Origin of the sequence: Candidatus Tisiphia endosymbiont of Beris chalybata (genome assembly GCF_964026555.1) — a bacterium.
Taxonomy (GTDB): Bacteria; Pseudomonadota; Alphaproteobacteria; order Rickettsiales; family Rickettsiaceae; genus Tisiphia.
The window spans coordinates 519,043-634,385 of record NZ_OZ032159.1; the positions used below are offsets into that span (position 1 = coordinate 519,043).

Annotated in this window: 96 protein-coding genes, 1 other RNA gene and 6 pseudogenes (1 of these 103 running past the window's edge); 54 read left to right on the top strand and 49 right to left on the bottom strand. The window is 34.4% G+C overall.

The window, feature by feature from the left end:
* The first annotated feature begins 86 nt into the window (after positions 1–86).
* The 7 genes from AAGD44_RS02570 (at position 87) to nuoE (ending at position 4,965) form a co-directional block, all read left to right on the top strand.
* Positions 87–254 carry a palindromic element RPE1 domain-containing protein gene (locus AAGD44_RS02570; protein ID WP_341764439.1) on the top strand — a complete coding sequence of 56 codons (168 nt, stop codon included), beginning with the start codon at positions 87–89 and terminating at the stop codon, positions 252–254.
* Positions 255–500: 246 nt separating this feature from the next.
* Entirely contained in the window at positions 501–1,019 is a 519-nt protein-coding gene (locus AAGD44_RS02575; RefSeq protein WP_341764440.1) for a DUF2155 domain-containing protein, read from the top strand.
* Between the two features lie 328 nt (positions 1,020–1,347).
* A complete protein-coding gene (ndhC, locus tag AAGD44_RS02580; RefSeq protein WP_341764441.1) occupies positions 1,348–1,716 on the top strand; it encodes an NADH-quinone oxidoreductase subunit A in 369 nt (122 codons plus the stop codon).
* Between the two features lie 228 nt (positions 1,717–1,944).
* A complete protein-coding gene (locus tag AAGD44_RS02585) occupies positions 1,945–2,436 on the top strand; it encodes a NuoB/complex I 20 kDa subunit family protein (protein ID WP_410521005.1) in 492 nt (163 codons plus the stop codon).
* A gap of 22 nt (positions 2,437–2,458) precedes the next feature.
* Positions 2,459–3,043, top strand: a complete 585-nt coding sequence (locus AAGD44_RS02590; protein ID WP_341764443.1) for an NADH-quinone oxidoreductase subunit C — start codon at positions 2,459–2,461, stop codon at positions 3,041–3,043.
* Positions 3,044–3,199: 156 nt separating this feature from the next.
* Positions 3,200–4,465 (top strand): NADH dehydrogenase (quinone) subunit D, encoded by a 1,266-nt coding sequence (gene nuoD, locus AAGD44_RS02595; RefSeq protein WP_341764444.1) that lies wholly within the window; start codon positions 3,200–3,202, stop codon positions 4,463–4,465.
* A complete protein-coding gene (gene nuoE, locus AAGD44_RS02600) occupies positions 4,462–4,965 on the top strand; it encodes an NADH-quinone oxidoreductase subunit NuoE (RefSeq protein ID WP_341764445.1) in 504 nt (167 codons plus the stop codon). Before nuoD ends, nuoE begins: the two co-directional genes overlap by 4 nt.
* Positions 4,966–5,399: 434 nt before the next feature.
* On the opposite strand, the gene AAGD44_RS02605 is transcribed toward nuoE, so the two are convergent.
* The 6 genes from AAGD44_RS02605 to AAGD44_RS02630 form a co-directional block, all read right to left on the bottom strand.
* Entirely contained in the window at positions 5,400–6,698 is a 1,299-nt protein-coding gene (locus AAGD44_RS02605; protein WP_341764446.1) for a serine hydrolase, read from the bottom strand.
* 8 nt (positions 6,699–6,706) lie between these two features.
* Entirely contained in the window at positions 6,707–8,503 is a 1,797-nt protein-coding gene (gene aspS, locus AAGD44_RS02610) for an aspartate--tRNA ligase (protein WP_341764447.1), read from the bottom strand.
* A gap of 322 nt (positions 8,504–8,825) precedes the next feature.
* A complete protein-coding gene (locus tag AAGD44_RS02615) occupies positions 8,826–13,250 on the bottom strand; it encodes a hypothetical protein (RefSeq protein ID WP_341764448.1) in 4,425 nt (1,474 codons plus the stop codon).
* A 125-nt stretch (positions 13,251–13,375) separates the two neighbouring features.
* The gene (locus AAGD44_RS02620) at positions 13,376–15,349 is read right to left on the bottom strand and encodes a UvrD-helicase domain-containing protein (protein WP_341764449.1); all 1,974 of its coding nucleotides are present in this window, start codon (positions 15,347–15,349) and stop codon (positions 13,376–13,378) included.
* Positions 15,350–16,945 carry a glycosyltransferase gene (locus tag AAGD44_RS02625; protein ID WP_341764450.1) on the bottom strand — a complete coding sequence of 532 codons (1,596 nt, stop codon included), beginning with the start codon at positions 16,943–16,945 and terminating at the stop codon, positions 15,350–15,352.
* A gap of 271 nt (positions 16,946–17,216) precedes the next feature.
* Positions 17,217–18,134, bottom strand: a complete 918-nt coding sequence (locus tag AAGD44_RS02630; protein WP_341764451.1) for an NAD-dependent epimerase/dehydratase family protein — start codon at positions 18,132–18,134, stop codon at positions 17,217–17,219.
* Between the two features lie 109 nt (positions 18,135–18,243).
* Between AAGD44_RS02630 and AAGD44_RS02635 the strand changes: the two genes are divergently transcribed.
* Positions 18,244–19,362, top strand: a complete 1,119-nt coding sequence (locus AAGD44_RS02635; protein WP_341764452.1) for a glycosyltransferase family 4 protein — start codon at positions 18,244–18,246, stop codon at positions 19,360–19,362.
* 37 nt (positions 19,363–19,399) lie between these two features.
* Here AAGD44_RS02635 and AAGD44_RS02640 read toward each other — a convergent pair whose 3' ends face one another.
* The 10 genes from AAGD44_RS02640 to AAGD44_RS02685 all read right to left on the bottom strand — a co-directional run bounded on the left by AAGD44_RS02640 (position 19,400) and on the right by AAGD44_RS02685 (position 30,524).
* Positions 19,400–20,497 (bottom strand): glycoside hydrolase family 3 N-terminal domain-containing protein, encoded by a 1,098-nt coding sequence (locus AAGD44_RS02640; protein ID WP_341764453.1) that lies wholly within the window; start codon positions 20,495–20,497, stop codon positions 19,400–19,402.
* 3 nt (positions 20,498–20,500) lie between these two features.
* Positions 20,501–21,988 carry a replicative DNA helicase gene (locus AAGD44_RS02645; RefSeq protein WP_341764454.1) on the bottom strand — a complete coding sequence of 496 codons (1,488 nt, stop codon included), beginning with the start codon at positions 21,986–21,988 and terminating at the stop codon, positions 20,501–20,503.
* A gap of 462 nt (positions 21,989–22,450) precedes the next feature.
* Complete coding sequence (trxB, locus tag AAGD44_RS02650; protein ID WP_341764455.1) at positions 22,451–23,386, bottom strand: thioredoxin-disulfide reductase; 936 nt, start codon at positions 23,384–23,386, stop codon at positions 22,451–22,453.
* Between the two features lie 174 nt (positions 23,387–23,560).
* Complete coding sequence (locus AAGD44_RS02655; protein ID WP_341764456.1) at positions 23,561–24,490, bottom strand: AEC family transporter; 930 nt, start codon at positions 24,488–24,490, stop codon at positions 23,561–23,563.
* 117 nt (positions 24,491–24,607) lie between these two features.
* The gene (locus AAGD44_RS02660; RefSeq protein WP_341764457.1) at positions 24,608–25,480 is read right to left on the bottom strand and encodes a ribonuclease D; all 873 of its coding nucleotides are present in this window, start codon (positions 25,478–25,480) and stop codon (positions 24,608–24,610) included.
* Between the two features lie 66 nt (positions 25,481–25,546).
* Positions 25,547–26,332, bottom strand: a complete 786-nt coding sequence (gene xth / locus AAGD44_RS02665; RefSeq protein WP_341764458.1) for an exodeoxyribonuclease III — start codon at positions 26,330–26,332, stop codon at positions 25,547–25,549.
* Between the two features lie 172 nt (positions 26,333–26,504).
* On the bottom strand, positions 26,505–27,377 hold the full coding sequence (locus AAGD44_RS02670; protein ID WP_341764459.1) for a hypothetical protein: 873 nt from the start codon (positions 27,375–27,377) through the stop codon (positions 26,505–26,507).
* Between the two features lie 122 nt (positions 27,378–27,499).
* On the bottom strand, positions 27,500–28,891 hold the full coding sequence (ubiB, locus tag AAGD44_RS02675; protein WP_341764460.1) for a 2-polyprenylphenol 6-hydroxylase: 1,392 nt from the start codon (positions 28,889–28,891) through the stop codon (positions 27,500–27,502).
* A 1-nt stretch (position 28,892) separates the two neighbouring features.
* The gene (gene ubiE / locus AAGD44_RS02680) at positions 28,893–29,696 is read right to left on the bottom strand and encodes a bifunctional demethylmenaquinone methyltransferase/2-methoxy-6-polyprenyl-1,4-benzoquinol methylase UbiE (protein WP_341764461.1); all 804 of its coding nucleotides are present in this window, start codon (positions 29,694–29,696) and stop codon (positions 28,893–28,895) included.
* Positions 29,697–29,879: 183 nt separating this feature from the next.
* Positions 29,880–30,524 (bottom strand): hypothetical protein, encoded by a 645-nt coding sequence (locus tag AAGD44_RS02685; protein ID WP_341764462.1) that lies wholly within the window; start codon positions 30,522–30,524, stop codon positions 29,880–29,882.
* Between the two features lie 298 nt (positions 30,525–30,822).
* Here AAGD44_RS02685 and AAGD44_RS02690 point away from each other — a divergent pair, with 298 nt between their 5' ends.
* Positions 30,823–31,116, top strand: a complete 294-nt coding sequence (locus AAGD44_RS02690; RefSeq protein WP_341763459.1) for a hypothetical protein — start codon at positions 30,823–30,825, stop codon at positions 31,114–31,116.
* 11 nt (positions 31,117–31,127) lie between these two features.
* Entirely contained in the window at positions 31,128–32,021 is an 894-nt protein-coding gene (locus AAGD44_RS02695) for an IS3 family transposase (protein WP_341763476.1), read from the top strand.
* Between the two features lie 18 nt (positions 32,022–32,039).
* On the opposite strand, the gene AAGD44_RS02700 is transcribed toward AAGD44_RS02695, so the two are convergent.
* Entirely contained in the window at positions 32,040–32,624 is a 585-nt protein-coding gene (locus tag AAGD44_RS02700) for a hypothetical protein (RefSeq protein WP_341764463.1), read from the bottom strand.
* Positions 32,625–32,979: 355 nt separating this feature from the next.
* On the opposite strand from AAGD44_RS02700, the gene mutM reads away from it, so the two are divergent.
* The 7 genes and pseudogenes from mutM (at position 32,980) to AAGD44_RS02735 (ending at position 38,420) form a co-directional block, all read left to right on the top strand.
* Positions 32,980–33,798 (top strand): bifunctional DNA-formamidopyrimidine glycosylase/DNA-(apurinic or apyrimidinic site) lyase, encoded by an 819-nt coding sequence (gene mutM, locus AAGD44_RS02705; protein WP_341764464.1) that lies wholly within the window; start codon positions 32,980–32,982, stop codon positions 33,796–33,798.
* A 161-nt stretch (positions 33,799–33,959) separates the two neighbouring features.
* Complete coding sequence (gene rpoZ, locus AAGD44_RS02710; protein WP_341764465.1) at positions 33,960–34,358, top strand: DNA-directed RNA polymerase subunit omega; 399 nt, start codon at positions 33,960–33,962, stop codon at positions 34,356–34,358.
* 43 nt (positions 34,359–34,401) lie between these two features.
* Positions 34,402–34,794, top strand: coding sequence for a holo-ACP synthase (acpS, locus tag AAGD44_RS02715; protein WP_341764659.1), 393 nt, complete (start codon positions 34,402–34,404; stop codon positions 34,792–34,794).
* Positions 34,795–34,913: 119 nt separating this feature from the next.
* Positions 34,914–35,537 (top strand): BON domain-containing protein, encoded by a 624-nt coding sequence (locus AAGD44_RS02720; protein WP_341764466.1) that lies wholly within the window; start codon positions 34,914–34,916, stop codon positions 35,535–35,537.
* 199 nt (positions 35,538–35,736) lie between these two features.
* Positions 35,737–36,354 (top strand): annotated as a pseudogene (locus AAGD44_RS02725) (septal ring lytic transglycosylase RlpA family protein); the annotation flags it as partial.
* Between the two features lie 97 nt (positions 36,355–36,451).
* On the top strand, positions 36,452–37,435 hold the full coding sequence (pdhA, locus tag AAGD44_RS02730; protein ID WP_341764467.1) for a pyruvate dehydrogenase (acetyl-transferring) E1 component subunit alpha: 984 nt from the start codon (positions 36,452–36,454) through the stop codon (positions 37,433–37,435).
* 4 nt (positions 37,436–37,439) lie between these two features.
* Positions 37,440–38,420, top strand: a complete 981-nt coding sequence (locus AAGD44_RS02735; protein WP_341764468.1) for a pyruvate dehydrogenase complex E1 component subunit beta — start codon at positions 37,440–37,442, stop codon at positions 38,418–38,420.
* Positions 38,421–38,456: 36 nt separating this feature from the next.
* On the opposite strand, the gene AAGD44_RS02740 is transcribed toward AAGD44_RS02735, so the two are convergent.
* The 11 genes from AAGD44_RS02740 to AAGD44_RS02790 all read right to left on the bottom strand — a co-directional run bounded on the left by AAGD44_RS02740 (position 38,457) and on the right by AAGD44_RS02790 (position 52,090).
* Positions 38,457–38,699 carry a hypothetical protein gene (locus tag AAGD44_RS02740; RefSeq protein ID WP_341764469.1) on the bottom strand — a complete coding sequence of 81 codons (243 nt, stop codon included), beginning with the start codon at positions 38,697–38,699 and terminating at the stop codon, positions 38,457–38,459.
* A 194-nt stretch (positions 38,700–38,893) separates the two neighbouring features.
* Positions 38,894–39,052 carry a hypothetical protein gene (locus AAGD44_RS02745; protein WP_341764470.1) on the bottom strand — a complete coding sequence of 53 codons (159 nt, stop codon included), beginning with the start codon at positions 39,050–39,052 and terminating at the stop codon, positions 38,894–38,896.
* 100 nt (positions 39,053–39,152) lie between these two features.
* Positions 39,153–40,439 (bottom strand): DNA recombination protein RmuC, encoded by a 1,287-nt coding sequence (locus tag AAGD44_RS02750; protein WP_341764660.1) that lies wholly within the window; start codon positions 40,437–40,439, stop codon positions 39,153–39,155.
* 59 nt (positions 40,440–40,498) lie between these two features.
* The gene (dut, locus tag AAGD44_RS02755; protein ID WP_341764471.1) at positions 40,499–40,948 is read right to left on the bottom strand and encodes a dUTP diphosphatase; all 450 of its coding nucleotides are present in this window, start codon (positions 40,946–40,948) and stop codon (positions 40,499–40,501) included.
* 43 nt (positions 40,949–40,991) lie between these two features.
* Positions 40,992–41,801 carry an SPOR domain-containing protein gene (locus AAGD44_RS02760; RefSeq protein WP_341764472.1) on the bottom strand — a complete coding sequence of 270 codons (810 nt, stop codon included), beginning with the start codon at positions 41,799–41,801 and terminating at the stop codon, positions 40,992–40,994.
* Positions 41,802–41,813: 12 nt separating this feature from the next.
* Entirely contained in the window at positions 41,814–43,565 is a 1,752-nt protein-coding gene (locus tag AAGD44_RS02765; RefSeq protein ID WP_341764473.1) for an LTA synthase family protein, read from the bottom strand.
* A 253-nt stretch (positions 43,566–43,818) separates the two neighbouring features.
* Complete coding sequence (locus tag AAGD44_RS02770; RefSeq protein WP_341764474.1) at positions 43,819–46,050, bottom strand: DNA translocase FtsK; 2,232 nt, start codon at positions 46,048–46,050, stop codon at positions 43,819–43,821.
* Between the two features lie 14 nt (positions 46,051–46,064).
* A non-coding RNA gene (gene ssrS, locus AAGD44_RS02775) (6S RNA) lies at positions 46,065–46,225 on the bottom strand.
* 17 nt (positions 46,226–46,242) lie between these two features.
* Positions 46,243–46,563 carry a cell division protein ZapA gene (locus tag AAGD44_RS02780; RefSeq protein WP_341764661.1) on the bottom strand — a complete coding sequence of 107 codons (321 nt, stop codon included), beginning with the start codon at positions 46,561–46,563 and terminating at the stop codon, positions 46,243–46,245.
* A gap of 364 nt (positions 46,564–46,927) precedes the next feature.
* Complete coding sequence (locus tag AAGD44_RS02785) at positions 46,928–47,290, bottom strand: helix-turn-helix domain-containing protein (protein WP_341764475.1); 363 nt, start codon at positions 47,288–47,290, stop codon at positions 46,928–46,930.
* A gap of 6 nt (positions 47,291–47,296) precedes the next feature.
* Positions 47,297–52,090: an NAD-glutamate dehydrogenase gene (locus tag AAGD44_RS02790; protein ID WP_341764476.1), complete on the bottom strand. Its 4,794-nt coding sequence runs from the start codon at positions 52,088–52,090 to the stop codon at positions 47,297–47,299.
* Between the two features lie 722 nt (positions 52,091–52,812).
* Here AAGD44_RS02790 and mnmE point away from each other — a divergent pair.
* The 12 genes from mnmE (at position 52,813) to gyrA (ending at position 65,372) form a co-directional block, all read left to right on the top strand.
* Positions 52,813–54,186 carry a tRNA uridine-5-carboxymethylaminomethyl(34) synthesis GTPase MnmE gene (gene mnmE / locus AAGD44_RS02795; RefSeq protein ID WP_341764662.1) on the top strand — a complete coding sequence of 458 codons (1,374 nt, stop codon included), beginning with the start codon at positions 52,813–52,815 and terminating at the stop codon, positions 54,184–54,186.
* Positions 54,187–54,429: 243 nt separating this feature from the next.
* Entirely contained in the window at positions 54,430–55,374 is a 945-nt protein-coding gene (locus AAGD44_RS02800) for a tyrosine recombinase XerC (protein WP_341764477.1), read from the top strand.
* Positions 55,375–55,440: 66 nt separating this feature from the next.
* Positions 55,441–55,869: an RNA polymerase-binding protein DksA gene (dksA, locus tag AAGD44_RS02805; RefSeq protein WP_341764478.1), complete on the top strand. Its 429-nt coding sequence runs from the start codon at positions 55,441–55,443 to the stop codon at positions 55,867–55,869.
* Between the two features lie 79 nt (positions 55,870–55,948).
* Positions 55,949–56,245: a SemiSWEET family sugar transporter gene (locus AAGD44_RS02810; protein WP_341764479.1), complete on the top strand. Its 297-nt coding sequence runs from the start codon at positions 55,949–55,951 to the stop codon at positions 56,243–56,245.
* A gap of 273 nt (positions 56,246–56,518) precedes the next feature.
* Entirely contained in the window at positions 56,519–57,448 is a 930-nt protein-coding gene (locus AAGD44_RS02815) for a DMT family transporter (protein WP_341764480.1), read from the top strand.
* Positions 57,449–57,462: 14 nt separating this feature from the next.
* Positions 57,463–58,710 (top strand): lipoprotein-releasing ABC transporter permease subunit, encoded by a 1,248-nt coding sequence (locus AAGD44_RS02820; protein ID WP_341764481.1) that lies wholly within the window; start codon positions 57,463–57,465, stop codon positions 58,708–58,710.
* Positions 58,703–59,392, top strand: coding sequence for an ABC transporter ATP-binding protein (locus AAGD44_RS02825; protein WP_341764482.1), 690 nt, complete (start codon positions 58,703–58,705; stop codon positions 59,390–59,392). Before AAGD44_RS02820 ends, AAGD44_RS02825 begins: the two co-directional genes overlap by 8 nt.
* Before the next feature lie 390 nt (positions 59,393–59,782).
* A complete protein-coding gene (locus tag AAGD44_RS02830; RefSeq protein ID WP_341764483.1) occupies positions 59,783–60,229 on the top strand; it encodes a phasin family protein in 447 nt (148 codons plus the stop codon).
* A 210-nt stretch (positions 60,230–60,439) separates the two neighbouring features.
* Positions 60,440–60,970, top strand: coding sequence for a disulfide bond formation protein B (locus AAGD44_RS02835; protein WP_341764484.1), 531 nt, complete (start codon positions 60,440–60,442; stop codon positions 60,968–60,970).
* Positions 60,971–61,152: 182 nt separating this feature from the next.
* A complete protein-coding gene (locus AAGD44_RS02840) occupies positions 61,153–61,554 on the top strand; it encodes a hypothetical protein (protein WP_341764485.1) in 402 nt (133 codons plus the stop codon).
* A gap of 594 nt (positions 61,555–62,148) precedes the next feature.
* The gene (locus AAGD44_RS02845; RefSeq protein WP_341764486.1) at positions 62,149–62,301 is read left to right on the top strand and encodes a hypothetical protein; all 153 of its coding nucleotides are present in this window, start codon (positions 62,149–62,151) and stop codon (positions 62,299–62,301) included.
* 344 nt (positions 62,302–62,645) lie between these two features.
* Complete coding sequence (gyrA, locus tag AAGD44_RS02850) at positions 62,646–65,372, top strand: DNA topoisomerase (ATP-hydrolyzing) subunit A (protein WP_341764487.1); 2,727 nt, start codon at positions 62,646–62,648, stop codon at positions 65,370–65,372.
* A gap of 35 nt (positions 65,373–65,407) precedes the next feature.
* Here the strand turns inward: gyrA and AAGD44_RS02855 are convergent, their stop codons facing one another.
* Positions 65,408–66,952 (bottom strand): ATP-binding protein, encoded by a 1,545-nt coding sequence (locus AAGD44_RS02855; RefSeq protein ID WP_341764488.1) that lies wholly within the window; start codon positions 66,950–66,952, stop codon positions 65,408–65,410.
* 351 nt (positions 66,953–67,303) lie between these two features.
* Here AAGD44_RS02855 and AAGD44_RS02860 point away from each other — a divergent pair, with 351 nt between their 5' ends.
* The gene (locus tag AAGD44_RS02860) at positions 67,304–67,459 is read left to right on the top strand and encodes a palindromic element RPE1 domain-containing protein (protein ID WP_341764489.1); all 156 of its coding nucleotides are present in this window, start codon (positions 67,304–67,306) and stop codon (positions 67,457–67,459) included.
* Between the two features lie 129 nt (positions 67,460–67,588).
* Here AAGD44_RS02860 and AAGD44_RS02865 read toward each other — a convergent pair whose 3' ends face one another.
* The 3 genes from AAGD44_RS02865 to AAGD44_RS02875 form a co-directional block, all read right to left on the bottom strand.
* Positions 67,589–68,482 carry an IS3 family transposase gene (locus AAGD44_RS02865; RefSeq protein WP_341763476.1) on the bottom strand — a complete coding sequence of 298 codons (894 nt, stop codon included), beginning with the start codon at positions 68,480–68,482 and terminating at the stop codon, positions 67,589–67,591.
* An 11-nt stretch (positions 68,483–68,493) separates the two neighbouring features.
* On the bottom strand, positions 68,494–68,787 hold the full coding sequence (locus tag AAGD44_RS02870; protein ID WP_341763459.1) for a hypothetical protein: 294 nt from the start codon (positions 68,785–68,787) through the stop codon (positions 68,494–68,496).
* Positions 68,788–68,917: 130 nt separating this feature from the next.
* Entirely contained in the window at positions 68,918–69,196 is a 279-nt protein-coding gene (locus AAGD44_RS02875; RefSeq protein ID WP_341764490.1) for a hypothetical protein, read from the bottom strand.
* A 207-nt stretch (positions 69,197–69,403) separates the two neighbouring features.
* Here AAGD44_RS02875 and AAGD44_RS02880 point away from each other — a divergent pair, with 207 nt between their 5' ends.
* The 6 genes from AAGD44_RS02880 to AAGD44_RS02905 all read left to right on the top strand — a co-directional run bounded on the left by AAGD44_RS02880 (position 69,404) and on the right by AAGD44_RS02905 (position 75,386).
* The gene (locus AAGD44_RS02880) at positions 69,404–69,895 is read left to right on the top strand and encodes a helix-turn-helix domain-containing protein (RefSeq protein ID WP_341763541.1); all 492 of its coding nucleotides are present in this window, start codon (positions 69,404–69,406) and stop codon (positions 69,893–69,895) included.
* Between the two features lie 4 nt (positions 69,896–69,899).
* Positions 69,900–70,397, top strand: coding sequence for an IS630 family transposase (locus AAGD44_RS02885; RefSeq protein ID WP_341763542.1), 498 nt, complete (start codon positions 69,900–69,902; stop codon positions 70,395–70,397).
* A gap of 405 nt (positions 70,398–70,802) precedes the next feature.
* Complete coding sequence (locus tag AAGD44_RS02890; protein WP_341764491.1) at positions 70,803–71,282, top strand: hypothetical protein; 480 nt, start codon at positions 70,803–70,805, stop codon at positions 71,280–71,282.
* Complete coding sequence (locus AAGD44_RS02895) at positions 71,258–72,130, top strand: hypothetical protein (protein ID WP_341764492.1); 873 nt, start codon at positions 71,258–71,260, stop codon at positions 72,128–72,130. The genes AAGD44_RS02890 and AAGD44_RS02895 overlap by 25 nt, the downstream gene beginning before the upstream one ends.
* A gap of 729 nt (positions 72,131–72,859) precedes the next feature.
* Positions 72,860–73,750: an IS982 family transposase gene (locus tag AAGD44_RS02900; protein ID WP_341763461.1), complete on the top strand. Its 891-nt coding sequence runs from the start codon at positions 72,860–72,862 to the stop codon at positions 73,748–73,750.
* A gap of 241 nt (positions 73,751–73,991) precedes the next feature.
* On the top strand, positions 73,992–75,386 hold the full coding sequence (locus tag AAGD44_RS02905) for a hypothetical protein (protein ID WP_341764493.1): 1,395 nt from the start codon (positions 73,992–73,994) through the stop codon (positions 75,384–75,386).
* Positions 75,387–75,496: 110 nt separating this feature from the next.
* Here AAGD44_RS02905 and AAGD44_RS02910 read toward each other — a convergent pair whose 3' ends face one another.
* The 4 genes from AAGD44_RS02910 to AAGD44_RS02925 all read right to left on the bottom strand — a co-directional run bounded on the left by AAGD44_RS02910 (position 75,497) and on the right by AAGD44_RS02925 (position 85,755).
* Positions 75,497–77,455, bottom strand: coding sequence for a hypothetical protein (locus AAGD44_RS02910; RefSeq protein ID WP_341764494.1), 1,959 nt, complete (start codon positions 77,453–77,455; stop codon positions 75,497–75,499).
* Between the two features lie 322 nt (positions 77,456–77,777).
* A complete protein-coding gene (locus tag AAGD44_RS02915) occupies positions 77,778–79,541 on the bottom strand; it encodes a hypothetical protein (RefSeq protein ID WP_341764495.1) in 1,764 nt (587 codons plus the stop codon).
* A gap of 771 nt (positions 79,542–80,312) precedes the next feature.
* On the bottom strand, positions 80,313–83,507 hold the full coding sequence (locus AAGD44_RS02920) for an ankyrin repeat domain-containing protein (protein ID WP_341764496.1): 3,195 nt from the start codon (positions 83,505–83,507) through the stop codon (positions 80,313–80,315).
* Positions 83,508–84,186: 679 nt separating this feature from the next.
* Complete coding sequence (locus tag AAGD44_RS02925) at positions 84,187–85,755, bottom strand: hypothetical protein (protein WP_341764497.1); 1,569 nt, start codon at positions 85,753–85,755, stop codon at positions 84,187–84,189.
* Positions 85,756–85,848: 93 nt separating this feature from the next.
* Between AAGD44_RS02925 and AAGD44_RS02930 the strand changes: the two genes are divergently transcribed.
* The gene (locus tag AAGD44_RS02930) at positions 85,849–86,340 is read left to right on the top strand and encodes a helix-turn-helix domain-containing protein (RefSeq protein ID WP_341763541.1); all 492 of its coding nucleotides are present in this window, start codon (positions 85,849–85,851) and stop codon (positions 86,338–86,340) included.
* A 4-nt stretch (positions 86,341–86,344) separates the two neighbouring features.
* A complete protein-coding gene (locus tag AAGD44_RS02935) occupies positions 86,345–86,842 on the top strand; it encodes an IS630 family transposase (protein WP_341763542.1) in 498 nt (165 codons plus the stop codon).
* On the opposite strand, the gene AAGD44_RS02940 is transcribed toward AAGD44_RS02935, so the two are convergent.
* The 3 genes from AAGD44_RS02940 to AAGD44_RS02950 all read right to left on the bottom strand — a co-directional run bounded on the left by AAGD44_RS02940 (position 86,811) and on the right by AAGD44_RS02950 (position 89,783).
* Positions 86,811–87,713 carry a hypothetical protein gene (locus AAGD44_RS02940; RefSeq protein ID WP_341764498.1) on the bottom strand — a complete coding sequence of 301 codons (903 nt, stop codon included), beginning with the start codon at positions 87,711–87,713 and terminating at the stop codon, positions 86,811–86,813. The two genes, AAGD44_RS02935 and AAGD44_RS02940, sit on opposite strands and share 32 nt — an antisense overlap.
* A gap of 871 nt (positions 87,714–88,584) precedes the next feature.
* The gene (locus AAGD44_RS02945) at positions 88,585–89,478 is read right to left on the bottom strand and encodes an IS3 family transposase (protein WP_341763476.1); all 894 of its coding nucleotides are present in this window, start codon (positions 89,476–89,478) and stop codon (positions 88,585–88,587) included.
* A gap of 11 nt (positions 89,479–89,489) precedes the next feature.
* Positions 89,490–89,783 (bottom strand): hypothetical protein, encoded by a 294-nt coding sequence (locus tag AAGD44_RS02950; RefSeq protein ID WP_341763459.1) that lies wholly within the window; start codon positions 89,781–89,783, stop codon positions 89,490–89,492.
* Positions 89,784–89,976: 193 nt separating this feature from the next.
* Here AAGD44_RS02950 and AAGD44_RS02955 point away from each other — a divergent pair, with 193 nt between their 5' ends.
* The gene (locus AAGD44_RS02955; RefSeq protein ID WP_341764499.1) at positions 89,977–91,200 is read left to right on the top strand and encodes a hypothetical protein; all 1,224 of its coding nucleotides are present in this window, start codon (positions 89,977–89,979) and stop codon (positions 91,198–91,200) included.
* 30 nt (positions 91,201–91,230) lie between these two features.
* Here the strand turns inward: AAGD44_RS02955 and AAGD44_RS02960 are convergent, their stop codons facing one another.
* From AAGD44_RS02960 to AAGD44_RS02990, 7 genes and pseudogenes are all read right to left on the bottom strand, one after another.
* Positions 91,231–91,749: a pyrimidine dimer DNA glycosylase/endonuclease V gene (locus AAGD44_RS02960; protein ID WP_341764500.1), complete on the bottom strand. Its 519-nt coding sequence runs from the start codon at positions 91,747–91,749 to the stop codon at positions 91,231–91,233.
* Positions 91,750–91,806: 57 nt separating this feature from the next.
* Positions 91,807–92,223, bottom strand: coding sequence for a cytochrome c maturation protein CcmE (ccmE, locus tag AAGD44_RS02965; RefSeq protein ID WP_341764501.1), 417 nt, complete (start codon positions 92,221–92,223; stop codon positions 91,807–91,809).
* Between the two features lie 287 nt (positions 92,224–92,510).
* Positions 92,511–93,134 carry an SCO family protein gene (locus AAGD44_RS02970; RefSeq protein WP_341764502.1) on the bottom strand — a complete coding sequence of 208 codons (624 nt, stop codon included), beginning with the start codon at positions 93,132–93,134 and terminating at the stop codon, positions 92,511–92,513.
* A 56-nt stretch (positions 93,135–93,190) separates the two neighbouring features.
* Entirely contained in the window at positions 93,191–94,171 is a 981-nt protein-coding gene (gene hemB / locus AAGD44_RS02975; RefSeq protein ID WP_341764503.1) for a porphobilinogen synthase, read from the bottom strand.
* 133 nt (positions 94,172–94,304) lie between these two features.
* Complete coding sequence (holA, locus tag AAGD44_RS02980; protein WP_341764504.1) at positions 94,305–95,285, bottom strand: DNA polymerase III subunit delta; 981 nt, start codon at positions 95,283–95,285, stop codon at positions 94,305–94,307.
* A gap of 10 nt (positions 95,286–95,295) precedes the next feature.
* Positions 95,296–95,808 (bottom strand): hypothetical protein, encoded by a 513-nt coding sequence (locus AAGD44_RS02985; protein WP_341764505.1) that lies wholly within the window; start codon positions 95,806–95,808, stop codon positions 95,296–95,298.
* Positions 95,809–96,228: 420 nt separating this feature from the next.
* Positions 96,229–98,199: pseudogene (locus AAGD44_RS02990) on the bottom strand (Rne/Rng family ribonuclease); the annotation flags it as partial.
* An 862-nt stretch (positions 98,200–99,061) separates the two neighbouring features.
* Here AAGD44_RS02990 and AAGD44_RS02995 point away from each other — a divergent pair.
* A complete protein-coding gene (locus AAGD44_RS02995) occupies positions 99,062–99,826 on the top strand; it encodes a hypothetical protein (RefSeq protein ID WP_341764506.1) in 765 nt (254 codons plus the stop codon).
* 634 nt (positions 99,827–100,460) lie between these two features.
* On the opposite strand, the gene AAGD44_RS03000 is transcribed toward AAGD44_RS02995, so the two are convergent.
* Together AAGD44_RS03000 and nusB are read right to left on the bottom strand one after the other, a co-directional pair.
* Complete coding sequence (locus AAGD44_RS03000) at positions 100,461–101,186, bottom strand: RlmE family RNA methyltransferase (RefSeq protein ID WP_341764507.1); 726 nt, start codon at positions 101,184–101,186, stop codon at positions 100,461–100,463.
* Complete coding sequence (gene nusB, locus AAGD44_RS03005; RefSeq protein ID WP_341764508.1) at positions 101,176–101,658, bottom strand: transcription antitermination factor NusB; 483 nt, start codon at positions 101,656–101,658, stop codon at positions 101,176–101,178. The genes AAGD44_RS03000 and nusB overlap by 11 nt, the downstream gene beginning before the upstream one ends.
* A gap of 162 nt (positions 101,659–101,820) precedes the next feature.
* Here nusB and AAGD44_RS03010 point away from each other — a divergent pair.
* The 14 genes and pseudogenes from AAGD44_RS03010 (at position 101,821) to AAGD44_RS03075 (ending at position 114,934) form a co-directional block, all read left to right on the top strand.
* Positions 101,821–102,890, top strand: a pseudogene (locus AAGD44_RS03010) (M50 family metallopeptidase).
* 35 nt (positions 102,891–102,925) lie between these two features.
* Positions 102,926–105,228 (top strand): annotated as a pseudogene (gene bamA, locus AAGD44_RS03015) (outer membrane protein assembly factor BamA).
* Between the two features lie 9 nt (positions 105,229–105,237).
* Entirely contained in the window at positions 105,238–105,906 is a 669-nt protein-coding gene (locus AAGD44_RS03020; RefSeq protein ID WP_341764509.1) for an OmpH family outer membrane protein, read from the top strand.
* Between the two features lie 318 nt (positions 105,907–106,224).
* Complete coding sequence (locus AAGD44_RS03025; protein ID WP_341764510.1) at positions 106,225–107,679, top strand: NADP-dependent isocitrate dehydrogenase; 1,455 nt, start codon at positions 106,225–106,227, stop codon at positions 107,677–107,679.
* Positions 107,680–107,695: 16 nt separating this feature from the next.
* Positions 107,696–107,962: pseudogene (locus tag AAGD44_RS03030) on the top strand (Na+/H+ antiporter subunit G); the annotation flags it as partial.
* A gap of 192 nt (positions 107,963–108,154) precedes the next feature.
* Positions 108,155–109,115 (top strand): annotated as a pseudogene (locus AAGD44_RS03035) (DUF4040 domain-containing protein).
* 12 nt (positions 109,116–109,127) lie between these two features.
* Positions 109,128–109,775 (top strand): heme exporter protein CcmB, encoded by a 648-nt coding sequence (locus AAGD44_RS03040; protein ID WP_341764511.1) that lies wholly within the window; start codon positions 109,128–109,130, stop codon positions 109,773–109,775.
* Positions 109,776–109,889: 114 nt separating this feature from the next.
* Positions 109,890–110,048 (top strand): palindromic element RPE1 domain-containing protein, encoded by a 159-nt coding sequence (locus AAGD44_RS03045; RefSeq protein WP_341764512.1) that lies wholly within the window; start codon positions 109,890–109,892, stop codon positions 110,046–110,048.
* 103 nt (positions 110,049–110,151) lie between these two features.
* On the top strand, positions 110,152–110,583 hold the full coding sequence (locus AAGD44_RS03050) for a DUF2670 domain-containing protein (protein WP_341764513.1): 432 nt from the start codon (positions 110,152–110,154) through the stop codon (positions 110,581–110,583).
* Between the two features lie 146 nt (positions 110,584–110,729).
* Positions 110,730–112,187: an ankyrin repeat domain-containing protein gene (locus AAGD44_RS03055; RefSeq protein WP_341764514.1), complete on the top strand. Its 1,458-nt coding sequence runs from the start codon at positions 110,730–110,732 to the stop codon at positions 112,185–112,187.
* A gap of 73 nt (positions 112,188–112,260) precedes the next feature.
* Positions 112,261–112,788: a ubiquinol-cytochrome c reductase iron-sulfur subunit gene (gene petA / locus AAGD44_RS03060; RefSeq protein ID WP_341764515.1), complete on the top strand. Its 528-nt coding sequence runs from the start codon at positions 112,261–112,263 to the stop codon at positions 112,786–112,788.
* A 6-nt stretch (positions 112,789–112,794) separates the two neighbouring features.
* The gene (locus tag AAGD44_RS03065) at positions 112,795–114,003 is read left to right on the top strand and encodes a cytochrome b/b6 (RefSeq protein WP_341764516.1); all 1,209 of its coding nucleotides are present in this window, start codon (positions 112,795–112,797) and stop codon (positions 114,001–114,003) included.
* A 4-nt stretch (positions 114,004–114,007) separates the two neighbouring features.
* Complete coding sequence (locus AAGD44_RS03070; protein ID WP_341764663.1) at positions 114,008–114,766, top strand: cytochrome c1; 759 nt, start codon at positions 114,008–114,010, stop codon at positions 114,764–114,766.
* A gap of 33 nt (positions 114,767–114,799) precedes the next feature.
* Positions 114,800–114,934 (top strand): hypothetical protein, encoded by a 135-nt coding sequence (locus AAGD44_RS03075; protein ID WP_341764517.1) that lies wholly within the window; start codon positions 114,800–114,802, stop codon positions 114,932–114,934.
* Between the two features lie 57 nt (positions 114,935–114,991).
* On the opposite strand, the gene mgtE is transcribed toward AAGD44_RS03075, so the two are convergent.
* Positions 114,992–115,343: the 3' end of a magnesium transporter gene (mgtE, locus tag AAGD44_RS03080; protein ID WP_341764518.1), read on the bottom strand. Its footprint extends 1,019 nt past the window's final position; 352 of the gene's 1,371 nt are visible here — the last part of the coding sequence; its start codon lies beyond the right edge, outside the window — the gene reads right to left on this strand; the stop codon is at positions 114,992–114,994.

A 115,343-nucleotide genomic window follows, 5' to 3' on the forward strand; every position in this document is an offset into this window, starting at 1 on the left:
TGAAGTAAATATTTTTATATGCATTGAGGTTACTTATATACAAGCTTAATATTCTCCTGTATACTGTTGATCTTTCAATAGACCTCTTGCATAACCTAAAGATAATTGAAGAATTTTTAGGAGAAACGAAGTCGAGTACCGCAGCGTACATAGACGTACGTGAGGAACAGAGAGGAGTTTCGACGACAAAATTACCAATTAGATTAGGTTATGCAAGAGGTCTAATAGATCTCTTTCGAAACTTGAGCTGGTAATTGGGACAATAATCTAGGCTTGAATCCTTACGTACATTTAAGTACGCTGCGGTTTATTTAGGGCGAAGAGTCTCCTTCAATCCCCTGCGCGATGCGAGTTTTGCAAGAAGTCTAATGAGTTTTTTCATTTTATTAGGGGTTTGCGTGCTTACGTACTGATATGTATGCCTCCCTGGCAAATAAAATCGCACTCTTGAAATCTATCTTTATAGTGACTTACCCTTTAAATCAAAATCACTGTTTTCCATGCTACAGCAACTAATAAAATACTTTATATTTATAAATATAATTTTTGGTTTATGTAGTATTCCTTCCTACGGGCAAGAGGATTCGGTATTCACTAATTTAGATGATCTTGAGACCACTGATGAAATAATTAATAATACTGAAGAGCAAAATAATTTTATTCCAAACAATATCCCTCTTGATAATCCCGCAGAGAATCTACAAGATAGGGATTTACAATTAAAGCATTGTACTTCTGCTAAGATTATTGCGTTAAATAAAATCACTGCTACCTCAAAAGAATTATTACTAAAGCTACAGGAGTCGCAATATTTTGGTAATATCCAAATTAAGCTCCATAAATGTATGAAAAATCTTGATCCTTATAATGAAGACGTTTATATATTATTCACTATTACAGAACATAAAATTGATGAGGATTCTAAGGTGATTTTCCAAGGTTGGCTTACCTTAGCTAGTGTGTCAATTTCGACTTTTGAACATCCAATTTATGAAATTTTTGTTAAGGATTGTTTATAGATTACTTTAGGCTCTGGCAAAAATGCACTTCTAGAAAAATGCAATTCTAGATATTCTAGCCTGTGTTGCAACGAGCGTGATGCACGATAGCATTACTTTAAAAACGGGCAATGCCTTAAAAACGCATTTTTACTTGTTTTACTTAGTAATACCAGATAAAAATAATTATCTTCATCTTGTATTCCCCTATGATTTGAAGTGTTGTTAGATGAAGGTCAACTTCAAAAAAGACGCAACGAAGCCAATTCTTGAGGCTCCTTTACAGAACCTAGAGTATATTGTCAATTAATTAACCATTTCTTCAATCATTATCCTATGGTATAATATAATGTTAAGAATTGTTTATCTCGAATATTTGCCTATTGCTATATTTTTTGGCATAGCCCTTGTTTTGTCACTAGTGATAATGACACTACCAAAATTTTTAAGCCCTAAAAAATATAATAAAGCTAAATTAGAAAGCTATGAATGTGGGTTCGATGGAGTTGGAGGCGCCAGAAATAAGTTCGATATAAGATTTTATTTAGTAGCCATTTTATTTATTATTTTTGATTTAGAAATAGCGTTTTTAATGCCTTGGGCTATTACCCTAGGAAAAATTGGGCTACTTGGTTTTTTTTCAATGATGTTTTTTTTATTTCTACTCACTGTTGGTTTCATATATGAGTGGAGAAAAGGCGCTCTCGAGTGGGAGTAATTTTAAGACAAAATCAAAGCAGTAATTCTTGAAAGTTCCTAAATCCTCAAGTATACTGTTTGCACTTGAAGAGGTGGTAAAGTCTATAGATAATAGGCGAGCTATTTGAGCAACGACGCAGGCAGGTTCATATCACGAGGAATATCATTAAGGGGCTGCCAGTAATCAATACTATTCAACAGCGAGTATAAGATGCAAAGCACTATCGATCTATTGCAACAAGATCAAATGTTTGCAGACGAAATATCTAACAGAGGATTTTTGCTCACAAATCTTGATGATTTACTAGGTTGGTCACGAGCACATTCTCTCTGGCCTATGAGCTTTGGGTTAGCTTGCTGTGCTGTAGAAATGATGCAAGCTGCTTCCAGCAGATATGATATGGACCGCTTTGGTATGTTATTTAGGCCAAGCCCAAGACAATCCGACTTAATGATAGTAGCAGGAACATTAACTAATAAGATGGCCCCCGCCTTACGCCAAGTTTATGATCAAATGACTGAACCAAAATGGGTGCTATCAATGGGTAGCTGTGCTAATGGAGGCGGATATTATCATTACTCATATTCAGTGGTGCGCGGTTGCGATCAAATTGTGCCTGTGGATGTATATGTACCTGGCTGCCCTCCTACAGCTGAAGCATTAATTTATGGTTTAATACAATTACAAAATAAAATTAGAAGAACCACAAGATTTAGTAATACGGTAGTCCATACTTAAATAATAATAAATTAGCAAAACCATGCAGCAATTAATTGAGGAGCTAATACAAAAGCAAGAGCTAAATGTTACACCTATATCTTTAGCTAACTTAACAACCTATAAGTCTAGTATAGAGCACCTCGCATTATTTTTATCTTCCTTAAAAACAATGAAAGATTTACGCTTTACTATTTTAACAGATTTATTTGCTGCTGATTTCTTGGACCGTTCGAAACGGTTTGAAATAACATATAACTTGTTAAGCCTTAAATTAAATAAACGCCTATTAGTAAAAATTGAAGTACAAGAGGAAGAAATAGTACCTTCTATTACTACAATATTTAGTGCAGCCTGCTGGTATGAGCGTGAAATATATGATATGTTTGGGGTCAATTTTAGTGGTAGCCACGATATTAGGCGTATCCTAACGGATTATGATTTTGTGGGACATCCCCTTAGAAAAGATTTCCCTCTTACTGGATATGTCCAAGTGAAATATGATAAATTACTTGAAAAAGTAGTTTATGAGCCCGTTAAATTAGAACAAGAATATAGAGAATTTGATTTTACTTCTAATTGGCAAGGGCCTAATTATGTATTACCTGGTGATGAGAAGGCAAAATAGGTCGAAGGGCTGCAAGAAGCTTTAGAAGGCAGCTACACCTGCTTTTGACGACAAAATTACCGCCTAGATTAGCTTATGTAGGAAAGTCTTACCCCAATCACAAACAGAAATATATTGGCCCTAAGATAGGCTAACAATCAGTATAAAATAAACAATATGATTAATACCAATAAAAATATTTCTTCTTTTCCCTCTAATCGCCTCCAAGATACTAACCATAATGAATTAAGTGCAGAGGTCAAGCAGGAAGGTGACAAGAAATCTAATATTACCTTAAATTTTGGCCCTCAACATCCAGCAGCGCATGGAGTACTAAGATTAATTTTAGAAATGGACGGGGAGGTAATTAACAAAGCAGATCCTCATATTGGCTTACTCCATAGAGGAACTGAAAAATTAATTGAGCACAAAACATATCTCCAAGCTATTCCTTACTTTGATCGCCTAGACTATGTATCCCCAATGTGTCAAGAGCATGCTTTTGCTCTAGCCGTTGAAACCTTGTTAAATTGTGAAGTGCCAAGGCGCGCTCAATTTATTCGGGTAATGTTTTCCGAACTCACCCGTATTCTTAACCATATACTTAATATCACTACCCTTGCCCTTGATGTAGGAGCTACTACCCCCTTATTATGGCTATTTGAAGAGCGGGAAAAAATTATGGAATTCTATGAACGGGTATCGGGTTCGAGAATGCATTCAAATTATTTTAGACCTGGGGGCGTTGCCCAAGATTTACCAGATGGGATATTAGAGGATATTAATAATTTCATTAACCAATTCTCTAAAAAATTGCAAGATGTTGAAAGCTTGTTGACTAATAACAGGATTTGGAAACAAAGACTAGTAGATATAGGAGTGGTCAGCCAAAAAGAAGCTATGGATTGGGGATTTTCTGGCCCGCTCCTGAGAGCTTCGGGAATTGCATGGGATCTTAGAAAATCTAATCCTTATGATATATATGCAGAACTAGATTTTAAGATACCAATTGGCAAAACTGGTGATTGCTATGATCGTTATTTAATTAGGGTTGAAGAAATGTATCAATCACTTAAAATAATTGAACAATGCCTTAATAAGATCCCCACTGGTGCTATTAAAACTTCTGATCCTAAAATTGCTCCTCCAAGTAGGGCCAAAATGAAGGAATCAATGGAAGCAATGATTAATCATTTTAAACTTTACACTGAAGGTTATAATGTTCCTAAAGGGGAAGTTTATAGATGTGTAGAAGCACCTAAAGGAGAATTTGGAGTATATTTGTACTCCAATGGCACTAACAAGCCATATAGATGCCGTATTAAAGCACCAGGATTTGCCCACTTACAAGGATTAGATTTTATGGCAAAAGGTCATTTAATGGCAGATGTAGTCACTATCCTTGCTAGCCTTGATATTGTTTTTGGAGAAATTGATCGATGAATAATCAACCATTAAATTTTAGCTTTAATGATGAAAACTTAAAAAAAGCTCAAAATATCATTATGAAATATCCAGAAAAGAAGCAAAAAAGTGCTATTCTGCCTTTACTAGATCTTGCTCAACGACAGATGAATGGATGGTTACCTAGAGTGTCTATAGAATATGTAGCAGATTTACTTGGTTTACCTTTTATCAGGGCCTATGAAGTGGCAACATTTTATACTATGTTTAATTTAAAACCAGTCGGCCAATATCATATACAAATTTGTGGGACCACTCCTTGCTGGCTAAGAGGTAGTGACATGATCACCAATATCTGTAAACAGGAACTGGGCATTAATTTTGGTGAATTAACTGCGGATAAAAAATTCAGTCTGACAGAAGTGGAGTGTCTTGGTGCTTGTGTTAATGCGCCCGTGGTGCAAATTAATGATGACTTTTTTGAAGATCTCAATGCAGAAAAGATGCAAGCATTGATTACTAAATTAAAGCATGAATGAGAGTGGTTTTATTAGCAACATATATATATATACTGTTCGCACCTGAAGAGTTGGTATACTCGGTGAACTTTAAGAAGAGCGAGGAGGCTCAAAGTCGAGCAGCGCAGCGTATACTGCTCGTACTTCAAGAATTGGATTTTATTTTTAATGGCGAGCGCGCAGCGTATAGCTTAGGTTACTATGATACATACACGAGAGTACGCGGGAAGCATAGTAGTCATGCATACTTGAAGATAAATACCCTGTACGCACCTTAATGGACTATACTATACATGCTAGTACGTGAGTCCAGGATAAAATAAAAAAAACAATTTTTGAAAGACGAGTAGCATACTAAAGGACGTGAGCAGCCTCGATCTTTAGGGCACGACGACGCCAATTCTTGAAGTTCCTAGAGTATATGCTATATGCTGCGGTGCGTTTAAAATATTCCCCTAAATTTTCGCGTCATTATAAATTATCGCATTAATAATTGCTTCTCTAAAGTAAGATATATCTAATTGGTTAGCAATATTATTCATATCCACTTTTAGCTCCCCATCTTTAGGAATCTGTACAACAACATTACTCAATATTGCGAAATAAAAATCCTTAGAAGGTATATACCCTACTTCGCTTCGTACTCCAAATCCTGTACTACCTCCTGGATGATGAATCAAGATATCCTTATCATTTAGTTCTGCAATAAAAATACCATACCCTGTATATGTTGTATGTAGTTTTTGATTAAGATTAATTATTAAATTTTTCTTACCACTAGACACATCATCTAATACATCAGTGCCAGTTGCGCTTTTTCCTTTTAAGTGAACCAAATAATGTTTAGTAGTCATCAGCCTATAAGAATTTTCTGATAATATTTTTCCTTGGTGAAGAGCCCTATGCCATTTAATAAGATCAAATGTATTGGAAACTATCCCTCCATCCGCATAGGGCACAAGGAAAGAATTAGCAGCAGATGAAAGCTGGGAACCGATTAATACAAATTTAGGCTTACTGTTGTTATTAGGTTGCACTAGATAGCGTAAAGGATAATTTGATACGGCAGAATTTTTTTGCATTTCTTGCGCTTCATAAAAGGTAGCTAATTTAGTGGCACTCATTTTTAATGGCTTAAAAAATTCATCATGTAAAAATTTCCTTAAATCTTTCTTACTGACTTTTTCAATAATCATACCTAAGAGAATAAAGTTGCTATTACTATAATTATATTTATTTAGCTGAGTATTTGTAGAAGGCAGGTTGGAAAAGACAAATTTTATTATATTCTTAATATTTTCTTTTTGAGATAGCTTTAAGTCATTACTAACTTTATTAGTATATTCTGGTAAACCGCTAGTATGCGTTAAAAGATTATGAATAGTTATTTCTTTTATAAACTTAGGTAACTTCTCACTAGGCCAATATTCATTCTCAACATAGTTAGCAATTTTATCTGCTACATTAAGTAATCCCTGATCTTGTAATCTTAATATCGCCGCAGCTATAATAGGCTTTGTTGAAGCCCCAATAGCCATTTCCTGATTAGCCTTAAGCTGTTCTCCGTATATTGAAAACAGGCCTTTGGCTCCTACTATTAAATTAGTGTTACTATCAGCAAATAAAAAGGCGGCATTTAAAAAACGACTTGATAAATATTCCTGCGTGGTTTGTGCTATTGTAGCTTGGACGCCCGCCAAGCTTATAGCACTATTTAGCAATAATATCATCAATAAAGTAAAATAATACTTCATAGAATATATTATCCCCCCTTAATTATAGGGGATATAGTAAGATTCAATTCTTTTAAAGCTTCTCCTTCCACATAATGAGGTGCGGTCATTAACAAATCTTCTGCTTGTTGATTTAAGGGAAATGCTACTACTTCTCTAATATTATTAGAATCAGTTAACAACATAATAATTCGATCGATCCCAGGGGCAATTCCTCCGTGTGGAGGAGCCCCAAATGTAAATGCTTTAATCATTCCCCCAAATTTTTTATCTACCTCTTCTTTACTATAGCCAGCAATATCAAAAGCTTTATACATTATCTCGGGTTTATGGTTCCTAATGGCTCCACTAGATATTTCAATACCATTACACACGATATCGTATTGATATGCTTTGATATTAAGCAACTCCTCTATGGTATTTGCCGACTCAAGTGCGCTCATACCTAAATGGGGCATAGAAAAAGGGTTATGGCTAAAATCTATTTTGCCTGTTTGTTTGTTTAATTCATAGAATGGAAAGTCAGTAATCCAGCAAAATTCAAAACTGTCTTTTTTAAGTAATCCCAATGCTTCTCCTAATTTTGTTCTTAATTTGCTTGCAAATTTTGTTGCTACTTCAACCTGATCGCTAGCAAAGAACACTACATCTCCGTCTTGAAGATTTGCAATAGTTTTTAAATCAAGTAATTGGGCGGTGGTTAAAAATTTAGCAATCGGCCCTTTGCTACTCCCATCCTCTAAAAATTGAATGTAACCAAGCCCCTTCGCCCCTTCTAAATTAGCAAAATCGAGCATTTTATCAAAAAAACTTCTAGGTAAGCTCGAGGCTTTAGGCGCAGGAATAGCCTTAATCACTGCGCCATTTTTTATATTTTCTTTGAAAATTGTAAAATCAGTATCTTGAAATAATTTGGTAACATCGGTGATAATAATTGGATTCCGTAAATCTGGTTTATCGGTACCATATTTTAATATTGCCTCATCATAAGGAATCCTAGTAAAAGGGATATTAGAGATTTTTTTATCAGAAAATTTTGAAAATATCTCATACATTATAGGTTCAATAGTGCTAAATATATCCTCTTGAGTAACAAAGGACATTTCGATGTCTAGCTGATAAAACTCCCCAGGGGATCTATCTGCCCTGGCATCTTCATCTCTAAAACAAGGCGCTATCTGAAAATATTTATCAAACCCTGATACCATCAGCAATTGTTTAAATTGCTGGGGAGCTTGTGGTAGCGCATAAAATTTTCCTGGATGCAATCTGCTAGGGACTAAAAAATCTCTAGCCCCTTCAGGAGAACTAGCAGTAAGAATAGGGGTTTGAAATTCCGTAAAGCCATTTTTAACCATAAGGGTACGTAAGTGAGAAATAACTTTTGCTCTCAACATAATATTATTATGCAGCTTTTCGCGTCTGAGGTCTAAAAAACGATATTTTAACCTAGTTTCTTCTGGAGCTTCTTGATCAGTATTAACGACAAATGGTAAGGGAGCAGCATTAGACTCAATAATTAATTCATCTACTAATATTTCAATCTGCCCAGTCGCCAACGAATCATTTATTGTGGTAGCTGTTCGTGCGATTACCTTACCTACAACTGTTACAACTGATTCATACTTTAAGTAACTTGCTCCTTCCATTAAAGTGAGATTTTGGTCAGTGAACACTAATTGAGTTATTCCAAAATGATCTCTTAGATCAATAAAAACTAAGTTCCCATGATCTCTCCGCCTATGCACCCAACCAGATAATTTTACACGTGTTCCAACATCTTCTACCCGCAACTCTCCGCAATTATGCGTCCTATATTTATGCATCTGTTATCTATAATTTTATTTCATGATATAGATATATAAAAAATATTCTCTTGACGCAATAGACATATTATAAAACTGCAAAATATCTTTTGTGAGGTAAAGCAAGAAGTTTAGTATAAGCTATAAAAATTTCCTTCACAGCCCTAGAGCTTATTATATACTCCTCTTCTGATAATTTTGCTGCTAGGCGCGATGGTAAGCCTATAGATAATAGGCGAGCTATTTGAGCAACGACGCACCCAAATTCATATCAGAGGAGTATATATTACGCGAAGTCTGGACAAGAATACTATTCTTGTCCAAGCTTGCGGGTTTATCGGTATTACCTTACAGAAACAATTCTTCTATTTTTGTCAGCAAGATGGTTAGGTTGTACTTTGTCCATTAATAGTTTCTGCCCAAAAGAGGGAGTTACACAAGTGGCCTCTACTGTAGCAAATATTTTACCTTGAATGTTTTGCGTGATAGGGATGAGCTGGGAATGTAAGGAATTGGGTAAAAGGATTTTGTCGCAGGCTTTCTTAACTATTGTTTCGAAGGCAATGCTATTAAACAATTGATTTTCCTTAAGGACAACACCCTTATTAGAGATAATATCTTCACTAATAGTTTGCGCTAATATATCTTCATTGCCCTTTCGGCCTTCTGGATTAAGTTTAGATAGCTCTGTCGATAATATATTGCTCATTTTATTTTCACGATCTGGGGGGAACCTTAGATTTTTTCCTTTTAGATTATCCATTATTTTTTTAATTAGAGGGGTCGTTAGTTGAGCTTCTCCGAACCTCTCAAATAATTGATGAGAAATCCTTGGTAAAATATCCTCTACGCTAGGTACTTTATCCTCTACACTAGATCTACTAGAAGCGGGAAATAACCAACTTTTAATCCCCTCAAACAAACTCTTATTTAAAGAAAGCTCTCTTTTATTTTCGGTAAGTCGTTTCTGCAGATATTTTACGATTTCTACGCTATTTGCTTGTAAGTTATCAAATCCTAGTTTTGTTAAAATAGGATTTAAATAATTAAATAGCTCTTTATGTCTATCAAAAGTTTCTTGATCTTGAGTATCGCTTACTTCTTCGATAGCTTCTTGCACTAATCTTTGTGCCACCTTAGAGGTTATCTCATCATTTTCTTTTTTAAATATTAGATTAATAGTGTTACTAAATTGTTGACTATCATTGTCGCCCTGGAGTTTTTGTATGGCATCACCTACTTCTTTAATTTCTTGGTCCCGCCTAGTAGTATTATTGGCAAATAGCCCATATAGCAACCCATCAGGCATATCTATCATATCCATACAACCTTGTATCTTTAACAAATCTTCTGGATTTCTTTTATTTGCCTCAAATATAAACATTTTGGCAGTATTCTTTATTTCAGGACTGAAAGCTCCTCTTCTATTAAAGGGTAGTTCTTTCATGAAAGCCTTCATTGCTTCATTAGCAGCGTTAGCAAGTTCCGCATGTTGCTTCTCATTAAGGGAAGAGGAAACTTTATCCATTTTTTTAGTTTTATCTCCTTGTTGAATAAGTGCCTCAAACTCTGCAAGTTGCGTGGGCGAAAAACTTGTATCATTGCACAACACCTCCATAGTTTTGTCAATGACCGTGCTGGCATATTCTTTTTTCGGAATAGATTTTCCTTGCAGATCTAGTAAAACTGAGTTAAGGGCTTTAATAGGAGGGGGATCTTCTGATCCTACTGGAACTTTTGATCTTACTACCGTTGGTAGTACATATCCTTTTAAACTTGCTTCTAATTTTGCTAGCTGCCAATTAGTTTTGATCTTCACATCCGTGGGAAGATTGATCAGGTTCTCCGCATTCGATTTAACCTCCCTAAACAAATCTGTTATTATTGTATCATCAAACAAATGATCACGAAAAAGTGGTGCAGTTAGTTCTAATATTGATAGAACGCCTTCATTACATACTACAGGCCTCATATCCTTGCTAGCATGTTGTAACTGCACAGCTTTATAACTATAAAGCTTGTTAGGTAATCGTTTTATATCCTGCAATTTGTCTTGAACTACCTTTGCTATCAGGTCATTTTTCTCCCTCCCTATATCTTCCTGGCTTCCATATGCAGAATCGGAACCTGATAAATTAGAAGGTGTAATACTACTGATACTAGCTGACTTAGAATCTCTTGCCTCCCTGATTGCTAGCTTTTCCTGACTTCCAAACCCCAAATCTGGCGCCATAGAAGGAGACCCTGTCCAGGGTAGATTTTCATATATACTATCACTAGACGCTCTACTACTCAATTCTCCTAAGCCAGAATCTGTGGAGCTAGATCTTGCTAGAGAGTTATTACTATATCTTTGATTATTATCAGCTTTCAGTATTGGGGAAGAAGGGACATTATTACCAGAAGTGTTAAATATTATAGACTGCGATTCTCCTTGTATGCTACTATCACTGTTGTAGCAAGAACTATTAGAATTAATAGAGTGTCTAGCGGATGTTAGACTTTCTGACATACTATTGAAGCTCGAACGTAGAAAGGGAGGCACAACCATAGATTCCGTATCATCGCTAGATAATCGAGCAGTGCCCTGTGCCCTACGAGCTGCACTCTGGGCCTCTATTCTTTCCATTTTCGGATCCCCAGGGCTATTAATTCTATGCACAGAGTACCCTTTAAGCTTCTGAGTTGAAAACTCATTGACCATTCCTTCTTTTACTTTAACAAAACTTCCTTCTTTTACTTCAAAATCCTGAAGAAACTTTTCTTTCATTTCTTTCTTTCTGTTCTCTATATTTGCAATATCTTGGGATAAGAATATAGTAGAGTCAAATAAGTGAGGATCAAGTCTCCTAATTCTAACTAGCTGCTCCGTACTAATGTCCAAGTTCTTTAATATATCAATATTGTTCTGCTCTTGTGGATCCTTTAATGATTGCGTCAATTTCTTTAGAGCTCTTAGTTGTTCGGGCCTCAAAAGTTTCTCGCGTTCTATTACTTCCTGCATATTATTAGTTGCCAAAAAAGTCGCGGCTCTATTATAAAGTTGCGTATTAGCCACTTGATGTTTAAGAAGGTTACTCTCGAAACACTTCTTTCCTTCTGCAATTTCTTGGTCAATAAATTGTCTGTTTGCTTGTAGATGATCCTTCTCTATCAACCCGCTCACCTTAGTAAGCCCCTTGGAAGAAATATTAAACTGCTGATGTCGTTTATTAATATCTCCATATTGACTAAGAGAGGTTGTGATCTCGTTTATGAACTGTAGCTGGTGGTTAGCTAAATATTGTGAATCAAAATTTGATAAAACGCCATGTAGCTTATTAAAGATTTTTTCTCCTTCTCTGGTTGCTATTTTCCCCTCATATTTTTTCACTACACTTGCCAGTATATCGGTGGCAAAGGCAGCACTACTTTTTGTAAGATCTCCTTTTTGACTCAGGCGATCTAGCTCTTTTTGACCGACGCTATTTATTGCCGCATTTTTAGCTAAATCTTCTTGCGCAAAAAGGATCTTATCAAATATTCGAGGGTTATGTTTTCTTAAATCCGCTAATTGTTCAAAACTGTATTTTTTAGTTTCATCTTGTGTAAGGACCGTTGATCCAAAATTACCGTGCTGATCTAGAGTATTGATCAAATATTTTGATAATCTACGTGCTAATTCTGGTTCAGGTATTTTATGCTTAAAAAGTTCATCTTTAAGATGCCTCGTAACAAACTCAGTGTTTTTTGTAGTAACAACAGGTATGAATTGTGTTAGATATTGATCTACCTTTTTATCACTTATCTTAAGAGATTTTCTAAACCAATTACTTTCTGTTGACCTGCTAAGGTTATCGACTATATTACTTACTAGCGCTGCTTGATTTAGCTTAATATACTCTTCATCTAATGTATCTAATACTGCTGCCACTTTGCTTTGCAATTCATTCTTTTGTTCCCAACTAAATTTTCTTTTCTTATTTTGTGCAATGATCTTAAGCGCCTTATTTACTATTCCGGTATTTAATACCTTTAGTTGCTCTTCATGCAGTTTTTGTATTCTTTCATATTCCTTCCTTTCACTAGCGCTAGCTATTTGTGGTAATTCGTCGCTAACGCTATTACTAGATTTTATATCCTCTGGTAATTTCTCTACTAATTCATTATTCTGAATAGCAGCAGTATTCTGAATACCAGCAACATTACTACTCTCTCTACCAGCTAGATTGATCAGTTCTTCCTGGTTAATCTTATCTTGCACTATCTTGTGGTGACCAAATGCCTCATCAAACCCTTCAGGTTCTTGCCCTTCCTCGCTTCTGTAAGAATTAACCCATTGGCGAAAGTTAAGCCATTGTTTCCCTGTAATATTTGCTACCTGTGCCTCTGGAATCCTTATAACGTTATCATCATCATATAGATACTCAATACCTAAAATTTCAGCGATTTTATCGTCATCAAAGTCAAACTCGCTGCTGATATAATCTGAAAGTTCTGCTGCTAGCTCAACATTTGGAATATCATTGACAAATTCTTGATTAAGTTTTCTATACTTTAGATGATCTTCGGGAAAATGTAATAGTACATACTCTGCTTCTGCTTCGTTTAATTGGATATTCCTATCTGCTGTATAAATACTATCTCTACTATCATCTGCTCTTTGCAGGATTGCATTAATTTCCTCTCCAGGGACTGCATTATCATTTAAAAACTTAGATAATCTTTCATTAAGAAAATTTATTGTAGGGGGCTCTTTTTCTACTGTGTCGGCCGTATATCTTCTCATTGAATTGTCTTGCGTTCTTATGTTCATAATAACACCTTTGATGAGTTGTTAATATCTTCAGCTGTAAGATTACTTAATAATACGCTATCATTTTACAACAAATACACCAAAACTACAAATGAAAATTAAAAAATAAACTTATGTTTCGCTCCCAAGTAATTTAACTGCTTAGTCGAGGAAGTTCTAATACACACATCATCAGGGATTTCCATAAGGAATCTCGAAGGAGCAGAACGTAATATATCATGGAATATTCTACGGCTTTCGGCGAAAGTAATATAGAGCTCTATTTTGGCTCTAGTAATACCAACATATGCAATTCGGCGTTCTTCTTCTAAGCCATTTTCTCTTTCTTCATTTAAGACGCGCTGATGAGGAAATACCCCCTCTTCCCAGCCCGGTAAAAATACTAAATCAAATTCTAAACCTTTGGCTGCATGAAGTGTCATTATAGTAACAGCCCCTCCAAAATGGGTTTCCAATTCTTCGTTTTCCATGACTAAGCTAGAATGCTCTACAAAATCATGAATATCCCCAAATTCTGCTACTGCTTTAAGCATTTCATTAATATTCTCAATTCTGCCTAACGCTTCATCAGTTTTCTCTTCCTTAAGTAGTGCATAATACCCCGATTCTTCTAATAAAGATCTAGTCACATTTACCGAAGGCTCTTCTGTATAACGTTTCCTCCAACTCTCTATGTTAGTAATTAATTTATTTAAATTATCTTTAACTTTATTTTTTAAAACCCCCTGCTCTAACATTAATCGGATAGCGTGAAAAATGGGCAGATTATGTTCAGCAGCATAATCTTTGATTTGCTTTAAAGTAGTATTGCCTATTGCTCTTCTAGGAACATTTATAATCCTCTCAAGCGCTAAATTATCACTATGATTTAAAGTAACCCTTATATAAGCAAGGAGATCCCGTATTTCCATTCTTTCATAAAATTTAAGGCCTCCAATAATCTTATATGGCAAAGCATTACTAATAAATACTTCTTCAAAGGCTCTAGTCTGGAAGCTAGCACGTACTAAAATAGCAATGCTATTGGCATTATAGTGATTTTCTCGAATTAATTTATCAATTTCTGATACAACAAATCTGCCTTCTTCTTTTTCATTCCAGCAGGAAATAATTTTAATTTTTTTCCCATCATTTTTATCGGTCCACAAAGTCTTACCATGGCGATTCTTATTGTTGTTAATAACATTTGAAGCGGCTGTTAAAATTTCAGCACTGGAACGATAATTTTGTTCTAACTTGATAACGGTAGAATTAGGAAAATCTTTTTCAAAACGTAATATATTGCCTATTTCCGCCCCTCGCCACCCATATATTGATTGATCATCATCACCAACGCAGCAGATATTTTTAGTACTACTTGCCAGCATTCGAGCCCAAAGATATTGCACTGCATTAGTATCTTGATACTCATCAATTAAAATATATTTAAATTGCTCTTGATAATATTTTAATATATTAGGGTTCTTGATGAACAGTTCATTGTTGTAGAGTAGAAGATCACCAAAATCTACTACGTTAGAGGCAAGTAAATTAGCTTGATATATTCCATAAATAGATTTAGCTATTTTATGAATTGGCAACTTGATATCCGACTCCGAAATTTTATACGGCAATAAACCCTGATCCTTCCAACGGGATATAATAACATGTAAAAGCTTAGGAGCATATTTTTGGGGGTCGATATTCTCCTGCTTAATTATTTCTTTAATTTGCTTTATTTGCTCATCTTGGCTAATAATAGTAAATCTACTATTTAGACTTAAGTTTAGATGTTCCGCTTGGCTACGTAAAATCTTTGCGGCAATAGAGTGAAAAGTACCTATATTTAGCCCATAACAATCTGTCATTTGGGTTATCCGTACTTGCATCTCTTTGGCAGCTTTATTAGTAAAGGTAACTGCTAAAATATTTCTGGGGCTAGATAAATCTTTATGAATTATATTGGCAACCCTGGTGGTTAATACTTTAGTTTTACCAGTACCAGCACCTGCAAGCACTAAAATAGGTCCTTCTGTATGCAGTGACGCAGCTAATTGCTCAGGATTTAATGAGTCTAGAAATCTTTGATTCATTTACTCGTTTATTGAAGTTAAGAAAGTGCTTTTTAAGTAAACAGCATTATGGTTATATTTGTTAATAAAATCTGGTAATTTAGAATGTATTATATCAATATTTTGCCTAATTTTTTCTATAGCATTATATATAGTTAAAGGGCAATCAACACGATTCACTGTTAGCATATCCCGCAAGAACACATCATCATAAATATCAGCAGTAGGACCAACAAGGCAAGGAACGGATAAGCTTAAACTTTCTAAGACTATCATAGGAGAACATTCCGAATTAGTTATATATAAAGTTAAATCAGTCTCTGCGATAAGATTTAATAATTCTTGATGCGCTAACCGTTCAGGAAAAATTTTAATATCAAGACTCTCTTGCATCCAAGAAGTATATTTATTGTTATCAAAATGAAAATTTGTATGACAACTAATTTTACCTTGAAACATAGTTAAAGCTGCAATTTGAGGATAGAGGTTCTTTATCCATATGGTAGAGGCACTCCATAATCCTATTCTAAATTTGTGCCTTGTAGAAGGAATTAATTTTTTTTCTTCCATATTAGGAATAAAATTTTGTAATAAGTACGATGGTATAGAATTACTCTTCAAAAACTCCTCTAACCCCTTTTTTAAAGTAATAATGCCTTGAATTTTATTTTGCCTATATAAGTTAAGCCATTTATAAAAGTCGTGGCAATGCCCAATATCTACCCATTGGGCAGGAGAGCCATGCCATAATAAATACACCTCTAAAGATTTATCTCTTTTAATTTCCTGTAATTTTTCTACTAATTGCACGTGCACCCCAACCCCGCCTGATATAATCAGTTTTTTAATATCTGAATCAATAATTAATTTTGCTATTTGCGTAATAATTTTTTCCGGTAAATAAGGATTAATTCTTCTGAGCAATTTGGGTAAACTTCCAGCTGGAAAAGGGATAGTATTATTAAATAGTTTTTTGGTAGAATTAGCTACTCCCGGGAAAAGCTCTGTATAAAGTACATAGACATTTCTCTCCTGCCCCCTTACTTGCCGACTTTGATATTGCGGGATAAACTTTTGAAAATTCTTATACTCACTATTCGAGAAAAAATATAGGTATACTGATATTATTAGTTTCACTCCTTCCTGGACCCCGCAATATTTTAGAAAATATTTTGCGATTTCTTTTATCCAAGATACACGAAGAATTTTTTGTAGCCCTTTATTAACAAATGATGGATCCACGCAAGTAATAGTATGTAGCACCTGATGTCTGATTCGTAATTTATGCTTTGTTGCATTATTGTTTATTGACTCTTCGATAAAATTAAACCATAAATTTTGTAGGTAAGTATTGTCGCCAAAAATTTTTTGATATGCAATAAAATTTTGTTCTTTTATCGTAGCTAATAGCTCTCGTTGATTATTTAGCTTCTTGATTGCTTCAACCAATTCTACTGGCTGCCTATTAATGATAAATTCGTGTTGAATTGTTGGTAACACCTCTCTAACAATCCCTACATTTGTACTAATAATTGCACATCCAAATGCCATTGCTTCAATTAGAGGCAGAGGGGTCCCTTCTTCAATTGATGCAATTAATAAAATATCAGTATTCATCTATATTAACGGCGCTAGATGAATTAGTAGAGAGGCCTTCTAACAATTCGGTTAAATAACCTCGATAAAAAAAATGTATTAAGCTAATAGATTTATACTGCCCTAAGGATTGTATAAAATCGTTATAGTGTTTAAAATCCTTAGAGTAGATTATATGACACTCATATTTACTGTCTAATAAAGACTTAACATGTCTAGCAATATTATCAAAAGCCCAGTTTCTAACATCAGCAACTCAAATTATGGTATCTTTTTGCGTCATAAATTCGCGTCATAAAATTTTAGTATTAAATAATTCTAATAACCCTTCTTCTAAACTATGCTGCGCCTTTATGTTTAACACTTTTTGGGATAATATATTACTACCAACAGAAAATTTTATATTACCAATTTGCTCAGGCAGATATTTTATTCCTTTAATATGACAACTTTTACCAATCAGCTGGACAAGCTCATTGATTGAATAAGCATGACCGCTGCAAATATTTAATATTGGGGCATGAGTTGATGCCACAGACATAGAGCGCACGCACATATTAATAACATCTGACACATGAATAAAATCACGGCTCTGCTGACCATCGCCAAATATAATTAATTCTTTCCCTTCGTCGAGCTGTTGCTTAAATATTGATATTACCCCGGAATAATCTGAGTCTTTTGGCTGCCCTGGGCCGTAAACATTAAAAAAGCGCAAGCCACAACTTTTAAGGGATTTAATGGCACCAAAAACCTTGGCCTGCAATTCACAAGCATATTTATCAACAGCATACGGAGAAAGAGGTTTAACTTCTGCCCCCTCTTGAAGCGGCAATCTACTGGAACTCCCATAAACAGCCGCAGAGGAGGCATATACTACAGGTATATTATGAGCACTCGCCTGCAAAAATACATTAATAGTACCAGTTGCATTAACCGCATGGCTATAAGCCCAATTATTAATTGATTTTTGTACGCTTGCTACCGCTGCTAAATGAAAACATCCATCAATATTTTTAAATAATTTCTCTAAACTATTATATTCTAAGATGCTACCGTAAATAAATTCGACATTTTTAGTAACTAAATCTTGCAGCTGGCCAGTTGACAAATCATCTAGTATAATAACCTGGTGTCCTTCATTTATTAGTAATTTTACTAAATGGGTACCAATAAAACCAGCCCCCCCGGTAACTAAATATCTTGACATATTTTTAAAAACAATTTAATTCTCACTTGAATTTATAGCCCAAGAGATTTAGAAAGTGTAATAGAATACCTACTAAATTCATTTATAGAACGATTAAACAAAAAGGCAAATGAAAAAAATCATCATTTTGACAAATAGTGATTGGCACTTTTATGCGCATTTACTACCTATAGCTTTAAAAGCGAAAACAGAAGGTTATGAGGTCAAATTGTTAACCCAGGTGAGTAAATTCCAGGAGCAGATCGAAGAACTCGCTATTAAAGTACTACCAATTACTATTAAACCTAATAGCATTAATCCTTTTACTGATTTACTATTGCTCTGGAAAATCATTAGGATCTTAAATCAAGAAAAACCTGATATATTACATAATTTTACTATAAAACCAATTCTTTACGGTAGTATAAGTAGTTTATGGTGTAAAATTCCTAAAACTATCAATAATTTTGTTGGTATGGGAACCATCTTTGTCAGTGATAATTTAATAATAAAATTACTGAGATTAATTATTGTTAAATTAATTGCCTTAATCGCTAATTATAAACAAATGTTGTTTATTGTTCAAAATAATGATGATCACGCTTTACTGGTAAAATCATGTAACTTGAGGCCAAGTACTATTATAACGCAATGTAGTGTAGGGCTAGATACTAGTAAATTCCCTGCCTTGTTGGAACCTGTAGGTGAGAAAATAATTTTTGCTTTAGTGGCACGAATGATCATTGAAAAAGGAATATATGAATTTATTAAAGCGGCCAAGATCCTACGCCAAAAAGGCTTAAATGCAGAATTTTGGTTGGTCGGACCCTTGGATAAAAACAATAAACGGTCAATTAATTACCGCATATTAGAGCAATACCAAACTGAAGGATATATAAGATATATTGGTTACCAGCAAAACATAGAGGAAATTTGGAAAAAATCTCATGTCGCAGTCTTGCCCTCATACCGTGAAGGGTTAAGCCGTAGTTTGTTAGAAGCAGGAGCATATGGTAGAGCTATTATAACTACTGATGCTCCTGGAGGAAGAGCGCTAGTGCAAGATAGGATCAATGGCTTATTAGTAGCTCCTCAAAGCGCTGAAGAGCTAGCAAAAGCTATGGAACTATTAATTAACGAACCTACTTTAAGAAAAAGCTTAGGGGCAAAAATTAGACACGATATTTTAACAACATATGACTCTTCCCTCATTGCAACGAAAATGGTTAAATATTATCATTCTTCTTGACAAGATATACTGTGAGGCGTTTAAATATATCTAATTTTTAAAGTACTGCACAAATTGCGGTCATTTCTTGTAAGTCACCGCTACAATGCAACACGATATCGCAACCTGCAGCTTTTGCTTCATAAGCTGCTTTTGCAACACTTGCAGTAAATATTGCTTTCAGTTGTGGTAATGCTGCCTTTAATTGTTGTGTTTGTTGCAATTGGTCGGTATTTTCTGTAATAAGTTTGTCGTCAATAAGTTTTGCTAGAATTTCATTATATTGAGGATCACTAGTCTTCTCCTTCTCAAACAAGTCTAGTAGTTGTTTCGCGCAAAAGTAAGTCTCACAATTTGGTACATGTAAAGCATGCATGCAAATATCGTCTGTAATTAAGACGCCTTTAAAACCAATATCCTTTCTAATAAAATTTATCGCTTCTGCAGATAATGTTACCGGCAGGAACGGATCTATGGCAGTATATTTAATATGAGCTGTCATAGCCCATGCATCTTGATTATGGGTAGCGAGTTGTCTAAAGACTTCAAAATCGGTTTTCTGTAATTCAAGCAGTGGGGTATCTATAACCGGCAAATTATAATGACTATCACAAGTAGCTCTACCATGACCTGGCATATGTTTAATAATAGCAATACCGCCTTGCGCGGCTATTCCTCTTATGGCTGCGCTACCTAAATCGACTACTTTTTGTACCCCGCTACCAAAACTACGATCTCCTATCACTTTATCAGCCCAAGGATAACGTAAGTCTGCCACTGGAGCGCATGGAGAATCTATTTGATAGTTTTTTAAATCTTCCATTATGCTACAATAATTTTTATAAACCTGAGCACATGCATCTTCTGGGTTATTATCATATATTGCCCCAAAAGAACCAGATGCTGGGTACTCCTTTTCTATAAGCGGCGGTTTTAACCTTGCCACCCTTCCCCCCTCTTGATCAATCAAAATTAAAGGTTTATAATAATCATATAAGCTTTTTAAATCTTTAATTAGGCTTGTTAATTGTGGTGAATCCACAATATTTCTTTTAAAAAGAATAAATCCCTTTACTGGATTTTCTTGAAATAATTTGCGTTCTTCCTGGCTAAGAGTCGGGCCACTAAGACCAAAGATTAGAGGTTTTTGAGTCATAAATTACCTATCCATTTTTTTTTGCAAATTACTAAATTTTGAATATTGGCTATCATAGTGAAGTTGAACATTACCAATAGGACCATTACGATGTTTTGCTATAATAATATCAGCAACATTATAGACTTTATTTAATTTATTCAGCCATTCAGTATGTTTATCATCACCTGTTGAAGGTTCTTTACGTGTTAGATAATATTCTTCACGGTAAATAAACATTACTATATCTGAATCTTGTTCAATGGAGCCAGATTCTCGTAAATCAGATAACATAGGTTTTTTATCGTCTCTCAGCTCTACTGCTCTGGAAAGCTGTGCTAAGGCAATTATTGGGATATTTAATTCTTTAGCTATCGCTTTTAATCCTTGAGTAATTTCTGAAATCTCATTTACCCTGTTTTCTGCTTTACTGATTCCTCTAATTAATTGTAGATAATCTATAAATAATATACCTAGATTATGCTTGCGTTTCATTTTTCTCGCTCTACTACGGATAGCCCCAATCGATAAAGCGGGGGTATCGTCAATAAAGAATGGTAAGCTGCTCAGGTTAATCACTTCTTTACGTAAACGATTATATTTATCCTCAGTAATATGACCGGACCGCAAGGCAGAAGAATCAATTTCAGTATACATAGAAAGAAGTCTGGTGGTGAGCTGCTCCGACGACATTTCAAGCGAAAAAAAGCCTACAGATTTTGCCTCCTTATCGGATTCACTTTTTTGGGAAAGCATAGAAGTGCAGGCATTGACCGCAAGATTTATCGCAAAAGCTGTTTTCCCCATTGAAGGGCGTCCAGCGATTATCACTAAGTCTGAATTATGAAAACCTGATAATATATGATCTAAGTCAATTAAACCAGTAGAAACCCCTATTACATGCGCAGAATTCTTCATAGCTCTATTGATGCTGGAAAGAGAGTCTGCTAAGGATAGGCCAATTTTAATAAAACTTTTATCGTTAATACCTTCACTAGCTAAATTATATAATTTTCCTTCAGCATGCTCTATTTGTTGATTAGCATCATATTCTAACGATGAATCATAAGCATTGTTAACAACTTCTTCCCCTATTGTAATTAAGTGCCGTCTTACTGCTAAATCATAGATTATTTTACCGTAATCAAGCGGGTTAATTACCATCATTGACATAGTAACTACCCTGCCTAAATATTCACTACCTCCTAAACTTTGGAATAGCTCGTCTCTTTCTAACATACTTTTAAGGGTAACCGGGGTAGCAATTAAACCTTTTTCAGTAATTAATTCAATAGCATTATAGATTTTTTGATGTAATGGTTCAAAAAAATGCTCTACTCTTAAAAATTCAGATACCACATTTAAATAATCATGATTAACTAAGATTGCTCCAATTAGCATTTGTTCGGCTTGGATATTTGAAGGCAACGTACGGCTAATAGGAGCAATATGGGGTATGTCATTTAACTGAACTACTTTACCCACTTCTTCATTTATTTTATTGCGGGCCATAATTTACCAAATAAAAATACGGAATTATATACTATCAATAGGTTCACAGTAATTTTAAAGCAAAATTGTGCTTTAAAAGCTTACTGTATAAGTCGAAAAAGCTCTCGGGATTTTTAGGAAAAACGAAGCTGAGCCAAACTACGTACTCAAATGTACATAAGGAGCGTCAGGCGGCGTTTTGACGACCAAATCATCCTCTAGTCCCACACCAACTAGTTTTCGACTTATGTAGCAAGTCTAATACATATTACCTATCTGGTCATAATAATCGCACGCTGGTCGCCTTTCGTCTAGCTGCCCCTCTTTGCTCAACTGAGGATCAATATCGCGTTTAGGAAGAAATCTCTTCAAAAATTTGTTATTTAATATAAAATTAAACAGCCAATTCATTTTTACCTCCTATTATTAACCTTAATTTGATATAGTAAGTTATCTTGAATTCAAATTAAATTATATAGCAAATTACCCTTGATTTAAATATTTTTCTGCTTGTAGTGCTGCCATGCATCCTGTGCCCGCAGCAGTAACTGCTTGCCGAAAAATTTTATCTTGAACATCACCAGCTGCAAAAACTCCCTCTATACTGGTTTCAGTAGAGTTAGCTTTTGTTATGATATAATTATCTTGGTCTATATCAAGCTGCCCTTTGAATAAATTAGTATTGGGCATATGGCCGATTGCTATAAATATTCCTGTACAATTCACTATACTGATTTTACCGTTCTTAGTATTTTCTAATTTAGCAGCAGTAACAGAGCGGGGCTCTAAGGTCCCCTGTACCTCTATTAACTTATGGTCCCAAATAACGGATATTTTAGGGTTTTTTAATAATCTATCTTGTAAGATTTTTTCTGCCCTAAAATTATTGCCGCGGTGGATAATAGTTACTTTAGCAGCATGATTAGTTAAATATAAAGCTTCCTCGACTGCACTATTCCCCCCACCAATCACCAATACTTCTTGATTTTTAAAGAAAAATCCGTCACAGGTAGCACAAGCAGACACTCCATAACCTTTAAATTGTTCTTCCGAAGGAATATTAAGCCATCTTGCTGCTGCCCCAGTACATATTATAACACTATCTGCGTGATAAATTTTGCCAGAGCCAGTAGTAGCAATAAAGGGGTGAGTTAACAAATCAATTTTTCCTATATAATCGGAGATAATCTGAGTCCCAACATTTTCTGCTTGTCGTGCCATTTGTTCCATTAACCATGGCCCTTGTATAGATTCGGCAAAGCCAGGGTAATTTTCTACATCAGTAGTAATGGTTAATTGTCCTCCTGGTTGCATACCGTTAATTAATACCGGCTCTAACCCTGCTCTTGCAGCATATATTGCCGCAGTCAAACCAGCCGGACCCGATCCTATAATAAGGAGCTTAGTAAAAAAATTCATATATTACCTATCTCTTCTCGCGTTAATTTTTTAAAAGAACACTTATATTGCTCGTATTTCAAGAACCATCATTTTATTTTGAATGGCCAGCACGCGCAGCGTACATATAAGTACGTGCGCACGTGAATTTACGATAAAATAAACAAAACAATTCGGCAAAGTGAGTAGTATAGCTCAATTTAAATCACTTAAAAATATGCTAACCATAATCGGCATATATATTACCACAAACAGTAAGGACAGAAAGACTGTAGTAGCAACTTTTTCAGGATAGAATTTTTGTAAATTTGCTATAACTATTATATTCGCTGCCATAGGGGCGGTAGAGAGTAATTTTAACGCATTATATAGGTTCTCGTCATATATCTTTAAAACAAATCTATCTAACAAAATAAAAAACCCCACACCCAGGGGATAGAATAAAAATTTTGCTAAAAACGTAGCTATAGTAAATTTAATATCTATATCAAATTTTTGCAATACTGAAAGCGCAAGCCCTACCATCACCATACCCAAGATAGAAAATGCCCCTCTCATATTATGGATAAAATCATCAAGAAAATCCGGTAGAGTAAACCCTGCAAAACTAAATAAGCAGCCAAGTAAAAAACCATTTAGAATTGGTAATTTTATAACTTTTAAAATACTTTCGCTAGTATTAGAAAAAGTTCTAGCACAAATATAAAAGCCTACCGTTGTTTCAAAAATATTGACCCCTATCACCGCCATCATATAAAGACTAAGGGTATAGTCGTCAAAAAGTACAGAAGCAATAGGAAGCATGAAATAACCGCCATTAGCAGTGCCAGCCGATAGCGCGATAATATTTCGGGTATGATCCTGCCAATATTTACCAAAAAAATAATAGGAAAACAAGGATAATATGGTCGCTATACAAAAAACGATGACAGTCACACTTAATGCAGATAGTGTTAGAGGAGCACTGGCGGGAATAGCAAAAAAAACAATAGGCGAGATAAAATAGAATAACAATGAGGCTATACTATCCCTTTCAACTTTAGAATATCTTCCAGCTAAAAAACCAATTATTACACTTAGTAATACGGAAATTGTTTTAAAAAAGACTATACTAAAAATTGCCATTTAACCAAGCCAAAGGATATCAGATCACTATGTTTTAGTAATTTTTTAAAAAATAGCAGATTTATCAACAAATGAGAAGAAGTTTATTAGGAGTTAGCCGGGCAATGCCGATAATTATTAGAAATTTTTTCCACTATTCACTTCACGCAAGCCAGTGCATAAATTGCCTATTCTAGTTCTATATATTTTTTTGTTCAAATAATTACTCTCTAATCTTAGATTATTAAAATCTTGATCATTCACAGGTAAATATTGGCAAATCTTAACTAAATCTTCATCTGTAATAAAATGCCGCCTTGGTATATCTATTTTACTAGCGCCCTCTTCCCTGTACCCTGCCATTATTTTCATTTTTTCAATAAAGGTAGGACTATAATTATTAAACCTTACCTTTTTCCAAGCATTGCTGGGGTCCACAATATAATTTCCAATGTTAAGTAAAGACTTAATCTGGCTGTTATAATCTTGTTGTAAATTATTATTTGTGATGACAGGCTGTAATATGTGGTAAATTGGCTCTAAATACTCCACATCTTTAATAGCATAATCTAGCATATCAGCATTAATAGGGCGCTTTAGCCAATTGGATCTTTGATAAGTTTTATCAATTTGAATCCCACAAATTTTGCTACATATATCAGCGTAGCTTAAATACTTCCCAAAATCACTCAGGCCTGCTGCAATCTGTATATCAAAAATATTCTGAGGCAGCTTTTTAAATAAACGGTAAAATATTTCAAAATCTTCCCTTGGGGCATGAAATATTTTTAAGATTTTATCATTAAGAAATATCTTACTCAGAGGGGCAAGATCTATATTACTTAAGTTATCAATTATTACCTTATGATCACTAGTGATAATTTGGATAATGCTAAGCTGGGCAAAATATGTTCTCTCCCGGACGAACTCAGTATCAACCCCTATAATCTTATAGGGCAATAGCTGTTCACAAAAGTTATTTAATCCATTTTGATTATCTATAATCAGCATCTTGACATTGATATTGTGAATATTAATTTGGGTCTATATCATAAATTTACAGTAAATTCAGAAAAATTAATTATTTAATGTTAAAAAATACGGTACATGATCAGAAGGCTGTAACCAATTTCTAGCATCTGGTAAGGCATTGATAGAGACAATATTATCTTGTAAGTTATTGCTAGTCCAAGCATGATCTAGCCTCCGTCCCCTATTTGTTTTTTGCCAATCTACATTCCGATAACTCCACCAAGTATAAAATTTCTGATCATAGGGTACCAAATGGCGGCTACTATCTATAAACTTTAAGGAATGCTGCAATTTCAACAAGGCGGCTCGCTCTACCTGCGTATGACTTACTACATTGCGTAACTGCCGACTAGACCATACATCATGTTCATGCGGCGCAATATTCAAATCTCCCATTAATACAATTTTACTCTCAAAGCTACGGTGGGTACAAAACCATTCTTCTACTAGCCGTATATATTCTAGCTTATGTTTAAACTTGGCATTAAGATGAATATCAGGTATGTCACCCCCTGCTGGCACATAAAAATTATGTATCTCTATTCCAGCTATTTCTACCGCAATATGCCTTTTATCTTGATTATACAATTCAAGAGAAAATTTATTAGTGAAAGGCAGTTTAGATAAAATAGCTACTCCATTATAAGATTTTTGTCCAGCAAAATATGTATATTCATATCCCATGTCAATAATAGCTTGATATGGGAAAAAATCATCTATTGTTTTAATTTCTTGCAAAGCTATCACATCAGGCTGATGTTCTTCGATTAACTTCTTCAGTAAGCCAAGACGTAAGCGCACCGAATTAATGTTCCAAGTCACCAACTTCATTATAATTCTCCAAATTATTTCACTTTAATTCAATTTTACTTTAATTCAAGATAAGAATAAATTCTTATAAATTAATAGCATAAGAACATAAAGAAAATGCCTATAAAGCACAAGCACTTCATAGGCATTTTCTTTATAGCATTAACATTAACTTTTATTACAAATGATAAGGTTATCTAGACATACTATTATTGTTACTTTGATTTGGGGTAGAGGGAGCTGCTACTATTGATGATTTCTTGTCATTCATAAGCGTAACACTATGTTTTGCTAGCGTTTGTGTTATAGCATTTTCTTCTACCCTGTGAGTCTCTTGCACAGGCACTGCAGAGTTAATCAAGAGCTTTTGGGTTGCTATAACATCCATTAATAATTTTTGAGCATCTAATTTAGAGATTGTAGTGTTCTGTGGGGGTTTTTTACTTTGAGCAGCTATTAAACTCGCCATAGCCCCTTTGTCATTTCCCCCTTCTTTTCTACTATCTTGTTGTGGCAGTGCTGCTAGCAGTATTGACGCATCTTCTGGAGATATTACAATATCTCCACTTATATACCCGCTAAAAGCTTCTTTTAGTATTCTTCTAGAGTCTATAAATGTCTTTATACCGCGTGCTTCTACGCCTTCTTCACCTACCCGCCCAACATGTTTAAGTTTTAATAACTTTGTGGGATCTTTAGTAAGAACAGAAAATACTGATTGGATATCATTATCCCTAACATGGAGTTGTTCTAGATTTTGTAAATGTGGAGAATTAACTATAGACTCCAAAGTGTTATCAGTAATACCTAGCTTTGTTAAGTGCAGATAGGTTACCAAGTGCATTGGGTTAGAATTCACTAAATCTACAATCTCTTCTTGTGTTAGTCCATTATTCCTTAATACTAGGTCAGTAACCTTATTATCCTTTATCAACACTTTTAGCTCTTCTATTCTACCAGAAATAGGTTCATTTTCTATACGAACTTCTATATTTGAAGAATCATCTTTTTCTAAATATTTATTCAACCCTGTTCTTATATTCTTATTACCTTCAGCGTTTTTCATAAAATCCTCTAATTTTCCCTTTATATTTTTAATATTAAAGTATCTTGCGAAATTTATGCTAGTAAAAATTAACAAAAATCGTTAGATATTGATTAAAATATTAAAAAATGCTAGCTTTGTCACTATTCTCTATTAATTTTCTCTAATATTCCATTTATGGAGTGTTTTAAAATCCGCAACATTTTAGCCTCGAAGCTAATATTCTTAGCGGCCCATTTTTTAATCCAAGGCTCAATAAGTTGCCATATATTAATTGTAGGATCAAGGTGTTGCCCTACCCCTTCTACTACTACTATAGTTTTTTGTAGCAGTAATAATTGAGGTTGAACTTCCATCCCAAAATCTTCAGTTATTTTAAATAATTGCCCTAGTAAACTACCTATTGCAATATTGTGGATTCCTTGATCTAAAAGAGGAGAAGTTACTGCTCTACATTTCTGAGCAAAATGATCTAAATTAGTGTGCTGCGGGATATAGCCGGACCGGAGGTGAACTAACGCTACTAACCTATAGTTTTTGGTAAAAAACCCAAATAAACTCTCAGCTATTGCTAACCTATCTTTATCTGGTAATCTACCCATAATACCAAAGTCTAATAATACTATACTACCGTTTGGCTTCACTAAAATATTACCTGGGTGCAAGTCTGCATGAAAAAAACCATCTCTATATACTTGATTAAAAAATATAGTGGCAAATTTTTGGGCCACCTTTTTGGTATCGATATTACACTCTCGAAGCTTAACTTGATCATATATTGAGATACCATCTATCCACTCAGTAGTTAATATATTTTCCTGCGTTAACTGCCAATAAATTTTTGGTATATAGAGATCCTGATCATTTTGAAAATTATCTGCAAGTTCGGAAGCAGCCGCTGCCTCTAAGCGCAAATCCAGTTCAAACCTCATAGCTATCTTGAACACATCTATAACAGCTACGGGCTGTAATCTTTGAAACTTCCACGATAATTTTATTAATAATTTTGCTATATAATAAAGAAACGTAATATCTCTATTGTAAGTATGGTGAATTCCTGGCCTTAATATTTTTACTGCCACTAATTCACCTGATGTTAAGGTAGCTTTATGGACCTGCGCAATCGATGCAGCAGCAACAGGTATATCGTCAAAGCTGCTAAATAATTCATCAATATTTTCTTTAAAAGCAGCCTGAAGAATTTGTCTTACTATTTTACTATCAAATGAAGGTAACTTATCTTGTAGTAACTGTAAATATTTAGCGATTCTATCTCCTACTAAATCTGGCCTGGTAGAAAGAGTTTGACCTAATTTTATATAGATAGGTCCTAGCTCTTTAAAACAGTTAGCTAATCTCAGGCCAAAATCAAGAGAGGGTTTTTTAAATAGATTAATAGGATAAATTACTATCGTTATAAGCCACCCTATCGCTTTTAACCTTCTTGGTAATTTTATAGCACCAGGATAAATTAATATTTGCTGTTTACTTACTACATACAATAAGCGCCACAAATTAAATAATAAACTCAACATATTAGACCATAATTTTATACTGCTCCTTATGCCGGCAGTCTAATTTATAACCACTATGAATCGCTGTAATACTACCTGTCAAATTTTTATAGCTCACTTTACTAAAACCAGCATCCTTTATCATAACAGAAAATTTATCCTGGTCAGGAAAATTACTAATGCTTTCTACGAGGTATCGGTATGCGGACTCGTTATCTGCAATCATCTTACCAATTTTAGGAATAATGTTAAACGAGTAAAATTCATATATTGGCTTGAGCCACTCATTTTCTACTTTAGAAAATTCTAAACATAAAAATTTCCCCATAGGCTTCAAAACACGATAAGCTTCTTTTAAAGCTTGATTAATATTTGCCACATTGCGAATCCCAAAGCTAATAGTATAATACTCAAAACTATTATCTGGAAAAGGTAGTTGCTCTGCACTGCTTGTCACATATTCTAATCCTTGTAATATGTTGCTATTGATTGCTCTTTCTCTCGCTATTCTTAGCATATCGGGGTTAATGTCGCATAAAGTAATATGGCAAATACTACCGCGTAAAGCAGCACGCTTTTTTATCCTAAAAGCTATATCTCCTGTTCCGCTAGCAACATCTAGTATCTGTGATTGTAAATTAGCAATTTGCCTAACCAATTCATCTTTCCACAGTCGATGAAGACCTAAACTCATCAAGTCATTCATTACGTCATATTTATTAGCAACCTTCGAAAAAAGATCCTGTATTAATTCTCTTTTTCGTTCAAAAGTAACTTTGGAAAAACCAAAATCTACTTGCTGTGAATTATTATCATTATTAGGCATATTTATTTCTACCAATGTTACTTACGCACGTTGACTTTCTCAAAATATAGTCAATTAATATAAAATTATACTCCTCTTCCGATGATTTGGCTGCTAGGCGCGATGGTAGAGCCTATAGGTAGTAGGCAAGCTATTTGAGCAACGACGCATGCAAATTCATATCAGAGGAGTAGTATACTCGGATTACCCTAATAATATCACTCCATCTGGCTCCTCTAAATCATTTATCACTCCCTTGAGGAAAGCTGTGGTTAAGCTATTTATATTAAATAAGGACGCTAGATAATCTGGAAGTCTTCCTTGAGTGATCAGCTCTAAAAAATCAAACTTTTCTGTAGCTTCATCAGCAACTTGATTAAATCTCTCATTAATTTCTTGGATTACCTTATTATAGACTTGCATTTGTTCTATTTGTCGTTTTTCAATTTTAAGCAGTTCTTCTGGGCTTACTTCTAATACTACAGCTTTTTTAGTAAAATGTTTTTTTAATTTTGTCAAAAATGTTACTTTTTCTTTTTTTTCTGTCTCCCCACTATGCTGACTTAGAAAATCCCAAACGACTAATAAGTCCCAAAACTTTTCTAAGAATTTTGCAATATCAGTACTAACCCTACTTGCTATTTCATCAACTTTTATAAATTCATGAAACTTCGTATAATTTAAATATAATTCTGCTTCATAAGTTTTCTCTTTTTCTTGCCAATAGCTAATTGGGTCTGATTGCATAATTGCAGGTCCACTACTAATAACTTTACTGTTCATATAAAATAATGGAATAGGTATTATATCACACCATTTTTTTTGTGGTAAAAAAAATTGGTGTGGCACAGGATAAGGTAAGGAAATTTCAAATACCCCCTTTAACTGCCCTATTAGGGATTCCTGCTTTGAGGTAGTTGGTACTACTGACTTATCAGGAAGTATTATATCTTTTAGGGATACGGAAAAAAAACCATATTTACTTTCCTTTACAGGAATTAGAACAGGATGAATTGCTTCTTTCTTGATATTTAATTGCTCTGCTAACTCTTCCTGATTAGGAGATGCGTAATGCGCCCCGAAAACTAGAGCAGTGATAGAGAGACTATTTTATGTTAAAATAAATATAAAATAGGAGCAGTCGAAAATGAGTAAGCCAAAAAGTTACAGTAAAGAATTTAAGTTTAAAGTATCGCTAGAGATGATCCGAGGAGATTTGAGTATTGCTGAAATAATCTCAAAATATCAAGTTCCAAGGTCGGTAATGACAAGGTGGAAGAAACAATTTTTGGAAAATGGTGCTGATATTTTTAAGTTTAGCTATGAAAACGGTAATTCCTCTAGTTCTACAAGCGAAATAGAGAAACTGCATGCAACTATTGGCAAATTGAAGGTAGAAAACGATTTTTTGCAGCTCGTATCTGCCAAGTTGAAACTATAAAGAGGAAAGTGATGGTAGATAAGGATTATAAAGATTTAAGTGTTCGTCGGCAAAGTCAGCTATTGAATCTGAACCGCTCCAGCCTATATTACAAGGATTCGGAGAAGGATCAAGATAATTATTTAAGTAATAGAATAGTTGAGATCTATAGTAATTATCCGATATATGGTTACCGGCGAATAACGGCGATACTTAGGAGAGAAGTGGTAATTGTTAACAGCAAAAAAGTCAGGAGGTTGATGAAACTAATGAATTTGCAAGCAATTTACCCTTCGATTAATACAAGTAAAAGAAACCTAAAAGAAGCTATTTATCCATATTTGCTATCAGGGTTAGAGGTTATAAAGCCAAATCAGGTATGGCAGGTGGATATCACTTATTTAAGGGTACAAAGTGGTTTTATGTATTTGGTTGCATTAATCGATGTTTATACTAGATTAGTAGTAGGATATCGTTTATCAAATAGTTTAAATACAGAGAGCTGTTTGCTAGCGTTAGAAGATGCTATAGCTAAATATGGGAAGCCGTCGATAATTAATAGTGATCAAGGTAGCCAGTTTACCAGCGAGGATTGGATTAATGAATTGAGGAGATGCGTCATAAGCATCAGCATGACGGGCAAAGGCAGGTGTAACGATAATGCCCATATCGAGCGTTTATGGCGATCGTTTAAGTATGAGGGGTCGTATTTATACCGGTGTACTTCAGTTTTAGAGTTGAAAAATAATATCCCGAAATGGTTGAATTGGTATAACAATCAAAGGCCCCATCAGGCTTTGGAGTACAAAACGCCGTTTGAGATATATAGTGGATTTATGGATAAGTCTTGCGACTTACCCACAATTCCACTATTACCACAACAGCTACAAAATTATAAAAATAATATTTTTGTAGATAGTTTATGAAAATAATAGTCTCTCTATTTAAAGCTTTTTTGGTCTAAACATAGGGGCGCAGTTCAATGCAACACTACGCAAATGTCTTACCAAAGTATCTCGACTACCATATTTCAATAACACATACTTAGCAGCATGAGTATGTAAATTTGTTAGCTCATTTTGGGTATAAATAGTAGTAAAATATAATGGTAACCCCGCTGCATGATAGACTGATTGAACATACTCAGCGTTACCTGAAAGTATAAGGTAAGGTTTTTCTTCCTTACTTTCCAATCTGGCTACCGCATATGTGTAAGCCTTAGCAAATTGCTCAGCTGTCAAGGGTATAATTTGCGTTGTTATAGATTGAGTCAGCGGCTGACCTTCTATCGTTTGAATAGAACCGTATACTGCTGCAAGTTCCATTTTGATTTCTTTAGCATCAACTAAATTATCCAAGAACCCTATTGTTTTAGGATATTTATTCAAAAAGATTTCCTTCCCATTCCGCTCTAACCCAATATAAAAATGTCCAGCTAACAATCCCTTGTTAGGATGAATCACAGAGTGGTTACTTAGCTTAATACTACGGTGATGAATATTAAGCGAAAATTTTTGTCTTTTACTCATGGCATATCTCCTATTTGATAATTTTATGCTATGTATCGACAGCAACTTAATATTAGTTTTAATTAACTATTACGTAAGCTATTGCATGAATACAATGATAAGTATTATTAATTGTTTTTTGTAATTTATCACTAATATCATTAATAGCAAAAGATAATCTAGGAGGATGGCGGCGTAATAAACAAAAAGTAAGCAAGATGTAACAATAAAGTTTTTACAAAAAGCCAAGGAAATACTTAAAAAACTCTGATAAGATAATGATTAAGAGAAATTATACTTCCTGTATAAGTCAAAATAGACCGGCAGAAGTAGAGTTTCAAAACAGTCTATCGAATTGAAGTTATAGGATGAATTTATGCCCGAGCTGCCTGAGGTTGAAATATTAAAGCGTTCTTTAGAAGGACAGTTAATGCATTCTACTATTGATAGGTTAGAAAAAACACGTGACAATATACGTTATAGGTTGAGTAGCCAGCTAGAGAAGAATGTGCAAGCCGCAAAAGTGATCATGCTACGACGCAGAGCAAAATATTTAGTAATAGATTTAAATAACGCTTATTCAATCATTATCCATTTAGGAATGAGCGGTAGATTAAGGCTGCAGTCTAATAATTATGAAATACAGAAACATGATCATGTAATTTTTCATTTGCAGAATGAACAAAAGCTGATTTTTAATGATTCAAGACGTTTTGGTATGGTTTACGCTATAGCTACTAGCCTTACTGACGCACAGTTTTTCTATAATTTAGGCGTAGAACCTCTCTCTGATAATTTTACCTTGACATATTTCACCGAGAAAATATTAAGACGTAATATGCCAATCAAAACTTTATTAATGGACAATCAAATTATAGTGGGTATAGGTAATATATATGCTTCTGAGAGTTTATTTATAGCAAAAATAGATCCTCGCAAACCTAGCAACACCTTAACGAATGAGGAAATAAATCGATTAATATTAGCCGTACAAAATGTTTTAAGTAAGTCTATTGACGCTGGTGGTACTACTCTGAAAGATTTTGTTAACGGAGACAATAAAGCCGGCTATTTTCAACAACAATTACAAGTATATGCAAGGTACAAACAGCAATGCCTAAATTGTAGCGCGATTATAGAAAAAATAAAACAAGCAGGTAGAGCCACTTTCTATTGCCCTAATTGCCAAAAATAGTCTTCCTTACTTTCGTACTTCAAGAACCCTTATTTTATTTTGAATGGCGAGCGCGGGCAGCCTACACGTGGGTTCACGATAAAATAAAAAAAACAATTCTTGAAAGATGAGTAGTATAGTTTATAATAGCCCTAGCAGATATTATGTAAAGAGTAAGAAACATGGCTAGAATTACAACCGAGGACTGTACAGAGAAAGTTAAAGGAGGAAGATTTAAGTTGGTAGCATTAGCGGCGCAACGGACAAAAGATATTCTTTCTGGAAGTAAGATCACCATTGCTAATGATAGAGAAGATAAAGCCCCTGTAATAGCCTTACGTGAAATTGCGGCAGGTAATATAACAATCTCCTCCTTAAGAGCTGAGTTACTTAATCGTCTTAGAACCAAAAGCAGAATTGAACCAATTGATGATGAAGAAACTACCCCTTCAGCTGATAAGACTGAAGAAAATTTTGATTATTTACCAAGCGGTTCAGACCTATATGTTACAGAAGACTATTCTGATTTAGAAGATCAAATATTTGATGACAATGTTAGTGAAGAAGAACAAAAAAATTAATAACCCTACATAATTCATTATTACAGGGCGGGAAGAAGTGATAGTGATCGTCGGTATTGGTACAGATATAGTGCAGATCCCAAGAATAGCAAGACTATTAAAGCTATATGACCAACTTTTTATCAAAAAGATTCTATCTTCCTGCGAAATACAGCAATTAACTTCCATAGATAAGGAGCTATATAGCAATTATATTGCCAAAAGATTTGCTGCCAAAGAAGCTGTTAGTAAAGCTTTTGGAAGCGGAATTGGACGCGGGATAAATTTTACAGATATTTCCGTCCTTAATGACGAGCTTGGCAAACCATTTGTTAAAATCTCCTCTCTTACCGATTCGGATCCCCTTAATAATTTTCAAATTTATATATCTCTAGCTGATGATTATCCAGTGGCTATCGCTTTTGTACTTATTAGTACTAATAGACTACCTCTATGATATGCAATATATGAATTATAATCATCACCGCTTAATAGAAAAATCCTTATATTGTGTTGTGTTTACTACAAATATTTATTAGAATGGGGCAAGTTCTAGGGTAATAAATCAATAATACTATGCAACAAGCGAATATTATTTTAATAATTTTAACTTTATCTTTGTTTCTGACAAGCTGCCTGCCAGCGGTATTTGTTGGAGCGGCTGGTTCTACTATAATAGCCGCTAAAGACCAAACATTGGGAGAAACAGTGGATGATGTTAAAATATCAGCGCAAATTAAGGCCTCTTTCATAAAAAATAATTTTAGAGAATTATATACTAAAATAAAAGTAGAAGTCGCCCAAGCTAGAGTGTTGCTTACAGGTATTATAGATAGTGAAGAAGATGCTCTAAAGGCTGTGGAGCTCGTATGGGAGATAATAGGGGTAGAAGAAGTTATCAATGAGCTAGTTATTGACAAAAAAAGTGATAAGTTTGATTTAGGCCAATATACCCGCGATACTATGATTACTACCCAAATTAAAGCCAAAACTTTTCTTAATCGGGATATAAAGTTTGTTAATTATACAATTGTCACGATTAAAGATGTAGTATATATATTTGGTATGGCAAGATCTGAAGAAGAACTAGAGAAAGTGAGTGCTATAGCTTCACAGATTAAGGGAGTGGAAAGAGTCGTATGCCATACTAAAATCAAAAAAAATATTGAGGAGCCCAGTAATACCATTCCCGAAAACTAAATTAGCATTAGGAGTACGAGTGCCCTTGTACCGGAGCGTACATATTAGTACGCAAGGAGGGGGAGCATGAACTAAGGCGAACGTAGATGATTAGTTTTCGGAAATGGTATAATTTCAGAGTGCGACTTTTAAACTACCCTGAGATAGCAATATTCCCAGAACCTAATAATATTAAATGAAAATGGTATATATCAGATCTGTTATATTATTAATATTTTCTATAGGTCTTACTGCTTGCTCAACAGGAAGCAAAACTGCTCCTTATAGAGAATTATCTAAAGAAGATCCTCAGAATATTCATTATAAAGGCCATTATAAAATTGGCAAAAAATATAGTATTAAAGGAAAAACTTATAAACCTGCAGCAGATACACATTACGATGAAGTAGGTATGGCATCATGGTACGGAGCTAATGATGGGTTTCATGGAAAGAAAACTGCAAATGGCGACAGATATAATAAGCATCTATTAACTGCTGCTCACACTAGCCTGCCCTTACCCAGTTTAATTAAAGTGACCAATTTAAATAACCGCAAATCTTTAATAGTTATGGTAAATGATAGAGGACCTTTCTGTAAAAAGCGCATTATAGACGTTTCAGAAAAAGCTGCCGAAGTTTTAGGCTTTAAAAGATGTGGAATAGCAAAGGTGAGAGTGCAGTATATGCATAAAGAAACAAAAGAATTTTTGCAGAACATCGCCTTGCAACCTAAAGAAAATTCTCTGGCACAAAAGAACGTAGCCAACGCAAAATGCAGCGTTAATTGTCATATTAAATTAGTAAACTTAAAATATAAATTAGCGTATGCTCCTTAAGCGCCTGCTTTCTAAAGCAATATATTAGTAAGTAATTCTATAAAATTTTCTTCACTAGCGCTAATATTTTCCTTTATAAATAAAATACGGTATATAGATGATTGTTCCAGGTAAATATAAGTTAAATAAGTCTCAATATCTTGAGTCTTATGAAAAAATGTTATTACTGAGGAGATTTGAAGAAAAATGTGGTCAACTATATGGTATGGGCTTAATAGGAGGATTTTGCCATTTATATATTGGACAGGAAGCAGTGATAACTAGCATAGATTTAGTGAAACAAACTGGTGATAGTACCATTACTAGCTATAGAGATCATGCTCATATTATCTTAGCGGGTACTGAGCCAAAATATGTATTAGCAGAATTAATGGGTAAAGCCACAGGGTGCTCTAAAGGGAAAGGGGGCTCAATGCATATGTTTGACTTTGACAATAAGTTTTATGGAGGGCACGGTATTGTCGGGGCCCAGGTTCCTATAGGCACAGGCTTAGCATTTGCCGAAAAATACCAAAATACTACTAATATTTGTTTTACATTTCTTGGAGATGGAGCAGTGAATCAAGGGCAAGTATATGAAGCGTTTAATATCGCAGCGTTATGGCAATTACCTGTCGTATATATTATCGAGAACAACCAATATTCTATGGGTACCTCAGTTGCTAGATCTACTTTTATTACTGATCTGTATAAAAAAGGGGAATCTTTTGGTATTCAAGGGTATAAAGCAGATGGTATGTCATTAGACTCAATGTATGACTATTCGCAGCAAGCTGCTGAATTTGTTCGAAGCGGCGGGGGACCAATAATATTAGAAGTAAATACCTATCGTTATAGGGGCCACTCAATGTCTGACCCTGCTAAGTACCGTACTAAAGAAGAAGTAGAAAGTTATAAAGAGCAAGATCCCTTATTGCAAGTAAAAAATACAATTCTACTCAATAATTACGCAAGCGAAGAGCAAGTAAAAGAAATTGAGAAAAAAGTGAAAGATATAGTGGCAGGCGCCGTAGAATTTTCAGAAAGCTCTCCCATGCCCGATCCGGAAGAGCTATATACTAATATTTATGTCGATGAGTAAAAATATGTTACAAATAACTGTACGTGAAGCCCTGCGTGATGCGATGCAAGAAGAAATGATCAGAGATGAAAAAATCTTTATTATGGGCGAAGAAGTAGCAGAGTATCAAGGGGCTTATAAAGTAACGCAAGGATTATTAGAACAATTTGGCCCTAAAAGAGTAATAGATACTCCCATAAGCGAACACGGTTTTGCCGGAATTGCTGTGGGAGCGGCTTTTGCAGGTCTCCGACCAATTGTTGAATTTATGACTTTTAATTTTGCAATGCAGGCCATGGATCAAATAGTTAATTCTGCGGCTAAGACTCATTATATGTCTGGTGGGATAATCAAATGCCCTATCGTGTTTCGCGGCCCCAATGGAGCCGCCAGTAGGGTTGCAGCCCAACATAGTCAGAATTACGCGGCCTGTTATAGCCATATTCCCGGCCTTAAAGTAGTAGCACCCTATAGCGCCGAAGATCATAAAGGGTTACTTAAAACTGCCATTCGTGATGATAATCCGGTTATATTCCTAGAAAATGAAATCCTATATGGTCATAGTTTTGAAGTATCCGAAATAGTGGAACCGATACCATTTGGCCAGGCAAAAAAACTTATAGAAGGGGATGACGTAACAATCATCGCATTTTCTTTGCAAGTTAAGTTAGTATTAGAAGCTGCTGCGAGCTTAAAAGAACTAGGAATTAATTGTGAAGTAATAGATTTAAGAACTATAAAACCGTTAGATATCGAAACCATACTAGAGTCAGTTAAAAAAACTAACAGATTAGTCATTATAGAAGAAGGCTGGTTCTTTTCAGGGGTGGGTGCAACTATCGCAAGTATGGTGATGAGTAAAATCTTCGATTATCTAGATGCTCCTATAGAGATCGTTTCAGGCAAAGACGTACCTCTCCCCTATGCCGCCAATTTAGAAAAATTAGCCTTACCTACTATAGAAGACGTAATAAATAGCGTAAAAAAAGTATGTTATAGCAAATAACTTTAGAGTACAATTTATAAAATGAAAAAATTGTAATTAGAGCTGTCTTCCTATACCTTTATTATTAGCTTTTTCTAGCTTTAATGGGAGCGATTTATTATTACTAACGTTTCTAGCACTGGCTGGTAATTTCGGAGAGTTATTACTATTCAACAAAGCTGCCAGTTGAGCTTTAAGCTCCTGCGCCTCTGGGGGAATCTCTGTATTAATTGTCCGAATTTTTGGGAAATTATTTTGGATATTGACCTCAAATTCCTTGATTTCCTCAGGAAGTGTCAACAAAAAAACATTTTCGGCTTTAAGTATTTGCAGATTAGGTAAGTGTTTTTCTGTTAATTTTTCTATTTCTTTTATTCCGGATGTCGCATGTTTTTGTTCACAAAGACTGGTATTACCTGTTAACTCAAGTGTAGTAATATATTTTAAAGGCTTTATTTGTAATGCCTCTCTAAACTCCTTAATACCCCCGCCAGCTACCCCAAATTTGATAAGTTTAATGTATGAACATCCTTTCTATTCTCTAACCATTCTACCATATCTTTATAAAACTTGGGTTCCTTGGCTATGTCCTCTTTTTGGTTAGTAAGTTCTAGAATACCACCCTTTATACATCCTTCAAATTTAAAAGTCATCTTACCTTCCTAATTAATAAATATTTTATTTAGCTAATTTTAGCTTAGCATAGTTTACCACAACATCCTATCTAAAAGCATCAAATTTCCTTCCTAGAACCTAAAGCTCTTCAATTTTATTTAATGGATCTATTGCTTCAACATCTATAATTTCAGACTTTGAAGAAACCAGTTGATAGCGTTCAAGAGGATTTTGGATAGTCTTCTTACCTATATCTACCCCTAATTTTTGTATATTCTTAGCTCTACTTAAAAAGTTTCTATTAAATGAAGCAGCAAACTTGTCATAATTACTTACTATATGCTGAATATTATTGCCAAGCTTTTGCGAGTAATCCGCCAGTGAAGAGATAGCAGTTAATAATTTCCTTACTTCTTCTATAATCATCTTATGGTTTTCTGAACGCCTATAATCAGAAATTTGGAATTTAGCAAATGATAACATATTCATTAAACCACTAGGCCCTACTGGAAAAATATTATTTCCCCAGGCTTTTTGTAAGAAGGTGCCATCAGCTCCTAAAATCTTCTCAATCGCTTGTTCAGTAGGGACAAACATCAATGTCACTATATTAGCAAAATCTTCTTTTTTGTCTTGTAAATTAGCTAAAATATTTTCTGCATAATCTTTACTATTTAAATTCTTAAGATGGTTATTCATGGTTTTACTAAGATTTCCTTTATCTTGCTGCTTCTCTACTAAAAATTTAGAAGCCTTGGCATCAATAACCATCAAATTACCCGCAGGTAAAAAAATTACTGCGTCAGGTCTAAGTTTTAAGTTATCTATAGTTGTTACAGAATATTGGATAATAAAATCTAGATTAGGTTGCAGGCCAGAGGATTTTAAAATATTTTCTAGGGTAATTTCTGCGAGCAAACCCGCTCCGGAGGGAGAAAGAAGGGATTGTTTGATAATATCTACCGTACCTTTCGATTGTTCAATATCTCTACTAAGCGCCCCTACTATATTAATTAATCGCTCAAATTCACTATTAAATTTATTAGCAGAGACTGATATATTTTTTTCAGATAACTCTCTAGTCTCTTGGTTCTCTCTCTTATGGATTTCTATTAGTTGTTTCGACAGATCATTGCCTAACTCAAATAAAGTATTTTTGGCTGCCATGTGTGATTCTTGTCTAATTTTTTCTGAATCCTCTATCACGTGTTTTTGATATTCTATCTTGCTAGATAATTGTTCAACTTTTTGTATATAAGTAATTTTTTCTTGCTCCAGGCGTTGATTTTGTTGAGTTACTTCTAAATAACTATTTGATAAGAAATTTAATTCAGTTTGTATTTTAACAGTCTTATAATAAAAATATGCCGTTACAAACAATAATCCAATTCCAATAATAATAGATGGCACTATAATATATAACATTTCACTAATTATTTTTACAGAATAGACTTCTTGCCAAACTAAACTCCGCATTCTATATCCTATCCAAATTTACCAGTGGAACCAAAACCACCAGCGCCTCTAGAGGTTTCAGATAGGATCGCTACTTCCTCCCATAATATTTGTTCATATCTAGCAATAATCATTTGGGCTATTTTCATACCCCGCATAATTATAAAATCCTTAGGGAAGTGGTTAATCAGAATTACTTTTATTTCCCCTCGGTAATCAGCGTCAATTGTCCCAGGAGAATTTAGTACCGTTACCCCATGGTTCAGTGCTAAACCTGATCTTGGTCTTATTTGTGCTTCTAAATAGGAAGGTAGCGCTATACAAATTCCAGTAGGCACCAATTGCACTTTATTTGGTTGAATAATTATTGGTTCAATATTGGCTGCAATTAGGTCTATACCACTACTATGCTCTGTAGCATATATAGGTAAAATGTCTACTGAATGTTCTAGTTTTTTAATATTAACTTTAATTTTCATAAATATTACTTTTCAAGGGTTAGGATGTTATTTTCAGATTCAATCAACGATTAGTAATTAAACATTCTTGGTAATGATCTAATTTCTTACATATTGCTTTAGCCTGCGTTATCTCTTCATAATTACCAGCCATAACTGCATAGAACAAATTGCCTTTCTCCGAACACATTTTTCGGACGAATAAAGGTATCTTATTAAATACTTTGGGGTATTTTTTCTTTATCCTCTCCATTTCTTGATTTGCCACTGCTTCCGTCTTGACTGAGGCTAACTGAATTTTATAATAATTTAGTTTTTTCTTATTTAATAATTGTTTGCCACTAATTATCTCGCGTTTTTCTGTAACTTTCACAATATTTAAGCCTGCTTTAGGTGGATTAGGCTGATTAACATTTGCTATGTATACTTCTCTACCTACTAAATTTTTTTCTTGTGTACTACTCTTGGGGGTTATGCCCTGTCCTATCCCTAACTTTACTTCTTCTTTCACATCCAGGGGATTATTAACAGTTTTATCTGTATTCTCTATCTCCGATATAATATTATCTATTGACTCAATTTCGTTATTGCTAGGAGTTTTAACAGAATTAATATTTAATGGCTTTTCTGGTTCAGGCTGCAGGATAATTTGTTTTCCTATCTTTTTTTTCTGTAAATTTTCATAAATCGTATTTTGGGTATTAGCGATTATTGTCCCGCCGCTTTGTTCCGGTTTAACCTTAGTAGGCGAGGGATCTGGGTAGATAATTATTATTTCTCTTTCCTCTACTAAATAATAATGATAAACCCAATAAAACATACCAAAAATTATGGAAAGAAAAATACTAATTTGAAATACCAATCTTTTACTCATATGTATATATGATTATTCTCTCATGTCACCCTTGATATATAAGTTATAAGCAATTTGATAAAAACTTATAGCTTCCTCTACCAAACTTGTAATATTGTCTACTTTCACTCTATCTTTTCCAGTTAGTTTATAGGTAATAGTTTTAGTTTTTGGACCTAATATTACTAAATGATCATCTTTCATAAAACCAAGTAATTGATAAGTACTGATAAACGCTCGGTTAGGAGGAGAATTTAATATATCCTGCCCGAAGAATTTACTATTATAAGAAAAATTTAACAATCCAAAAATAGTAGGAGCGATATCAATTTGGCTTGCTAACTTATCAACTATTTGGGGTGTTAATATACCAGGCGCATATATTAGTAATGGGATATGATATTTATTAATCGGAAGATCCGTTTTCCCAGCACTTGAGGCACAGTGATCAGCAGTAATAACAAAAAGAGTATTCTCAAACCAAGGCCGGGTCTTGGCGCTGTCAAGAAATCTACCAATTGCATAGTCAGTATATTTTACAGCTGCACTGCGTCCGCTCCCAGATGGTAAGTTAATCCTGTCTTTAGGAAAAGTATAAGGACGATGATTAGAAGTAGTCATGATCAAGGAAAAAAAAGCTTTCCCTTCTTGGTAATTTTGATCAGCTATCTCTAAAGATTTGTTTAATATATCTTCATCTGCTACCCCCCAAATATTGGAGAAACTTATCTCCTCGGGCTTGAGACTATTTCTATCCACTATATTATAACCATTACCTTGAAAATAGTCTTGTAAATTATCAAAATAACTATAACCCCCAAAAATGAAATTAATATTATACCCACGCTGCTTAAAGATCGTAGCAATATTAAATAATGATTGATTATTTGGCCTACGTATAATGGAAGAACCAGGAGTAGGAGGAACCGATAAGGTAATAGCCTCTAAGCCACGTACTGTTCTGGTCCCTACCGCATATATATTGGTAAAAAATATGCTTTCTCCCGCTAATTTATCTAAATTTGGAGTAATATTTTGCTTATTTCCAAATTGCCCCATAAACTCGCTACTCAAGCTCTCGACAGTAATAACAATAATATTATATTTTTTTATATAATCCTCTGATACGAATTTGCATGCATCGTTACTTGTCGCTCGCCTATTATCTATAGGCTTCGCTCCATCGCGCCTAGCAACAAAATTATCTGAGAAGATTATATTAGGAGAATTGGTAGTAATTCTGCGATTGATAGTAGAATTATCCAGGTACTGTGTTGCTTCCGTTGCTAAACTGGTTCGCACAATATTTAAGGCTTTCTGGTTATCAAGTACTGGAAAAAAACTATTATAATCCAAACTATTATGATAAAAAGCCGAGAAGAATTCATAATAACCATTTTTTCCTAATTCTAACGCATATTTATTAACACTGAAATTAATTTTATTAGGGTTATATAAATTAAAAGCCAGGAGAGCTAGTATTAATGAGGTAAGAGCGCTATAAATATTATTTCGTTTTTGTATACTGTTTAATTGCTTGATTATATATTTTCTAGAGCACAAGCTAATAAATAAACTAATTAGTATAATAGATAATAATATTGGAATATAAGGAACCGATTCTCTGATAGTGCCAATAATCTCATGGGTATAGATTAAATAATCCACAGCAATAAAATTAAATCTAGTGCCAAATTCATCCCAAAAAATTAGTTCGGCAATTGTGATAAAAATAAATAGAGTAATAATACTAAAATAGCTTGCAAAACCACAGAATAAATACAAAACTTTGTATTTACTTAAGAACTTATTGAATAAAATAGAGAGAATTAATATTATTGGCACAAAATAAAAGAGTGAAATCAAATCATTCAATATGCCAACAATAAAAATGGTAAATAAATCGGAATAGCTTATTACTTGTTCGAATAAAGCATATAAGCTCAATGAAGTACGAGTAATAAGCTGTAAAATGAGATATACTCTCACTATGGGATAATTAAAAAATGATTTTAGCATTGGATAAGGTTCTCTTAATCTAGTTTTCTGGTAATAATATTTCTCTCTTCCCAGCGTGGTTTGGAGGAGATATAACCCCTCTTTGCTCCATTTTTTCAATTATAATTGCAGCATTATTATAACCAATATTTAAACATCTTTGTATATAGCTAATTGTTGCTTTCCGTTCTTTTTGTACTATTTGTAAAGCCATTTTATAATGTTCTTCACGTCGTCTTTCAACCTCGCTCTCAGTATTTTCTAGTTTTTCTTCATCTTCTTCTACTTGTTGAGTTACTGCTGAAATATAGTCTGGCGTTCCAGTAGATCTTAGATATTCAGTAATTTTTTCTACCTCTTGATCATCAACAAATGGGCCATGCACTCTACTAATTTTTGCAGCATTCCCCATATATAACATATCTCCCATCCCAAGTAGCTGCTCAGAACCTTGCTCACCTAAAATAGTCCTACTATCAATTTTGGAAGTGACTTTAAAACTTATCCTACTTGGAAAATTTGCTTTTATTACCCCAGTAATTACATCAACCGAAGGTCGTTGAGTGGCCATGATAATATGAATACCAGCCGCCCGTGCCATTTGAGCAAGACGTTGTATTGATAATTCTATATCCTTCCCAGCGACCAGCATTAGATCCGCCATTTCATCAACAATTACCACTATAAACGGTAATTTTTGCATATTTATTTCAATTGTTTCATAAATTGGTTTTCCAGTATCGGGATCAAATCCTGTTTGGATAGTGCGCTCAATAGGCTTGCCTTCCTTAATTGCTTCTGAGATTTTACTGTTATAGCCGGCAATATTTCTAACTCCAATATTTGACATTGCTCGATAGCGGTTTTCCATCTCTTTGACTGCCCATTTCAGCGCTACCACCGCCTTAGTAGCTTCAGTAACTACGGGAGTTAAGAGATGAGGTATGCCATCATAAGCAGATAATTCTAACATCTTAGGGTCTATCATTATTAAACGACACTCTTCCGGGGTATATCGGTAAAGTAATGATATTATCATAGTATTAATTGCTACTGACTTACCCGAGCCGGTGGTACCTGCCACTAATAAATGGGGCATTTTTGCCAGATCAGCAATAAAAGGTTTACCTGCTAGGTCCTTACCTAAAATTAGAGGTAACATAATATGATTATCTTGATATTCAGAGGTCTCGATTAATTCTCTCAAGCAGAAGAAAGCTCTTTGCTTATTGGGTAATTCTATCCCTAATACATTCCGCCCAGGTATTACCGCTATTCTTGTTGAGATTGCTGATAAAGATCTAGCAATATCCTCAGATAAGCCAATTACTCTAGATGATTTGGTACCAGCAGCCGGTTCAAATTCATATAATGTCACCACAGGACCTTGACTAATATTGATAATTTGCCCTTTCACTCCAAAATCTCCCAAAACCGTAAGTAATATTTGAGAATTTTGCTGTAACTCTTCAGCGCTTTCCATCTTGATATTTTGGATATTAGCGGGTTTTAATAATTCCACTGGCGGTAAATTAGAGGTAAACTCTGTCTCTTTAGGGTAAGAAGATTGTTTAACGAAAGAAGGATTTATGTCAATATTATTATTAATTGATATTGATCGATCAGGGGTGATAGTCTCCTGGCTAATAGCAGAAGCTTTGCTGATTAACGTGTGATGATTCGAAGGAGAATTTGGCGATAATACTACTGGTGGCCCTGAAGAAGAGCCAATATTAAGAGCTGATATTAATTGCCTTATTCTTGCTAGGTTTTTCCATAGACTTAAAAAAGGTACTTCTATTAATAAAAATAAGAAAATACAGGTAGTCAGGAATAATAAATAAGGAATTCGGTAATCTAGCTGAATAATTAAGGGATAGATAAGAGTACCAATTGTTCCACCTGCACCCGCTGGTAAAGAATTGGTTTTTATCTTAGCACACAGAATAGATAAGGAAATAATGCATATTATCATTAGCATTATCCTGACACTGAGCCATTTTTTCTGCAAACGCCATAGGCTTAAGGACCAGAAAATACAACATAAGGGGAGCAAAAAGGAGGACAAACCAAAAATTTGGTAAAAAATATCTGCAATGTAAGACCCAAAATAACCTAGTAAATTACTAGGAAATTTATCAGTGACAGAATTAAATGAAGGATCTTCTGGGTTATAAGTTACTAATAATAAGGAAAGGAAGCACCCAAACAATATTAAAATAATAGATTGAAGTCTATTATTAGTCAGGATTTTATTTATATAATATAACACTGGAATCTGCCTAAAGATGAACCGCTATAGCCGTTGCTCAAGATCCTCAAAGAACTTGTATGTATAGGTGGATGCCGTATATCCGTATAATAGTCTCAGACAGGGACAGCTTCCTAATAATAAAAATTATCGTTCTGGGGTAAATACATTAAGCTCACATGCTAAGCAGCCCATTAAGTTATCAGGATCTTATCATTTTCCTATCTTTTTTGCAAGATTTTCTAGATAGCTTGCTATAGTACTTAAAGTTTCTGCAAGTTGTTCTTCTTGTTTCAGGGGAATTTTATTACTACTAGCATTGGTAATTTGATTATTTAAACTTTGTGCTTCCTCCTCCAGGCTGAGCGCTGCCATTACCAATAATAGTTCAAAGGAGGCGGAGAGATTAGCTTTTTTTATCTGCACTATCCTTTCATTTAATTTTATTCCCAGAATAGTCAATTCTTGTTCTGATCCCTCATTACATGCTAGTTGAAAAGTTTTACTCCCTAAGGTGATAGTGACTAATGACATCTGTTGTATACTCATTTGCTTTCAAGAATTATTTTTCATTTTTCAAGGAGGCGCGTGCTCATATAGCCAAAGTGATTTAGCTGGTGATACTTGAATTTCAAGGTAAGGTTGCGCAGCGTATAGAGAATACGTGAGCAGCCTCGATCTTTAGGGCACGACGACGCCAATTCTTGAAGTTCACCGAGTATATATATATTTGGGTGTATTAATAGGCCTCTTTCGCAGCTCGCATCTCCAAGGCGATTTGAAAGAGAGGAGGCCCGCAAATTCCCTGGGAGATACGAGCTGCGAAAGAGGCCTATTACAGAAGCAACTTATTAGTTATATACTAGATCACTTATGCAGGAAGTCTAGTGTCAAGTGCTTACCCAGTAGAGGAGAGTAAGTGAAAAATTACCGAAACTATTATTAACCCTAAAGTAGAAATAATAAGGAAGTGTTTTTTCCATTTATATTTAACAATTATTTGGTTATATTGATCGCGCAAAATAGTTTGTTTAGATGAGTTTTCTATTTGTTCTACCTCTTCTTCGTTTAGCGTTAAGGGTATCCTTAGATAATTTGAGTATAACTTAAGATACCCTTTGACATACACTGCCGCTGGTATGAGCTCTAATTTGCCTTCTTCCAGAGCTATTAAATATTGTTTTTTAATTTTTAAATAAGCCGCTACTTCTTCGATAGTTTTACCAGATTCTATTCGTGCATGTTTGAGAGGAGAAGTCATAGTATATTACTCAAGTTTACGCAAAAAAGTTTCGAATCTCTTATTTGCTAGAATTAACATATTTAAGTCCGTATTTTTTTGGACTCTGATTAATGTTACAAAATCCAAAAAAATACTTGCAAAACATTTATTATTATCAATCCATAAGTCTAAATCAACACTTATTTTGGAATTATTAATTATTTTTATTAATAATTGACGTTGTTTGTCATATAAATCATCTTTCAGTGATTGCGCTGATAATCTTCCCCAGTAAGTATCATTTGCTTGTTGCTCGCATACTTTACGTAACCAATCAATACTAAATTTAGTAGAAGTAGCAAAATATAAATTAGCAACCTCGATGTTTTGACGGTTGGTTTTTTTAGCAATATATATTATATCAAAAACTGATACTAGGCTATCCAGTGTGGCAACTTTGTTAGCTAACTCAGTGGCAAGCCCGTATGAAGTATATTGATTTACTTTCTCTTCAAATTTATTTCGTGCTTCCCCTAACAGCAAATTACCAACCACGGTGCTTAATTGTCGCGCTGGTTCATAAAATTCATTTATAGTATCACTAATATTAATCGGGGGTTCTATATGTTTTGCAAACCAAGCAATGCCTCTACGTATAATCTTAGCAATTTCAGTAAACATTTCAATCTTTACTTTATAATCTATCTTACTTGGTAATGATTCAACACTTGCCCATAAATTATCTAAATCAAAGATCTCACAAATAATAGTATATGAACGTATAATATTACAAAGGAGAGCCTCTGTTTCACGCTTTACTATATTAAGCGATGGCCCTCCTAGCTGATTTACAATTTTATTAGTGACCACGGTCCGGATAATTTCATGTTTCAAAGGGTGAGATAAGATTTCTTCCCGAAATGTATCTTGCATTATTTTAGGAAAATAATTTATTAGGTAAGATTCAAAATATTTATCCTGCGAAAATGTGGCAGTCATGAGATCATGGTAGACAGAACTTTTACTATAAGAGAGTAATACACAAAGCTCAGGGCGCGTCATAATTTCTTTATTAATAGCCCGTTTATTCAGTTCTTCTTTAGTGGGCAGAAATTCTATTTTTCTATTAATTAGGTTTGCTTCTTCTAAAGTATCAATAAACTGACTAAATATTCCAATATTTAAGGCAGGAGATGATTGCATAATGTTAAGCGCTTGGTTTTGTTTCTGATTATCAATTAAAACCAAATCTTCCACTTGTGTTGTCATCTCTAGTAGGTACTTGTTACGTTCTTGTAGAGTAATTTTTCCTGAAGTCACTGCCTGATTAAGGGCAATCTTTATATTTACTTCATGATCAGAGCAATCAACCCCTGCTGAATTATCAATAAAGTCAGTATTAACTCTACCTCCATGCTGACTATACTCTATGCGCCCTTGTTGAGAAACTCCAATATTGCCTCCTTCAGCAATTACTTTAGCTTTAATTTCACTACCATTTACTCTTAAATTATCATTTGCTTTATCACCTATTTCTAAATTATTTTCTATGGTTGCTTTTATATAAGTACCTATACCACCATTCCACAATAAATCAACTTCTGCCTGTAAAATTGCTTTAATAAGTTCTTCTGGCGATACTTCATACTTATCTATTTTTAATAATGCTTTAGCCTCAACCGATAAGGTAATAGATTTATTGCTTCGTTCGAATACTCCTCCCCCTGGGGAAATTACCTGTGGATTATAATCAGTCCAATTAGAGGTAGGGAGGTCAAATAAGCGTTTACGTTCATTAAAACTTAGTAGAGGATCAGGGGTAGGATCGATAAATATGTGCTTATGGTTAAAGGCCGCAATTAGTCTAATACTACTCGAACGAAGCATCCCATTGCCGAAAACATCGCCTGACATATCCCCTATACCAACAACGGTAATAGGATCCTTTTGGACATCAATATTCAACGAGTCAAAATGATGTACTACCGAGATCCAGGCACCCTTAGCAGTGATAGCTATTTTTTTATGATCATAGCCAACCGAACCACCCGAGGCAAAAGCATCTCCTAACCAAAAATTATATTCAGCAGCTACGCTATTTGCATAATCAGAAAAAGTCGCGGTACCTTTATCTGCTGCTACCACTAGATATGGATCTTCCGGATCATAGATAACTGTATCTCGTGGCTGTATAATTTTACTATCCACTATATTATCAGTTATATCCAGTAACCCACGAAGGAAGTTTTGATAACATTCTATAACTTTGCCTAAATATTCTTGAGGTGTCAGGTTATCCTGAGTGAAATTAATAAAAAATCCGCCTTTTGAACCAACAGGCACAATCACCGAGTTTTTAGTCATTTGCGCTTTCATTAATCCTAATATCTCGGTTCTGTAATCCTCTCCTCGATCTGACCATCTAATACCTCCACGTGCTACTTTTCCTCCCCGTAAATGAAGAGCTTCAAAATCATTAGCATACACAAATATTTCTGCAAAAGGTACTGGCAGCGGTAGGTTCGGTATTTTATGTGAATCAAATTTAAAAGAAAAATAATTTTTACTTGTGATGCCGTTATTAGAACTTGCTTGATAGCAATTAGTTCTTACCATTGCGTCGATAATATCAATCATCGTTCTTAAAACTTTATCTTCACTACTGCTATTAATCTTATTAAGGTAATTAATCATATTGATTTTTATAGATTTTACCTGTTGCTCAGAGCAGCTTATAGGATTAAATTTAGCTTCAAATAATTCAACTAGCATTTTTGTGTATAAGAAATGCTTTGTTAACGTTAATTGTACATAGCCTTTACCATATGCAAAACCTGTTTGATGTAAATATCGCGTTAATGCTTTAATCAGCTTCACTTGCCACCAATTAAAGCCAGATAACACTATTAATTTACTTAAAGAGTCATTAGCCAAAAGCCCAGTAGCCATCTTATCTAATGCTTCTTCTACATTTTGTTTCACTAGTTGGATATCACCTTCAATAGGAATGAGAGAATTAAGTGCAAATTCATATATCCAACTCTCTTGAATATCTCCTCCACTTCTAATAAAAAAGCTTTGTTCATCTATTGCTTTAAAACCTAGATTTTCTATAGGAGGTAATAAATCGGATAGGGCGAGTTCAGGAGCCGGACTATAAATTTTTAAACAGAAATTTTCTGTATCTATAGGGATCAAGTTAAATGTGGATTTATTACGAAGGCTAGCTTCTTTGAGATATTCAATATCTAAAATTCCTGTTTGACCATTAAATTTTTCTCTATAATCCGCAGAAAATATTGTGTTATAAAATTTAAAATTAATACCTCCCTCATATTCCCCAAATTTTTTAGATAATTTATGAGCAAAATCCTCCTCCCAACGGGTCGAAAGCCTATCTAATTCCTGCTCTATTGTATCAAACTCAAAATTGATTTGATTAATATTGGATACTTGCAGCGTAATAAACAAATAAGAAAAATTTTCTGCTACTTCGGTAACGTAATCTTCTAAGATTTGACCTTTAAATATAGTAGATAAATATGAACTTATAGCACTATGTATTTCTGGAATTAAACGATCTCTGGTAAGAAATATGATGATATTAAGAAAGGTACCAGACCAATCTTGCTGGATAAATAACTTCAGTTTCTTACTCACTATCCCGGACAACACATTCAAGCACATACAGTATAAATCATTTTCATCTATCTGAATTAAGGCATCTCGCGGTAAAGTTTGAACTATATTTTTTAATTTTTTTATATTATACCCATTAGGAGTAAAGGCTGCTCTATTTAAGACAAATTGTAATTTTTGCCTTAATATAGGAATAGTAGTAATTGGTTGATAATATACCGTAATACTATATAAACCAAAAATTATACTACCGAAGACATATTGTCCGTTCTGGTCAATATTCTTAATTAAAATGTAGTCTATCAAATTATTTTTATGTACATTTGATATAGTGTTGGTTTTCCCTAAAATTATTAGTTGTTCTTTATAAGAAGAATGGGTAGAGCGCTTGATAATATTCACAACTTCTGCCTTATTATCTTGCCATATTGTTTTGACGCCAATTTCTGATAAGAAATTTTGAGTAGTTAAGTCAAAATCAATCATACCTAAGAAGGTAAAATTATCGTGTTTTAACCAATTTAAGAAATCAAGAGATTCATTATAAGCTAAATTTTGCTTAGTATATAATAGATGCTCACTTTGAATGGCGTTGACGATTAGGTCTATTTTGTCTAGGATTATATGCCATACATTATAGGTAGTATCTACTTGATCTAAGACCATATTTAAAGAGGAACTTAGAGATGAGATAGCGGCTTCATCAAAATTTCCAAGTAAGGTGATGTGAACCAGAGATTCTCTATGGCTGTTATTTTCTCCAGGCTCTACTATTTTCTGTAATTGACCCATACTATTTCGGATGCTGGATATTACTGGATTAAGCAGAAATTTAGCTTTTAAGTTAAGATTTATTAATAAACAATTGATTGAGTCAATTATGAATGGTTTATTATCATTTAATAATAAAATATTAATAGCAGGATTATTTTCAATTATAGTATTAACTACCTGCAACTTCCGCGTATTAGGAGCCCGTTGCTTAAAAAATTCGAAAGCATCCACTGCTAAATTGCCAAATAATTCTTGCCTATCTTTAAACTCATAATCTATGGGAATATAGTCTAGAAATTTCTGTATAAATTCACTATAAAGTTCATCAGTATTTTGCATTTTACTAAGATTGAAAATTTCTGATTTATAATTAGGGACTTGACAAGTAAGCTTGCTTAACGCTAAAGAAGTCTTTTCAACGGTCATATTGATTACCATGATATTTTTATTAGCAGGAGGGTAGAAGGCTCAAAGCGCTTTCATCCTGTGCTCAAATCTAACTCGAGGGATCATGCGAGTATACTCTTCGCCTTTCAAGAGTTGTTGTTTCATTTTATCAAAGTTTCACGTGCTCACGTACTTAGTTATACGCTCCGCGCGCTCACCCGTGGCAAATAAAATGATGGCTTTTGAAATCCATTGAGTATATTCCTACAAATTTGCAGATTGCATTATCAATTTTGTAAATTTTCGCATTATATATTATAGAATGGAAAATCAGTTGTAGAATAGCTCGGAAACATTGAGCTATACTGCTCGTACTTCAAGAATTGGATTTTATTTTTAATGGCGAGCGCGCAGCGTACATGCCAGTACGTGAACACGTGAGTCCATGATAAAATAAAAAAACAATTTTTGAAGTACGAGCAGTATATACTAGTGAAATTTCTTGAGTATATTATATTAAATAATAAAAGTTGCCAAATATTTTTTAAGTTAAAAATTTTCTTAACCTTACTTTTAAACTATACTCTTTTAATCTCAAGCAAATGAGTATACGCAATGGATTGCAAGAGCCATCATTTTATTTGCCAAGGGTGAGCGCGCGGAGCGTATAACTCAGTACGTGAGCACGCGAAACTTTGATAAAATGAAACAACAACTCTTGAAAGGCGAAGAGTATACGTGAATTGAAAGGAATCAATATAGTGGACACTATTTTTGCGCAAAGTTCTAAGCCTGGCAAAGCCGGAGTGGCAATTTTTCGGATTTCTGGCCCAAAAAGCTTAGAAGCTTTAAAGTATTTGCTAGAACATGATAATTCAGAATTTATCCCAAGAGTCATGTATTATAAAAAACTTATTACCCCCAAAAATCATGAATTAATTGATAATGCCATGGTAGCTTATTTTCAGGCACCAGCAAGTTTTACTGGCGAAGATGTAGTAGAAATATATACCCATGGAAGTATAGCCATCGCTGCCATGCTTAGTAAGGAATTATTAAATATTGCAGGAATAAGGCTAGCAGAAGCTGGGGAATTTACACGCCGGGCATTTTTAAATAATAAATTTGACTTAACCGCGGCCGAAGGTATTGCAGATTTAATTGAAGCAGAAACGATTTGGCAACATAGACAAGCTGTAAAACAATTTGGCGGGGAGCTAGAAGAGCTTTATAATAGCTGGAAAAAATCTCTACTTACTATCATTAGCTTATTAGAAGCATATATTGATTTTCCAGATGAAGATATACCACAAGATACATTCAAGGAGGTTGTAGACTTAGCTACCCAACTTAAAAATACTATCAATAAACATCTTAATGATAACAGACGCGGGGAGTTATTACGCAGCGGTATCAAACTCACTATCCTTGGTGCTCCCAATGTTGGCAAATCTAGCTTACTGAATTTTTTAATGCAAAGAGATGTCGCTATTGTGTCGGAGATTGCAGGCACAACTCGGGATGTTATTGAAGGACATTTGGATATAGGGGGATATCCCATTATATTGCAAGATACCGCTGGTATAAGAGCAAGTCAAAATATAATAGAATTAGAAGGAATTAAGCGAGCAATTAATACAGCAAAAATAGCAGATATAAAAATAATTATGCTTGACGCTGTACAATTAAGCCAATCCTCTTCATATATTGAGGAATTGCATAGTATTACAGCGTTAATAGATCAAAATACTATCATATTAGTAAATAAAATTGACTTATTTCCTAATAAAATAGAGCAAGATTTATTGTCACCTCTATTAATTTCTTTAAATAAAGACTATGTACAAATTTCGATAAAAGAAAATATTGGTTTAAATGAATTATTAAAAAAGATTGAACATATCGCCCATAATATAGCAGGCTTAACGGAACTACCTCATATTACGCGGCAGCGACACAGACGTCAGGTAGAACAAGCCTTAGAATATTTAGAAAGCTTTAATATGAATAATGACTTAGTGCTAGCTACTGAGGATATTAGAATGGCGATTAGAAGTCTTAGTAATATTACCGGCAAAATTACGGTAGAAGAAATATTAGGAGAGATATTTAGTAATTTTTGTATAGGGAAGTAGCATTGAGGACGTATACTGCTCGTACTTCAAGAATTGGATTTTATTTTTAATGGCGAGCGCGCGCAGCGTATAGCTTGTATCATTATGATATAGACACAATAGTGTGCTGGCCAGTATAGTAGTCATGGATACTTGAAGGTAAATACCTGTACACACCTTAATGGCCTATACTATACATGCCAGTACGTGAGCACGTGAGTCCATGATAAAATAAAAAAACAATTTTTGGAAGACGAGTAGTATATGATTCAGCCCATAACCCAAGAACTATTAGAGTTAATAAATAAGTGGCAGCAATATTTAAAATTACAAAAAAATTATTCTGAACATACTATTGTCTCTTATAAGCATGATTTATTAAATTTTTTAGGTTTCATCAACCAATATAGCGCTGAAATGGTGACACTTCACTCTATTAAGCTGGTAGATATACGGTTAGTACGTAGTTGGCTTGCTAAAAGACAACAGGGCAATTATGTTGCGGCTTCTAACAGCAGAAGCTTATCTGCCGTAAAGAACTTCTATAAATATTTAGAAAAAATCAATATTATAGCTTGCCATGCTATTATTGCGATTAAACATCCTAAAAAAGCGCAGATACTCCCCAAGGCCTTATCGCAAGAGGATTCTTCTTTATCTATCCAGCATATTGATGCTTTTGCCTCTTTAGAGTGGGTGGAGATAAGAAATAAAGCCCTTTTAGTGTTAATATACGCTACAGGTCTACGGATCTCTGAAGCTCTATCAATAACCAAATCTCATTTCCAAAACTCAGATTTGCTTAAAATAATAGGAAAAGGCAATAAAGAGCGACTCATCCCTTGGCTGCCAGTGGCACGGATTTTAATAGAAAAATATTTAAGTAAATTACCGTATAACCTTAATGACACCGACCCTATATTTAGAGGACAATTAGGAGGAAAGCTGCAGCCAGCAGTATTTAATCGAGAATTAATAAAATTACGTCGAGTTTATGGCCTACCTGAACATCTCTCGGCTCACTCTTTTAGACATAGTTTTGCTTCGCATTTACTTGAAAACGGTGCAGATATGCGATCAATTCAGGAATTACTGGGGCATAAAAGTTTATCCTCTACCCAACGTTATACTAAAATTAGTTTGCAACATTTAGAAAATGTATATAATATTGCTCATCCAATAACAAAAGCGGATAAAAGAATATTATAATCTTCTTGCCTTAACTTTTGATTATACGTTATATTGTTTAAAATTTCCTTAAACAATGAGGTTAGTATGCCTAAAATTATTTTACCACAAGGTTATAAACCTTCTAATGATGAAGAATATATGAATTCTTATCAATTAGAATATTTTAGGCAAAAGCTTCTTATCTGGAAAAATTCTTTGTTAGAGGAATCCCGGGAAACATTGCTACACCTGAAAGAGGAAAATTGGAATGAGCCTGACCTTAATGATCGCGCTTCCATTGAGACTGATACGGCAATTGAACTACGCACCAGAGATAGGTATCGTAAACTGATTGATAAAATTGATGAAGCCGTGCTGAGAATAAGTAAGAATGAGTATGGCTATTGTGAAGAAACTGGTGAACCCATAGGGCTAAAACGTTTGGAAGCAAGACCTGTTGCCACTCTCTGTATTGAAGCGCAGGAACGCCATGAAAACTATGAAAAACAACATACAGATAGCCCTGATGAATAAATGGCCAGATGAATGCAGTGCCTGAGCTGAGTAGTATACCTATTCTTCTTACTAAGCAATAAAAGATTAAAGGATTATTATGTCACTCCAAGAGAAAGAAAATAGAAAGCAGCAAATACTTGGCTTGTATGATAAATATATGGTATTTGCTGGTATATTAGGGCAATATTTATTTTATTCGCAAGCATATAAAATTTTTACTACCAAGAGCGCCAATGATTTATCACTGGATGGTTTTCTAGTAGTAATTATTGCGACTTTAAGCTGGCTGGTATACGGTATATTACACAGTAAACCTCCTATTATCATAGCTCAGCTAGTTGCACTAATAGGTATGACACTGGTCATTATTGGGATACTCCTGTACTCCACTTAAGTTCTAGGTTCTTCAAGAATTGACGTAGTCGTGCCCTTTCAACCTGCGCTGCTTACGTATACTGCTCGTACTTCAAGAACCATAATTTTATTTTAAATGGCGAGCGCGCGCAGCGTACATGCCAGTACGTGAGCACATGAGTTCACGATATAAAATAAAAAAACAATTCGGCAAAGTAAGTAGTATACTACCTCTTCATTTACAAACAGTATGCTCATTTGAGCAGCTAAATTATTTTACTCATCTGATTAAAGTTGTAGGAATTCCTTTATTATGCACAATAAAGAATTAAAATGGTACTATTATATTATTGCTTTAGTTTCTCCTTTTACTAACGCCGCAAATTATGTGCTCTCTAAATATGTAATAGATGAAGTGTCTCCTATTACGCTATTGTTTTTTAGATGGTTATGTGCACTATTAATTTTAACTCCTTTTGCAATTAAATTATTTATTAGAGAATTTAATAATATACGTGCTAACTGGCGAATTTTATTTATTATGGCCATTTCAGGAATAGTTTTATTTAATTTTTTTACTTATCTGGCTCTTCGCTATACTACTTCTACTAACGTTTCTATTATTATTAGCATTTTCCCGATATTAGTACTAGTTTTAGGGGCGATAATAGATAAACAAAAATTAGTACTCTCTCAAATGTATTCTATATTATTTTCTTTTACGGGAGTAATAATTATTGTAACTAAAGGAGATATTTTACAAGGAGTAACAAATTTATTTAGTAATAGCGGAGATTTTATAACTTTAGCGGCGTCAGCAAGTTTGGCTATATACGTATTTGCTGCTAAGTTTAAACCTCCAAATTTGTCCTATTATAGTTTTCTTTATTCTATTATCCTTATAAGTACGATGTTAATTTTACCGGTTTATTTATTGGATATCTTCTATTTTCAGATTGTATCTGAAATAAATATCTTAAATGTCGGTGTTATTTTTTGTATAGCTATAGGGGCGTTAATAGGATTAATGGCACTTAACTTAACTGTAGTAAAAATTGGAGCAAATATTTCTGCGATATTATTTTATACATCTCCATTATTTACTACAATTATGGCAATGGTAATTTTAGGAGAAAAACTTGAATATTTTCATCTTATAGGTATGTTAACTATATTATGTGGGGTTAATATTCCATTAGTAGGACGGTTTTTTAAGAAAAAAAGTTATCCTCCAATACCTTAGTAAAAAAGTACAAAATGATAAGCAATAATTTTATTTTAAAACTGGCAATTCGCTATTTTAGAGCTAAAAAAAACGAACGGTTTGTTTCAATTATTTCTGGTTTTTCTTTAATAGGGATAACTATAGGAGTAGCTGCCTTAATAGTAGTGATGTCCGTTATGAACGGTTTTCACCATGAGTTAACCAAAAATATTATAGGCCTAAGCGGAGATATTACTATTATCCCTCTACAACGTTCTATTAACGATTATAGCGAAGTCAGGAGGAAACTACTTACTCTTCCTTATATTAAACACATCACCCCAGGGATAATGGGTCAAGCTCTTGCTCTTGGCCCTAGAATGAATAGTGGAGTAATTATTAGAGGATTAGATTTAGCTGACTTAAAACATAAAAATGAAATTCTTCATAATACTAATGCAGGTAGTTTTAATGATTTCACCAGTAAAGATGTAGTAGCAGTAGGTATGGAACTAGCTTACAATTTAGGGCTGCAGGTAGGTGGAAAAATAAAGCTAATCTCTCCGAATTCAATTTCTACTGTTTTTGGTAGTATGCCTAGGTCAAAGGAATTTGTAGTTATTGCTATCTTTACTAGCGGTATGTATGATTATGATGCTGCCACAATCATAATGCCTCTTATAGCTGCTCAAAATTTCTTAACTTTTGAGCATGATATTAATTTGATTGAAATAACAACAAATCAGCCAGCAAATGCAGAAATATATGCTTTAGAGATACAAAGGCTGTTAGGAAATAACTTTACCGTCAAGAGTTGGCAAAGAACTCACACACAGTTTTTAAGCGCTTTAGCAGTGGAAAGAGTGGTTATGTTTACTATTTTATCATTAATAATTATGGTAGCCGCTTTTAATATTATTTCGAGTTTATTTATGTTAGTTAAAGATAAAGTATCGGATATTGCAATCTTGCGTACTATTGGTGCTACTACTCGACAAATTATGCTAATTTTCATTTGTAATGGTATGTTGATTGGTTTGATAGGAACAGGTTTAGGCACAATATTAGGTGTAGCTTTTGCTTATAATATCCAATCTATTAGAAATACTTTAGAAACAATTACGGATACTAAAATATTTGAAGCGGCTGTTTATTATTTATATAGTTTGCCTTCAGAAGTGAGAGCAGGAGACATATTGTTAGTTTCCTCTATTTCAATAGTACTTTGCTTCTGTGCTACTATTTATCCTTCTTATAAGGCTGCTAAGTTAAATCCAGTAGATGCGCTACGTTATGAGTAAGATAGTATTAACGTTACAAAATGTTGCTAAGAACTACAAACAAGGTAAGGCTAACATTGAGATACTTAAGGATATAAATCTGACTATACGTCAGGGAGAGATCGTAGCAATAATTGGTAGTTCTGGAAGTGGTAAATCCACTTTACTGCATATAGCTGGCTTGCTTGATAGTCCAGATAGAGGCAAGGTAGAGATCACCCCTAGTACAACCTCACCAAATAACCATAATTTAAATAACCCTAATTTAATTAGGCTGTTGCATATAGGATTTGTTTATCAGCAGCATCATTTATTGAAAGATTTTACCGCTTTAGAAAATGTAGCTATGCCGAAGTTAATAGCAGGTAGTGATTATCAACTAGCCCTTAAAGAAGCAGAAAAATTACTGATAGAATTAGGTTTATCCGGCAAAAAGGATAATATGCCTGGAGAATTGTCGGGAGGGCAACAACAAAGAGTTGCTATCGCTAGAGCTTTAATTAATAACCCATCGGTTGTACTGGCCGATGAACCCACCGGTAATCTAGATATAATTGCTGCTGGAGAAGTTTTTGAACTGTTTCTTAATCTGACCAAACAAAAAAATACGGGGATGGTTATGGTAACTCACAATCATCAGTTAGCATATAAAATGCATAGAGTATATGAATTGAGAGATGGTATGCTATATATAGTTAATTAATAGCTTCCTGCATAAAAATCTAGTGGGTGATTTTGTTGTCAAAACGTAGCCTGACGCTCCTCATGTACATTTGAGTACGTAGTTCGGCTTCGGCTTCGTTTTGCCTAAAAATCCCGAGCGCTTTTTCGACTTATGCAGGAGGTCTAATGTCTCAGTATAGGGATGGCGCGTTGCTCATAAATTAAATTTTAATATCATTATTGCAATAATATTAAAGTTTTATAATTTTTAAAATTAAGAATTATTGACTCACATTTTTATAAGTGCTAACATAGAATTAATATACTGACATGTGCTAAACAATTATCAAACTTTAACTTTAATACTTATATAGAAAATAAAGGATAATTGACTTTAAGTTCAATTCACTTACATTTTAGGGAAATTACAATGATTGATAAAAATACAACACACTTTCTGGAAATGATGAAAAATTTTATGAACCCAGAATTTTATATAAACTCTCTAAAAAGCCTACCCGCTACAGATTTTTCTACTATGTCTGAGACAATAAGTAAAAGTGCAAAAATTATGTCTACTACTACCCAGATTGCAGCTGAAGCCTTACAGGCAATGATACAAAAAAATTCTGAAGCTTTCCAGGTGGGCACTACGAATATGCTCGATTCAGCAAAAGAAGCTATGTCTTCCGGAGATATAAAGCAAGTCAGAGATTTTCAACAAAAATATTTTAAATTTGCTTGCGAAACCTCAATTAATAACGCTAAGGATTTTGCCAGCATGGCTTATGATGCGTCAGCGAAAATAATTGACACCGTAAATGGCGTGGCTCAAGAAGTATCACAAAACTGGGACCATATGGACCAGAAAGTTTAAATCTATATACTAGACTTCCTGCATAGGTCGAAAAAGTGCTCGGGGTTTTTAGGAAAAACGAAGCCGAGCCGAACTGGGCATTCAAATGTACATAAGGAGTATCAGGCCACGTTTTGACAACAAAATCACCCACTAGCTCTACTTTTAAGCAGGAATTCTAGGTTCTGTGAAGGTTTCCTATCTAATAATATTCCAAACAAATAATAAGTTATGACTATCACTTCCTTTGTTAATTTGTTGCGTAAAGATAGTTATAAAAATTTACATATCTTTTTAGTTGGGGTCTGCATTTTTGCTTTGGCTTTTGCTTATGTCATAGAATATATATTAGGGGTTACTCCCTGCCCCCTATGTATATATCAACGATTCCCTTATTTATTCATAATTAAAATCTCTTTTGTAGCGTTAATAATCAAAAAAATCAGTAAATATAGCTTATTTTTTATTGTTTTAAATCTATTAGGCTCCTGTCTTTTAGCAGGATATCATAGCGGAGTAGAAAGAGGAATATTCCAACCTAGCGCTCTTTGTTCTACTTTGATTCATATTCCTAAACATTTATCTATAAACGATATTAGAAAGATGTTTTATAGCCAACCTATTTCTTCTTGTAATCGAGCAACAGTAAAATTTATAGAATTATCAATGAGCGAGTGGAATTTGTTACTTAATATTTTCTTATTATTATTAGTGCTTATGATTTGGTGCTATCCCGCTATTATTAATCCTATACTGAAATAATCTATCGATTTGGCTTTGAAAATGCACGGCGAAGGGGGGCTCCTTCTGTAGGCAGCCCCATAAAAAATTGAGTGAGCTATCACTTACTTTAACTATTACGCTAATAATTCAAACTAACCATTGCTATGTTAGGCATCTTTAGTTTATAATTTCCTAATATATTAAACAAGGTAAGAAACACTATGAATAATACAGCCAAAATTTTGTTGTTAAGTGCAACTTTTTTACTGCAAGGATGCGCTACGGTTTTTTCTGGCACTACTCAGCCTATTAACATTAAGGTAGTAGAGAGCAATACTAACGCATTATTAGCAGATTGCAATTGTATAGTAACGGATGGAGGCGGGGGTCAGCAAGTTTTAGCCACAAACCCTGGAGTAGTAAGAGTGAGTAAAGCCCAAGGTGGAGTACAGGTTACTTGCCAAAAAGCGGGATATAGGCAACTTAATACTAGTGTAGGTGATAGTTTTAATGCCACAACTATTGTGAATGTTCTTTTCTGGCCTGGTTTCATAGTTGATGCAGTAACAGGGGCTTATAAGAAACTACCCTCACATTATGTAGTTTCTATGCAAAAGATATAATCTTTAAGTCAAAAATCAAGGTATCTACTCGATTCCAAGAAATTTCATTTTATTTTAAGGAGTGGGTGCATAAAAGCATTATATACTACTTTAGCAACCACCCTTTAAGATAAAATAGTCTTCTTTCGAAACTCGCACCCGCGCAGGGAATTTGCAGGGAAGTTTGCGCAGTATATAGTAAATACGTGAACAACTAAACCCTGCAAAAATATGTATCACCAGCTAATACTAATTATCTTCCAAAATAGAATTAATATAATATAATGAGTCATAGAATCTATCACTAGTTGGCATTGGATTATTAATCCTATTAATTCTATTGTGAAAGATAATTAATATAAATAGCATAGGCTATAGTCACTTAGGTTGAATTAGATACTAGGCACGAGGAGTGAAGCCTAGGAGATACTAGGTAAGCGACGAGCAACAACGTAGCTAGTAACCTAAGTGACTATATGACGCAAATGGCGAGCGTTAGGCCATGTCTTAAAGATTAAATTACTGACTTTATGCAAAAAAAGACTATACTCCTCTTTCGATGAATTTGCTGCTAGGCGCGATGGAGCGGAGCCGATTAAATAACAGGTGAGCTATTTGAGCAACGACGCATGCAAATTCATCGAAAGAGGAGATATTATACCATTTTCCAAAACTAAATTAGCACTAGGAGTACAAGTGCCCTGCACCGGAGCGTACATATTAGTACATAAGGAGGGAGCTCATGAAGTAAGGCGACGTGATGATTAGTTTTCGGAAATAGTATTAGAATACTTTCGAAACTCGCATTGAGCAGGGAATTTACAGAATAGACTCCCTTCGAAATACGCACCGCGCAGGGAATTTGAAGGAGATGAGGCGCGCAAAACGGCAGTGTACTTAAGCAGCTGAGGATCCCGCGTAGTCTCATTTTCCCAATTACCAGCTCGAGTGCGAGTTTCGCAAGAAGTCTAAATAACTTTAGAGCTATCCTTACCTTCCCTTTAAGTAATATGTGATTTTGCGTCTAAAGCCTCCTTCAAATTCCTTACTCAATGCGAGTTGCGAAAATATTCTATTAATACTCTTAAAAATTTCAACCTATAGGTTCTATTGTGTCTAATTTAGTTCAACAAAATTTAATCCCAATCAGCATTGAAGAAGAAATGAAAGGTTCTTACTTGGATTACGCTATGAGTGTAATAGTTAGTAGAGCAATTCCAGATGTCCGTGATGGTTTAAAACCAGTGCACCGTAGGATACTTTATGCAATGTACGAAGCCTCATATCATTTCAATAAGCCATATCGTAAGTCAGCTAGGATCGTCGGAGACGTCATGAGCAAATACCACCCCCATGGTGATGCTGCAATATACGATTCTTTAGTAAGGATGGCGCAAGATTTTTCTTTAAGGCTAATGCTAATTGACGGACAAGGTAATTTTGGTTCGATGGATGGGGATCCTGCTGCGGCTATGAGATATACAGAATCAAGATTAGCTAAAATTGCGCATACTTTAGTTGAAGACATTGATCAACAGACCGTCGATTTCATCCCTAACTATGATGGCTCAGAGCAAGAGCCCGTAGTCCTTCCTTCCATGTTTCCTAATCTTTTAGTAAATGGGTCTAATGGTATAGCTGTAGGGATGGCTACTAACATACCTCCTCACAATTTAGCAGAGATTATTGATGCTTGTTGCTTGTATGTTGATAATAACGATATAGAACTATTAGAGCTCCTATCGGTAGTTAAAGGCCCCGATTTTCCAACTGGTGGAATTGTACTAGGTACTAGCGGGATTAGGGCAGCTTACCTTACTGGTAGAGGTAGTATTGTCACCAGAGGACGTACTGAAATTGAAGAAATCTCTAGTAATAGGCAAGCTATTATTATTACCGAAATTCCCTATATGGTTAACAAAGCTAAGCTAGTAGAAAAAATTGCAGAATTAGTAAAAGAAAAACGTATTGAAGGGATTAGTGATTTAAGAGATGAATCAAATAAAGCCGGCATCCGAGTAGTAATAGAACTGAAAAGAGATGCAGTTACAGAGGTAGTGCTGAATCAAATCTATTCTTACACCCAGCTGCAAACTAGTTTCGGAGTCATTATGTTAGCTCTAAAAGATGGGCTGCCAAAAGTCATGAACTTAAAAGAGGTAATAGCTGCTTTTATTAACTTTAGAGAAATAGTAATCACGCGCCGAACAATTTATTTGTTAAATAAGGCACGAGATAAAGCACATATTTTACTCGGTTTAACAATTGCTGTTAGTAATATTGATGAAATTATTAGGATTATTAAATCCTCGCCTGATCCAGTTACTGCCAAAGAGCAGATAATGAGCAAAACTTGGGATGCATCGAATATAATGAGCCTAGTGAAGCTCGTTGATGACAGGGCTATGCACGCTGTAGACGGTAGATGTTATTTTACTGAAAGCCAGGCAAAAGCAATACTTGAAATGCGTCTGCAACGTTTAACTGCTATGGAAAAAAATAAATTAGAAAAAGATTTAGCTGAATTAGCCCAGGAAATCACCAATTATCTTACTATTTTAGGTTCGCGGGAGAAATTATTAGAAATCTTAAAAGCGGAACTAATTAGAGTTAAAGAAGAATTTGCTACCCCCCGTCTTACTAGTATAGAAATAGGAGATTTTGAGCAAGATATTGAAGATCTTATTCAGCGCGAAGAAATGGTAGTTACTGTAACATTGGGGGGTTATATTAAACGCGTACCTCTTGCTACTTATAGAGCTCAAAAACGGGGGGGTAAAGGCAGGTCTGGCCTATCAATGCGCGATGAGGATATTACTACCCAAGTCTTTGTTGGCAGTACTCATACACCCATGTTGTTTTTTTCTAATATTGGCCAAGTATATAGCTTAAAATTGTATAAATTGCCTCTGGGTAACCCACAAAGTAAAGGCAGGCCTATAGTGAATATTTTACCGTTAAAAGAAGGGGAACATATTAGCAACATTATGCCATTACCTGAAAATCAGGATGAATGGGATACTTTAAATATTATTTTTGCTACCAGCCAGGGTAATATTAGAAGGAATGATTTATCAGACTTTAAGCGTATACAGTCAAATGGTAAGATTGCGATCAGGCTAGACGATAATGACCGTTTAATCAATGTTAAAGTTTGCCGCGATGAAGACCATGTGTTACTGGCGACTAAACTTGGAAAAGCTATAAGGTTCCCTGCCAGTTCAGTAAGGGTATTTAAAAGCCGTACCTCTGATGGGGTAAGGGGGATGAAATTAGGAGAGCTAGATTGTGTAATATCTATGACTATATTAAAAGGAATATTAGTGAGCATGGAAGAGCGAGAAAGCTATTTATCAATTCCTTTAGAAATGAGGCGAGCAATAACAGATGGTAAAGAATTCTCTCCAGAAGAGCTAGGAGTAAATTTAAGTAAGGAACAAGTGCTAGAAATGGCTTCTTCCGAAGAGTTTATTTTAACTGTGACTGAAAATGGTTTTGGGAAAAGAAGCTCAGCATATGAATACCGTATTACCAACCGTGGTGGTAGCGGAATAGTGAATATGGATGTATCAAATAAAACTGGTTTGGTGGTTGCCGCAATGCCTGTTGCTATGACCGATGAATTAATGCTAATTACTAATAACGGTAAGTTAATTAGATGTAAGCTCGAATCAGTACGGATTACTGGCCGTAATACTAGCGGGGTAATATTGTTTAAAACTGAGAATGGTGAAAAAGTAGTATCTGCCTCGTTAATTGCTGATAATTCAGAAGAAGAGCTAGATAAACAAGATCCTGCAGTAGATGAAGAGAGGGACAACAACAAAATCATCCACTAGACCGACATCCACCAGATAGGGCTTATGAAGGAAGTCTATTTTTTATAGTCTGCCAGTTGAATTATATTAGGTTCACTAAGCTTAGTAACTTTAGGGTTAATAGTATTGCGAGGGATAAGATGAGGAATTTTGATAGAAGTAGAATTGATACCTTTTTTTTGTGAGGCACTTATTATGATCCCTAATTTTTTAGCCAATCTCTTGACCCCTTCTTCCTCTAAAAAAAATAAATTACCCTTTTTACTGTATAAAGGAATCACGCCATATCCCTCATCGATTATCAAGAAATTTATCCAATCCTCCCTTGCTACAATATGGATTGTTAGGAACTTATTACTAGATAACCTATTTATAGAATTCTCGATTACCTGAAATAAAATTAATGATAACAATAACTTATCAGTTTCGACGCAGAAATCTTTATCCTCTTCAGGAAAAAAAGCTATTTCCTTTTCTAAGATTTCATAATTAAATATAGTGAATAACTCTTTTACTAGATTGCTAATATTTACCTCAGAAATATTTAGGTAAGTGAGCAGACTCCCGTCTAAGCTTGCTAAAGCATTAAGATTTTGTTTTATAAGAAACTTAATATGGTTAGCACTACCGCTATTAATTATTAATTCCTCATTAGCTTGTACTTCCCTTAATGCATCTTTTATCCTGAGCCAAATCTGTAAAAGAAACTCAAGATATAATTTATTTGATTCTTTCTGGGCCTTTAATAACATACTGAGGTCATTATTCTTTTTATGGAGATTTGCGATCTGCTGACTACAAGCTTCTACTTTTTTTATTTTGTTTTCTAATTTAATCTTTAAATCTTTAAATTTAAAGTTAGTATATTTTCGCAAGTAGAAATAAATAAATAGTATACCAAATAATAGGTTAGCCCCCCCTATCACATATTGGTTAATATAGTGATTTAATTTATTTTTAAGGGCTTGGTGTCCGGTAATTAAGAAATTAGTCGCCTCTTGCTTGAGATATTGCTGATATAGATCCATGACTATATTGGTATCTCTTAATTCTCCCTGGGCAATATTTTTATACTTGCTAATATTGATATTATCCCATATTCCTAAAATTATTAACTCGGGATTATTAGATATTTTATGTGCAATAAAAAAAGTGTTATTATTTTTTTTTACTAATTTAGGGGTATTAAGGACTATATTATTAAGTAACTTATAATATTTAGAATGATTAAGCATTCCTTTTTTCTTGAAGGTGTTCTGATTATACAAGACAACTATAGATTTAAATATTAAATTTTTCGTGCTAAATTTAAGCAAACGGTGCATATCATTTATCACCGATACTATTTCCTGCGGGTTAGGAATTGTTAACTTTTCTTCAGCCAAGCGTAAGATTAAATATGCCTGGAAAAAAAATTCTTTATATTTTTTTTCTAACGTTAGTGCATTTTGTTTTACCTCTCTTTGAAAATCAAAATAAAAATAACCAGCTATCCCACTTGTATAAATAGCAAAAGTTAACAAAAATATTTTTAAGATAATGCGTAAATCGGTATTAAACGTAAGGCCGCACCAGCTAATAATATTACTAAAGTTTTTCATTAATGTCACACTTTAGGAAATCATAAATTAGGAATAAAAGATTAACTAGAAAGATCTTAATAATTAGTAAATGCTGAAGTTATCACCCAACCATAGCCGGTATAAAATCTACTTGATACTATTATAACTTACTGCTTATGATATTCTGTAAGGAGCAACAATGTTCTAGAACTTATCTCTAAAGTAAGGCGCAATTTTTAATTATTATATTTCAAAACTGTATTCGGTGAACGTAGCGCTGTCAAGAAAAATGTTAGTTTTTTTATATCCTCCTACCCAAGGAGCTGAACATTACTTAAGCTTTATCAGATAGCTTTACTAGAAATTAACGGAATTTCTGCAATAGACCTCTTGCATAACCTAAAGATAATTGAAGAATTTTTAGGAGAAACGAAGTCGAGTACCGCAGCGTACATAGACGTACGTGAGGAACAGAGAGGAGTTTCGACAACAAAATTACCAATTAGATTAGGTTATGCAAGAGGTCTAATATATAAGATTGCCTAGTTAATTAAGATGAGTTAGGGGCTAGGAGAGAGGCGCGAAGCCTAGAGATAAGATGGTAGAGCAATGAGCGATATGAACTGCGCCCCTATGTTTAGACCAAAAAAGCTTTAAATAGAGAGACTATTATTTTCATAAACTATCTACAAAAATATTATTTTTATAATTTTGTAGCTGTTGTGGTAATAGTGGAATTGTGGGTAAGTCGCAAGACTTATCCATAAATCCACTATATATCTCAAACGGCGTTTTGTACTCCAAAGCCTGATGGGGCCTTTGATTGTTATACCAATTCAACCATTTCGGGATATTATTTTTCAACTCTAAAACTGAAGTACACCGGTATAAATACGACCCCTCATACTTAAACGATCGCCATAAACGCTCAATATGGGCATTATCGTTACACCTGCCTTTGCCCGTCATGCTGATGCTTATGACGCATCTCCTCAATTCATTAATCCAATCCTCGCTGGTAAACTGGCTACCTTGATCACTATTAATTATCGACGGCTTCCCATATTTAGCTATAGCATCTTCTAACGCTAGCAAACAGCTCTCTGTATTTAAACTATTTGATAAACGATATCCTACTACTAATCTAGTATAAACATCGATTAATGCAACCAAATACATAAAACCACTTTGTACCCTTAAATAAGTGATATCCACCTGCCATACCTGATTTGGCTTTATAACCTCTAACCCTGATAGCAAATATGGATAAATAGCTTCTTTTAGGTTTCTTTTACTTGTATTAATCGAAGGGTAAATTGCTTGCAAATTCATTAGTTTCATCAACCTCCTGACTTTTTTGCTGTTAACAATTACCACTTCTCTCCTAAGTATCGCCGTTATTCGCCGGTAACCATATATCGGATAATTACTATAGATCTCAACTATTCTATTACTTAAATAATTATCTTGATCCTTCTCCGAATCCTTGTAATATAGGCTGGAGCGGTTCAGATTCAATAGCTGACTTTGCCGACGAACACTTAAATCTTTATAATCCTTATCTACCATCACTTTCCTCTTTATAGTTTCAACTTGGCAGATACGAGCTGCAAAAAATCGTTTTCTACCTTCAATTTGCCAATAGTTGCATGCAGTTTCTCTATTTCGCTTGTAGAACTAGAGGAATTACCGTTTTCATAGCTAAACTTAAAAATATCAGCACCATTTTCCAAAAATTGTTTCTTCCACCTTGTCATTACCGACCTTGGAACTTGATATTTTGAGATTATTTCAGCAATACTCAAATCTCCTCGGATCATCTCTAGCGATACTTTAAACTTAAATTCTTTACTGTAACTTTTTGGCTTACTCATTTTCGACTGCTCCTATTTTATATTTATTTTAACATAAAATAGTCTCTCTATCACTGCTCTAGTTTTCGGGGCGCATTACGATATATGTCCATAATTTATATTAATTGACTATAGCTTCTAGCTACTGCTATTATATTTGAATCCACCCTTCTTCATTCTCGCTACTATTCACCTCATCAACCTCTATATCTAGATAGCTGCGTAAATAATCTAAATCCTTTTTCATCTCATATATTTGTTTGCTTAATATCTTAAAATAATTTTCAAGCTTTTTATGGTTGACGCCTATTTCACTCCTGAGCGCCAAAACATTTCCTGATAAACCTAATATCTTGCTTTCTAGCTCTTTAATCCTTATCTGCTCTGAATTTTGCGCCTCAAGCTGAATACTCTTAACTTTATTAAACATATAACCTTCTAATTAAAAATTTTTATATCCATTCTATTATGTTATGACCCCCGGTATATTGATACGGAGGGATACTATTAAAAAAGCATATATAGAGTAATTAGGTAATACCATTTCCCCATTATAAGCAGAGATATTAGATTGATAGAATGAGTAATTTATGATATAAAGCTAGGTAATAATGAAATAATAGGAAGTAACAAGGAAATGCCTAAAGTATCAAAAATGATAAATGACGAATTAGTATTAAAAGCAAGGGAAGCTTTGAATAACGGAGGGAAGAATGGTGTTGTAGTAACAAGATTAAAAGCCATACTAGCATCGAGTAAGCATGGTATTAAGAAAGTAGCGGAAGTTTATGATATCAACAGATCTTCGCTACATAGATGGGTTGCTCTATTTCGAGATCAAGGCATTGATGGTCTCAAGAACATAGCAAAGCCTTCTAGATCAAAATTAAATACTGCTCAAAAAGATGAGATTAAAACTTTGATAAAGAGAGACAGTAGTATTACGATTAAGAAATTAAAGATAGTGATAAAAGAAAAATTTGATATAGATATAGAAAAATCTAGTATACATAGAATGCTAGGGGCACTTGGGTTTAGGCATATTACTGGTAGAAAGAGGCATTACAAAGCTGACACATCTTCTCAAGAAGAATTCAAAAAAAAATCTACAACAAGTACACCAAGATAATCCTATGGTACCTATTTATTTTTTTGATGAGACTAGGTTTGGGACCAATACAAAACATGGTTTAGGATGGTTTGAAAAAGGCAGTAGGACTCCAGTTCCTACAAAGCTGGGATTTAAATCATTTTATCTTTATTCTGCTACAAATCATAGAGATGGAGACTCTTTTAGTTTAATTATTCCGAATGTTGATAAGGCCTGTATGCAAGTTTTTCTTAATGAATTTGCGAAACATATAACTACAAAAGTTATACTAGTGATGGATGGAGCTGGATGGCATAAAGGTCTTACAATACCAGCTAATATTGAGATTATGTACTTACCACCATATAGTCCAGAGTTAAATCCTGTAGAGAGGTTGTGGCAACATTTAAAAGATTCGGTATTAAAAAATAAAGTTTACGATTGTTTAACTAAACTTGAAGATGCTGTAATTGAATTTATTCAATCTATTTCAATAGAAACTATAAAATCTATATGTAATTGTTCATATATCTATTTATAATAGGGAAATGGTATAAGACCTAAAATGGTCGGCAATAATAGAACCTGATTTTAGGAGGAGATTATAGAAGGTTTTTTTATACTATTATCATTAGAATAAAGAGTAATTTATTAAGCAATAACCTATTAAATAATTGTTGTTCAATATAGTAATTATATGTATAAGTTAATATAAATAAACCTAAGTTTGGAATCAGTTGAATCTGCAGGTAGCCACGTATACTGTGCGCATTTGAAGGGGTGAGAGAGGAAGGTTCACTTCAAGAAGAGCTAGGTCGCAGCAAAGCGAGAGGAACACAGCGTATACTTAACAGTATATGAGCAGACTCAATCTTTTTGTATTTACTCACTTTAATTTGTAGTAGTAGGAGCAAACTCACATTAAATTCAATAATTGAATATACTTATGAATAAGGAACTGGAATTTAATCTTGAAGAGGTCAAATGGGGTGAAATTAGAGATGAGATATATAAAATAAATCGGGAATTAGCAGAAAAGTGTGACCAAGTTAATACATCTAACCAATATTCTCTATTTAAAATCCACTATCCTTACGGCGCTTCTATTGTTAACGAAGGAGATTTTAGTCTTCCTACTATAGATGGCAAGATAATCTCTATCAAAGATCCAAGAGTGCCAGAATCGGTGAGACAAAAATTGTCCTATAGCCCTATTCCTCTTAGCTTTATTCTCCATAATTCTAGTGAAGTATTTGTTAAGATCAAAGACAGAGTGATTCCTCTTAAGGTGCTTGCAGTTGGAAAGTTATTTGGCCTATTTGAAGTAATCAATATATTAATGCACACCCCTATCTCCATCCGCCTCTTTGGAATGTCAGTGCTGGAGCACGTTCGGTTTTTATGCTACCAAGTATTTCAGATATGATAGGACATAATAGAATCCAAAAGAAATTTGGTACTAATATTCATCTTCCCTACCACCTTGTAGATCACTGGCAAACATTCGTTGAGATTAATAAATATTCTGCAGCAAAAGATTGTTGGCATAATACCATTTTAGTGTTTACTAATCAATGGTTTGAAGAAACAAACAATATTGGCTACGCAAAATTTGTTAACTACCTGGTTATACAAGGCTGGCAACAGTTACAATTTAGCCCATTAGGAGATTTTACTGAGTTTAGTCTACTCTGGTCATTTTTTACTCAGGAGATTAACAACCGTAATTTAAAGTCAAGGCCCTACTTAATTGACACTATTAAATATTTAATTTCCATTACTAAACAATTTGTAGTAGCCTTTCAACCTTCTACCAATGATCAAGCTTTACCGAGGCAGTTAATACAGCAAGTTTATATTGATGATTACAATCTAAAGGGTTATATACCTACTATCATGCAGCCTGCAACACTTACAAACCAAAATAATAAATTATATTATTCTCTGAGCTTACCAACTCTCCCTAATAGTTCACCATATTTTAAAAATCCGCCAAGTATAATTGAAGATCAAAGAGAGATTAAACAATTATTAGCTATATTGTTGGATATAATCCATCAAATCAAGCACCCTAGTGCTCAATTAATGAAAAACGTCAAATTTCAAATGTTTCACTCGGGGCATGACCCATTTGGGCAAATAGTAGCAAGTAAACATATAGCAGCAAATGATAGTCGTTTCCTAAATTATAATGAATCCAATGGACATAACAGGATATTTTGCTCTTCCTCTACTTTTTTTAATGGCTGTATAAGTATTGAATATGAGGAGTGAAGCTCTATATAGTAAAGCGTCTTGAATTAGCTCTTACACTGCTCTCCCCCCGTTCTGCATAGCATAGACCATTAAGGTGTGTACAGAGCATTTATCTTCAAGCATACATGAATACTATACTTCCCACATACTATCATAAATATATCATAATGATATAAGCTATACATTAGACTTCTTTCGAAACTCGCACCGCACAGAAAATTTGAAGGAGATGAGGAGCGCAAAAACGTAGTATACTGCTCGTACTGCAAGAATTGGATTTTATTTTAAATGGCGAGCGTTTGCTGCGTATAGTATAGTCCATTAAGGTACGTACAGGGTATTTATCTTCAAATATGCATGACTACTATGCTTCCCGGGTACTCTCGTGTATGTATCATAGTAACCTAAGCTATACATGCCAGTACGTGAGTACGTGAGTCCATGATAAAATAAAAAAACAATTTTTGAAAGACGAGTAGTATATATTAACTAGTCTATAGACTGCAATGTAGTATTAGATGCAGTTAAAGATGCAGCTAAAGATCCCGCTTAAACTCATTTTCCCAATTACCAGCTCGAGTACGAGTTTCGAAAGAAGTCTATTTTGAATTTCGTTTCTTACTACGATATAGCTAGCTCACGTTAATTCTGGATAAGGGGAATATGGGAGGATAATAGATAATAAGGATTGCCAAGGGAGGCAACCTACAGTATTGAAGTTTTTGAACAAAAAAACAAACTGTAGGCATGAAGAAAGATATCACAGAATTATATAGTTTTATAGATGATTTTTGTAAAATTTATCTTGAATATGAAAAGAGCAAATTATTACCATCCAATAAGCAGAGAGATCGCGCTTGTAATATGAGTTTAAGCGAAATGTTAACAATAATAATTATGTTTCATACATCGCATGCTAAGAACTTTAAATTTTTCTATAAAACTTACGTCGAATATTTACATAAGAACGACTTCCCTAGCGCCCTAAGCTATAACAGATTTGTTGCTTTAATGCCGCGATTATTCATGCCCTTAAATATGTTGATTCATTTATTATTTGGGCAAGAAACAGGTATTTATTTTATTGACTCTACAACAATTAAAGCTTGTCACAATAAACGACGCTATAGTAATAAAGTTTTTAAAGGATTAGCCAAACATAGTAAATCCTCTATGGGATATTTTTATGGCTTTAAATTACATTTAATAATTAATAACCAAGGAGAAATTATGGCATTAAAAGTGACTAATGGTAATGTAGATGATAGAGTTCCGGTAGCGCAATTAACTAAAGGATTAACTGGCATTATGGCCGCTGACAAGGGATATATCAAGCAAAATTTGTTTTTAAATTTATATGAAAGAGGCTTAAAAATGATTCATGGAATTAAGAAAAATATGGCGAATAAATTAATGGATTTAAAGGAAAAAATCTTGCTTCGAAAACGAAACTTAATTGAAACAGTTTTTGATTTTTTAAAAAATAAAATGAATCTTGAACATACAAGACATAGATCTCCTATTAATGCTTTTGTTCATATTCTTTCTACCCTAGTTGCTTATTCTCTAAAAAAAACTAAACCTTCCACAAAACTTGACTTTAATCTATATATTCATAACTCTCTTATCCAGAATTAACGTTAGCTCATTATCAATTACCTATTGTAACGTATAGCCAAAGTGATTTAGCTGGTGAGTCTTGAATTTAAAGGTGAGGTTGCACAGCGTATGAGAATACGTGAGCATAACCGAATCCTGCAGAATCAAGTGTCACCAGTAAATACCTCAGGCTACAATATTGACCGCAGTAACTCCATACTATTCTACTGCTTACCCTAAAACTAGCCAGTCTTTTTTGTTATACAAAATTTTATTATTAATGTTTATTAATGTTTATTTTTTAATCAATAACCCCTATTTTTTAAATTTTCATTTAATTGAGTACAATTTAATGTTACCCATTTTAAAATCTATTGTAGACCGCATCAAATCTACTTCTCCTCTAAACTTAGAAAACATTACCTTTGTTTGTGTGCAGCATCTCCTTTTTACTACTATAGATATCATAGAATCCTTAATATTGCTTAAGGCTAAGCCAAACAATATCCATATTATGGGTAAAATATATTCCTCTTGCCCTGCGGTGGTGAAGCAGCTAATGAATATAGGAGCAAATTACCATCCCAGTTCTCGCCCATCACAACTCGGTTATTTCAATGATTCTTTTAATTCTGACCTCATCAATATGTGGGATAAAATTACTAACTTGATAATTAATACTAACTCTGACACTATTATTATTCTTGATGATGGCGGCAAAACTATTGCTAATTGCCCAAAGGCCTTAAAGGAAAATTATCAGATCTTTGTCGTAGAACAAACTTCCTCGGGTATGTCTTATATCACAAAAAATAATATCGCTTTACCAACGGTTAATGTTGCCTACTCTGCGGCAAAACAATTACTAGAATCTCCTATGATTGCTAAAGCAGTCATCACTAAATTAATGCCTTCCCTGCCAGTACATACTAATAAGGCGGTATGTGGGGTGGTAGGTTTGGGAGTAATAGGACGAGCGATTGTGCAGATGCTTTTATCCCTTGGCCATACGGTAATAGTGTACGACAAGATATGTGACAGATATGACTTATTAGGTTCTGTTAAGCTTATGGAGGATAAGCAATTACTATTCCAAGAAGCAGAATATATTTTCGGTTGTACCGGGGAAGATATTACTACCTCCATAGATTTAAGTAAGCTCAAGGGTGTTAAGAACTTCATTAGTTGCTCATCGCAGGATATAGAATTTTGTTCCTTATTAAAAATGATTCAAGATCGTTCTTATAAGGTCATAGATGTGCTTGATGATATAGAATATTCCTTACATACAGAATACCCGATAAATAATAGCGTAATTAGAATATTGCAAGGAGGATATCCTATAAATCTAGATAATACTGGTGAATCTGTGCCCGCTAAAGATATACAACTAACACGGGGCCTATTATTTGGGGGAGTTATTCAAGCAATATTACAATTATTACAAAATCCTGAACCTAAACAATATATGTTAGATCCCGCTCTCCAAAAATTCATTGTCCAAGAATTAATCAATAGCCAAAACCCAGAGGAGCGCTCATCTAATAGTCCGTTAATAACACATTTCCTCAATGAGCAATGGATTCAAAATAATTCTAGTGGCGAATATGTCACAAATGATATTATCATAACTTTGTGTAACAGAAAGAAAAACTGTTACAGAAAAAGCACATAAATTAGACCTGGTTCGCAGCTCGCATCTCACAGGGAATTGGGGACAAACTGGGAGTGCAAAACCGCAGCGCTCTCATATTCCTAATGCTAATTTAGTTTTAGGAAATGGTATTATAAAGAAGTCACTACTTCATAGCAAATGTCCATATCGTTACTATCCACTCCTAACATTCCCACTTCTTTCTGCTGATTCAGGGGGGCAGCATTACTAACTTGCATACTTGAGGCTTCCTTGCTAACTGTGGCAGGCGGGATAGGGCTTAACAAGCTAGTTGGCTGTAGTAGCTTAGGATCTACTGCTTGGGGGACTACTAATGTACTATTTGCAATTGCTGTTAATGCTATTGCGGCTAAATCTGCATCTTCGGCAGCATTATATGACTTATTAACTTTGCCTCCTGCTAATGGAGCATTTTCTTGATCATTGACGTTTTCTAATTCTATATCCTGCGGCGCAGGAGCAATATATTTAAAACATAATACCTTTTTCTTTTGCGCTAACTTAAGCAACAACGCAACGCAGGATGGCAATCCTACTGCCAGGGCTATTATGAAAGTCCTTAGATCGGGATGAATACTATCCCACCATTGCGTTAGGGCTGCTACTGCTTGCTCAGGAACGGGGGTGGGCTTTAATTTATTTATCATAATATTTTGAATCATTTGATTCACCCCTTTTGCAATTTCCTCCTCGCTAACGTTCGACATTGGCTTATTTAAGTGAATCATAGCCTGACGATATTCGGGGCTCATTTCTTTGCCAGATCCCGCTAGTTGTTCACCTTTTATAATATAAGGCAAAACTTTCTTTAAGTGACTATAATAGGAAGGAGCAGCATCATTATTTAATAAGATCACAGTAAGATTAGTACCGGCTATTGCGCAGTTCACAGCAAAAACAAATTTCACCTTATCAATAACCGCATACCCCCTCGCATTAAGATTGTAGATGCCAGAATCCTTTATATTGTCATCAAAACCTAGGCATACCCCTAAATAACCGTTCTTATCAATATTCCCTTCTGCGCTACTAAGCCTTATATATTGCAATTTAAACCACTTACTGAGTAAATCAATATCACTTAAGTTATTGCTTAAGCTAATATCATTCAGGGCAACTTCGCCATTATCTACCGCACATTGGGCTAGATTTTCTGGTTTATAAGAGGTAAAAGTTGTGATGCTACCATCAGAGTTTTTAGAAGAAGAAATATCCTTACTACCAATCCGCCTTATACAATTCTGTACCACAGGTGCAATACTTTCGTCCACACGTAGCTGTAAAGAACTCGCTGGATTACCCTCTAATAATTTCATTAAGGTAGCACGAACCTCAGCATGCTGAGGAAAGACGTTGTGTTTAAGTATAGTTAATAGTTTTAACATATCTCGTTCAAAATGATCAATATTATAAAGCCCCACCTCGCTTCCTATTGTATCTACATTTGTTTGATTCTCTTTCACAGAACGCTTAACATAAGCGTGATGTTCCTGGGTCTCATTTATAATTACCTTTTGATCGTTAAAGAACCCAAGCTTTCTAATATCAGGTAATCGACTAGAAATTAGGGCATTCAAATCATTAATTATACAGTCAGCAACCCTCACGGTTAATTCTTCTACTCGAAGACAAATAGGGAAGAACTCCTTCATACAGTAATTACTTTCTTGAATATCAATAATTTCTATAGAAGGACAGGTAGTATTTAAAACGGTTTTCTCAAAGTCCTCCTTAGTAAAAAAATGATCATACAGTTCATTATATTCCCTTCCCTGTGGGACCATATGGGGTAGCAGCTTTAATTCCCAGTAATGGGGGGCTGGATTATAGTTATAAGAATGTTGAGTAATAAGCTGGTAGGAATACCCTATATTATTATCTATATAGTCAATTGATGAGAAGTTGGTGACATCGTCACTCATCGCTTGCCTGTTATATATAGGCGTCGCTACATCGCTCCTAGCACCAACTTCTCCTAAGTTGATTATAGTTTCTTCTCTAGCAAAAATAGGGTTAGCAAGCCTACCGAAGGCATGCAAAAATAGTAAAAAGGGTTTTTTTAAATTCATCTTAACCTCCTGTTTTGTTACGTTAATTTATCGTGACTTCAGTGGACTACGCACTTCAAGAATGGGGTTTTATTAGACCTTTTTCGAAGCTCACATCTCACAGAGAATTTGAAGGAGACTCTTCGCCACAAACCACAGCGCACTAGGGTGTATGTAAGGGTCTGAGCCTAGGTCCAACGTACAAATTACAGCTCAATGCGAGCTTTGAAAGAGGTCTATTTTATCAGGGATTTGTGTGCTCATCCCCTTCAAAATAAAATGAGGGCTCTGACAGATCAAAGAAGTATATTATAAAGAGCGAGAAATAGCTTTATTGTTTACTTCAGATCAATTCACTATAATGATTACTTGTCCCAACTACAGCTAGTTCTCCTGTATCATCTAGAAACACAAGGCTGTTTTGCCCCCCTACAGCAGGAAATATTTCTGCTTCCTTGCGGACGATATTAGCCATTATTTTACTAGCGGGTATTAAAGGCTCTCTCTCTCCTTTGCCCTCTCCTTCTGGGCGGCATTCAACTGGTTGTACAGGGTTAATATTTTCTAAAACTATTAGTACATTATCTCTTTCTTCTAGGCTAGGCTGTATATTAGGTTGGCTTACTTCCTGTAAATTATTTTCATTGCTATTTTCTACTGCCTCTTCATTTTTTTGTAAGGACTTAACAATTTTATTATATACTATCGGTCCTTTTTTTATTCCAAGCCAACATATTCCTATTAAAGAGATAATTCCTAAAGCTATCTCTATGAAAGACTTCATCAAATCTAAGGATGCTTTCCATTCCCCATTATCCTTACCGTTGTGGTCCTGTTCTTCTTTAGCTGTATCAAGCATACTATTTAATAGCGTTTGCCTAAACGTGGTCATTCTCTCTTCATTTATTTCCTCACTATCATTATGCATCATTTTCATTATTTGAGCGGAAATATTAAGAGCGCGAGGGCTAAGAATAGAATTATTTGCCTCTTCTATATCGTGAGCCACAAGATGCTGTATCTTAGCGTGCAGTTTCGAGCGGTACTCCTCTGAAACCTCAGCACCCATATAAAGGCTAGTAACTGACATCTTGTGTGGAACAATACACTTATGAGCAACGTTAATACCTTTCTTTGAAGCAGTACTATAACCCTGATCGCCTAAATTATTAAATGTCATTTCATTATCTGTTAAGCCTTTAAGGCAAATCCCTATAATATTATTCGCTTCTATATTCTCCTCCACACTATTGATTTTAATATAAAGGGGGGTAAATGCTTTAGAAAGCAAAGTATTTAATGGACCGGTTTGGTGCTTAAATACTGCTTGTTGAATATAAATATCTCCTGCACTTATAATACATTCCGCTATCTTCAAGTGACCTTTAAACTCTTTCGACACAAAAACCTTAATGCCTGCCTGATTATACACAATAATTTTTCCCCTAGCATAATGATTCTCTAAACAATTAGTTACCTCTTGCGCTTTTTCCAGCGGAACACGTAATCCAAAATTAACTATTGAAACAGCATTATCTATTAATTTTTTTAAGCTATTTCTTGCTTCTGCATCAAGTGTTATTTCTCTTGATGATCTTATCTTGAATGAATCGGGAGCACTTATGGTATCAACTAACAATTCATGCTTTTCTACTGAATTGGAGTTTAAGGAATTTACTTCTTTAAATAACCATTCTGGTATATCGGGCTCTTGCAATTCGCTTATCGGACCCCGAATATATTGATTCACTGCATTAATTATACAATGTGTCATAGGATAAACCGTAGTAGAGATCAGGGTACATACTGCCTGACTGACATTAGTACATTTAGGACTTACTTCTGTAAGAATACTGGGTCCTAGGCAGGGTTCGGCAAATATGCTATCGTATTTATCAATGGGAAATATCTTGTCTAGAACTGGCAACTGCTCGGAATAATCATAAATTTCAATGAGATTAGGTTTATTGTCCTCCTCCTCATAGTGTTTAGTAATACGTATATAATTATTATCTTCCCCAGAAAAGCCAGTTGTAAAATGGAAAGAATTACCGACCGTTCTTAGAAGTAGTATAGCCGGCTTAACTATTAGTTTATATAGATTCATAATAACCTCCAAGTTTTATTAGACTTCTTTTAAAACTCGTACCAAGCTGGTAATTTGTACTCGAATCTAGGTTAGGCCCCTCACCTAGATTCCAGTACGCTGCGGTTTGGCGCGAATAGCCTTGCAAATTTCCCACTCGATATAAGCTATAATAGAGGTCTGTTGAATGTCACACTAAATTCTTAAGCTGTTTTTCTATTTTAAGTTGTATTTATGGTTATTTTTTTGTGAAAATTCCTAAGATCCTAAGGTCTTGGTTAGGAAAATGAAGCTTCTTCAAAAAAAACTTATTAGGTTCTGTGAGCAAAAATGCCTATAAATCTACCAGTAGATAGAAACCTTCACAGAACCTAAATTATGGTAAAAAAAGAAGTAATTAGTAGCTTAAATGGAAATCAAATCGTCAGCGCTTATCTCCCCTCTCATTTCTTGCGTCTTTGCCTCCCCTGAATTGACTATAGTTGTTACATACTGCTCGTACTTCAAGAACCATAATGTTATTTTGAATCGCGAGCGTACGCAGCGTACATGTAAGTACGTGAGTTCACGATAAATAAAAAAACCAACTCAACAAAGTGAATAGTATAACACAAATATTAGTACTTTTGATAGGATAACAAATGACTAATACAACTTAAAGGTACCAGCCTTTAATAATGAAGTCAAGCTATTTTAAGATAAATTCTATATAATCTATTTTATTGCACTTAGTCCTAGAAACAATCAGGTTGAAAACGGCCCTACCCCTGATTATTAAATATAATTTTCTTTTCAAGAGGAGGTTTCTCCAGATAAAACGACATCATTTGATAATAGACTTCCCGAGCAGCTCGCATCGATCAGGGAATTTGAGTAAGAGGTGGAGGGCAAAGCTGCAGCGCACTTGGGCGCACCAAAGGGTTCTTCAGTAGATTCGACGTAGAAATTACCAGCTTGATATGAGTTTCGGGAGAGCTCTAATGTATTATTTTGTTCTACGGGCAAATAATTTTGGTGCCAGCGAGTTAACCATTGTACTGTTTCTAAATCTCCATATCCGGCAGCATAATTTAATATCTTATTATATTGGCCTTGATCATTTACTAGGCCTTTCTCTATTAAATACTGTACTAATTTTCGCCCTATATACTGTAACCCTATCTGCAACGCTATATTATTCTCTTTATCTGGAACCCCATCTGTTATTTTACCTTCTATCCATTTCGCCAACTCCCACTCATCTTCTATATTATCGCAACGCAATATTGGCATATCATCACTTTCATAAATATTTGCTACGTTCTTTATTAACCATTTAATTATCGTGAAATTTCCTAACAAAGCAGCATATTGCAATACTGTCCTATTATTATCTTGAGGATGTATATCTGCTATATTTTTTGCTACCCATTGTACCATCTCTAACTCTCCAGAAAGAACTGCCAGATGTAATACTGTATGATTCTTATTATCATTCTCATAAATGTTGGCCCCATTTTTTATCAACCACTGCGCTATTTCAAGATGACCATACATAATAGCGTAATGTAGTACAGAATTATTACTATCATCTTTAGCATGTATATCTGCTCCCTGCCTTATCAACCATTCTACTGTCTCAAGATTTCCATACGTAGCAGCATAATGTAATACAGAATTGTTATTGTGATCTTTAGCATGTATATCTGCTCCCTGCCACACTAACCACCCCACTAGATATAAGTCACCAGACAATACAGCATAATGTAATATAGAAACGTTATTATTGTCCTTAGCATGGATATCTGCTCCCCGCATTACTAACCATTCTACTATATATAAGTCACCAGACAATACAGCACAATGTAGTACAGATGTGTTATCATTGTCCTTAGCAAATATATCTGCTCCCTGCCACACTAACCACTCTACTATATATAAATTGCCCGCCTCTGCCGCACAATGTAATACCGTATTGTTATTAGCATCTCTAGCATGTATATCTACTCCCTGCCTTACCAACCATTCTACTATATATAAGTTGCCTGACTCTGCAGCATAATGTAGTACGGAAGCGTTATTTTCGTCTTTAGCATGTATATCTGCTCCCTGCTTTATCAACCATTCTACCAAAGCAAAGTCATTATGAGCTAAAGCAAGATGTAGGATAGTTTTATGCTGCTTCTTATCAAACACATCTTGATTTTTAGATATTAGCCATTTAATTGTCTCTATATCTTCCGCTTCAGTAGCACAATGTAATACCGTATTGTTATTATCATCTCTAGCATATATATCTGCTCCTTGCATTACTAACCATTGTACGGCGCTATGATTTCCAGCAAGCACCGCGTAATGTAATATTGTTTTAGCATTACCACTTTGAATATATGAAGCTTTAGGTGTTGGGGCTAGAGAAGTAAGGACACACGGTGAAGGACATTTGTATGTTTTAGCATGCGGAGATATTATAAGCTGTGTTATAGGATCAGCTGTTATAGGATCAATATTTAATAATAATGTATTTTTTGCTATTAAAATAGTAGGAGCATTATACTTAGTAATAGTTAACACTACTGGTATAGTAGATGCTTCTTTTATGAAGGATACAAAATACTGAAATTTTTCGTTATAGGTAACCTTATTATCTATAATATTAAGGATACTATAACTATTGACTTGCATACAAAATAATAACAAATCAGTTACTAAATGATCCTTTATTAAGCTATCATTATTAACAGGCAATTCAACAAATTGTTTTGATTTTTCATTATACTCTTTGTCTGTTGGGATTATTATATCATAAAAGGCGGGAGCAAGAATTCTAGCTCCTATAAATAAAAATGAGAGAGGCAAATTGTATAAATATGTATTATGCTTTGTAACAGGATTAATTACTATTATACTACCAATAATTGAGTAAACTAACCTTGTACCCTGATGCGTTAATGCAATATTATAGAGTATAATATACGAGATATGTCGAGTAGGTTGCGTATAAAGGATACGATATTTGTATTTCCAATGAGCTGCTGTTCCTTTTTGAGACTCTTGGTGCATTTTAATAGAACGTACTTGTATTTCTATATTTCTGTTATTAGGCCCTATCACTACTGTATGTAATGATCTATAACCATTGTCTTTAGGACTTTTTATATAATCAGTAAAATGTAACGGTATATTTTTGTAGCATTTATGAATAATATCTATTACTTGGTAACATTCTTGTTTATTTGCCACAATAACTCTTAAGGCGAGAATGTCATGCAGCTCTGTTATGTCAATGTCTTTCACTATTGTTTTGACCCAAATTGAATCGGGAGGTTTAATTCTATAGGCTAAATCAGCTTTAATATTGGAGTTGTGTAATACCTGACTTAATTGGTTAACCATAGTTTGTAAAATATTCTCTATATTAGGATACAAAATATGTAGGTAAATTAAAATATTCTCCCTTTCTTCTGGATATAATATTTTAAAGCATAAATCTTGCAGTATAGCAGCTATATGATTTTGCCCTACCCTTGATAGATATGGGATATATCTTATGATTATTTCTTGGGCAGTTTTTTGATAATTAGAGTCGTTTGAATTTATGTTAAATACGCTGACCCGATATAATAATATAGCAAGTTTAATAAGCACTACTTTAGTTCTTATATCTTGATTTACACTATATAATAATTTATTAAATATGCTGTTATGCGAAGGATGTAAGGAATAATCTGGAAGAGATAGTGTATTAGTAGCCTCAAGCAAATGTATAATATTCTTATCGAAATGAAACTCACATATCTTAAGCGTAAGCCCTTGTTTTCGCGCCTTATACAATAACACTGTTATTAAGGCAGGATCATTAAGTTGTAAAGCTCTAGTAATTCTTGCTATTTGAGATGGATAAATATTATTATTAGTATAATATTTATTATACAGCTCTACCGCCTTTTGAAGCTGCGTATCCCAATAAAGGCTATGATTACGCGATATCAAATCGAAAGATGGCACATCATATAATTTAAAATTTATTAATTACTCATTTGCACAGCTGAATTGTTTTTGGGCAGCAAATGAGTATACTGCTCAATACAAGTTTCAAAAGAGCTCTAATATAGAATGTGGTATTTAGGCTATTTCGTAAAAATTCTATTAACAAGTATTATGTAAACTATACTAATATTTGTTTAATATAAACGCAACCCATTATTAAAACATTTTAATTTTTATTTATGATACCATCAGAAGCTGCACTTAGATTTCTTGACTAACGCGCATCGAGGAGAGCATTATGCAAGAAGGCTATTATATTTTACTCCTCTTTTAAGAATTCTCATTTTATTTGCCAGGAAGTGACGCGCGGGACCTTCATATAAGTAAATGCGCACGACAATTCTTGAAGTTCACCAATTATATAGTCAATTCAGGAGAATTTGGTGCTATAGTCACTTAGGTTGAATTAGATACTAGGCGCGAGGAGTGAAGCCTAGGAGATACTAGGTAAGCGACGAGCAACAACCGTAGCTAGTTTAACCTAGGTGACTATAGGAGCAATGGTAGAGCCTATATATAATAGGCAAGCGAGGAGTGTCAAAGTCGAGAAGCGCAGCGTACTATAGTACGTGAGCATCCTCGTCTTTAGGGCAGCACGACGACGCCAATTCTTGAAGTTCCTAGAGTATACATATATTTATTTGCTATCTACCCCTAATAGCGGTTGCATATTATCGGCGGTAGGCAAGGAAGAAATACCTAAATTTGAAGAATGAGGTACTGAGGCGTAAATTAATAAGTTAGCGTTTTCTATCTGCTTATCCCTTAGGAATGTTAAATCATTCTCTAGTATAGGCTCTTGTAATTCTGTAGCTTCTTGCAAGGGAGCAAGAGGTGTATTACTAGCTTTCTCTAACTTTGTTTGTAAGTGCTTTGGTTTAGAGGGAACAGAAGGGCGGGCCGGCCCCTGACCAGTAATATGTTCGCTCTTCCCGTTTATGGAGGGTAATTGATCAAGCGATTGGTTAGTAGAACTATAGAATTTAGGAGTTGAAATTTCTGGTTTAGGAATAGCTTGCTCTATATCCATCTGTGGTTGCTTTTGTTGAAGCAAGTTTTTTTTATATAAAAATGCCGCTATCGCCGCTCCCAACATGGTGAGTGTCCCAAATGTAGAGACGCCTATTATTAGAGGCACCTGACTAGACGAGTGAGTATCATTTCCTTCATTTTGCGGCTGATTAACTGGTTGCTCTGGGCTGATGTTTTTACAACCGTTCGTTATATGTTTATCAGCAACCTGAATATCTATCGGATCCTGCTTAGTTGCACTCATTACCCACTTCGCCCATCCGTCAATACATTGAAACCTCTGCGCAGGGTTATTATCTTTCACTATAACCACATCAACATATTCCCTGGCATTATTATCATTATTAATTGATTGGGCTTGACATTGCGCTCTTACGTTATAATCTTTATCATTCAAATCTGTAGGGGAATTACAGTCTAAAACTATACAATGTGACTTAACAGTATCACATTGTAATAGTAATGTATTAGTAGGATGCACAGGATCTGTACTAGGTTGAGTAGGGCTAGCAGGAACAACAGGACTCGCAGTTATTGTTGTCTTACCTTCAGTACAAGCCGTTCGCATGCTACTGATAATAGATTGACTAGCACTTTGGGTGGCATGACAATCTGCCGCATTATTTATAGCATTATGCATCGACTGTATATTTGCTAAAAGCCAGGGTGACCAATTGGCAGGACAATTATATGTTGTTTTAGCTCCTCCATCCTGAAACTCAGTAAAAGAGGTACCACTGACAGTATTATAGGAGATTTTATAAAAGCCAGAATAAACTACAATATCACTATCCGCTGGCACATGGTCATTTAGTAAAGGAAAACAGCTGTCAATCATATCATACATTTTCGTGGAATCAGCTATTTTTGTTTCAGCAACAGTTAATAGCCATGGGTTACAAGAAAAGACTTGATATTGCGATTTATTAGCATCGCATACAAAGACAAAAGGAGATTTTTCCACTCTATCTGGAGTTTTGACGTTATTATTTAACCATTGTTTAAACCGAGATAAATCAAAGGCAGGCTTAAAGTGATTATCTATACATGTCTCTTCTGGTTCAGTGCGTATACACTCTAAGGTCTTACTGATTGTTCTTTGTGCCACTTCATGCACATGCTTTATTATAGCTGGTCCCATCGTATAGCGCGCCCTAACACTCTCTAATACCATTTCCCCATTATAAGCAGAGATATTAGATTGATAGAATGAGTAATTTATGATATAAAGCTAGGTAATAATGAAATAATAGGAAGTAACAAGGAAATGCCTAAAGTATCAAAAATGATAAATGACGAATTAGTATTAAAAGCAAGGGAAGCTTTGAATAACGGAGGGAAGAATGGTGTTGTAGTAACAAGATTAAAAGCCATACTAGCATCGAGTAAGCATGGTATTAAGAAAGTAGCGGAAGTTTATGATATCAACAGATCTTCGCTACATAGATGGGTTGCTCTATTTCGAGATCAAGGCATTGATGGTCTCAAGAACATAGCAAAGCCTTCTAGATCAAAATTAAATACTGCTCAAAAAGATGAGATTAAAACTTTGATAAAGAGAGACAGTAGTATTACGATTAAGAAATTAAAGATAGTGATAAAAGAAAAATTTGATATAGATATAGAAAAATCTAGTATACATAGAATGCTAGGGGCACTTGGGTTTAGGCATATTACTGGTAGAAAGAGGCATTACAAAGCTGACACATCTTCTCAAGAAGAATTCAAAAAAAAATCTACAACAAGTACACCAAGATAATCCTATGGTACCTATTTATTTTTTTGATGAGACTAGGTTTGGGACCAATACAAAACATGGTTTAGGATGGTTTGAAAAAGGCAGTAGGACTCCAGTTCCTACAAAGCTGGGATTTAAATCATTTTATCTTTATTCTGCTACAAATCATAGAGATGGAGACTCTTTTAGTTTAATTATTCCGAATGTTGATAAGGCCTGTATGCAAGTTTTTCTTAATGAATTTGCGAAACATATAACTACAAAAGTTATACTAGTGATGGATGGAGCTGGATGGCATAAAGGTCTTACAATACCAGCTAATATTGAGATTATGTACTTACCACCATATAGTCCAGAGTTAAATCCTGTAGAGAGGTTGTGGCAACATTTAAAAGATTCGGTATTAAAAAATAAAGTTTACGATTGTTTAACTAAACTTGAAGATGCTGTAATTGAATTTATTCAATCTATTTCAATAGAAACTATAAAATCTATATGTAATTGTTCATATATCTATTTATAATAGGGAAATGGTATAACACTTGGTCTTTATTATACAGTTGCAATGCATTATTATTGAATAATCTAGCAGTTGAGGCAATATAAGAAGGATTAGGATTATCATAATCCTCAATAAATACTGCTATTCCTTCACTTAATAATTTCCTTGGGCGGTTACCATTGGTATTTAAATATTGAAGCGCATGCGCTAGCTCATGCCTTACGTTAGTAGCATCATATTCAGTAGAGCTTCCTATTACCGCCAACATTTTACATCTTATAATTTTGGGGTTTGTTGGGTCAATGCCCAGCAAATGGTATCGTCCGAAAACATTTTCGTCAGGTTCTTCCCACTTGTGAAGGGTACAATGGTATTCTGCTTCAGAATATGATATTCCTATTGTACGGTCAAATATTTCAACAGTTCTCTGAATATCGGGAATAACTTTTTGTATCTCCGCTTGGCTAAAATCCTCAAACTTTATATTCATTTTTAAAACTGAGTGTTTTACATCATAACTATAAACATTAGAAGACTGCGCCCCCAATCGTGGCACTGTATTTTGTATAGAATAAGCTTCTCTTGTTACTACATGATTTCTATCTTCGTCAAATAACCTTGACTCAAAATAGCTTTCTGGATCTATTCTTTTAGCTTCCGCTCTTCCTTCGTTAGTTGGCTTAATTTTATCCCATGATATTTCAGTTGGCTCCATTCTATACGGCCCCTGAATATCCAAGTCATGCAAATCCCGCAAAGTAACATGTGATATATTGCCTCTGAACATAGACATATCATTGGTTTCAGATAATATCAGCTTGGCATTAATGTTTTGGCTTCCAGCCCAAGCTGTTTTATAGAAGGCAGCGGCTAGAGGAGAAAGGTAAGACATAATATATTTAATATTCAGTATCCGCATAGAGATGATTCCTAGATAATAAGTTAATAATGATGGTATACTGCTCGTACTTCAAGAATTGGATTTTATTTTAAATGGCGAGCGCGTGCAGCGTACATGCCAGTACGTGAGCACGTGAGTCCATGATAAAATAGACCTCTTGCATAACCTAATCTAATTGGTCATTTTGTCGTCGAAACTCCTCTCTGTTCCTCACGTACGTCTATGTACGCTGCGGTACTCGACTTCGTTTCTCCTAAAAATTCTTCAATTATCTTTAGGTTATGCAAGAGGTCTAATAAAAAAAACAATTTTTGAAAGACGAGTAGTATATACTTTAGACGCACAAGAATTAGGTGGTATTTTGAGAAGTAGGGGTGTGAACAATCCTTGAAATCCATTGTATATACTTGATTAAGTTAGCACCGTTAAAAACGGTTCCATAAATATTATAATTTTCCCCAAAATAGATTTGTTTAATTTTATATTTAGTGGTTTATATTTTGGTGATTTATATTTAAGGAAGCAGTTAGTAAATTATTACAAAAGTGAAATTTATACTTATGATTCTTTTGCAAAGGATCACCATATTTACAGAAATTAATTAAAATAGTCAAGTGTTATTCTGATTTTAAACTAATAATACTATGTAATATTATCGCCTTGGTACCTAAAAAGCTCACCATAAAATGTAAAATTGCTTGACTTATATGTCAATCCTGTAATAATGCACTGAAAGAAAATGATCGGTTCGAACGGTCGTGCTAATAATAGATTACTTTCGATGAGATAAGCTAACATTATACCATTGAACTGCGCCCCTATGTTTAGACCAAAAAAGCTTTAAATAGAGAGACTATTATTTTCATAAACTATCTACAAAAATATTATTTTTATAATTTTGTAGCTGTTGTGGTAATAGTGGAATTGTGGGTAAGTCGCAAGACTTATCCATAAATCCACTATATATCTCAAACGGCGTTTTGTACTCCAAAGCCTGATGGGGCCTTTGATTGTTATACCAATTCAACCATTTCGGGATATTATTTTTCAACTCTAAAACTGAAGTACACCGGTATAAATACGACCCCTCATACTTAAACGATCGCCATAAACGCTCAATATGGGCATTATCGTTACACCTGCCTTTGCCCGTCATGCTGATGCTTATGACGCATCTCCTCAATTCATTAATCCAATCCTCGCTGGTAAACTGGCTACCTTGATCACTATTAATTATCGACGGCTTCCCATATTTAGCTATAGCATCTTCTAACGCTAGCAAACAGCTCTCTGTATTTAAACTATTTGATAAACGATATCCTACTACTAATCTAGTATAAACATCGATTAATGCAACCAAATACATAAAACCACTTTGTACCCTTAAATAAGTGATATCCACCTGCCATACCTGATTTGGCTTTATAACCTCTAACCCTGATAGCAAATATGGATAAATAGCTTCTTTTAGGTTTCTTTTACTTGTATTAATCGAAGGGTAAATTGCTTGCAAATTCATTAGTTTCATCAACCTCCTGACTTTTTTGCTGTTAACAATTACCACTTCTCTCCTAAGTATCGCCGTTATTCGCCGGTAACCATATATCGGATAATTACTATAGATCTCAACTATTCTATTACTTAAATAATTATCTTGATCCTTCTCCGAATCCTTGTAATATAGGCTGGAGCGGTTCAGATTCAATAGCTGACTTTGCCGACGAACACTTAAATCTTTATAATCCTTATCTACCATCACTTTCCTCTTTATAGTTTCAACTTGGCAGATACGAGCTGCAAAAAATCGTTTTCTACCTTCAATTTGCCAATAGTTGCATGCAGTTTCTCTATTTCGCTTGTAGAACTAGAGGAATTACCGTTTTCATAGCTAAACTTAAAAATATCAGCACCATTTTCCAAAAATTGTTTCTTCCACCTTGTCATTACCGACCTTGGAACTTGATATTTTGAGATTATTTCAGCAATACTCAAATCTCCTCGGATCATCTCTAGCGATACTTTAAACTTAAATTCTTTACTGTAACTTTTTGGCTTACTCATTTTCGACTGCTCCTATTTTATATTTATTTTAACATAAAATAGTCTCTCTATCACTGCTCTAGTTTTCGGGGCGCATTACGGCTATTTAGAGAATAATGAATCTCAAATTATAGCCCAGCTGACTAAAGAGCTGCAATGTAACGGACACTATATTAAAAATCGATTTACCATTTCTACTAACAAGCTTATTAATGTGTCTACAAAATTAGCAGATTCTCCCCAAGTAGAGAAGATCAAATTAATAAATAACCCTGAGCTAATATCCTTGCAAAAATCGTCTGAATTAACCCCGGATATTGTAAATAATAAAGAGCTATCACCTAAAGAAATAATTGACTCTCATGTTATGCTGCAGGAGATTTCTCAAATCCCCTTACGCTTACAGAAATACTTTAGTCATGACTTCCCAGCTTTATTCTCACCAGATAATCAAATCATTTTAGTCAATAAATGGTTAAAGATGGAAGAAGCAAATAGAACTAATAATCAGTTAATATGGAAGATACGTGAAGCTAAATTCAAGATAGAAAATATGGCAATAAAACCTGATGACCACATTAAACCTCTTGTGAAACATGCATCAAGCAGCGAACTGGAAGAAGATGAGGGAGAAAAAACCATAGCGTACTCAAGTGTAGCGCAGGAGCCTCGCTCAGATTCGACATGCGACTTATCAGCTGAGTACGAGTCTCAAAAGGAGACTATAGTTAATTCAGGAGAATTTGGTGCTAGGAGCAATGGAGCGACGAGTGACGATGTCACCAACTTCTCATCAATTGACTATAGTGTTGCAAACCAAATAGCCTCCTTGCCTATATCTAAGGAGTTAGATCCCGCTAAGGTGTCAAACCCTACTTTCTCTGACAATCTCATTCCTGAAGCGGAATGCAGTAAGAGCATGACCCCAATATTAACCCCCAATATTTCTATCGCACCTTTACAAAACGGGCAAAATCATGTAATAATTAGCTCCCCTGAGATAATGGACGAGGGAAACTCTTCTTCCTCTCTTATACCATTTCCGAAAACTAATCATCACGTCGCCGTACTTCATGAGCTCCCCTCCTCACCTACTAATATGTACTCGCCGGTGCAGGGCACTCATACTCCTAATGCTAATTTAGTTTTGGGAGATGGTATTATTCCCCCCGAGACTACACCAGAAATAGGAAAAAGTAAGCAAACTATTACCAATTCCAGCTCTTGGTCGTATAAAGCCCCTTTCAGTTATCTCTCGTTTCTTGCCCATAAAGCTACAGAATTTGTGCATAACATCACATCTTTGGTACAGAAGGAGCTAGAGTGCTCTTCAACTTTTAGCAGTAGTTTTGATTATTCCGCTGAAAGCCTACAGTTAGCAGGAGACTCTGCTGATCCCTTAGAGGGAAATATAATAGTCTATAAATATTTGCTATAAGTTAATCCTGGTGGGAAATAGCCATATTTATTATATAGTAAGAAAAGTGGGGTGAGCCCAAAAGGGAGGAGCTCGACGAGTCCATTTAGGGGGAGTTTTATCGTGTAACCATTTTGCGTTAAGATACTGTTGATACGCTTCATAAATATTTTGGTTAGGAATAGAATTTAGCGGTAACTGTATCGATTTAGTACAATTAGGAAAAGCGGTAATATTCTCTCCTTGTTTTAAGTGAGTGGAATATGTTAGCAAGTGACTTACTAATTCCTCTGTTTTATGCTTTTTATGATAACGTAAACTGTATTCACTACAAAGAGCAATCAGATGATTAAAAAGCCAAAACCAATTACTGTAATTAGTAGCAGCCCAAATAGTACACATATGATTTATATGTGTTGGTTTGTAAATATTAGGATAGATAATGCTGCTATTTAGGAAGATTGCGGTACTGAGTAGCTGAGCTGATTCAAGCACCATCTTTATCACTCTTTTATCATCTAATACTTGAGCGGATATTATGGGCGAAAGATTAGTCACGAAAATATTCATGGTATACTACCCGTAAATGAAGAGAAAGATTTTTGCTCTAAACCACTCAAAAGTCACTCAATTACCTGGAAGGGGCAAGGTACCTGTAAGAGGCATTGGAAAATAATTTTCATCATGTTTAGTTAATAATTCCCTAGCAATAAAAGTATTATTTGCCAGCTTTCCTACCGCCACTATACCTTGTTGTTCCCGAAATAAAGCAGGTAGTAACCCTTGGTAGGATATTTTTAAATCTTTAACATTATCGGTAATAATAAAATTTATTTTATCAGGAGCACTTTTTTCTATTGACCCTAGCTTTACTAATCCTCCTACCCTAAATTCTTGCCCTATTTTTGTTTCATGAATTTTCGAAGGGGGATAAAAAAAGGTTATATTCTCTTCAAGATTATATAATATTATATATACCCCTAAGCTACTACATAATAGACAACATAGTATAATCTTTAATCTATCTTTTACCCTTTTTTGCATTACTATATCTGATCTTATAATAATCTAACAAACTTTTTATTAAGAGGCTAGCTAGCATCCCAAATGCAAATAAGTATGAGCCTATTATATGTTGTTCCATGTTTCCTTAATATATACTCTAGGAACTTCAAGAATTAGCGTCGTCATGTCTAAAGATCTGCGATGCTCACGTACTATAGTACGCTGCGCTTCTCGACTTTGACACTCCTAGCTCTTCTTGAAGTTGACCTTCGTATACCAACTCTTCAGTTACGAGCAGTATACTTCTCTGATATAATGTTAGTTAATTATAACAACCTAACATATTCTATAATTTCTTGAGGGGTCGAATTCAAATAAAAATGTTTTAAATATTTTCCTTCTTGATTCATTAAATAAAGGAAAGAAGAATGATCCAGCATATAATCTTCTCCCTCCCCTCCTACTTTTGCATAATATACTTTAAATATGTCGGCTACTGCCTTGATTTGCTGTTCACTGCCCGTTAACCCAATAAATTGAGGGTTAAAATGAGATAAATATTCCTTAAGGACTAAAGGGGTGTCGCGTTTAGGATCAATAGTAATAAAAGCAAACTGAATATTAATTTGATATTTTTGGAGAGTATTATAAACTTCTACTATTTTTTGTAAAGAGGTAGGACAAATATCAGGGCAATAAGTAAAACCGAAATAAATTAAGCTAAATTTACCTTTTAATTTATCGCTATTAAAAACCTTCCCATTTTGATCGATTAACTCAAAATCTCCCCCTATTTGCACCTCATTTTTATGCATATCTCCTTCTCCGGTGAGAGGCTTTGGCGGTACTTCAATAGATAATAATAGATATAGTGAGGTTACAGTAATTAATAACCCTATTGTTATTACTATTTTGATCACCATATTTGAATGAGCGGGTTCTTTCTTCATGCTAATATTATAAATTATTATTTTCTATAAACTTAAATTTAGAGTAGCTATCCGATTTATTGCTGCAAAATTTTTGCTGCTTCCAAGGCGGCATAAGTCAAAATCCCCCTTGCCCCAGCACGTTTAAAACATATTAATGATTCTATTAATGCAGCATGCCAATTTAATGCTTTTGCTTCTGCCGCAAATTTTAGCATAGCATATTCCCCGCTGACCTGGTAAGCAAATATGGGAGTATTAAAATTCATCGCCGCTTCACGAATAATATCTAAAAACATCATACCAGGTTTAATGATAATCATATCGGCTCCTTCAGATAGGTCATGTTCTATCTCTAACATCGCCTCTTTACTATTGCGTATATCCAGTTGATATGTTGCTTTATCTAGGTAAGCAATTTTATTATTATTTAAAGCGTCCCTAAAAGGAGCATAAAAACTTGAAGCATATTTAGCGGCATAGGCCAATATATTAACTTTGTGAAACCCTTCAGCATCTAAAATCTGGCGTATTCCTATAATTCTACCATCCATCATATCGGAAGGAGCTACAATATCTGCGCCAGCTTTTGCTAATACTAAAGCTTGTTCACATAAGGCTTTCACTGTTTGATCATTATCTACGTCTCCGTTACAGACCACCCCATCATGCCCATGTATGGTATAAGGATCCAACGCCACATCACATATTATCCCAATATTTATATTAGCTTGTCTTATTGCTCTTATAGTTCTACATATTAAATTATCTAAATTATAAGCTTCATCCGCATTATTGCTTTTTAATTGTTGATCAATACACGGGAAGAGGACTATTGCCTGAATATTATTTTCATACGCTTCCTTAGCAGTTAAGACTATTTGATCAATAGATAATCTATAGATGCCTGGCATCGATTCGATCTCTTGCCGCTGATTTTCTCCTTCTATTACAAATAAGGGTAGTATTAAATCTTTGGCACTTAAAGTAGTTTCTGCTAGTAATTCTCGAAGCCAAAAGGTCTTTCTATTACGTCTTAACCTTACTATGGGGTACATATATATCCTTTTTAATGGGGGAAATAGTCTAGGTTCTGTGAGTAAAAATGCCTATAAATCTGCTCATTACATAAAAACCTTCACAGAACCTAATTTCTGAAACTCCCAGCCAGTAAGTTTTAGAAAAACTCTACTACCGCACACATTTCACATACAATTGATTATATATATCAAATCCTGTCGGATTGAGCTTATAATCAAGTTCTGCCTGTTGTAAATATCTTAAAACCTTAATACATTCTACGATATTAATATTATTTATAGCTTGCTTCAAACTTGGTATATTTTTATAAAAAATAGGAGGAGAGAGAGATTGTATAGCGTCTTCTATCTTGACGTTATCTGCTATTTTATTTAATACCGTATATAAATTTATATAATATCTAATTAAAGCTCTAATCATTAACACTTCATTAATATTTTGTTGTTTTAATTTTGTAAATTCTTGCAAAAAAGCAGGCAAGTTATGTAAGGCAAAATAGATACATAAATTATCTCCATGCCCTATAGAAGAAGCTGCGATAACAGCCTGTGCATCTTCTAGGGTAACTTGTGCTTGCTCCATAGTAAAATATATTAATTTATCAATTTCATTCACTATGAGCTGATGATCTCCAGTTAAATTTTCAGTTAAATATCTAACTGCTTCTTTTTGTATGTCCTTTCCTACCTTTGTAAATTTCTGTAAGATAATTTTAGCAATTTGTTGCTCCCCATCATGATAACACGCTAAAGAAGCTAGATGATTTTCTGTTTCAAAAAACTTTCTTATAGTAGAATTAGAAGATAATTCATCAGCTATAAAAACTACAAAATGTCCTAATTCATTCTGAAGAGCAAGCTTTAACGACTTATCTATAGTTTCTCCAACAGACCTTACTTTAATTAATTGCTTTTGCATAAAAAAATTTTGAGTATTAGCTAATACCGCAAGGGAAGATTTTTTAAGGTCCGAATATTCAATCGAAGTCTTTAATAAATTAAATCTCTTAATCAAAGTATTAGTAATTTTATCTATGTACCCTTTATCGGGCCCATAAAGTAGCAGGGATTTCACCTGCTGTTCCTCAATTTTCTTAAGTAGTGGAATAATCTGCGATAGATAAAACTTCATATTGGTGATTTTATTCCGATTCTATTCTTTTAAAATGCACAATTAATCTAGCCAGAATTTCTTCTGCTGCTCGTTTAGTAAGTTGCTCTAATTCCAACTCTCCTAATGTATAACTACTATACACTGCAGAATCTATACTATAAGTAGAAATATGATTAAACTGTCCTGCGGTTACTACTTTATCACTTTGTACATCCACTAATTTATAATTTACTATCTGCTCGATCATTTCTCTTAAAGTATCAGAATTTTTTTGTATCACAGAAGGTAATTTTTTATTAGCAAATTCTATTTTTAATAAATACTTAACTTTCGTCCCGCTTTGCCTTGGCAATAGGTACGATAAATGATATACCAACTCTGCTCCTTCAATAGAATTAACCGCCTCAATTGCAATGGCATTGAATTGACTTAGCTCTTGAGGATTATATTTAGTGCTATATACCGGCCTTAAATTACAGGAGGTCAATAACAATAAAACCTGAAGAATGAACAGAAGATTTTTATAAGTAGAAAGTACCATTCTTTAACTTTCTCCTATCTTTTCATTACTTGGAGCTGATGTATCATTTTTTCTCTCCCCTTTATGCTTAGGACGTGTTCTTGGACGAGAATATACTTTCTTAGTATTTTTCGCAGGTGAGACTGATTCAGAATTATTAGTATTACCTGCGAGCTGCCCAGTCATCTTGAGGCTATTTTCTTCTTCAGCTATTATTTCCTGCTTCTTAACCGTCTCTTTCTTGCTTGTTAAATTCTCATTAACATGAGTGGCGGCTTGTTTAGGACTTACCGATTTAGGATCACCTAAATGTGAGTCTGCTGCCCTCTTGGGGGCTTGTGCAACGGCGCTAGGCAACGCGGGGGCGTCCATGCGGGTAGGTAGCGCCGGTACATTTTCCCTACCCCCTTGTATAACATTCTCAGGCGTACTATCTTTTAATAAAGCAGCCCTACCCTTTACTTGCTTATAATTGCCCTTTTCTTCATAGACCTTTTCTTCAGAGTTTTTTACTGTTATATCTTGGTTTACCCCTGCCGCTATTTCTGACTTATTAGCTGCTATTTTCCATTTTTGTTTATTCCGGTTAGCCGCCACCTTAATACTTTTTTCTTCTTGATAATTTGCAGAAGGATTTTGCAGTAAAGGCTTATTATTTACTCCTACATTACGAGCTTTTTTAGGTAACTTTATTTTTTCAATTGAATAATTATCTGAGGTAGCGGTAGGATCCACATAAAAGTTTAATTTTAGACTATATTTCTCTTCAATAAAAGATATTTCTATGCGTTTATTATTAAGCAAGTAAATTACCGAACTTACATTAGCGAAAACGTTTATTACATCAATCTCTTCGTTAAAAATTTCATTTTCTACTGTCCGTAAAATTAACATAGCATTTGATTCATCTGCTCGGACCAGCCCTTTCCCATTACAATATGAACAAATTGAAGAATTTGACTCCAAAAAAGAGGGCCTAAGCCTTTGACGCGACATTTCCAACAAGCCAAATTGACTGATATTAGCCGTTTGAATTCTGGCCCGATCACGGCTTAAAAATTCTCTAAAAGATCTCTCAATAATTCTTCGATTTCTGCTATCATACATATCAATAAAATCAATGACTAATAGTCCGGATAAATCTCTTAATTTCACTTGCCTAGCTATCTCTCTTGCAGCTTCTAAATTAGTCTTTAACGCTGTTTCTTCGATATTTTTTTCTGATGTCGCTTTCCCTGAATTGACATCGATGGAAATTAGCGCTTCCGTAGGATTAATTACTATATAGCCCCCAGACGGTAAAGCAAAAACTGGTTGATATAAATTAGCTAGTTGCTCTTCAATAGCAAATTTAGTAAAAATTGGTACTTTACTTTTATATTCTTTAAGCTTGCTAAGTTCGGTTGGCAATATATCTTTCATAAACTTTACGGCATTTTGATATGCCACGCTACCCTGTATTATCATCTCTTTGGTGGTATGATCAAACATATCTCTAATTATTTTTTGAATCAACCCATCTTCCTCGTGTATAAAACAGGGTGCTACCGACTTAAGAGTGATTTCACGAATTTTATTCCATAATTTTACTAAATAATCATAATCACGTTTAATGTCTAAAGTAGTAGATCCAGCACCGGCAGTACGCACTATAATACTTGAAGTATTGCTATTATTTGCCGTTACCTTACTGACTATATTTTTAAGCCTTTTACGTTCATCAGCGTTAGATATTTTACGGGATACCCCATTCTGCAGAGGAGTATTAGGCATTAGAACACAATATTTTCCCGCCAGAGATATAAAAGTAGTAAAGGACGCACCTTTATTACCTCTTTCTTCCTTGGTAACCTGAACAAGTATAATTTGTCCCTTGGTGATTACTTCTTGAATTTTATATTGTTTTAGCTTATTCTCTGCTTCTTTATTGCTACCCCCAGAACTTATTGGTTCAATATCATTATCCAAGACCTCTAAATTAAATTCGCTTTGAATCTTTTCATCTACTAATTTTTCTATTATATTTAAATCAATTTCATCACTATCTATTAGAGGATTATAGGATCTTTCCCTTATATTTTCTTCAAGATCCTCAGCTGGTAGATTTGAAAGAGCAATTTCCTGCAAATTACTTATAGGAGATAATGATTTCGTATCAAAAGGGGATATATTATAATAATCTGGGTGAATTTCTCCAAAGGACAAAAATCCACTTTTGTCCGCCCCATATTCTATGAAAGCAGCTTGCAAAGAAGGCTCCACCCTGGTGACTTTTGCAAGATATATATTACTTTTATTTTGTTGTTTTGTAGCTGTTTCATATTCAATATCTTCGATATTGTTATTTTGACTTAATAATACTGCTCTTGTTTCATTAAGGAAATTAGCGTCAATTATAATTTTTTTATTCATTAATTTTTTACTCGTAAATTTCTACTATATATTTTTTACTTAATTCTCAAAAAGACGCATTTAATAATAGGCTTTAGAATTTAATATTCACTTTAAGAACAAAGATTTGTCATTAAGTATACTCAAACTGATATAGAAATGTTCACTGAACCCAGATAGAAGATCAATATGATGAGCATACCCTTCGCTTTTTAAGAGCTGTTTTTTCAGTAGGCTTCTTTTGAAACTCATATCGAGCTGGTCATTAGGGCAATGAGTCTAGGCTCAAATCCTGCCCTGCACTTAAGTACGCTGCGGTTTTGTGCCCCTCATCTCCTTTAAATTCCCTGCGCGATGCGAGCTGCGAAAGAAGTCTATTTTATCAGGGATTTGCGGAAGATTTGGCACATCGCTCCTCAACATATTCACATGTATACTCTTCGCCTTTCAAGAATTTGGCGTCCGTCTCGTGCCCTAAAGACCTACGCTGCCTACGTACTGTACCCGCTCTGTGCTACTCGGCTTTATCACGTACTAACTCTCGTGTAAGTTGATTCTTTCGTCTATCATCTCTTCAGGTGCGAACAGTATCCTTAGGATTCAAGTAGCAAATCATTGCCTAAATCACAAGCAGCTAAATCACAACTACACAAGTAAAGTGATGCAAGAAATCTATTATTTTATAGTAACATTTTAGAACTTCTTGTAATTACCACGCAAAATTACTCAAATCTTAAAAATTGTTGTCTTATTTTTCAACTTGTTACAGTATAATTTGTTACATAGAATGCGGATCTGTATAATAGAACAATGAATACCCTTACCAATAACTTATCACTTAAAATTTATATACCATGTAATTTAGTTTAGCAAATAATTATTTATGAGCGAAAACCATCATTTCCCAAGAATGTTCTTGTTATTTTTCGGTGTACTGTTCTTTGCCTGCACCACCCATATTAATGCGCGCATGGTCCCAGCGTTGTTAATGAGTAAAGGCTTAACTGCTACTATATTAGCTAAATTTGAATTAAACGAAATGCTAGGCTACATAATCTCTGGTTTATGCGTTACTTCTTTAATTAATCAAATTAACTACAGGACAATCACAATTCTTAGCCTAATAATCATGATAATTGGAACGATAGGAGTGCTGACAATTAAGGATCATACGATACTGGCCTTTCACTTTATTATAATATCAACAGCATATTATACTTATGTTACTACTACTATAATACAAATTTTAGAAGAGTCAGACAATAAGCATCTTACTCTTATTATTTTCGCGCTTTTGTGGATAGCAGGATATTTTTTAGCTTACTTACTAAAAGGAATTTTAACCACTCCTATAACTGCCTTATTGATATGTATATCATTTTACACATTAATTATTATAACCCGTTTGCCCCAAAGCAATAATATTAACACCACATCTTCTATTTCAAAATTTTCTTTTTTAATGGAAAATATAGAATTACAGATCTTAACTGGCTTTATGGTCACTTATATTGTTTTTGCAATATTATGGTATTATGAAGGATTTGCTCAACTCCGGCACTTCCCCATCTCAAATATATGGGCTATTATCTCGTATATATTTATCGCTATCTTATTATTTATTTCCCCTATCATTCTCATCCTTTAAATTAATCAATAAACATCTGACAAATTTGTTATTAATAATTATTTTATTTACTAATTTTATTCTCTTACCAAACTACGGCACAGATTTGGTCTGGAATATAGTTTTACTTGCTCTTATTGGTCTATGTCTATGCGCTATCTTTTTTTGTAATATATTAATATTATCTGACAAATTTATAAGCTCCGACTACCGCACTGTCTTAATGGTATATTTTACTATGTGCGCTCTTGGGATGTATTCAGGAGCTCTATCCTCATATATATCTTATGATCCCACAAACCCTAAAAATTTCTTATTTGCCACTTTTACTGCAACTGGCACTTTTATACTGTATTATTGTTGGTGTTTAATTAAGCAAAAATTATATAGGTAACCTCAATTCGATATAAAAATATTTATAGTAGGACAAAATGTACTACTATAAATTTTTAGATCTCTTTCACAACTTGCTTACGGTAGAAAATTTAAATTAGGTCTATATACTGCTCGTAACTGAAGAGTTGGTATACGATAGAATCAACTTCAAGAAGAGCGAGGAGTAGCAAAGTCGAGAAGCGCAACGTACTATATACGTGAGCATCGCAGATCTTTAGACATGACGACGCCAATTCTTGAAGTTCCTAGAGTATACATATCATTTCTTATTTAATGCTATTAAATATTCCTCTGTTGACTCTTTACGGCTGGCTGCAGGTTTAAAATGTTTTACGATTTGAAAATTAAGCTTTATTTTAGTCAGAAGAATATTCTCAAGCCCCCCTTGAAAAATTTTGGCAATAAAATGGCCCTTTGGTCTTAAAACTTTCAGAGCAAACTCTAAAGCATGCTCACATAATTTTAGGGTCCTAATATGATCAGTTGCAGAATGACCTATGGTATTAGCCGCCATATCACTCATAACAATATCAGCCTTATTCCTATTATTTATATTCGACTGTTCTAAATTAGTAGCAGAATTAGGAGCATCATTAAGCAGGTCCATAATCATTTTTTCTGTTTCTACTGCATAAAAATCTTGTTGCAAACATTTAACACCTACAATGGGATCAATTTCGAGTAAATCAACTGCTATTATTACGCTATTATTGGTATTTAAGATTTTAGCGGCTACTTGACTCCATCCTCCTGGGGCCGCTCCTAAATCTATAACTTTCATCCCTGGTTTTAGTAATTTAAATTTTTTATTAATTTCAAGCAATTTATAGGCAGCTCTTGAGCGATACCCTTCAAGCTGTGCCTTAGCAATATACGGATCATTTAATTGACGCGAAAGCCACTGCCTTGACGAAACCTTACGCTTTTTAGTGCTTTTAATAGCAACAAACTTCCCTCTAAACCCTAGCGTTTTATCAACTCCCATATTTTATTTCACTATTTTTTGCAATATTATCTAATATGGAATTAATAAAGGCTACTTCATTATCATTTACCATATCACTACCAATATCCGTAAACTCATTAATTACTACTTTCTTAGGTACCTGAGGGAAATATAACAATTCGCAAGTTGCCACGCGTAGAAGAGCAAGAAGCAAAATGGGTAAGTTAGTGATTTGCCATTCACTTGTCAAATATTTCATGATTATATCATCAATCTGAGATAATTTAAGCACTACACACTTTACTAATGCTTCAAAATAACTTATGCTAAATTTTACTTTTATTGATTTATTTGAATTATATATAGATCGCTCCTCTTGATAGAATTTAATCAGCTGTTGCATCAGTAAGTTAACATTTGGGGGCGGTTCTTCAAGTTTATATCGATAAATTAGTTGGATGGCAGCAATCCGCGCTATTGTTTTGGTACTAATCTTATTGTGGGAATTCATAAAAATAGGAAATATTTTAATTAAAAATAATATGAACAAACTAAAGTAAGCTAGCAAAATTTAAAATATTAGCTAAATTTAAAATGTTTTTGTAATTATAAGTATAAGCCTTAATATCATATAACCCTAATTTAGTAAATAATATTTAAAAATTTGTTCTTCATGTTGTCGCTTTTCGGATATATTCTTACTATAGTACATTAGTATTTATTCATGAATTTGGTCATTATTATGTGGCCAAATTATTTGGGATGAAAATTGAAGTATTTGCCATAGGGTTTGGGAAAGAGATATTCTCTAGAATAGATAAACAAGGGGTGCGATGGAAAATTTGCAGCTTACCATTTGGCGGTTATGTAAAAATACATGGTTTTGATACTACAACTCCTCCGACACATGAGGAGATTGACAGTAAAGCGGGATCTTTTCGTAGTAAACCCCTGTATGCGCAGTTTTTAACTGTTATTGCTGGCCCTGTTGCTAATTATTTACTAGCAATCTGTATCTTTACTGCTCTTTATTGTTTTCAAGGCCAATTAACCTTGCCCCCAGTAATTGGCAAAATAATAGCTGACTCTCCTGCAGAGAAAGCTAACCTTCAGGAAAATGATCGAATTATCATGGTAGATAATAAACAAATCAATAATTTTTCTATGTTACAACAAAATATCTTAATAAATGGTAATAAAGCCTTAAATCTCACTATTGCTAGAAATAAGGAAATTATTAATATATCTGTACTCCCTGAAAAAATTACCCAAAAAACTACCGACGGCAATACCGTAGAAGTGCCTTATATAGGGTTAATAGCTAAAAATGAGCCCGTTTTTAATAAATTCAACCTATTTGAAGGAATATACCAAGCCTCTATCGATGCGATTAATATTTCTCAGTTTATTTTAAAAGCGCTAGGACAAATGATAATAGGTACAAGGCCGTTAGAGCTTGCTGGCCCTATTACCATTGCGAAAGAATCCGGTAAGTTCTTAAGTTATGGGGTGGCCGATTTTGGATTATTTATGGCAGTGATATCAATTAACTTAGGTCTACTTAACCTTTTACCCGTTCCAGTTTTCGATGGTGGCCATTTAATATTCATAATATATGAAGGAATATTTGGTAAAGCTCTGAATCAATATGTAAAAAATGTTATGTTAAAAATGGGAATGCTAATAATTATTTTTCTTATTGTAATTTCTATCTCAAATGATATAAAAAATTTAATATACTAAAATATATCCAAAAGAAGGGTCTTGTGAAAAACAACGTGAAGTCAACTATTAAGCTAGCTATTTTTACCACAACTATTTTATATAATGCCTCATCCTTATCAGCTGAATATATAAAAAAAATAACTATACAAAATAATAATAGGATTGAATCTTCTACTATTATAAATTATTTAAAACTTCATGTGGGGGAAGAATATACCTTAGCCAAAGAAGATGCGGCACTTAAAAGTTTGTATTCTACTGCTTTATTTGAAAATATTAATATCAAATTCTTAAAAGATGGTAATTTGATAGTTAAAGTCAATGAGACACCTTTTATCACTAAAGTAATCCTGCAAGGTAATTCTAAAATCAAAAATTCTCAATTATCTAAGGAATTATTTACTATTGCTGGTGACTCAATAAGCCCTGGTAAAGTTGAATTGGATGTTGAAAAAATCAAGAAATTTATAAGCGTTCTGGACGTTTTTCTACCATTGTAACGCCTAAAATAGAGACTCTTCCAAATAGGAGAGTAAAAGTTATATTTGATATTACTGAAGGCCTCTAAAACTACTATCAGACAAATTTATTTTAATGGTAATAATAATTATCGTGATAGTGAACTTCAATCAATTATCATGACCAAAAGAACAAGATGTTTAATTTTTTTGAAACAAACGATACCTATGATCCTGATAGGTTAGAGTACGATAAAGAATTACTAAAAGAATTTTATCAATCTGTAGGGCTTTGCCGATTTTCGGGTCATTTCTACTATCGCAGAGTTAGGAACCACTAAAGAATATTTTTCAATTACCTACTCAATAGAAGAAGGCCAAAAATATAAGCTTGGTAATATATCTATCGATAATAAGTTATTAGATACTGAGTTAGCTCCCCTACAAAAAATATATTACTGTTAAACCAGGTAACATATTTAATATTCGAGCCTTGAATAAAATAGCAGAAAAATATGTCAGCATATTTTGCTACCTTAGGATATCCAGGCATCAATGTTCACCCTGATACTAGTAGCCGAAACCCCAACTATACTATTGATATTAAGTTTGTAATAGAAAAGGCAGATAAGGCTTTCATTAACCAAATAAATATTACTAATAATTTAAAAACTGAAGATAAAGTTATTAGACGTGAATTCAAAATTGCTGAAGGAGATATTTTTAATCGGAGTTACATTGAGAATGGTGAAAAAAATCTCCGGGGTTTAGATTATTTTGAAAAAGTATTTGTTAATCTCACCCCTACTGATAAAAAAGATAAATACGATCTTAACATTGATGTTGAAGAAAAATCTACCTCATCAATTGGCTTTGATATCGGATATAATACAGCTGGCGGTTTATTCGGTCGTCTTTCTTTCTTAGAACGTAACCTAGTCGGGACTGGAAAAATTTTAAATGCTGGCGTACAAACTGGCAAGAAAAGTATTAGTTATTACGGGGGAATAACTGAGCCCCATTTCTTAGACAAGGATTTATCGCTAGGAATTAATGTGTTTAAGAAACATGTCGGTCGTGGTACCTCATTCCTATCCCAAGGAGATCAAAGTTATACTTTAAAATCGATAGGATTGCAAACTTCTCTTGGTTATGAGATAGCTGAAGATTTAAGCCATGAAATTGAATATACTATAAAAAAGGAGCATTTAAGTTCACCAACTACCTCAAATTCTATGTTTTTAAATGAGCAGATGGGGAAATTTACTACCTCGGCTATTGGGCACACCATAACTTATGAGCGACTTGATAGTAGGATTATTCCTAAAAACGGTTACGTAATTAGCGGCACTCAAGAGTTTGCTGGGGTAGGAGGAAATAATAAATATTTAAAGCATGAGCTAGATGGTAAGTACTTTAAATCATTTATTAATAATAAAATTACTTTAAAGTTAGCAGGCAGTGCAGGTAATATTAAAGGAGTAGGTGGTAAAAATGTAAGAATCTCTGATCGCTTTAATTTAGGTGATTATAGTCTAAGAGGGTTTTCTTTAGGAGGAGTTGGGCCGCGCGAGAAAAAAACTTCCGAAGGCCTGGGAGGAGAAAAATTCTATACCCTCTCAACAGAGTTAAATTTTCCTACTGGTTTACCCGAAGAATTTAATTTAACTGGCGCGGTATTTATGGATGTAGGTAGCCTCTGGGATATAGGGAGAAAAGCAAAAACTTATAGGGCAGATAGTTTTTATAACGATACATCCTTGCGTGCTTCCGTGGGAGCGGGTCTCATATGGATTACTCGGCTTGCTCCTATCCGAATGGACTGGGCCATACCGATTAAGAAAAAAGCTTATGATGACAAACAAACTTTTCACATAAAATTTTCTACCCATTTTTAGTGTATTCGAATGATCCCTCGAGATAGACTCCTCTCAGATGATTTTGCTGCTAGACGCGATGGAGCGAAGCCTATAGATAATAGGCGAGCATTGAGTAACGACGTATGCCAATTCATATTAGAGGAGTATAGATGGCTAATAACAATAATTTGTGTAATATTACTATATAATACTACAATTTATGCGCTTAACCCTACTAATGAGACTAAATTTTTAGGGCAAATCGCTATAGTAGATATACCGGCCGTTTTAGAGTCATCTATAGCAATTCACTCTATCAGAAAATCTGTTGAGAATATCAGTAAAAAAATGCATCAAACCTTATTACAAAAAGATTTGGAATTTAAGGAAATAGAAAGTCAATTACTTGCAAAACGGAGCACTCTAAGTGAAGCTGCTTTTAATGAAGAAGTAGATAATTTCAATCAAAAAGTAAATGCGGCACGGAAACAATTGCAAGAAAGAAAATTAGTGCTTGCACATTCCCATAGCGAAGCAGTAGGTAAGGTACAACAAGCTATCCTGAATATTATCAGTACACTCGCAGAAAAGCATAATATCGATATAGTAATTTCTAATACACAAATTTTATTTGCTAAAAATACTCTAAATATTACCCTTGAAGTAGTAGCAGAATTAAATAATAGCTTAAAACAGGTGCCAATTACTTACGAATAATTATGCTGAACACTTATTTTTTGCTATAGTCATTTAGGTTAAATTAGATACTAGGCGCAAGGAGTGAAGCCTAGAAATACTAGGTGAACGACGCGCAACAACGTAGCTAGTTTAACCTAAATGACTATATTAGACCAACACCCACTAGATCGACTTATGCAGGAAGTATACTGCTCGTCTTTCAAGAATTGGATTTTATTTTAAATGGCGCGCGCAGCGTACATGCCAGTACGTGAGCATGTGAGTCCATGATAAAAAAACAATTTTTGAAAGACGAGTAGTATATAATAAATCACAACAAGCTTTATAAAGGTTAGCATGGAAGAATTTACCCCTATCACAGTAGCATATGGAGATGGGATAGGCCCCGAAATAATGACAGCAGTGCTGCAAATTTTAAAAGAAGCAAAAGCACGAATACGAATAGAAGTGGTAGAAGTAGGCGAAAAGCTCTATAACAAAAATTATACTTCAGGAATTGCAGAGGATACCTGGCAATCATTAATTAGAACTAAAATCCTTTTAAAAGCGCCCATTACTACTCCGCTAGGTAGTGGATATAAAAGTTTAAATGTCACCCTTAGAAAAGCTTTATCTCTTTATGCTAATGTTCGTCCTGCGGTTTCTTATGCCCCCTTTATTAAAACACTACATCCAAATCTTAACATTGCTATTATCCGAGAAAATGTAGAGGATTTATATGCAGGTATTGAATATAGGCAGACCCATAACGTCTACGAGTCTCTTAAATTAATTAGTAGGGTAGGCAGTGAAAAAATTATTAGATATGCATTTGAATACGCACAAATAAATAATCGTAAAAAAGTTACTTGCTTTAGTAAAGATAATATTATGAAACTTTCTGATGGAATTTTCCATGAGGTTTTTCAAGAAATAGCAGCAGAATACCCTCAAATTCAAAGTAACTATTACTTGATAGATATAGGTACTGCCCTCCTAGCTACTAAGCCAGAATTATTTGATGTGATTGTGACCTCTAACCTGTATGGGGATATTATATCTGATGTCACCGCTGAAATTTCTGGTTCAGTTGGCTTAAGCGGTTCCGCAAATATAGGGGAAGGATATGCTTTATTCGAAGCAGTACATGGCTCTGCTCCAAGCATTGCCGATCAAAATATCGCTAATCCTTCTGGCTTACTTAATGCAGCAATTATGATGTTACTCCATATTAGGCAAGGTGATGTTGCGGCATTAATAGAAAATGCCTGGAAAAAAACTATTGAAGAAGGAATTCACACCAATGATATTTATAACAAAAACATATCTAGCAAAAAAGTTGGTACTAAAGAATTTGCTGAAGAAGTTATTAAAAGGCTAGGGTTAAAGCCTGCTACCTTTCAAGCCACTCAATATTCTACCCTACCTCCCCAAGGAAGGAACGACAGAGTCTACTCTATTAATACTACCGAGATAAAAAGCTTAAAGGGAGTGGATGTATTTATCCAAATGAACGTTCTATCGGCCCATGATGTAGCCACTAAAATTCAAGCTATAAGTTTAGAAGGTCTAGAATTAAAAACTATTTCGGCTATGGGCCTTAAATTATGGCCTCGCAATGATAGGTTTGAACTAATTTCTGACCACTGGTGTTGCCGTTTTATGTCAAAACAAGCGGGAGAAGAAATTAAACACTTAGAAATAGCCAACTTACTTAAAATATTAAGTGAACATAACATAGATTTTATTAAAATTGAAAATCTCTTTTTATTTGATAACAAGCCAGGTTTTTCCTTGGCGCAAGGAGAATAAATTAACGGTATTATCTATGTTACTATTTATTGGCTATATATTAATTTTTTTAGGTATTACTGCTATATTTTCTGGTATTATAGGATTTTTTAGATTCCCAGACTTTTATACTAAAATTCATGCGGCAAGTGTCATTGAATGCTGCGGGACCCCTTTAACTCTTGTGGGTCTTGCCTTTCTACAACAAGATCCTTTTAGTACCTTTAAACTAATTTTTGCTGTGCTACTCATTTTACTATTAAACCCTATTTCAACTTATGCTATTGGGAAAGCCTCTTTATTACGCCCTACTAAAATTTCTGCTAAACCTAATAGAGCTCCCTCGAAATTCGCTCCTGGTAGGGAGTTTGAAGGAGACACTTCGCTACAAACCACAGCGTACTTAGGTGCAGGTGAGGATTCGAGAACGAAAATAACGACGAAATCGACCATTAGATAGAAACCTTCACAGAACCTAATATAAGATCAAGCCTTTATGATCCCAGAGACAATAAATTTTTCCCTTGCTACTTGTCTATTGACCAGCATTCTTATTCTATTGGTATTCGTCACAGTTAAACTTAATTTTTGTAGATCCCTCTTAGAAGCCGTAATAATTAGTTCCATTGTTAGTTTATTAATTAGCCTTACTTATTTATTAATGGATGCCCCAGACGTTGCTATGACCGAAATAGCGCTTGGTAGCTGTCTATCTACCTGCGTTTTATTGAATTTTTTAAGTAGGCTACCAAACTCCCAAAAATATAATATAACTCAAACTCGCTTAATAAGCTCCTCTATGATTTGTCTAGTTTTTATAATAGTATTTACGCTGCTAGGAACAGAATTACCGGAATATGGAGCTAGTAATTCTCCTCTACAAAGCCATCTGTCTAAATATTATATCCAACATACTAAGGAAGATATTGGCATATCATCTTTTGTCGCAGCCATACTTGCAAGTTATAGAGGATATGATACACTGGGAGAAACTATAGTCATTTTAATTGCAGGAATATCAATATTGTTACTATTTTCAAAAAAGGTTAGGGATGTTTAAAAATTTTATAATTATTAAATATCTGACGCTATTTATCCTACCTTATATTCTCCTGTATGCCTTATATATTCAAATTAATGGGGAAGCATCGCCAGGAGGAGGTTTCCAGTCTGGGGTAATATTTGCCTCTATTTTAATTGGTTTTGATTTAGTTTATGGGCAATTAAAGGTAAAACAATATTTTTCTACTGAGGCCCTAATGGTTATTGCCACTATAGGGGTATTGATTTACGCTATGGTGGGCCTAATACCCTTACTGTATAATGCTAATTATTTAAATTATTATCCCCTGACCCATAATAAGTTATTATCCCAGCATATTGGCATTTTTACTATTGAATTAGGGGTAGGATTATGTGTAGCGGCGGTAATGTATTTAATATATCGCGTTATGTAGTCAATTAATATTATGAAGAGATTAATTCAGCTAATCAAATGGGAATATTTAATTCAGAATCGTATTAATAACCTTACTAAATATCTAATAATATTTTTCTTATTTTGTGCTTTTAGTCTTACCTTAATCAATGACCAAGAAAATCTTACAAAATTTGGAGTTATGTTTTCTATAATTTTGTTACCGCTAGCGTTGGTGAGTTGTTCACATATTATATTTACACAAGACTTAGAAGATGGAAATCTAGAATTATTATTCACCAATTTTACTGAACATGAAATTATTATCTCGAAATTTCTTACCATTTGCTTTATCGCTATAAGCAGCGCTATGTTTAATATGCCAATAATTTATTTCTTTTTTAATATTGAGCTTGAAACTTTCATTCATATGGTTATTACCTTAATTTTATTATTAATTTTAGCTAGTGCCTTATTAATTTTAATTGCTGCCATTCAAAGCTATTTTAGGTCAAATGCCAATCTATTATCCGTGTTAATTATGCCATTATTAATACCTAGTATCGTACTTGGGGGAATTATTACCCAAAATCCAAACAATATCAGTTTAGCTTTTTGTATGGTTGGCATTAATATAGTACTCTTACCAATTATATTGTATCTCGCATCATATTTAATTCGTAATATTTACAACGTTTAATATTAGGTTCTGTGAAGGTTTATATCTAATGGTAGATTTATAGGCATTTTTGCTTGCATAACCACAGGCTACAGGGCCCCTGAGGATTCAAGGATGAAAATAACAATAGACCTCTTGCATAACCTAAAGATAATTGAAGAATTTTTAGGAGAAACGAAGTCGAGTACCGCAGCGTACATAGACGTACGTGAGGAACAAAGAGGAGTTTCGACGACAAAATTACCAATTAGATTAGGTTATGCAAGAGGTCTAATGAAACCGGTCGTTAGATAGAAATGTTCACAGAACCTAATAAAAAATTTGTCATTTTTCTATAATTCATGTACCATATTGTCTAAAAGTTCTTAATCGTTTATCAATTTAGGGAAATATATTTATGTGGCTAGCCTTAAGAAGACTAATAGCAGCTAATCCTATGGGAATATTTTTGTGGTCTCTCATAGCCAAATGGTATGTGATGATCGCTATTGCCTCTTTAGTAGTGCTATTTTGGGTAGTTACAGGGCTAGCAAAAGTAGGGTTTATAAATTATATGGCAAATTCCACAGTTGAAGTCCTTGAAACCGCTAAAGCAGGGGCACAAAATTGTACTCCAAAATTAGGGCCGACCTTTACTGATTTAACTAACTTTTGGAAATGTTTAGGTAACCCACCCCCATATATAGTTAGAGATGATGTTACTAAAGAAAAAACTTTAGAAGATAGTTTCAAGAAAATATTACCTAAAGATAAAACCGTCCCAGAAATGGTGCCATATAGTAACCCTTATGATACGCCTGATACACCACCAAACGAGCCTCCTGAATAACTACTCGGGATGATCGCGCTAGAACTCTTCATATTATATGATTTGCAATGAGGCGTTAAAATATTAACTATTTTAATATTATATTTTGACTTATTAGTATTAAAATAGCATAATTTATTAATAAATTAATAAATTATGAGCGGGTCATGAGCAATAAACAAGACATGAAAGCAAATACGAGAGGCACTAATGGTGATACTTCTTTACATGAAGCAGTGCGTTCAGGTAATTTTGACCAAGTAAAAGAACTTCTTAGAGACCCACGAACTGATATAAATAGGAAAGATACTATAACTACAGAACATGGTCTTACCCCTTTGGCTATAGCAGTACAGAGAGGTGACTTGAATATATTGCAAGCCCTTCTTGAGCGACCAGAGATTCAGGTAAATACTCAAGACACTAGTGGTTTTACTCCTTTACATCGAGCAGGACGCCATTTCATTAACGAAGAAAATTCGAAACACCAGGAGGAAAGCCTTCACATCATTAGCCAGGAGGCAAGACTTAATATCATTCAAGCCCTCGTTAGACACCAAAAAATTAATGTGAATGTTAAAAGCATTATATATGGCTATGCTCCTTTACACATGGCTATACTTGATGATAATGTTGTGATGGTGACAGAACTCTTTCAGCACCAAAACATTGATGTGAATGTTAAAACTACACACGGCCGTACTCCTTTACACATGGCAATACTTGAGGATAATGTTAAGATGGTAACAAAACTCCTTAACCATCCAAACATTGAGGTAAACACTCAAAGCACTGAACATGGCCGTACTCCTTTACACATGGCAATACTTGAGGATAATGCTAAGATGGTAACAGAACTCCTTAGCCATCCAAACATTGATGTGTTTGTTAAAGATAAAGATGGTGATACCGCTTTCCACTTATTATATACTCAAAAGGGACCCAAATTTAACGACACAATATACACTAAATTTAAAGATCATATCCTAAGAAAGGCTGAGGAGATGAATATTTCTCAATTAACTGATTTGATTTTAAAAGTAGAGCCCCCGCGAAAGTTGAAATCCACCGGTTTTGTGGAGAAGCGAGATATGACAATTTCTACGTTACAAGCTAAAATTGATAAAAACCGTCAAGAACAGCAAGTTGATCAGAAGTTTCGGTTTGATCATAAGGATCCTCTTTATAGTCCATTTGTTAATTCTAGTTCAGTACAAATTGTTCATCTAATTAAAAAGATAAAAAAAGCCAACCCTAATCTAAAGATTACAGAAATATTAAAAGATCAGCGTCTTTTAAATGCTTCATCACTAGATTTGGTACGTAAAATCCAAAAAGTAAACAATATACTTGAGAATAATAAGAAACTTAATAACCTAGCTAGGTTTGTGATGAAGCGACCAGCATTGCAAGAGAAAGAATTAGAAAACATTCTTAAAAATATGCAAGAATATATCTCTCTCATGAAAGAGAGCCAAGACATTCTAAAACCCCTGAAGCAGCATAATATACAACTATCTCATATCTCTACTCAGCCCCCAACATATGCAACGGTTATTAAACCACCCCTGAGGAACGATAAGCTGCAGAAGAAGAAGGTGACTTTTCAACTGCCTAATTTGTAATAATACGGGTTACCCTTGATTTTTTACCATAATTTGGTATATTTGAATGATTCTAATCTGATACGCATATTTTATGTCTAATCCTGAAGATTATAATAAAACAACTCGGCGTGATTTCATAACTCTCTCCGCTACTAGTATGGTTGCTGTAGGAGCAATGTGTAGTGCTTGGCCACTGATTGATTCATTTAATCCTTCAGCAGATGTTTTAGCCATATCCTCAATAGAGGTAGATTTATCTAAAATACAACCTGGCCAAACTCTTACTGTGAAATGGCAGGGAAAACCAATTTTTATTACTAACAGAAGCCAGGACAAAATTAATGAAGCGAGAAACACTAAGCTTTCTGAATTAATAGACCCTGAGCCTGATCAGGATCGGGTCAAAGCGGGGCATGATAATTGGTTAGTTACAATAGGAATTTGTACCCATTTAGGTTGCGTGCCTCTGGCTAATCAAGGCGATTATGATGGCTGGTTCTGTCCTTGCCATGGTTCTCACTATGATTCTTCAGGACGAATCCGTAAGGGGCCTGCCCCCCTAAATTTAGCGATTCCTCCTTATGAATTTATCTCTGATACTAAGATCAAAATCGGATAATTATTTATGACTCAAGGCGATTATCCCAAGAAAGCCAATTCAATATCTGCTGCTATAATAGAATGGGTAGATTATAGACTGCCTATTTTTTCTTTTATCAAACATTTAGGTGAGTACCGCACACCCAAAAATTTAAGTTATTTATGGAATTTAGGGTCAATCGCTGGCATTGCTTTATTAATTCAAATCATCACTGGTATTATCCTAGCTATGCATTATACTCCGCATGTTGACCATGCGTTTGATAGTGTTGAAAAAATTATGCGCGATGTCAATTATGGGTGGCTATTACGCTATATCCATTCCGTAGGCGCCTCTATGTTTTTTGTAGCAGTCTACCTCCATATCGCTCGAAACCTATATTATGGTTCATATAAAAAACCGCGAGAATTATTATGGCATATAGGTATAATAATTTTCCTTATGATGATGGCTACTGCCTTTATGGGATATGTACTTCCTTGGGGACAAATGAGTTATTGGGGAGCAACCGTAATAACTAATTTATTTTCAGCTATACCGGTTATAGGCAAAAATGTTGTTAACTGGCTTTGGGGAGGTTTTTCTGTTGATAATCCTACATTGAACCGATTCTTTGCTTTACATTATTTATTACCTTTTATTATAGTAGCATTAGTTATCTTACATCTAGTAGCGTTGCATATTCATGGCTCCAATAACCCTAAAGGGATTGAGGTTACCAGTCCTAACGATACAATTCCTTTTCATCCTTATTATACTGTCAAAGATTTTGTTGGATTTGGATTTTATTTTTTAATATTTGCCTTTTTTATATTTTATCAACCAAATTACTTAGGGCATCCTGATAATTATATTCCAGCTAACCCATTAGTGACCCCTGCTCATATAGTTCCAGAATGGTATTTTTTACCGTTTTATGCCATCTTACGGGCAATTCCTTCTAAGCTTGGAGGAGTGGTGTTAATGTTTTCTAGTATATTAGTGCTCTTTATTCTACCTTGGCTTGACACTTCTGCAGTAAGAAGTGCAAATTACCGGCCAATTTTTCGAGTTGCATTTTGGTTATTTATGCTCAATTGCTTACTACTTGGATATCTAGGAGGGCAACCAGCAGAGGAACCATATATTACATTGAGCAGATTGGCGTCTACATATTATTTTTTCCATTTTTTAGTTTTGTTACCTTTAATTGGTAAATATGAAAAACCGCTACCTTTACCGTATCACTTATGAATTTATGAAGCACTGTTTGAAACATTTTATTTGTTTATTAATTTTACTGAGCCCCTGCATTATTACTGCTAATGAAGCGCTGCCCCAAAAAAAAGTTAATTGGCCATTTGAAGGGGCCTTTGGCACAGTAAATCGAAGAGCTGCCCAGAGAGGGTTTCAAGTCTATAAAGAAGTTTGCGCGGCTTGTCATGGCTTATATAATTTATATTATCGTAATCTGCAAGATCTAGGTTTTTCTGAGGCAGAAATAAAAGAAATAGCAAAAAGTTATAACGTGCAAGACGGACCCAATGACCTGGGTGAAATGTTTGAAAGACCAGGGCTCCCATCTGATCATTTTATCCGCCCCTACCCTAATGAGCAAGCAGCTCGTGCGGCCAATAATGGAGCTTACCCTCCGGATCTATCGCTAATAATCAAAGCACGCCCTGACGGAGCTAATTACCTATATTCTCTGCTCACCGGCTATATTAACCCTCCTGACCATTTTAGATTAATGCCAGGTTTACACTATAACCCTTATTTCCCTGGGAGTCAGCTAGCCATGCCTGCTCCCTTAACTGATGGCCAGGTTACCTATATAGATGGCACTGAGGCGTCGGTAGAACAAATGGCTATGGACGTCACAAATTTCTTACAATGGGCAGCTGAGCCTGAGATGGAAAACCGTAAATCTCTCGGCTTAAAAGTCATGTTATTTTTAGTAGTTTTTACTATTTTCTTTGTTATTTCTAAAAAGAGGATTTGGCAGAATGTTAAGTAAAGATAGATGCATATACTGCTCGTAACTGAAGAATTGGTATACGAAGGTCAACTTCAAGAAGAGCGAGGAGGGTCAAAGTCGAGTAGCGCAGCATACTATAAGTCAATTCAGATGGTTTTGCTGCTAGGCGCGATGGTAGAGCCTATAGATAATAGGGAAGCTATTTGAGCAACGACGCATGCAAATTCATATCAGAGGAGGAGATATAATTCCTTCCTACCTTTTTTATACTAGGAATAAATAAGCTAAAGTTAAGAAAGTAAAAAAACCAAATGAATCGGTGATAGTGGTAAGAAAGACGCCCGAGCCGGTAGCAGGATCAATATTTAAATAATGTAACATAATTGGTATTAGGGAGCCAAAAAGTCCTGCAATTAGAAAATTTAGTATAACAGCAATTGCAAAAATCAGACTTAAGTTTGGGTCAGAAAGCATTACTAAACTGAGCAACGCTCCCACTAACGCTAATATTAATCCATTAAATCCACATACCATTACCTCCTTACAAATCACCTTTAACATGTTACTAGGATGAATATCTTTATTTGCCAGCGCTCTTACTGTCACTGTCATAGCC

Bases quoted from the DNA above. Each gene is read 5' to 3' on its own strand.
- trxB (WP_341764455.1), bottom strand. From the start codon at position 23,386: ATGAATTTTTTTACTAAGCTCCTTATTATAGGATCGGGTCCGGCTGGT.
- AAGD44_RS02935 (WP_341763542.1), top strand. From the start codon at position 86,345: ATGGTACCTATTTATTTTTTTGATGAGACTAGGTTTGGGACCAATACA.
- AAGD44_RS02905 (WP_341764493.1), top strand. From the start codon at position 73,992: ATGTTTATTAATGTTTATTTTTTAATCAATAACCCCTATTTTTTAAAT.
- AAGD44_RS02590 (WP_341764443.1), top strand. From the start codon at position 2,459: ATGCAGCAATTAATTGAGGAGCTAATACAAAAGCAAGAGCTAAATGTT.
- AAGD44_RS02820 (WP_341764481.1), top strand. From the start codon at position 57,463: ATGATAAGCAATAATTTTATTTTAAAACTGGCAATTCGCTATTTTAGA.
- AAGD44_RS02835 (WP_341764484.1), top strand. From the start codon at position 60,440: ATGACTATCACTTCCTTTGTTAATTTGTTGCGTAAAGATAGTTATAAA.
- AAGD44_RS02655 (WP_341764456.1), bottom strand. From the start codon at position 24,490: ATGGCAATTTTTAGTATAGTCTTTTTTAAAACAATTTCCGTATTACTA.
- AAGD44_RS02605 (WP_341764446.1), bottom strand. From the start codon at position 6,698: ATGAAGTATTATTTTACTTTATTGATGATATTATTGCTAAATAGTGCT.
- AAGD44_RS02995 (WP_341764506.1), top strand. From the start codon at position 99,062: ATGAGCGAAAACCATCATTTCCCAAGAATGTTCTTGTTATTTTTCGGT.
- nuoD (WP_341764444.1), top strand. From the start codon at position 3,200: ATGATTAATACCAATAAAAATATTTCTTCTTTTCCCTCTAATCGCCTC.
- AAGD44_RS02620 (WP_341764449.1), bottom strand. From the start codon at position 15,349: ATGAATCAAAGATTTCTAGACTCATTAAATCCTGAGCAATTAGCTGCG.
- AAGD44_RS02645 (WP_341764454.1), bottom strand. From the start codon at position 21,988: ATGGCCCGCAATAAAATAAATGAAGAAGTGGGTAAAGTAGTTCAGTTA.
- AAGD44_RS02630 (WP_341764451.1), bottom strand. From the start codon at position 18,134: ATGTCAAGATATTTAGTTACCGGGGGGGCTGGTTTTATTGGTACCCAT.
- AAGD44_RS02670 (WP_341764459.1), bottom strand. From the start codon at position 27,377: ATGAAAAACGCTGAAGGTAATAAGAATATAAGAACAGGGTTGAATAAA.
- AAGD44_RS02950 (WP_341763459.1), bottom strand. From the start codon at position 89,783: ATGAGTAAGCCAAAAAGTTACAGTAAAGAATTTAAGTTTAAAGTATCG.
- petA (WP_341764515.1), top strand. From the start codon at position 112,261: ATGTCTAATCCTGAAGATTATAATAAAACAACTCGGCGTGATTTCATA.
- AAGD44_RS03055 (WP_341764514.1), top strand. From the start codon at position 110,730: ATGAGCAATAAACAAGACATGAAAGCAAATACGAGAGGCACTAATGGT.
- AAGD44_RS02750 (WP_341764660.1), bottom strand. From the start codon at position 40,439: ATGTTATATATTATAGTGCCATCTATTATTATTGGAATTGGATTATTG.
- AAGD44_RS03020 (WP_341764509.1), top strand. From the start codon at position 105,238: ATGATCCCTCGAGATAGACTCCTCTCAGATGATTTTGCTGCTAGACGC.
- holA (WP_341764504.1), bottom strand. From the start codon at position 95,285: ATGAAGTTTTATCTATCGCAGATTATTCCACTACTTAAGAAAATTGAG.
- AAGD44_RS02810 (WP_341764479.1), top strand. From the start codon at position 55,949: ATGTCACTCCAAGAGAAAGAAAATAGAAAGCAGCAAATACTTGGCTTG.
- AAGD44_RS02785 (WP_341764475.1), bottom strand. From the start codon at position 47,290: ATGACTTCTCCTCTCAAACATGCACGAATAGAATCTGGTAAAACTATC.
- AAGD44_RS02640 (WP_341764453.1), bottom strand. From the start codon at position 20,497: ATGACTCAAAAACCTCTAATCTTTGGTCTTAGTGGCCCGACTCTTAGC.
- AAGD44_RS02690 (WP_341763459.1), top strand. From the start codon at position 30,823: ATGAGTAAGCCAAAAAGTTACAGTAAAGAATTTAAGTTTAAAGTATCG.
- nuoE (WP_341764445.1), top strand. From the start codon at position 4,462: ATGAATAATCAACCATTAAATTTTAGCTTTAATGATGAAAACTTAAAA.
- AAGD44_RS03070 (WP_341764663.1), top strand. From the start codon at position 114,008: ATGAAGCACTGTTTGAAACATTTTATTTGTTTATTAATTTTACTGAGC.
- AAGD44_RS03050 (WP_341764513.1), top strand. From the start codon at position 110,152: ATGTGGCTAGCCTTAAGAAGACTAATAGCAGCTAATCCTATGGGAATA.
- AAGD44_RS02915 (WP_341764495.1), bottom strand. From the start codon at position 79,541: ATGAATCTATATAAACTAATAGTTAAGCCGGCTATACTACTTCTAAGA.
- pdhA (WP_341764467.1), top strand. From the start codon at position 36,452: ATGATTGTTCCAGGTAAATATAAGTTAAATAAGTCTCAATATCTTGAG.
- AAGD44_RS03025 (WP_341764510.1), top strand. From the start codon at position 106,225: ATGGAAGAATTTACCCCTATCACAGTAGCATATGGAGATGGGATAGGC.
- AAGD44_RS03065 (WP_341764516.1), top strand. From the start codon at position 112,795: ATGACTCAAGGCGATTATCCCAAGAAAGCCAATTCAATATCTGCTGCT.
- AAGD44_RS02695 (WP_341763476.1), top strand. From the start codon at position 31,128: ATGGTAGATAAGGATTATAAAGATTTAAGTGTTCGTCGGCAAAGTCAG.
- AAGD44_RS02615 (WP_341764448.1), bottom strand. From the start codon at position 13,250: ATGAGAAGATATACGGCCGACACAGTAGAAAAAGAGCCCCCTACAATA.
- AAGD44_RS02985 (WP_341764505.1), bottom strand. From the start codon at position 95,808: ATGGTACTTTCTACTTATAAAAATCTTCTGTTCATTCTTCAGGTTTTA.
- ccmE (WP_341764501.1), bottom strand. From the start codon at position 92,223: ATGCAAAAAAGGGTAAAAGATAGATTAAAGATTATACTATGTTGTCTA.
- AAGD44_RS02800 (WP_341764477.1), top strand. From the start codon at position 54,430: ATGATTCAGCCCATAACCCAAGAACTATTAGAGTTAATAAATAAGTGG.
- AAGD44_RS02925 (WP_341764497.1), bottom strand. From the start codon at position 85,755: ATGGTATTAGAGAGTGTTAGGGCGCGCTATACGATGGGACCAGCTATA.
- AAGD44_RS02885 (WP_341763542.1), top strand. From the start codon at position 69,900: ATGGTACCTATTTATTTTTTTGATGAGACTAGGTTTGGGACCAATACA.
- AAGD44_RS02745 (WP_341764470.1), bottom strand. From the start codon at position 39,052: ATGACTTTTAAATTTGAAGGATGTATAAAGGGTGGTATTCTAGAACTT.
- mutM (WP_341764464.1), top strand. From the start codon at position 32,980: ATGCCCGAGCTGCCTGAGGTTGAAATATTAAAGCGTTCTTTAGAAGGA.
- AAGD44_RS02870 (WP_341763459.1), bottom strand. From the start codon at position 68,787: ATGAGTAAGCCAAAAAGTTACAGTAAAGAATTTAAGTTTAAAGTATCG.
- AAGD44_RS02855 (WP_341764488.1), bottom strand. From the start codon at position 66,952: ATGAAAAACTTTAGTAATATTATTAGCTGGTGCGGCCTTACGTTTAAT.
- AAGD44_RS02890 (WP_341764491.1), top strand. From the start codon at position 70,803: ATGAATAAGGAACTGGAATTTAATCTTGAAGAGGTCAAATGGGGTGAA.
- AAGD44_RS02940 (WP_341764498.1), bottom strand. From the start codon at position 87,713: ATGTCTTACCTTTCTCCTCTAGCCGCTGCCTTCTATAAAACAGCTTGG.
- AAGD44_RS02720 (WP_341764466.1), top strand. From the start codon at position 34,914: ATGCAACAAGCGAATATTATTTTAATAATTTTAACTTTATCTTTGTTT.
- AAGD44_RS02970 (WP_341764502.1), bottom strand. From the start codon at position 93,134: ATGAAGAAAGAACCCGCTCATTCAAATATGGTGATCAAAATAGTAATA.
- AAGD44_RS02910 (WP_341764494.1), bottom strand. From the start codon at position 77,455: ATGAATTTAAAAAAACCCTTTTTACTATTTTTGCATGCCTTCGGTAGG.
- ndhC (WP_341764441.1), top strand. From the start codon at position 1,348: ATGTTAAGAATTGTTTATCTCGAATATTTGCCTATTGCTATATTTTTT.
- AAGD44_RS02735 (WP_341764468.1), top strand. From the start codon at position 37,440: ATGTTACAAATAACTGTACGTGAAGCCCTGCGTGATGCGATGCAAGAA.
- AAGD44_RS02895 (WP_341764492.1), top strand. From the start codon at position 71,258: ATGCTACCAAGTATTTCAGATATGATAGGACATAATAGAATCCAAAAG.
- AAGD44_RS02875 (WP_341764490.1), bottom strand. From the start codon at position 69,196: ATGTTTAATAAAGTTAAGAGTATTCAGCTTGAGGCGCAAAATTCAGAG.
- AAGD44_RS02960 (WP_341764500.1), bottom strand. From the start codon at position 91,749: ATGAATATTTTCGTGACTAATCTTTCGCCCATAATATCCGCTCAAGTA.
- AAGD44_RS02585 (WP_410521005.1), top strand. From the start codon at position 1,945: ATGTTTGCAGACGAAATATCTAACAGAGGATTTTTGCTCACAAATCTT.
- AAGD44_RS02880 (WP_341763541.1), top strand. From the start codon at position 69,404: ATGCCTAAAGTATCAAAAATGATAAATGACGAATTAGTATTAAAAGCA.
- AAGD44_RS02830 (WP_341764483.1), top strand. From the start codon at position 59,783: ATGATTGATAAAAATACAACACACTTTCTGGAAATGATGAAAAATTTT.
- nusB (WP_341764508.1), bottom strand. From the start codon at position 101,658: ATGAATTCCCACAATAAGATTAGTACCAAAACAATAGCGCGGATTGCT.
- dut (WP_341764471.1), bottom strand. From the start codon at position 40,948: ATGAAAATTAAAGTTAATATTAAAAAACTAGAACATTCAGTAGACATT.
- AAGD44_RS02625 (WP_341764450.1), bottom strand. From the start codon at position 16,945: ATGAATACTGATATTTTATTAATTGCATCAATTGAAGAAGGGACCCCT.
- AAGD44_RS02660 (WP_341764457.1), bottom strand. From the start codon at position 25,480: ATGCTGATTATAGATAATCAAAATGGATTAAATAACTTTTGTGAACAG.
- AAGD44_RS02825 (WP_341764482.1), top strand. From the start codon at position 58,703: ATGAGTAAGATAGTATTAACGTTACAAAATGTTGCTAAGAACTACAAA.
- AAGD44_RS02635 (WP_341764452.1), top strand. From the start codon at position 18,244: ATGAAAAAAATCATCATTTTGACAAATAGTGATTGGCACTTTTATGCG.
- AAGD44_RS02930 (WP_341763541.1), top strand. From the start codon at position 85,849: ATGCCTAAAGTATCAAAAATGATAAATGACGAATTAGTATTAAAAGCA.
- AAGD44_RS02900 (WP_341763461.1), top strand. From the start codon at position 72,860: ATGAAGAAAGATATCACAGAATTATATAGTTTTATAGATGATTTTTGT.
- AAGD44_RS03000 (WP_341764507.1), bottom strand. From the start codon at position 101,186: ATGGGAGTTGATAAAACGCTAGGGTTTAGAGGGAAGTTTGTTGCTATT.
- hemB (WP_341764503.1), bottom strand. From the start codon at position 94,171: ATGTACCCCATAGTAAGGTTAAGACGTAATAGAAAGACCTTTTGGCTT.
- AAGD44_RS02815 (WP_341764480.1), top strand. From the start codon at position 56,519: ATGCACAATAAAGAATTAAAATGGTACTATTATATTATTGCTTTAGTT.
- rpoZ (WP_341764465.1), top strand. From the start codon at position 33,960: ATGGCTAGAATTACAACCGAGGACTGTACAGAGAAAGTTAAAGGAGGA.
- AAGD44_RS02840 (WP_341764485.1), top strand. From the start codon at position 61,153: ATGAATAATACAGCCAAAATTTTGTTGTTAAGTGCAACTTTTTTACTG.
- AAGD44_RS02575 (WP_341764440.1), top strand. From the start codon at position 501: ATGCTACAGCAACTAATAAAATACTTTATATTTATAAATATAATTTTT.
- AAGD44_RS02865 (WP_341763476.1), bottom strand. From the start codon at position 68,482: ATGGTAGATAAGGATTATAAAGATTTAAGTGTTCGTCGGCAAAGTCAG.
- aspS (WP_341764447.1), bottom strand. From the start codon at position 8,503: ATGCATAAATATAGGACGCATAATTGCGGAGAGTTGCGGGTAGAAGAT.
- ubiE (WP_341764461.1), bottom strand. From the start codon at position 29,696: ATGCCTAATAATGATAATAATTCACAGCAAGTAGATTTTGGTTTTTCC.
- dksA (WP_341764478.1), top strand. From the start codon at position 55,441: ATGCCTAAAATTATTTTACCACAAGGTTATAAACCTTCTAATGATGAA.
- AAGD44_RS02780 (WP_341764661.1), bottom strand. From the start codon at position 46,563: ATGTCATTAGTCACTATCACCTTAGGGAGTAAAACTTTTCAACTAGCA.
- AAGD44_RS02790 (WP_341764476.1), bottom strand. From the start codon at position 52,090: ATGACCGTTGAAAAGACTTCTTTAGCGTTAAGCAAGCTTACTTGTCAA.
- AAGD44_RS02700 (WP_341764463.1), bottom strand. From the start codon at position 32,624: ATGAGTAAAAGACAAAAATTTTCGCTTAATATTCATCACCGTAGTATT.
- xth (WP_341764458.1), bottom strand. From the start codon at position 26,332: ATGAAGTTGGTGACTTGGAACATTAATTCGGTGCGCTTACGTCTTGGC.
- ubiB (WP_341764460.1), bottom strand. From the start codon at position 28,891: ATGTTGAGTTTATTATTTAATTTGTGGCGCTTATTGTATGTAGTAAGT.
- AAGD44_RS03040 (WP_341764511.1), top strand. From the start codon at position 109,128: ATGAAGAGATTAATTCAGCTAATCAAATGGGAATATTTAATTCAGAAT.
- AAGD44_RS02760 (WP_341764472.1), bottom strand. From the start codon at position 41,801: ATGAGTAAAAGATTGGTATTTCAAATTAGTATTTTTCTTTCCATAATT.
- AAGD44_RS02945 (WP_341763476.1), bottom strand. From the start codon at position 89,478: ATGGTAGATAAGGATTATAAAGATTTAAGTGTTCGTCGGCAAAGTCAG.